Annotated in this window: 105 protein-coding genes, 8 pseudogenes, 1 riboswitch and 1 other annotated feature (1 of these 115 only partly in view); of the genes and pseudogenes, 85 read left to right on the top strand and 28 right to left on the bottom strand. The window is 39.8% G+C overall.

Annotation, left to right across the window (positions count from 1 at the left end):
* Window positions 1-166: 166 nt before the first annotated feature.
* Entirely contained in the window at window positions 167-784 is a 618-nt protein-coding gene (locus NDM98_RS19410; protein WP_251611118.1) for a helix-turn-helix domain-containing protein, read from the bottom strand.
* Window positions 785-1109: 325 nt separating this feature from the next.
* Between NDM98_RS19410 and NDM98_RS19405 the strand changes: the two genes are divergently transcribed.
* Window positions 1110-1919 (top strand): phytanoyl-CoA dioxygenase family protein, encoded by an 810-nt coding sequence (locus tag NDM98_RS19405; RefSeq protein WP_251611117.1) that lies wholly within the window; start codon window positions 1110-1112, stop codon window positions 1917-1919.
* Window positions 1885-2775: a sugar phosphate isomerase/epimerase family protein gene (locus NDM98_RS19400; RefSeq protein WP_251611115.1), complete on the top strand. Its 891-nt coding sequence runs from the start codon at window positions 1885-1887 to the stop codon at window positions 2773-2775. The genes NDM98_RS19405 and NDM98_RS19400 overlap by 35 nt, the downstream gene beginning before the upstream one ends.
* A 127-nt stretch (window positions 2776-2902) precedes the next feature.
* Here NDM98_RS19400 and NDM98_RS19395 read toward each other — a convergent pair whose 3' ends face one another.
* Both NDM98_RS19395 and NDM98_RS19390 read right to left on the bottom strand, forming a co-directional pair.
* Window positions 2903-3334, bottom strand: a complete 432-nt coding sequence (locus NDM98_RS19395; protein WP_251611113.1) for a PH domain-containing protein — start codon at window positions 3332-3334, stop codon at window positions 2903-2905.
* A 94-nt stretch (window positions 3335-3428) separates the two neighbouring features.
* Entirely contained in the window at window positions 3429-3785 is a 357-nt protein-coding gene (locus NDM98_RS19390) for a DUF2200 domain-containing protein (RefSeq protein WP_251611111.1), read from the bottom strand.
* A gap of 146 nt (window positions 3786-3931) precedes the next feature.
* Here NDM98_RS19390 and NDM98_RS19385 point away from each other — a divergent pair, with 146 nt between their 5' ends.
* From NDM98_RS19385 to NDM98_RS19375, 3 genes are all read left to right on the top strand, one after another.
* Window positions 3932-4093 carry a hypothetical protein gene (locus NDM98_RS19385; protein ID WP_251611109.1) on the top strand — a complete coding sequence of 54 codons (162 nt, stop codon included), beginning with the start codon at window positions 3932-3934 and terminating at the stop codon, window positions 4091-4093.
* 57 nt (window positions 4094-4150) lie between these two features.
* A complete protein-coding gene (locus NDM98_RS19380) occupies window positions 4151-4357 on the top strand; it encodes a hypothetical protein (RefSeq protein ID WP_251611107.1) in 207 nt (68 codons plus the stop codon).
* A gap of 48 nt (window positions 4358-4405) precedes the next feature.
* Window positions 4406-4666: a binding site (T-box leader), on the top strand.
* Window positions 4667-4732: 66 nt separating this feature from the next.
* Window positions 4733-5950: an MFS transporter gene (locus tag NDM98_RS19375; protein WP_251611105.1), complete on the top strand. Its 1218-nt coding sequence runs from the start codon at window positions 4733-4735 to the stop codon at window positions 5948-5950.
* 67 nt (window positions 5951-6017) lie between these two features.
* On the opposite strand, the gene NDM98_RS19370 is transcribed toward NDM98_RS19375, so the two are convergent.
* Window positions 6018-7448, bottom strand: a complete 1431-nt coding sequence (locus tag NDM98_RS19370; RefSeq protein WP_251611104.1) for a YcdB/YcdC domain-containing protein — start codon at window positions 7446-7448, stop codon at window positions 6018-6020.
* Between the two features lie 160 nt (window positions 7449-7608).
* On the opposite strand from NDM98_RS19370, the gene NDM98_RS19365 reads away from it, so the two are divergent.
* The 37 genes and pseudogenes from NDM98_RS19365 (at window position 7609) to NDM98_RS19195 (ending at window position 41872) form a co-directional block, all read left to right on the top strand.
* Window positions 7609-8421, top strand: a complete 813-nt coding sequence (locus tag NDM98_RS19365; RefSeq protein ID WP_251611103.1) for a glycoside hydrolase family protein — start codon at window positions 7609-7611, stop codon at window positions 8419-8421.
* A gap of 29 nt (window positions 8422-8450) precedes the next feature.
* Window positions 8451-8975, top strand: coding sequence for a family 43 glycosylhydrolase (locus NDM98_RS19360; RefSeq protein ID WP_251611102.1), 525 nt, complete (start codon window positions 8451-8453; stop codon window positions 8973-8975).
* Window positions 8923-9255, top strand: a complete 333-nt coding sequence (locus tag NDM98_RS19355) for a lipocalin-like domain-containing protein (RefSeq protein ID WP_251611101.1) — start codon at window positions 8923-8925, stop codon at window positions 9253-9255. Before NDM98_RS19360 ends, NDM98_RS19355 begins: the two co-directional genes overlap by 53 nt.
* A 514-nt stretch (window positions 9256-9769) precedes the next feature.
* Window positions 9770-11029: an extracellular solute-binding protein gene (locus NDM98_RS19350; protein ID WP_251611100.1), complete on the top strand. Its 1260-nt coding sequence runs from the start codon at window positions 9770-9772 to the stop codon at window positions 11027-11029.
* Window positions 11030-11088: 59 nt separating this feature from the next.
* Entirely contained in the window at window positions 11089-11964 is an 876-nt protein-coding gene (locus tag NDM98_RS19345; protein ID WP_251611099.1) for a carbohydrate ABC transporter permease, read from the top strand.
* A gap of 26 nt (window positions 11965-11990) precedes the next feature.
* Window positions 11991-12881 carry a carbohydrate ABC transporter permease gene (locus NDM98_RS19340; protein ID WP_251611098.1) on the top strand — a complete coding sequence of 297 codons (891 nt, stop codon included), beginning with the start codon at window positions 11991-11993 and terminating at the stop codon, window positions 12879-12881.
* A 28-nt stretch (window positions 12882-12909) separates the two neighbouring features.
* Window positions 12910-13341 carry a hypothetical protein gene (locus tag NDM98_RS19335; RefSeq protein WP_251611096.1) on the top strand — a complete coding sequence of 144 codons (432 nt, stop codon included), beginning with the start codon at window positions 12910-12912 and terminating at the stop codon, window positions 13339-13341.
* A gap of 17 nt (window positions 13342-13358) precedes the next feature.
* Complete coding sequence (locus NDM98_RS19330) at window positions 13359-14324, top strand: glycoside hydrolase family 43 protein (protein ID WP_251611094.1); 966 nt, start codon at window positions 13359-13361, stop codon at window positions 14322-14324.
* A 49-nt stretch (window positions 14325-14373) separates the two neighbouring features.
* Window positions 14374-15858 carry an alpha-N-arabinofuranosidase gene (locus NDM98_RS19325; RefSeq protein WP_251611093.1) on the top strand — a complete coding sequence of 495 codons (1485 nt, stop codon included), beginning with the start codon at window positions 14374-14376 and terminating at the stop codon, window positions 15856-15858.
* A 76-nt stretch (window positions 15859-15934) separates the two neighbouring features.
* Window positions 15935-16336 carry a DUF3221 domain-containing protein gene (locus NDM98_RS19320; protein WP_251611091.1) on the top strand — a complete coding sequence of 134 codons (402 nt, stop codon included), beginning with the start codon at window positions 15935-15937 and terminating at the stop codon, window positions 16334-16336.
* A 136-nt stretch (window positions 16337-16472) separates the two neighbouring features.
* Window positions 16473-16724: a hypothetical protein gene (locus NDM98_RS19315; RefSeq protein ID WP_251611089.1), complete on the top strand. Its 252-nt coding sequence runs from the start codon at window positions 16473-16475 to the stop codon at window positions 16722-16724.
* Between the two features lie 90 nt (window positions 16725-16814).
* A complete protein-coding gene (locus NDM98_RS19310; RefSeq protein WP_251611087.1) occupies window positions 16815-17264 on the top strand; it encodes a hypothetical protein in 450 nt (149 codons plus the stop codon).
* A gap of 19 nt (window positions 17265-17283) precedes the next feature.
* The gene (locus NDM98_RS19305) at window positions 17284-17853 is read left to right on the top strand and encodes a GNAT family N-acetyltransferase (RefSeq protein WP_251611085.1); all 570 of its coding nucleotides are present in this window, start codon (window positions 17284-17286) and stop codon (window positions 17851-17853) included.
* Complete coding sequence (locus NDM98_RS19300) at window positions 17853-18314, top strand: NlpC/P60 family protein (protein ID WP_251611083.1); 462 nt, start codon at window positions 17853-17855, stop codon at window positions 18312-18314. Before NDM98_RS19305 ends, NDM98_RS19300 begins: the two co-directional genes overlap by 1 nt.
* Window positions 18314-18775 (top strand): DinB family protein, encoded by a 462-nt coding sequence (locus NDM98_RS19295; protein WP_251611081.1) that lies wholly within the window; start codon window positions 18314-18316, stop codon window positions 18773-18775. Before NDM98_RS19300 ends, NDM98_RS19295 begins: the two co-directional genes overlap by 1 nt.
* Before the next feature lie 643 nt (window positions 18776-19418).
* A complete protein-coding gene (locus tag NDM98_RS19290; protein WP_251611079.1) occupies window positions 19419-19697 on the top strand; it encodes an SDR family NAD(P)-dependent oxidoreductase in 279 nt (92 codons plus the stop codon).
* 10 nt (window positions 19698-19707) lie between these two features.
* A complete protein-coding gene (locus NDM98_RS19285; protein ID WP_251611145.1) occupies window positions 19708-20190 on the top strand; it encodes an SDR family oxidoreductase in 483 nt (160 codons plus the stop codon).
* A gap of 19 nt (window positions 20191-20209) precedes the next feature.
* Window positions 20210-21325 carry a chorismate-binding protein gene (locus NDM98_RS19280; protein ID WP_251611077.1) on the top strand — a complete coding sequence of 372 codons (1116 nt, stop codon included), beginning with the start codon at window positions 20210-20212 and terminating at the stop codon, window positions 21323-21325.
* On the top strand, window positions 21288-21413 hold the full coding sequence (locus tag NDM98_RS24925; protein WP_506324408.1) for a chorismate-binding protein: 126 nt from the start codon (window positions 21288-21290) through the stop codon (window positions 21411-21413). Before NDM98_RS19280 ends, NDM98_RS24925 begins: the two co-directional genes overlap by 38 nt.
* Window positions 21406-23025 (top strand): (2,3-dihydroxybenzoyl)adenylate synthase, encoded by a 1620-nt coding sequence (locus NDM98_RS19275; RefSeq protein ID WP_251611075.1) that lies wholly within the window; start codon window positions 21406-21408, stop codon window positions 23023-23025. Before NDM98_RS24925 ends, NDM98_RS19275 begins: the two co-directional genes overlap by 8 nt.
* Window positions 23026-23040: 15 nt before the next feature.
* Window positions 23041-23919, top strand: a complete 879-nt coding sequence (locus NDM98_RS19270) for an isochorismatase family protein (protein ID WP_251611073.1) — start codon at window positions 23041-23043, stop codon at window positions 23917-23919.
* 27 nt (window positions 23920-23946) lie between these two features.
* Window positions 23947-24417, top strand: coding sequence for a condensation domain-containing protein (locus tag NDM98_RS19265; RefSeq protein ID WP_251611071.1), 471 nt, complete (start codon window positions 23947-23949; stop codon window positions 24415-24417).
* Window positions 24383-29905, top strand: a complete 5523-nt coding sequence (locus tag NDM98_RS19260; RefSeq protein WP_251611070.1) for a non-ribosomal peptide synthetase — start codon at window positions 24383-24385, stop codon at window positions 29903-29905. Before NDM98_RS19265 ends, NDM98_RS19260 begins: the two co-directional genes overlap by 35 nt.
* Window positions 29874-30662 (top strand): alpha/beta fold hydrolase, encoded by a 789-nt coding sequence (locus tag NDM98_RS19255; RefSeq protein WP_251611068.1) that lies wholly within the window; start codon window positions 29874-29876, stop codon window positions 30660-30662. Before NDM98_RS19260 ends, NDM98_RS19255 begins: the two co-directional genes overlap by 32 nt.
* Complete coding sequence (locus NDM98_RS19250; protein ID WP_251611066.1) at window positions 30646-30963, top strand: thioesterase domain-containing protein; 318 nt, start codon at window positions 30646-30648, stop codon at window positions 30961-30963. The genes NDM98_RS19255 and NDM98_RS19250 overlap by 17 nt, the downstream gene beginning before the upstream one ends.
* Complete coding sequence (locus NDM98_RS24760; RefSeq protein ID WP_251611057.1) at window positions 30960-31058, top strand: MbtH family NRPS accessory protein; 99 nt, start codon at window positions 30960-30962, stop codon at window positions 31056-31058. Before NDM98_RS19250 ends, NDM98_RS24760 begins: the two co-directional genes overlap by 4 nt.
* A 19-nt stretch (window positions 31059-31077) precedes the next feature.
* A pseudogene (locus NDM98_RS24920) lies at window positions 31078-31164 on the top strand (hypothetical protein); the annotation flags it as partial.
* A 5-nt stretch (window positions 31165-31169) separates the two neighbouring features.
* Complete coding sequence (locus NDM98_RS19240) at window positions 31170-32585, top strand: MDR family MFS transporter (protein WP_251611049.1); 1416 nt, start codon at window positions 31170-31172, stop codon at window positions 32583-32585.
* Between the two features lie 165 nt (window positions 32586-32750).
* A complete protein-coding gene (locus NDM98_RS19235) occupies window positions 32751-33239 on the top strand; it encodes a 4'-phosphopantetheinyl transferase family protein (RefSeq protein WP_251611047.1) in 489 nt (162 codons plus the stop codon).
* A gap of 72 nt (window positions 33240-33311) precedes the next feature.
* Window positions 33312-34838 (top strand): AraC family transcriptional regulator, encoded by a 1527-nt coding sequence (locus tag NDM98_RS19230; RefSeq protein ID WP_251611046.1) that lies wholly within the window; start codon window positions 33312-33314, stop codon window positions 34836-34838.
* A 77-nt stretch (window positions 34839-34915) separates the two neighbouring features.
* The gene (locus NDM98_RS19225; RefSeq protein WP_251611044.1) at window positions 34916-35887 is read left to right on the top strand and encodes an ABC transporter substrate-binding protein; all 972 of its coding nucleotides are present in this window, start codon (window positions 34916-34918) and stop codon (window positions 35885-35887) included.
* 112 nt (window positions 35888-35999) lie between these two features.
* Window positions 36000-36918: pseudogene (locus NDM98_RS24755) on the top strand (FecCD family ABC transporter permease).
* Window positions 36902-37937, top strand: a pseudogene (locus NDM98_RS19215) (FecCD family ABC transporter permease). Before NDM98_RS24755 ends, NDM98_RS19215 begins: the two co-directional pseudogenes overlap by 17 nt.
* A gap of 16 nt (window positions 37938-37953) precedes the next feature.
* Complete coding sequence (locus NDM98_RS19210) at window positions 37954-38754, top strand: alpha/beta hydrolase (RefSeq protein ID WP_251611042.1); 801 nt, start codon at window positions 37954-37956, stop codon at window positions 38752-38754.
* Between the two features lie 63 nt (window positions 38755-38817).
* A pseudogene (locus NDM98_RS19205) lies at window positions 38818-39468 on the top strand (YdeI/OmpD-associated family protein).
* 610 nt (window positions 39469-40078) lie between these two features.
* Window positions 40079-41149, top strand: coding sequence for a M42 family metallopeptidase (locus NDM98_RS19200; RefSeq protein WP_251611040.1), 1071 nt, complete (start codon window positions 40079-40081; stop codon window positions 41147-41149).
* Window positions 41150-41281: 132 nt separating this feature from the next.
* A complete protein-coding gene (locus tag NDM98_RS19195) occupies window positions 41282-41872 on the top strand; it encodes a peptidoglycan-binding domain-containing protein (RefSeq protein WP_251611038.1) in 591 nt (196 codons plus the stop codon).
* Window positions 41873-42578: 706 nt separating this feature from the next.
* Here the strand turns inward: NDM98_RS19195 and NDM98_RS19190 are convergent.
* Both NDM98_RS19190 and NDM98_RS24855 read right to left on the bottom strand, forming a co-directional pair.
* Window positions 42579-43364 carry an SDR family oxidoreductase gene (locus NDM98_RS19190; protein WP_251611036.1) on the bottom strand — a complete coding sequence of 262 codons (786 nt, stop codon included), beginning with the start codon at window positions 43362-43364 and terminating at the stop codon, window positions 42579-42581.
* A 170-nt stretch (window positions 43365-43534) separates the two neighbouring features.
* A pseudogene (locus NDM98_RS24855) lies at window positions 43535-44145 on the bottom strand (esterase/lipase family protein).
* A 222-nt stretch (window positions 44146-44367) separates the two neighbouring features.
* On the opposite strand from NDM98_RS24855, the gene NDM98_RS19170 reads away from it, so the two are divergent.
* From NDM98_RS19170 to NDM98_RS19160, 3 genes are read left to right on the top strand one after another with little or no spacing between them, the layout of a single operon-like run.
* Window positions 44368-45279: a hypothetical protein gene (locus tag NDM98_RS19170; protein ID WP_251611032.1), complete on the top strand. Its 912-nt coding sequence runs from the start codon at window positions 44368-44370 to the stop codon at window positions 45277-45279.
* A complete protein-coding gene (locus NDM98_RS24490; protein ID WP_506324407.1) occupies window positions 45179-46081 on the top strand; it encodes a right-handed parallel beta-helix repeat-containing protein in 903 nt (300 codons plus the stop codon). Before NDM98_RS19170 ends, NDM98_RS24490 begins: the two co-directional genes overlap by 101 nt.
* Entirely contained in the window at window positions 46023-46766 is a 744-nt protein-coding gene (locus NDM98_RS19160) for a right-handed parallel beta-helix repeat-containing protein (protein ID WP_251611027.1), read from the top strand. Before NDM98_RS24490 ends, NDM98_RS19160 begins: the two co-directional genes overlap by 59 nt.
* A 48-nt stretch (window positions 46767-46814) precedes the next feature.
* On the opposite strand, the gene NDM98_RS19155 is transcribed toward NDM98_RS19160, so the two are convergent.
* Entirely contained in the window at window positions 46815-47741 is a 927-nt protein-coding gene (locus NDM98_RS19155; RefSeq protein WP_308807777.1) for an AraC family transcriptional regulator, read from the bottom strand.
* A gap of 122 nt (window positions 47742-47863) precedes the next feature.
* Between NDM98_RS19155 and NDM98_RS19150 the strand changes: the two genes are divergently transcribed.
* Window positions 47864-48124: an Atu4866 domain-containing protein gene (locus NDM98_RS19150; RefSeq protein ID WP_251611025.1), complete on the top strand. Its 261-nt coding sequence runs from the start codon at window positions 47864-47866 to the stop codon at window positions 48122-48124.
* A gap of 21 nt (window positions 48125-48145) precedes the next feature.
* Window positions 48146-48879 (top strand): annotated as a pseudogene (locus NDM98_RS19145) (SDR family oxidoreductase).
* 58 nt (window positions 48880-48937) lie between these two features.
* Here NDM98_RS19145 and NDM98_RS19140 read toward each other — a convergent pair.
* The 3 genes from NDM98_RS19140 to NDM98_RS19130 all read right to left on the bottom strand — a co-directional run bounded on the left by NDM98_RS19140 (window position 48938) and on the right by NDM98_RS19130 (window position 49935).
* On the bottom strand, window positions 48938-49297 hold the full coding sequence (locus NDM98_RS19140) for a PDZ domain-containing protein (RefSeq protein ID WP_251611024.1): 360 nt from the start codon (window positions 49295-49297) through the stop codon (window positions 48938-48940).
* Window positions 49298-49361: 64 nt separating this feature from the next.
* Window positions 49362-49628: an SRPBCC domain-containing protein gene (locus NDM98_RS19135; RefSeq protein WP_251611022.1), complete on the bottom strand. Its 267-nt coding sequence runs from the start codon at window positions 49626-49628 to the stop codon at window positions 49362-49364.
* Window positions 49621-49935 carry an ArsR/SmtB family transcription factor gene (locus NDM98_RS19130; RefSeq protein ID WP_251611020.1) on the bottom strand — a complete coding sequence of 105 codons (315 nt, stop codon included), beginning with the start codon at window positions 49933-49935 and terminating at the stop codon, window positions 49621-49623. The genes NDM98_RS19135 and NDM98_RS19130 overlap by 8 nt, the downstream gene beginning before the upstream one ends.
* A 161-nt stretch (window positions 49936-50096) precedes the next feature.
* On the opposite strand from NDM98_RS19130, the gene NDM98_RS19125 reads away from it, so the two are divergent.
* Window positions 50097-50507: a hypothetical protein gene (locus tag NDM98_RS19125; protein WP_251611018.1), complete on the top strand. Its 411-nt coding sequence runs from the start codon at window positions 50097-50099 to the stop codon at window positions 50505-50507.
* A 110-nt stretch (window positions 50508-50617) separates the two neighbouring features.
* Window positions 50618-50971, top strand: coding sequence for a VOC family protein (locus tag NDM98_RS19120; RefSeq protein ID WP_251611016.1), 354 nt, complete (start codon window positions 50618-50620; stop codon window positions 50969-50971).
* A 250-nt stretch (window positions 50972-51221) separates the two neighbouring features.
* On the opposite strand, the gene pdhA is transcribed toward NDM98_RS19120, so the two are convergent.
* From pdhA to NDM98_RS19105, 3 genes are all read right to left on the bottom strand, one after another.
* Window positions 51222-52295 (bottom strand): pyruvate dehydrogenase (acetyl-transferring) E1 component subunit alpha, encoded by a 1074-nt coding sequence (gene pdhA, locus NDM98_RS19115; RefSeq protein WP_251611014.1) that lies wholly within the window; start codon window positions 52293-52295, stop codon window positions 51222-51224.
* A gap of 103 nt (window positions 52296-52398) precedes the next feature.
* Window positions 52399-53037: a YpmS family protein gene (locus tag NDM98_RS19110; protein WP_251611012.1), complete on the bottom strand. Its 639-nt coding sequence runs from the start codon at window positions 53035-53037 to the stop codon at window positions 52399-52401.
* A 4-nt stretch (window positions 53038-53041) separates the two neighbouring features.
* Window positions 53042-53953, bottom strand: coding sequence for an SGNH/GDSL hydrolase family protein (locus tag NDM98_RS19105; RefSeq protein ID WP_251611011.1), 912 nt, complete (start codon window positions 53951-53953; stop codon window positions 53042-53044).
* Between the two features lie 301 nt (window positions 53954-54254).
* Here NDM98_RS19105 and NDM98_RS19100 point away from each other — a divergent pair, with 301 nt between their 5' ends.
* The 3 genes from NDM98_RS19100 to NDM98_RS19090 all read left to right on the top strand — a co-directional run bounded on the left by NDM98_RS19100 (window position 54255) and on the right by NDM98_RS19090 (window position 57033).
* Window positions 54255-55244, top strand: coding sequence for an aldo/keto reductase (locus tag NDM98_RS19100; RefSeq protein ID WP_251611009.1), 990 nt, complete (start codon window positions 54255-54257; stop codon window positions 55242-55244).
* A 324-nt stretch (window positions 55245-55568) separates the two neighbouring features.
* Entirely contained in the window at window positions 55569-55961 is a 393-nt protein-coding gene (locus NDM98_RS19095; protein ID WP_251611007.1) for a VOC family protein, read from the top strand.
* An 88-nt stretch (window positions 55962-56049) separates the two neighbouring features.
* Window positions 56050-57033, top strand: coding sequence for a phosphotransferase (locus tag NDM98_RS19090; protein WP_251611005.1), 984 nt, complete (start codon window positions 56050-56052; stop codon window positions 57031-57033).
* 107 nt (window positions 57034-57140) lie between these two features.
* On the opposite strand, the gene NDM98_RS19085 is transcribed toward NDM98_RS19090, so the two are convergent.
* The 8 genes from NDM98_RS19085 to NDM98_RS19055 form a co-directional block, all read right to left on the bottom strand.
* Complete coding sequence (locus NDM98_RS19085) at window positions 57141-57455, bottom strand: hypothetical protein (protein WP_251611004.1); 315 nt, start codon at window positions 57453-57455, stop codon at window positions 57141-57143.
* Window positions 57456-57503: 48 nt separating this feature from the next.
* Window positions 57504-58781: an ABC transporter permease gene (locus NDM98_RS19080; protein WP_251611002.1), complete on the bottom strand. Its 1278-nt coding sequence runs from the start codon at window positions 58779-58781 to the stop codon at window positions 57504-57506.
* Between the two features lie 461 nt (window positions 58782-59242).
* Window positions 59243-59881, bottom strand: a complete 639-nt coding sequence (locus NDM98_RS19075) for a hypothetical protein (RefSeq protein ID WP_251611000.1) — start codon at window positions 59879-59881, stop codon at window positions 59243-59245.
* On the bottom strand, window positions 59878-60762 hold the full coding sequence (locus NDM98_RS19070; RefSeq protein WP_251610998.1) for an ABC transporter ATP-binding protein: 885 nt from the start codon (window positions 60760-60762) through the stop codon (window positions 59878-59880). The genes NDM98_RS19075 and NDM98_RS19070 overlap by 4 nt, the downstream gene beginning before the upstream one ends.
* Window positions 60763-61685: 923 nt before the next feature.
* On the bottom strand, window positions 61686-62159 hold the full coding sequence (locus NDM98_RS19065; RefSeq protein ID WP_251610996.1) for a FixH family protein: 474 nt from the start codon (window positions 62157-62159) through the stop codon (window positions 61686-61688).
* A 24-nt stretch (window positions 62160-62183) separates the two neighbouring features.
* Window positions 62184-62465 carry a c-type cytochrome gene (locus NDM98_RS24485; RefSeq protein ID WP_251610995.1) on the bottom strand — a complete coding sequence of 94 codons (282 nt, stop codon included), beginning with the start codon at window positions 62463-62465 and terminating at the stop codon, window positions 62184-62186.
* Between the two features lie 53 nt (window positions 62466-62518).
* The gene (locus tag NDM98_RS24305; protein ID WP_307728899.1) at window positions 62519-62815 is read right to left on the bottom strand and encodes a hypothetical protein; all 297 of its coding nucleotides are present in this window, start codon (window positions 62813-62815) and stop codon (window positions 62519-62521) included.
* Complete coding sequence (locus NDM98_RS19055) at window positions 62751-63896, bottom strand: PepSY-associated TM helix domain-containing protein (RefSeq protein ID WP_307728898.1); 1146 nt, start codon at window positions 63894-63896, stop codon at window positions 62751-62753. Before NDM98_RS19055 ends, NDM98_RS24305 begins: the two co-directional genes overlap by 65 nt.
* Before the next feature lie 109 nt (window positions 63897-64005).
* Here NDM98_RS19055 and NDM98_RS19050 point away from each other — a divergent pair, with 109 nt between their 5' ends.
* The 7 genes from NDM98_RS19050 (at window position 64006) to NDM98_RS19025 (ending at window position 71704) form a co-directional block, all read left to right on the top strand.
* Window positions 64006-65019 carry a S66 family peptidase gene (locus NDM98_RS19050; RefSeq protein ID WP_251610993.1) on the top strand — a complete coding sequence of 338 codons (1014 nt, stop codon included), beginning with the start codon at window positions 64006-64008 and terminating at the stop codon, window positions 65017-65019.
* 200 nt (window positions 65020-65219) lie between these two features.
* The gene (locus NDM98_RS19045; RefSeq protein WP_251610991.1) at window positions 65220-66572 is read left to right on the top strand and encodes a cytochrome ubiquinol oxidase subunit I; all 1353 of its coding nucleotides are present in this window, start codon (window positions 65220-65222) and stop codon (window positions 66570-66572) included.
* The gene (locus NDM98_RS19040; RefSeq protein WP_251611141.1) at window positions 66562-67575 is read left to right on the top strand and encodes a cytochrome d ubiquinol oxidase subunit II; all 1014 of its coding nucleotides are present in this window, start codon (window positions 66562-66564) and stop codon (window positions 67573-67575) included. Before NDM98_RS19045 ends, NDM98_RS19040 begins: the two co-directional genes overlap by 11 nt.
* A 28-nt stretch (window positions 67576-67603) precedes the next feature.
* A complete protein-coding gene (locus NDM98_RS24300; protein WP_307728897.1) occupies window positions 67604-68572 on the top strand; it encodes an ABC transporter transmembrane domain-containing protein in 969 nt (322 codons plus the stop codon).
* Window positions 68559-69338 (top strand): ATP-binding cassette domain-containing protein, encoded by a 780-nt coding sequence (locus tag NDM98_RS24295; RefSeq protein WP_308807775.1) that lies wholly within the window; start codon window positions 68559-68561, stop codon window positions 69336-69338. Before NDM98_RS24300 ends, NDM98_RS24295 begins: the two co-directional genes overlap by 14 nt.
* The gene (gene cydC / locus NDM98_RS19030; RefSeq protein WP_251610989.1) at window positions 69335-71053 is read left to right on the top strand and encodes a thiol reductant ABC exporter subunit CydC; all 1719 of its coding nucleotides are present in this window, start codon (window positions 69335-69337) and stop codon (window positions 71051-71053) included. The genes NDM98_RS24295 and cydC overlap by 4 nt, the downstream gene beginning before the upstream one ends.
* A gap of 39 nt (window positions 71054-71092) precedes the next feature.
* Window positions 71093-71704, top strand: coding sequence for a DUF1349 domain-containing protein (locus tag NDM98_RS19025; RefSeq protein ID WP_251610987.1), 612 nt, complete (start codon window positions 71093-71095; stop codon window positions 71702-71704).
* Window positions 71705-71756: 52 nt separating this feature from the next.
* On the opposite strand, the gene NDM98_RS19020 is transcribed toward NDM98_RS19025, so the two are convergent.
* Window positions 71757-72368: an FMN-binding negative transcriptional regulator gene (locus tag NDM98_RS19020; RefSeq protein WP_251610984.1), complete on the bottom strand. Its 612-nt coding sequence runs from the start codon at window positions 72366-72368 to the stop codon at window positions 71757-71759.
* Between the two features lie 161 nt (window positions 72369-72529).
* On the opposite strand from NDM98_RS19020, the gene NDM98_RS19015 reads away from it, so the two are divergent.
* The 8 genes and pseudogenes from NDM98_RS19015 to NDM98_RS18980 all read left to right on the top strand — a co-directional run bounded on the left by NDM98_RS19015 (window position 72530) and on the right by NDM98_RS18980 (window position 81998).
* On the top strand, window positions 72530-72898 hold the full coding sequence (locus tag NDM98_RS19015) for an ArsR/SmtB family transcription factor (RefSeq protein WP_308807774.1): 369 nt from the start codon (window positions 72530-72532) through the stop codon (window positions 72896-72898).
* Between the two features lie 2 nt (window positions 72899-72900).
* Window positions 72901-75024: a heavy metal translocating P-type ATPase gene (locus tag NDM98_RS19010; RefSeq protein WP_251610982.1), complete on the top strand. Its 2124-nt coding sequence runs from the start codon at window positions 72901-72903 to the stop codon at window positions 75022-75024.
* Between the two features lie 390 nt (window positions 75025-75414).
* A complete protein-coding gene (locus NDM98_RS19005) occupies window positions 75415-75831 on the top strand; it encodes a thioredoxin domain-containing protein (RefSeq protein ID WP_251610980.1) in 417 nt (138 codons plus the stop codon).
* Window positions 75788-76081 (top strand): DsbA family protein, encoded by a 294-nt coding sequence (locus tag NDM98_RS19000; protein WP_251610978.1) that lies wholly within the window; start codon window positions 75788-75790, stop codon window positions 76079-76081. The genes NDM98_RS19005 and NDM98_RS19000 overlap by 44 nt, the downstream gene beginning before the upstream one ends.
* Before the next feature lie 4 nt (window positions 76082-76085).
* Window positions 76086-76505, top strand: coding sequence for a disulfide oxidoreductase (locus NDM98_RS18995; RefSeq protein ID WP_251610976.1), 420 nt, complete (start codon window positions 76086-76088; stop codon window positions 76503-76505).
* A 334-nt stretch (window positions 76506-76839) separates the two neighbouring features.
* A pseudogene (gene ileS, locus NDM98_RS18990) lies at window positions 76840-79957 on the top strand (isoleucine--tRNA ligase).
* Between the two features lie 18 nt (window positions 79958-79975).
* Window positions 79976-80170 carry a hypothetical protein gene (locus tag NDM98_RS18985; RefSeq protein WP_251610974.1) on the top strand — a complete coding sequence of 65 codons (195 nt, stop codon included), beginning with the start codon at window positions 79976-79978 and terminating at the stop codon, window positions 80168-80170.
* Window positions 80171-80342: 172 nt separating this feature from the next.
* Complete coding sequence (locus NDM98_RS18980; protein WP_251610972.1) at window positions 80343-81998, top strand: IS1182 family transposase; 1656 nt, start codon at window positions 80343-80345, stop codon at window positions 81996-81998.
* A gap of 41 nt (window positions 81999-82039) precedes the next feature.
* On the opposite strand, the gene NDM98_RS18975 is transcribed toward NDM98_RS18980, so the two are convergent.
* Both NDM98_RS18975 and NDM98_RS18970 read right to left on the bottom strand, forming a co-directional pair.
* A complete protein-coding gene (locus tag NDM98_RS18975; RefSeq protein ID WP_251610970.1) occupies window positions 82040-83143 on the bottom strand; it encodes a 5-methyltetrahydropteroyltriglutamate--homocysteine S-methyltransferase in 1104 nt (367 codons plus the stop codon).
* Between the two features lie 89 nt (window positions 83144-83232).
* A riboswitch (SAM riboswitch) is annotated at window positions 83233-83338 on the bottom strand.
* Window positions 83339-83638: 300 nt separating this feature from the next.
* Window positions 83639-84115, bottom strand: a complete 477-nt coding sequence (locus NDM98_RS18970; protein WP_251610968.1) for a nucleotidyltransferase domain-containing protein — start codon at window positions 84113-84115, stop codon at window positions 83639-83641.
* 95 nt (window positions 84116-84210) lie between these two features.
* Here NDM98_RS18970 and NDM98_RS23635 point away from each other — a divergent pair, with 95 nt between their 5' ends.
* Window positions 84211-84333 carry a hypothetical protein gene (locus NDM98_RS23635; protein ID WP_285804072.1) on the top strand — a complete coding sequence of 41 codons (123 nt, stop codon included), beginning with the start codon at window positions 84211-84213 and terminating at the stop codon, window positions 84331-84333.
* Between the two features lie 82 nt (window positions 84334-84415).
* Here NDM98_RS23635 and NDM98_RS18965 read toward each other — a convergent pair whose 3' ends face one another.
* The gene (locus tag NDM98_RS18965) at window positions 84416-85582 is read right to left on the bottom strand and encodes a Gfo/Idh/MocA family protein (RefSeq protein WP_251610967.1); all 1167 of its coding nucleotides are present in this window, start codon (window positions 85580-85582) and stop codon (window positions 84416-84418) included.
* A 343-nt stretch (window positions 85583-85925) separates the two neighbouring features.
* On the opposite strand from NDM98_RS18965, the gene NDM98_RS18960 reads away from it, so the two are divergent.
* The 11 genes and pseudogenes from NDM98_RS18960 (at window position 85926) to NDM98_RS18910 (ending at window position 94226) form a co-directional block, all read left to right on the top strand.
* Window positions 85926-86426 (top strand): hypothetical protein, encoded by a 501-nt coding sequence (locus tag NDM98_RS18960; RefSeq protein ID WP_251610965.1) that lies wholly within the window; start codon window positions 85926-85928, stop codon window positions 86424-86426.
* Entirely contained in the window at window positions 86413-87942 is a 1530-nt protein-coding gene (locus NDM98_RS18955; RefSeq protein ID WP_251610963.1) for a hypothetical protein, read from the top strand. The genes NDM98_RS18960 and NDM98_RS18955 overlap by 14 nt, the downstream gene beginning before the upstream one ends.
* Before the next feature lie 80 nt (window positions 87943-88022).
* Window positions 88023-88667: a class D sortase, LPxTATN-specific gene (gene srtD, locus NDM98_RS18950; RefSeq protein WP_251610961.1), complete on the top strand. Its 645-nt coding sequence runs from the start codon at window positions 88023-88025 to the stop codon at window positions 88665-88667.
* Between the two features lie 212 nt (window positions 88668-88879).
* Window positions 88880-89131 carry a hypothetical protein gene (locus tag NDM98_RS18945; protein ID WP_251610959.1) on the top strand — a complete coding sequence of 84 codons (252 nt, stop codon included), beginning with the start codon at window positions 88880-88882 and terminating at the stop codon, window positions 89129-89131.
* 225 nt (window positions 89132-89356) lie between these two features.
* Window positions 89357-89687, top strand: a pseudogene (locus NDM98_RS18940) (PadR family transcriptional regulator).
* Complete coding sequence (locus NDM98_RS18935; protein ID WP_251610957.1) at window positions 89684-90319, top strand: hypothetical protein; 636 nt, start codon at window positions 89684-89686, stop codon at window positions 90317-90319. Before NDM98_RS18940 ends, NDM98_RS18935 begins: the two are co-directional and overlap by 4 nt.
* A 51-nt stretch (window positions 90320-90370) precedes the next feature.
* Window positions 90371-90946, top strand: coding sequence for a hypothetical protein (locus NDM98_RS18930; RefSeq protein WP_251610954.1), 576 nt, complete (start codon window positions 90371-90373; stop codon window positions 90944-90946).
* 68 nt (window positions 90947-91014) lie between these two features.
* Window positions 91015-91443 (top strand): hypothetical protein, encoded by a 429-nt coding sequence (locus tag NDM98_RS18925; RefSeq protein WP_251610953.1) that lies wholly within the window; start codon window positions 91015-91017, stop codon window positions 91441-91443.
* 314 nt (window positions 91444-91757) lie between these two features.
* Window positions 91758-92663, top strand: coding sequence for a DoxX-like family protein (locus tag NDM98_RS18920; RefSeq protein ID WP_251610951.1), 906 nt, complete (start codon window positions 91758-91760; stop codon window positions 92661-92663).
* A 4-nt stretch (window positions 92664-92667) separates the two neighbouring features.
* The gene (locus NDM98_RS18915) at window positions 92668-93270 is read left to right on the top strand and encodes a DUF4166 domain-containing protein (protein ID WP_251610949.1); all 603 of its coding nucleotides are present in this window, start codon (window positions 92668-92670) and stop codon (window positions 93268-93270) included.
* 170 nt (window positions 93271-93440) lie between these two features.
* Entirely contained in the window at window positions 93441-94226 is a 786-nt protein-coding gene (locus NDM98_RS18910; protein WP_251610947.1) for a glucose 1-dehydrogenase, read from the top strand.
* 49 nt (window positions 94227-94275) lie between these two features.
* On the opposite strand, the gene NDM98_RS18905 is transcribed toward NDM98_RS18910, so the two are convergent.
* Complete coding sequence (locus tag NDM98_RS18905) at window positions 94276-95043, bottom strand: class I SAM-dependent methyltransferase (protein WP_251610945.1); 768 nt, start codon at window positions 95041-95043, stop codon at window positions 94276-94278.
* Window positions 95044-95421: 378 nt separating this feature from the next.
* Between NDM98_RS18905 and NDM98_RS18900 the strand changes: the two genes are divergently transcribed.
* Window positions 95422-95880: a GNAT family N-acetyltransferase gene (locus tag NDM98_RS18900; protein ID WP_251610943.1), complete on the top strand. Its 459-nt coding sequence runs from the start codon at window positions 95422-95424 to the stop codon at window positions 95878-95880.
* Between the two features lie 36 nt (window positions 95881-95916).
* Here the strand turns inward: NDM98_RS18900 and NDM98_RS18895 are convergent, their stop codons facing one another.
* A complete protein-coding gene (locus NDM98_RS18895; RefSeq protein ID WP_251610941.1) occupies window positions 95917-96081 on the bottom strand; it encodes a DUF4021 domain-containing protein in 165 nt (54 codons plus the stop codon).
* A 118-nt stretch (window positions 96082-96199) separates the two neighbouring features.
* On the opposite strand from NDM98_RS18895, the gene NDM98_RS18890 reads away from it, so the two are divergent.
* Both NDM98_RS18890 and NDM98_RS18885 read left to right on the top strand, forming a co-directional pair.
* Complete coding sequence (locus NDM98_RS18890; RefSeq protein ID WP_251610939.1) at window positions 96200-96838, top strand: YIP1 family protein; 639 nt, start codon at window positions 96200-96202, stop codon at window positions 96836-96838.
* Window positions 96839-96853: 15 nt separating this feature from the next.
* Window positions 96854-97519, top strand: a complete 666-nt coding sequence (locus tag NDM98_RS18885; protein ID WP_251610938.1) for a YIP1 family protein — start codon at window positions 96854-96856, stop codon at window positions 97517-97519.
* A 19-nt stretch (window positions 97520-97538) separates the two neighbouring features.
* Here NDM98_RS18885 and NDM98_RS18880 read toward each other — a convergent pair whose 3' ends face one another.
* Window positions 97539-98465, bottom strand: a complete 927-nt coding sequence (locus NDM98_RS18880) for a DMT family transporter (RefSeq protein WP_251610936.1) — start codon at window positions 98463-98465, stop codon at window positions 97539-97541.
* Window positions 98466-98564: 99 nt separating this feature from the next.
* Between NDM98_RS18880 and NDM98_RS18875 the strand changes: the two genes are divergently transcribed.
* The 3 genes from NDM98_RS18875 to NDM98_RS18865 all read left to right on the top strand — a co-directional run.
* Entirely contained in the window at window positions 98565-100286 is a 1722-nt protein-coding gene (locus NDM98_RS18875) for an ABC transporter substrate-binding protein (RefSeq protein ID WP_251610934.1), read from the top strand.
* A 184-nt stretch (window positions 100287-100470) separates the two neighbouring features.
* Complete coding sequence (locus NDM98_RS18870) at window positions 100471-101193, top strand: YqcI/YcgG family protein (RefSeq protein ID WP_251610926.1); 723 nt, start codon at window positions 100471-100473, stop codon at window positions 101191-101193.
* Between the two features lie 144 nt (window positions 101194-101337).
* On the top strand, window positions 101338-101639 hold the 5' portion of the coding sequence (locus NDM98_RS18865) for an MFS transporter (protein ID WP_251610924.1). The gene runs 931 nt beyond the window's last position; only the first 302 of its 1233 coding nucleotides appear in the window; it begins with the start codon at window positions 101338-101340; the stop codon falls past the right edge of the window.

Raw genomic sequence — 101639 nt, 5'->3', positions numbered from 1 at the left:
ATGGAACATGGCTTTTTTAATTATGGCAGACATCACAATGAGTATTTTAATCAAACAAAAGATGAAATGGAAACATTTTTAAGGGATATGCACGTCGTCTAGTAGAGATGTAATAACTCAATCTGATATACACCAAACAGCTAATGTAGGTGCATTAGTACAAATACTAGTTTATCATCCGGACTGTCTGAATGAACACTCGGGGTGACATGCCAATATACTTATTAAATTGACGTGTGAAATGGTTATAGTGTTGGAAGCCTACATTAAAAGCAACCTCAGATGCCGTTAAGTTTGTATGGGTAAGAAGGTACGTTGCTTGTTTAATTCTCATTCGATTAAGAGTGGCTACAATAGACTCGCCAGTATTTTCTTTGAAAACGTGTTGTAATCGGGAAGGAGATAGACCTATGCTATTTCCTAACTCTGTGATTTGGATGTTCTCATTCATGCGTGTTGCAAGGATATAAAGTACTTCCTCGACGCGAGGATCCAACTTGCTATTTTTCTGCTTGGAATACAATAAAATAATTTCACGTAACGAGCTTAAACACAATTCGTGCCATAGGTGACCTTGTTCACGAAAATCAGAGAGTATACGTTTAAAAGCATCAAAGATACGATCCCTTAACACCTGTTGTTCAAAATGGTGTGTGATTAGATCGTCCTGTGGCAATACGTTCGTATCAGCAAAGCTGTTACTAAAATGTACCCAAACAAACTCCCAACTCTTTTGTTTAGCTGTTCCGTATACATGCGGCACTCTTGGTCTTAGTAATGACAAATCACCAACCCCTTAAGTTTTTAATTTGTCCCCCGGCGTTTATATACCCTTCCCCGCCTAAAGTAAAGGTCATTAACCAATCATCCATTCCCTCTAACCTTGTAGTAGAATAGCTATCATTTTCATGGAAATGACCTACGATTATCATAAAGTTCTTGGGATCGTTTTTCATATCTAATTACCTTCTTTACAGTCTTTGATGTAGTTAGTATAACTAAAAACAGCATAATTGTATGCGTTTTCAGCAGGATCGATCATTCTTTTCTAATGGATATAGAGGCTACAATGGAATTAGCTTATAACAGAAAAAGGAGGAAAGATACGTATGACTAGTAAAAATATAACCCTAACAAGCGAAGAAAAAAATCAATTTGAAACTGAAGGATTTGTTATTATTAAAGGTTTATTTTCTGAAGAGGACTTAGTTGAGATTGATCAAACATTTGAGGAGATCAGTAATCAGATAATACCTGGTCATTTTACACCAGATTTAAACCCAGAAAATACGGATCCGTTAAAAAGATATCCAAGAGTGATGCACCCGCATAGATTTAATGAAACCGCCAAACGATTTATGCTTCATAAACCAGTGTTGAATATTTTATCTGAATTATTTAATGAGGAAGCATTGGCTGCACAAAGTATGTTCTACTACAAACCACCTGGTGCACGTGGGCAAGCGCTTCATCAAGATAATTTTTATCTGAAGGTAGAACCAGGTAACTGTATTGCGGCTTGGACTGCGATGGATCAAACAGATCAGGAAAACGGCGGACTATTAGTCGTACCAAAAACAAGTAATTATGAGCTTGTATGCCCTGAATCCTCCGATTCCAAGGAGTCATTTACAACTCACTATGTAAAACCACCTAGGGATAGAAAGCCCATTCCAGCAATTATGGATCGAGGAGACGTTCTTTTCTTCAACGGAAATTTGATTCACGGATCATACCGTAATAAAACAAAAACTCGTTTCCGTCGCTCTTTTATCTGTCATTACGCTAACAGTTCAGCTACATCCATTGGATCTCCTTATCGGCCGCTTTTTCGTGCAGATGGTTCAGAAGTAAATATGGACGCAAATCCAGATGGAGGACCATGTGGAATTGAATATGACTCCCCGTACGTCCACTAAGCGCCTTGAAGTAATCATGTCTTGGTGGGGAATGACTGGATTGCAAATCTGTGAGGAGTTAGGGACTGAAGACAAAGTCCGTCTTATAGCGGAAGCGGGTTACGATGGAATTAATGGATTTCTTCCAAAGGAAAAGGAAGCTGAGGAATGGCACCGTTTATTAGGAAAATATAACCTAACATTCAGTGTGAATGCATATCCTAAATCAGCTCAAGAGTTGGAAGTATTTTTAGAGGATGCAAAAGCATTTGGTAAAGTAGACTTTGTTAATGTACAGGTAATGAGGCCATTTCTTACAGGAAAGAAAGCAATAAATTTATTATCTGATTTAGAAAAAGTATCTCAATCTGTAGGCATTCCTGCATACATTGAGACACATCGTGGAACGATTACACAAGATTTAATACGAACAGTAGAATATGTTCAAAGTCTTCAAAATCCTAAGCTAACTATTGATCTCTCACATTATATTCTTGCTGGTGAGATGCTTACTATTCAGGGTGAGGCTGAACAAATGATACAGACTCTACTCTCGAAAACAAAAAGTATTCACGCTAGAATTTCAAATGGACAGCAAATTCAAGTAGCTATACCAGAACCAAAAAATATTGATCTTCATCAGTTGAACTGTCCATTATTAGATCAGTATCAAAATTGGTGGTTATTGGGTATGCGAAACTGGATGGAGAGTGCGAGTGATACAGAGGATGTGTTTCCATTCATATGTGAACTAGGATCGCCACCATATGCTATTACATTATCAAATGCTAATAATGGCACGAATGAAACAAGTGATAGGTGGTCACAAAGTTTGTTGTTTGCAGAGATCGCTCGATCACTATGGAAGCAAGTATAAAAACACAAGCTCGATCTCTCATAAATTCAATTGATATGCGAACGTATATTTACACCCCATCGTAATAGTTGCGATGGGGTGGTTTTTTACATTGTACGACTAAAACAATAAAAGAGCGAGACAGCATTCATTTACGTGTAAATTTTATATGGTTATTTTTCTCCTGCAACTTACCTACAAATTCCTCGATGTTTTCTGGAGCGATGATGAACGTCTGATAGGGTTTGTATTGTATGATATAGCTTTCTAAAGAGAGCGCAGTACTTGAAAGTAAAGGCATTGTGTTTCGTTCAATTGTTTCAATTTTATCGATAGTAATTGATCGACTAAATGGCCCTTGTTTTACAACCAACGTTTCTTCTGAAATTAAATAAGATGTACCAAACCAACACCATAAAAAGAAAAAGCCTAATGGTATGCACAGACCAGTTATCACAAAAATGGAGACAAGGTTAGCTTCGAAAATAAAAGGGAATGAAGCGCCAAAACCAATGAAAAATATACCCAGTGGTAACAAAATTAGACCATATAGTAGATCTTTTTTCGGTTTGAATTTCATATATCCATATCCTTTCAATTGAAGATATTCTATGTCATTTAAGATTAGCGTAAAACACCAATTCGTATCTCAAACGAATTGGTGTTTCTGCATTCTACTCTGCTTTCCGCAAAATCTTCTCCATCTTTTTTCCTTTTGCTAATTCATCGATCAGCTTATCCAGATAGCGAATTTCGCGCATTGTTGTTTCTTCAATGGCTTCCACCTGTACTCCACAAACCTTGCCTTTGATCAAGCTTCGAGATGGATTTATGTTGGATGCTTCTGCAAAAAAGGTCTCAAAGTCCGTTTTATTTTCGATTATTGTCTCTAGCTCTTCCTGGCTATAGCCCGTTAACCAACGGATGATTTCATCGACTTCTTCTTTAGTACGGCCTTTTTTCTCGGCTTTTGTAACGTAATGGGGATAGACACTTGCGAAGCTGGTTGTATAAATTCTGTGTTTGGCCATGTGATACCTCACTTATATGGTTTTTCTTTAGTTTATCACGAAAAAGCGTTAGGAAACACGGAGCTTCAAGTGCTGTTGGACTTCTTATTTGTAATGGTTTGAAATATTTTCAAATAAGGCATATGCAAAATAAGGGGTGAAAATATATGGAAAAAATTCTATATCTTTTAGGGGGTCTAATGCTTCTCTTTTTAGCTGCTTGTGGGAGTAATGATGAGCTAGAAGATCGTCATTTTCATGGGGAATCAGATAGTTGGAATGGAGAGATATTGCTTGAATTTAAACCTACAACTGAACCGGATTTTTAAACGACGAACGTGGAACTTACATATATTGGTGAGGGGGATTATGAAGGGTCAATTAGGATGGAAACGATTGGTGATAGTGGAAAAGTGAGAAGTGGAACATCTGCAAATGAAAATTGTGTTTATGTCACCCAATATGTTAACCACGGTTTAGAGGAGGTCTATTTAAATGGAGGTCAATTTGGGGTGAAAGTGAGTTGGAGAGATGGCGGGGAGAATCATGAAGAGAGTATTTATTTTGAAGAAGTTGATGAAATTGAAAATTAATTATTTACAAATAACCAACAACAGCGTAATATAAATAAAAATTCCATATAAAAGGCAATGAAGAGAAGAGTAGGCATATGAGCGATCTACAGAGACCTCCGGGAGCTGAGAAGGAGGGGTTAGGGATTATGCTGAAACAAGTCTTGGAGCTGTGTATCGGATTGATGAGAGTAATCATGATGGTGCAACGGGATCTCCCGTTATAGAGATAGAGTATCGCAGGTTATGACCATGCCGTACTTGATGAGGCTTCTTTAGTGATAAAAGAGGTAAAATGGGGTGGCACCGCGACGGATACTCGCCCCCAAAACAATATGTTTTGGGGGTGAGTTTTTTTATTTGATCGACACATTCAAATAAAAAGGTGGCGTGTCTATGTTTAGGTGGAAGTATCCATTATTGCTTTTAGGTGGAATTGGCGTCTCTAATATTGGTGGGTGGGTGTATTTAATTGCCCTGAATCTTATTGTGATTAAAGAAACGGGGTCGGCGCTTGCTGTTTCTATACTTTATATATTAGGACCGCTTGCTGCGATTTGCACAAATGCTTGGGCGGGGAGTTTTATTGATCGGATGAATTCTCGAAAGCTGATGATTGCATTAGATGTCTTCAGAGCAATATGTATTGCCTTGATTCCATTTATGCCTTCACTTGTGTATGTATATGTATTGGCCTTTATCATCAATTTGGGTTCGGCCATTTTTGAACCGACTGCAATGGTTTATATGACAAAGTTGATCCCTGAGAAGGATCGGCAACGGTTTAATGCATTGCGTGGGTTTATCGATTCAGCTGGTACACTTTTAGGTCCTATGATTGCAGGTCTTTTATTCTGGATGGGCACGCCGTACACAGCGATTCATGTAAATGCGGTCGCTCTTCTCCTATCTTCACTTGTTATTCTACTCTTACCTAATGTTGATTCATTAAAAAGGAACGAAATAGAAGAACGAATTACCTGGAGAATGATCAAAGATGATTTTCGTGTAGTCCTCAGGTTCAGTCGAAAGTCCACTTATGTGGTGAAGGTCTATCTATTATTTTGTGGAACAGTCGTTTTTATGACCGCAATTGATTCAATAGAAGCTGTCTTTGCAAAAGATGTTTTATTCATGTCTGATACGAATTACGGCTTTCTATTAAGCATTTTTGGAGGGGGAATTATCCTAGGTACCATCATTAATTCTGTCTTTTCAAAACAACTGGCTTTAAATTTCCTAATGGGCTTTGGTACGGTATTTTGTGCAATAGGTTATCTCATTTATTATAGCTCGATAAACTATTATAGCGCTGCGATAGGTATGTTCATCATGGGCTTTGCATGCATATTTACAAATACGGGTTTTCTGACGTTCTACCAAAATCAAGTGCCTGTTAAGATGATGGGCCGATTTAGCAGTATATTTGACATCATAGAATCTGCACTCATTATCGTCTTTATCATTTTGGTGGGTGGAGCGGCAGAACTCACAGCTATTCGTCCAGTTGGCTTGATAAGTTCTGGAGGCTTTCTTTTACTTGGAATTATGCTGTATGTAGTTGTAATGAAAAGAGAGCGGAGGAGTTATTTTAGTAGTGAGAGTTCTGTTTAAAAAGAGTACCCTAGAGGACAATAGTGTCTTCTAGGGTACCTCATTAAGTATATGAAAAACAGTCTATTTATCTTTGAAACAAAGCATCTCCCACATCCATATACATAGCTTCACCAGTAACAGCTTCTATTGATCTAACGTGTCCTTCTGTTTTTGGAAATGAAGGCAGATAGGAAAGGGAATAGATCATCTCTTCATCTTCACCACATTCACAAACAAAGGACAGTTCCATTTTTAAGTATTGTTTGTAAATGGATGTAGCTTCTTCTAATGAGAGTTCAGCGACTTTTGGTAAACCATTTAACGTTTCTTCAGATGGTAGACCTAAAGAGAGAGAAACAACTTTTCCACTACGTCTACTTATGTTAACATACGACACATGTTGGTCTACTCTTACGCCGTTGTGAAAGTAGTGAAAATGAAAAGTCCTAGTTGGTTCTACCTCTTGAAAATATTCATCATCGTCTTCTGATTCCGAGTAATCATCTATCTCATCATCCTCTAATGTTTCTAGTTTTAAATGTTCTAGTGCATTTGGATGTACTTTATTAATAATGTTTAGAGCTATATCTAAAGAGCGTTCGATTCCTATATCATTCTTTTCATTCACATCTAGTTCTTCTGGGAACGAAGCTTCTGTGAGTGTTCCTAAGGCGTCATCAAAGGCTAGCTTAACAAGCGCATCTTCTTCGAGTTCTTCTATGTCAAATGAGTATGAGTGTAGTGGTTTGTCTTTTGCCCAAATCTCAATGCGCTTTCCTTCTGAGACTTTTGAATCTATTAGCATGTAGTCAGGGTGTATGCCAATAAGTTCATAAATCGTGTGGTTTGTCTGAGGTCTCGACTTTAGTAATTCAGGTTCTAATAAGTGTTCCTCCCTGATACTAACCGGTTCTAAACCATTAACAGGAATATCAATTATATAATCCATGACATGGTATGTGAGATGGTACTGATTATCTCCATTTCTATAAGTCTCTCGATCGAGTTTTTGTATAATGAGTTCAAAATCTAGGGTTTTCATATAGGTCTCAAGAGCATCCTTCTCAGTAACAGTCATTTCAGGGTACGTTACTTTATACTCCGATCGATTTTCGTTAAAAGAAGTGATTTCCCCAGACGGTGTAATTGTTATAGTAAAACCTGTGTTATGTAGAAATAGACCATACCTTTCATCTCTCTCATCATAGACGATCATATATTGGTCATCTAATTCCAAGATGGATGAAAGTTCTACCTTACCTCGGTTGGGGTAAAAGGTGTCTATAAAGCGATCCGCTATTATTAGTAATTCTTCCTTCTTTAGAGAACCTTTTGAAGTATGCTCCAAAAATCTCTCGAAATTTGTTAACTCTCCTTTGTCGTTAATAGTAAAAGCGCCAATCTCTTCTCCTGTTTGATGATCCGTTAATTCAAACCCGTTTTCTTGCCAATCTGATGCATTGCATGTAACTTGTATTGGTAAAAATGTCTGTAATGAGTTTTGGATTTTTCTCATAATATTCCCCTTGAAAATACTTATTTTAACTTTTAACTATATAATACCATTAAAAATGGAAGAGTATATTTTAAATCACTTTAGTAGTTGTACGTATATGCTAGTGATGATAGCATATATATGAAAGCGTTTCCATAAACCGGTGAAGGGAGTTAAAACAATGAAACTGTCTCAAAAAAGAGGTTGGATTGTTTGTACATTGTTGATTTGTTTATTGTCGTTGGGTTTGTACATCGAAAGTGTGGGGGCTAAGATGAATGATCATGTAAAAGAGGAAGCAAAAGAATTTCAAAATGCTACTGTACATGACCCGTCTATTGTTAAAGAAGGGGATATGTACTATGTAATAGGCTCTCATATAGATGGGGCTAAGTCGAGCGACCTCATTAATTGGGAGAATTATACGAATGGATACACGACTCCTGGTAACACAATCTACGGTGATCTCTCAGAGAATTTGGCCGAGTCTTTTTTGTGGGCTGGAGAGGATGATGCAGATAGTCGAGGTGGGTATGCCGTGTGGGCACCTGAGGTTATTTGGAATGAGCATTATGTTCATGAGGACGGAACTGAAGGTGCTTATATGATTTATTACAGTGTTTCCTCGACTTATATTCGTTCTGCAATAGGTTACGCCGTTTCTAAAGATATGGAAGGACCATTTGAGTATGTGGATACAGTGATGTATTCCGGATTTTATGATCATGATGCTTATGACCAGAATAGTGATGTGAATAAAAATTGGGCAAATACGAATATCTCTGACTTAATTCACGAAGGTGTAATGGAGGAGCCTAACCCTGAATGGTTCACTGATGATGGGCGCTACAACTATCGTCTTTTCACTAATTCAATTGATGCTAATTTGTTTTTTGATGAATCTGGAGACCTATGGATGACTTATGGTTCCTGGGCAGGAGGAATATTTATTTTAGAAGTAGACCCTGCAACTGGCCAGCCTCTATCCTGGTGAGGATGGAGTAACAGAGGATGGGAGAATGATTGATCGGTATTTTGGAACAAAGATTGCTTGGAGGATATGGACATTCTGTTGAAGGTCCATACGTTTATTACGATGAAGAGGAACAATACTATTACCTCTTCACAACATATGGAGGGCTAAGCTCGACTGGCGGCTATCAGATGAGGACATTCAGGTCAACATCACCTGTGGGTCCATATGAAGATGGAGCAGGTCAAGCTGCTGTTTTTCCTGATTCGTTAGATGACGGGACAGTACGAAACAAAGTAGATAGTCGTGATCACGAAGGATTCGGAAATAAGATAATGGGGAATTTTCTCTTTGAAGAGGGAAATCCGAGTTCTGGTTACGTATCACCAGGTCATAACTCAGTATATGTAGACCCAGACTCTGGCAACAGATTTGTTGTATTTCACACTCGGTTCCCTGAAAGTGGAGAAATGCATGAGCTTCGGATTCACCAACTATTTATGAATCAAGAAGGCTTGGCCTATGGTAGCGCCATACCGACATGCCGGAGAAATTACAGAAAGGGTAGAACGTAAAGATGTTATTGGTGATTATGAAGTTATTGATCATGGATCAGAAATAACTGCAGAAATTAACATGCCCAAGAACATCGTTTTAGAGAAAAATAATAAAATTTCGGGCGATATGAGTGGAAAGTGGAAACGAATGGGTCACAATCGAGCTGAATTAGAAATGGATGGACAGACATTTGAAGGTGTATTTTTAAATCAATATAACCCAAATGAAGGTAGATACGTCATTACCTTTACGTTAATGTCCTTAGATGGAGAAGCGTTATGGGGAACCAAAAAATAAGTAAAATGAGACTGGGATAAAAGTAGATAGACAAACCAAAATGATGAACATTCCTTAATCAGGAACGTTCATCGTTTGTTTTTATAAGAAAAATAGTGAAAGGAGATTCTGAAGACTCCTGGATGACCAGCACGTGGCAGACCGACTGTGGAGTGTGGATTTCCACGGAGGAGGCTGAGGTCGTGCCGACGAATGCGTAGGATTCTCCTGCAGCGGTGAAATACATCTCATTACTTATTATTCTTCATTTCTAGCCCTACTTTTAGTCATGACTCAGCGGCATTTTTCATGAAAATGTCGAAAAAAATTACTACAATTAACCAAAAAAGCTGTTGCTAATCATTTGAACAGTAGTTATAATCTATTTGAATAAGTTATACGTACAAATTAAATAAAAACTTATTAATTCATTAATATGTGCGTATAAAAAGAAAGATATTTAATAGAATAAAAGAAGTATTTTTATTTCTTTTATATGAAAGCGTTACCATATTTGAAACTAGGGGGAGTAAAGATGAAGAGGTTAAAAGGACTGTCTGTTCTTCTGGGTTTGTCAGTAATGCTAGTGGCTTGTGGAAATGATGAGTATACGATTGAATTTTGGACACCATTAACCGGGGATGATGGGGCAAATATGGACGAGTTAGTGAAGCAGTATAACGACTCAGATCCAGAGTATAAAGTTAATCATGTTATAACGTCTGATATGTATACAAAAATGTATACCGTATTAAACTCTGGCAGAGGAATTCCTGATCTATCTATTATTCATGCAGATCGGGTACCAAACTTTGTCGATCAAGACTTGCTTGAGCCTATGACTGAAATTATGGCTCTGCAGCCGGAGCTAAAAGAAGAGAACTATTTAACAGAAGCATGGACATCAGGTGACGTTGACGGAACACAATATACGATCCCGTTGGATATCCACGGGAGTGCTATGTACTATAACGAGGATTTGCTTGCAAAATATGGAGTTGAAGATTTCTTAGATGATGACGTTGTAACGTTTGAAGAAATGCTGTCATTACAAGGTCAATTGGACGAGGGAGATTATGTGCTAAATGACTCCTTATTAAGCTGGGTTATCTTAGCTCAGATTCAGAATCTTGGAGGAGAGATTGAAGATGAGGCTGGTAATCCTACCGTTAATACTCCTGAAATGAAGCAATCTTTTGAAGCAATTAAGGAGTTATCTGACGCGGGCATAATGACTCCATACGGGGAAGACGGATATTTAATGTTTCAATCTGGAAACGTTCTGTTTTCTACTGATGGAACATGGAGCTCTATAGGACATTCACAAGTCGAAAATTTGAACTACGGAGTGACTAATGTCTATGCTTTTGAACCAACAACCTTCCATAACCGAGCCTCTTCTCATCTGTTCGCGTTACTAGATACAGATGAAAGAACTGACGAAAAAGAAGTAGGTATTGCGGCATTTTTAGAATTTATGAGAGAGCATTCGATTGAATGGGCTGAGGCTGGTCAAATTGTTGCAAGTGTTGATGTGGTAGAAAGCCCTGAGTACAAAGAATATCCGCAATCGTTTTTCACTTCTTCAGAAGAGCAAACAGATTCATTACACATATATACGTATCGCCACTACCCATATGTAGCGGAGGCTCTAGATATGTACTCTGCTGATATTGCACATGGAGAGATCGACATTGATGAGGGCTTAGCAGAGATGCAACGTTTTGTTGAAGATAAAATTCAAGAGGGTGCTTTAGACTTAGAAAACGTAGTGGAGGAAGACACAGAAGAATAGAAAATGAGCAATGTGCTTAGTCGCGCATTGCTCTATATAAAGGAGTGTCAAAATCGGGAATGAAAAAAATTAACTTTAGTCCTATATTCTTTGTTGGCCCTCATATTGTGTTGTTTCTAGTTTTCATCTTATTGCCAACTATTTTCGGGATTTACGCATCTTTTACTAAGTGGAATCTGGTTGGAGATCCAGTTTGGGTCGGACTAGATAATTACCGTACGATTTTATTTAATGAGGATTCTACTTTTTACCATCAATTTTACAATGGTATGAAGAATACATTTCTATTTGTGCTTATATCCGTGCCACTTATGATTATCATTCCGCTTTTAATCGCAGTTGCATTAGAGCATAAGGAAGTTAAATTCAAGAATTTATTTCAAACGCTGCTTTATATCCCTGGTCTCATCTCAATTTCAGCTGCGTCACTTATCTGGTCACTTATCTTTAATAAGCAGCTTGGGGTTGTTAATAATTTATTTGGATCAGAGGCAGTATGGGCATCTACTCAACCGTATGCATGGATTACGATTATTGCGATTACGATATGGGCAGGAATTGGTGGAAATATGATTATCTATCGTGCATCCATAAACGGTGTTTCACCTGATCTATATGAGTCTGCAGAAATTGATGGGGCCGGTTCTTTTAGAAAGTTTTTAAATATAACCTTACCTTCAATACGCTTTCCTTTAATCTTTACACTTGTTATGACAACAGCTGGTTCCTTTAATGTCTTTGCTCAGCCTCTTATGATGACAAGTGGAGGACCTCAACAAAGTACAACGGTTCTTATGATGTATATTCGTGATTTAGCCTTTAGTCATGGTCAATCCATAGCAGGCATGGCATCGGCCATGGCCGTCATGTTAGGTTTGGTCATTCTAGTAATCTCAGCTATTCAATATTACTTAATGAATCGAAATGCTGTATAGATGACAAAATGCAAAGGAGGGTCACGATGTCAAATACAACTTTATCTAAGTCAAAACCAATAAAAGTGCAAAAAAATAAGCGATTTAATCCATCAATGTACTTAGCCTATACCTTTTTGATCATTGTTAGTGGAGTCTGGTTAATTCCGGTCATATTTGGAATTACAACTTCGTTTCGTTCACAAACAGAAGTCGTTAATGAGGGGTTTCGTTTATTACCTGTCAATTGGATCGTCGATAACTATATAGCGATTTTAGAGAACACTTCTAGTGCGCCCATTTTACAATGGATTTGGAATTCGATCTTTATCTCAACCACACACACTTTACTGGTGATTGTTGTGATTTCGATCACTGGATATGGGTACACTCGTATGAATTTTAAGGGAAGAGATGTCTTATTTTTTACATTATTGGCGATCTCTTTTTTTCCGAACGTTGTAAACTTAATTCCTTCTTATAAGATCATTGATACCTTAGGCTGGGTTAATACTCCATGGGCTATGATTGTTCCTGGATTGGCTGGAATGGGGAATATATTCTTAGTCAGACAGTTTATGAAAGGAATTCCTAAAGAACTAGATGAATCGGCTAGGGTAGATGGAGCAAGTGACTTCGTTATCTTCTTTAGAATTATCCTACCGTTAATCAAACCAGTTTTAATAGTATGTGGGTTGTTTTCATTTGTTGGATCATGGAATGATTTCCTCTGGCCAGTAATCGTATACACGGACGTACAAAAAATGCCAGTAACAGCGGGATTACTTCTGTTACAGGATGTATATGGTAATTATCGAATGATTGGTCAACTAATGGGGTCTGCGATACTCGCAATTATTCCAACATTGCTACTATTCTTATTCGCCCAGAAGTACTTTGTTCAAGCCATTAAATTAAATGCAGGTATTAAAGGATAAGAACAAATTTGTTAAAAAGGATGGATTCATGATGGTGACGATCAAGAGAGGGATTGAACGAAAGTTACTCATCGTTGGTTCAATGTGGAACGCGTGTACAGCCTTACTGACCATTTTCAGTTATTATAACTGGTTTGATCAAGAAGGGGCTGCAAGACTGGAGAGCCAAGAATTAAATACAATGATTGCTGGCTCTCAAATGGTGAACAATGTTCTTCAAGTCATTATGTTATTTGGTATTTTCATGTTGATAGGTGCAGTTATTAACTTTGTAGTTGCAGTGAAGATGAAGGATAACCACATTCAAAAAGGTGTTGTCGTTTGGATGGTTGTGTGGGGGCTAATCTTAGTCGCTTCAATGGATATCATCGGATTTTTGATTGTCTTATTCGCACTAGTTATTTATCTAGCAAAAAATAAAGCAATCAAACTATCGCAGCAAGAGATGGCACCCGAATAAGAGAAGGAGTGGGGAAAATGAATACAAATATGCCTTATCAAAATCCTGTAGTCGAGCAAAGAGCTGATCCATGGGTGTATAAACATGAGGATGGTTATTATTATATGACAGCTTCCGTACCCGAGTATGATCGAATTGAGTTAAGAAGATCCAAGACTATTAATGGATTAAGCGATGGGGAGACTAAAGTAGTCTGGAGGAAGTATGCGACTGGACCTTTGAGCGCGAATATATGGGCGCCAGAAATTCATTTTATTGATCAAAAGTGGTACATCAATTTCGCCGCGGCAAGAACAACAGATACCAAAGAGGGACTATTTGATCACCGGATGTTTGTGCTTGAAAACGAATCAGCGAATCCGCTTGAGGGTGAATGGATAGAAAAAGGACAGATCAAAACCAAGTGGGAGTCATTTGCATTAGATGCAACCTATTTTGAGCACAAAGGTATTTCATACTTAGTTTGGCCACAAAAGGATCCAGATATCGTTGGGAATTCTAATCTTTATATTGCGGAACTGGAGAATCCTTGGACGATTAAGGGAGAGCAGGTCATGATTGCAACGCCTGAATATGATTGGGAGAAGATTGGCTTCTTAGTAAATGAAGGGCCAGCTGTTATAAAACGAAATGGTAAGATTTTTATCTCCTTTTCAGCTAGTGCTACAAATCATCATTATTGCATGGGAATCTTATCAGCAGATGAGAGTAGCCCACTTTTGGACGCATCTTCATGGCACAAACAAGCAGAACCTATCATGACAACAAATGAACAAACCGGTCAGTACGGTCCAGGTCATAATAGTTTTACTGTTTCCGAAGATGGGAAGCAGGATGTTTTAATCTATCATGCGAGAAATTATAAAGAAATAACAGGTGACCCTTTGTATGATCCAAACAGGCACACAAGAGCCCAAGTGATCACGTGGGATCAAGAAGGATTTCCGGTCTTTGGTGAACCGGTGCCGGATGACAAAGAATAAAGGAATCTTTGAAAGCGTTCTATTAAACACAAAGAGGGAGAGATTCACGATGAGTCAAAAAGTTGTTATCAATACAGATATTCAGAAAGGAACAATTAATAAAAATATATATGGTCATTTTGCTGAACATTTAGGTCGTTGCATTTATGAAGGATTCTGGGTTGGTGAGGATTCTAGTATGGATCACACAAACGGAATTCGTAATGATGTAGTGGCAGCTTTGAAAAATTTGAACATTCCTGTATTACGTTGGCCGGGCGGTTGTTTTGCTGATGAGTATCATTGGAAGGACGGTGTGGGTCCAAGAGAAAGCCGAAAACGTATGGTGAATACCCATTGGGGTGGTGTGGTTGAAAACAATCATTTTGGTACCCACGAATTTATGATGCTTTGTGAAATGCTTGAAACGGAACCATACATTTGTGGTAATGTGGGGAGCGGAACGGTGCAAGAGATGTCGGAATGGGTAGAGTACATGACCTTTGATGGTGAATCCCCAATGGCTAATTGGAGAAAAGAGAATGGGCGAGAGAAATCATGGGAGCTCAAATATTTTGGCGTAGGAAATGAAAATTGGGGATGTGGTGGAAACATGCGTCCCGAATTCTATGCAGATTTATATCGTCAGTATCAAACCTATGTGCGTAATTATGGCGAAAATAAACTATACAAAATTGCTGGCGGAGCTAATGTGGACGATTATAGATGGACAGAAACATTAATGCGAGAAGCCGGTTGGTTGATGGATGGACTAAGTCTCCATTACTACACGATTCCAGGTGACTTTTTCAAAGGAAAAGGTTCGGCCTTAGATCCAAGTGAAAAAGAATGGTATATCACTATGCAAAAAGCGCTGCATATGGATGAATTGATTACGAAGCATTCTACGATCATGGACAAGTATGACCCAGAGAAGAGAGTAGGATTAATTATAGATGAATGGGGAACATGGTTTGATGTTGAACCCGGAACAAATCCAGGTTTCCTCTATCAACAGAATACCATTCGTGACTCACTTGTAGCTGGTTTACACTTTCACATTTTCCACAAACATAGTGAACGTGTTCAAATGGCTAACATTGCTCAAACAGTCAATGTTCTTCAAGCGATGATTCTAACAGAAGGCGAGAAGATGATTCTCACTCCAACCTATCATGTTTTTGAAATGTTTAAAGTTCATCAGGATGCTGTGAAGTTAGATATAGATGTTTCTAGTAGTCTATATGAACTTAATGGCGAACAGCTCCCATCTGTGAGTGTCTCGGCTTCTATGAAGGATGGCCAGATCCATGTCAGCTTCTGTCATGTAGACCATCAGAACTCAACTTCTATTCAAATTGATCTTAGAGGTATTGAGAAGAACCTCGGTGAAATAACAGGAAGAATTCTAACGGCTGATCAAACAAATGCACACAATACATTTGAACATCCTGATCAAGTGAAGCCTGTTGCTTACAATGATTTTACTGTTAGTGACCATCAGATAGAATTACGTTTACCACCGATGTCTGTTGGCGTATTAACAATTGGGTAATAAGTAAAAGATCATCATATAGTTATCTTGCGAATATGCGCCCCTTTGGATAAAATTGTCTGAAGGGGTGTTTGATATGACTCAGGTTCCACCTTATAAGAGATTATTTATGGCATTATCATTGATTTGGTTATTATTTTTGTTTACTAGAGAAAGTGCACATCAAGAGATCAGTTCGACTCAATTAACAGAACGTCCAGATCATTCTTTGATGATAGATGGTTATGTTGTCTCTAAAGGCTTCAACTCTATTTGGTTAGCGGGAGAACCAGTCAGCATAAAAGGGAGAATAACAGGCTTTGTCCTCTCTGACTATGGTTCGGAAACGATTATCGTTTCAAAACATAAAAATGTAGTAGATCAGAGCCTATTTCACTCAATAAACATCAATCAAAAAGTACGTGTTTATGGTGATTATATTAGAGAGTCAAATCCCGGTAGAATGTCGGCTTATGATATTGAAGTAGCTGATGAGTAATCGATTAAAAAGAATTTGAGGTGAAAAGGAATGAATAATCTAAAACAAACCCCATTGATCATAACCGGCCTGTAGGGGAGGAAAGACTCTTGAGCTTCCTCTATGGTCGGTTTTACACTCAAGGGGGTTACTGTAAATGGCAAGAAGAAATCGAGGATATTACCGGCATCATCGAGCACGTGTGATTAAGCGGAAATGTAAAATTGTAAAGCGAAGATTTCACAACGGATTTGGTAAGGATGAACCAGGACGGTTTCATAAGGGGAAAATTCATTGTGGATGCTTTTTGTGCAGACCTCATAAGTACCTTGGTATTTTAAACAAAACCAATCTCGTAAAGCGACAATCAATGGAAGAGGAAATAAAGGAACATCATGGTGAAAAGTAAGGATATGTATTAAACAGTTTGTTCCAATGATGCTGGGGTAAATGAGGGATAATCATCAAATAACTTGAATAGGCATAAGGAGAGATATTCATGAAAAATGAAATCAAAACCATCCTACAAGAAACATTTTATGGACCCGAAGGCAATAGCAGCTGGTACACTGAAGCGAAAAAAGAGTCTGGTTTAATAGGTACAGTTAGTCGAATTTCTGCGAGGGAGGCCTCCTTAGATATAGACGGGACAACCATTGCAGCCCATACGCATCATACGATGTACCACATAACCGTGTGTAAGAACACAATTAAAAACGTTGATCAAGAAAAAGACTGGAGTATAAGCTGGAAAATCAAACAGGTTGATGAGGAAGAATGGAATGAGATACAAAAAGGGCTTGAGCGTGAATATAACGAGCTCATTGAATTAATAGAACATCGGGAACTCTCATCCATTGCCTTAACAATCATTTTTGCCAATTTAGCTCACTCGGCTTATCATCTTGGTGCATTAAGGCAACTTATTAAAAGGATTAATAAGGATTAGATGAATGGGGGTTGATCGATTGAAGGTTTCAGATGTATTTTATGACTTACCACCCTTGGAAACAGAGCGGCTAATTCTAAGAAAGGTCACTGTAGATGATGCAGAAGATATGTTTGAGTATACCTCTGTTCCTGATGTATCAAAGTATGTTCCCTGGCAAACCCATCAGACCATTGAGGATACCCATCAATTTATTGCGTTTATCATGAAGCAATACGAATCAGGCAAACTAGCTCCGTGGGCAATTGAATGTAAAGAGACAAGTAAGGTCATCGGTACATTTGATTTTGTTACATGGTATCCGCAGCACTATCGCGCAGAGATTGGATTTATTTTATCAAGGGACTTTTGGGGCAAAGGACTCATTTTAGAGGCAGCAAAAGAAGTTACTCGTTTTGGATTTGAACACATGAATCTAAACATCATTAAAGCACCATGTATGACCGAAAATGTTCAATCAGCAAGTGTTCTTCAGAAGCTAGGTATGGAATTAGAAGGGGTACTAAAAGAACAATATTATATCAAAGGTCAATTTAGAGATATGGTCATCTATTCCATTAAAAATGCCAATTTCAAAGGAACTGAATAATGGACATAAACTTTAGCGAGTATAGTGATCATGCTATAGAGTGGGCAAAAAGTCATTTGGGATCAGTAGAGTATGCTTTTATATGTTTGGCTTTTGTGGAGGATGCGTTAGAGAGAAGCAATAATATTGAGATTTTTGGCGGAGACAGTGCCAAGGAGTCTGCCGATTTGTATAGCGACACTATGAATACTGGTACTCCTGCTAAAGGTTCTTTTGTATTTTATAATTGCTCAGGACCTATTAATGGTGAGCATAGGAATTGGGGACATGTAGGCTTATCAATTGGCAACGGAGAGATGATTCATGCTTGGGACAAGGTGAGGATTGACAATTATCTTGATGTTGAAAATCTAGAAGGTGCGCCTGGTTGGGGTACTCCGCAGCTTATTGGCTTGGGTACCACTAGAAAGAATTATGCGTGGATTTCAAAGAAAAGTTTATTAGACGAAGGGATGGTTTAATGAACAAAAACCTAGATCAATATCAAAAATCATTAGATAAAATCGCGAGTTTAAAGCAAATAGACGAGCAGCTGTTAGTCACTCCGATTAAAGAAGGTGCTTGGTCCATTAGAGAAATTGTGGGACATCTGTATGGATGGGATAACTATAATCTACAGCATATGGTGAGCAATATGTCTCAAGGTGCGGACCTTCCAGGATTTCCTGATCATGATTCACAAAATGTCCAAGCCTTGCAAGGTTTGCAGGGCAAATCAGTTCAAGAAATCATTAAACTATTTATTGAAAAAAGACAGGAGATAATCGGAGCTCTTGCCCAACTTGATACTAAAACTAGATTCACGATAGGTGGGGGCAAACGAGCTTTTTCCCCAGAAAGCTTTGTGAAGATTTTTGTGAAACACGATCATCACCATTTTGTACAAATTGACGAATACCTATCATCAAAAGTAGAAAAGTAACCCACTTTAGCCAAGCTGGGTTATTTTTTTTGTCTTTTACGGCATTACCAAGAAAAAACAATAAACAACCACGACGGATAGAGGTAATAGCAAGAAACAGGCTACGTTAACAACAGGAATCGCTTTTTAATCCAGACCAATCTGATAGATACCCAGACGTAGAGCCAGATAATAAGAAGTTGGTTCGTTACAACAAGAAGATCGTCTAATTTAGCAAGATACAAATGCGTAATCTGACAATCGGAAATAAAAATGAACATTTTTACTAGAATTCAAGTGTAAGAAAGTTCGCTTGAAATTTCTACTTAGATTCCCTCCGCATTTATCAAGAAGTCATGCTTGTTTATCACGACTTCTTCGAAAACCTTTAAAGCATTTTATTCCCTCAAACATACGCTACCACACATTTTGAGCCATTAGTCTCAAAAAAGAATACATCATCATTGATTTTAGAAATGAAAATGCGAATTTTAATACTATATATCGGTGAAAACATCTAAACTTTTATCCTTTCTAATTGTCATAATTTGAGATTGGTCATTTACTGTATTGCTTTAGTGGATTTGCGTATTTAATTGAAAATGATTATCATTATTAACGAATTACTGATAATTGTTTTCAATTAGGCGTGAGGATGGTGGATATGACTTCGGTTAATCGTAAAACGTACCTTGTTGTTGGAGGAGCTAATGGGATTGGGGCTGAGATCAGCCGCCTTCTTTCTTCCGAAGGTCATACTGTTTTGATTACGGACATAGATGGAGCTGCATTAAGTGAAATGGCAACTGAATTACGTATACCGAGCACAATGATTCATAAAGTGGATGTTCGTTCGAAAGTGGAGGTTGAGAGAGCGATTCAACAGATTCGTGAGTGTGAACAAATGATTGATGGTGTAGTTTATGTGGCTTGGTGTTCTTAAGTTGGGTGGGGTGCTTACGATCACAGATGATGATTGGACTGAATCCTTTGATGTAAATGTGAAGGGGTTGTTCCACATTGCGCGAGCTACGATACCATTGTTCGCAAAAGGTGGAGGATCATTTGTGACGATTGCCTCGAATGCTTCTAAGCTACCGAGAATGAATATGGGCGCTTATTCGCCTAGTAAAGCGGCGGCGACAATGGTGACAAAATGCCTAGGTCTTGAACTTGCTTCTTCTAAGATTCGTTGCAATATTGTGCACCCAGGGTCGACTAAAACAAACATGCTTACTCAGATGCATAGTCATTCTGGGTTCTACGACGAACTGATTGTTGGATCGCTTGATCATTTTAAAACAGGTATTCCACTTCAAAAGGTTGCTGATGTACGGGATATAGCAGGGACTGTTTCTTTTTTGCTATCTGATCAAGCGGGGCATATCACAATGCAGGAACTATGCGTTGATGGTGGAGCCACACTTGGTGTCTAACGAATAGGAGGGTATAAGTATGTTTTCGAGTTTGAATACAGAAAAAAAAGAGTCATTGCTTGAATCGTATGATAGCCGAAATCATCCATTTTTTTATAAAAGTTCAGAAGGCACGATACGCTCCGAGGGTGTTGGATTAATGGTTGATGCGGTTCCGATGAATGATCGCGAATTTTCTACAAGGCTAGCTTTGGCATTTGATACCGCAAGTAAACAAGGGATAAAAGATCCGGTCATTGTAGGAGCCATTCCTTTTAATCGTGAGCAAAAGCCATTTTTACATATTCCATTAAAAGTTCAGAAGGAGTCGGGTGTAAATTGTGGTGAACCGAGTGAACTAGCTGCGATATCCGGTGAGATTGAGTGGGAGGAGATACCTAAAAGGAACATGTATGAACAAATGGTTGAAAAGGGAGTTGCTGAGATTAATAAAGGGGCAATTGAAAAAATTGTGCTGGGACGAAGGCTGCAGCTGATTACCAATGGAACCGTAGATCGCACAAAAATTCTAACGAACCTTGCGAGTGTTAATCAGGCAGGTTTTACATTTGCGGTGGATCTTGAGGGTAGGCATAGTGAACAAACGACTTTAATGGGAGCGAGTCCAGAGCTACTTGTGCGCAAAAAAGGAAATCAACTCTCAATTAATCCATTGGCGGGTTCACGTCCAAGAACAAGTGATCCTAAACAAGATGTTCGACTTGCGGAAGAGTTGATGAGTTCAGAAAAGGATTTGCATGAGCATGCGTTTGTGGTTGATGCGATTATCGACCAGCTTAGGCCGATCTGCAAGGACATTAAAGTGCCGGATCAGCCTTCCGTCATTGCAACTAAAACGATGTGGCATCTTTCCACATATATTACGGCGGTTCCAAAAAACGAATATCAATCAGCTAGTGCGCTTGCTAAGATACTGCATCCAACACAAGCTGTTTGCGGATTCTCGCGAGACCAAGCAGCAGCGAAGATCAAAGAAATTGAACAAGAAGACAGAGCATTTTTCACTGGACTTGTTGGCTTGGAAAATGCTGCTGGTGATGGAGAATGGGCGATTGCCATTCGTTGCGCAGAAGTGTCAACAGAGCAAGTAGAGTTGTTTGCTTGGAGCAGGTATCGTTGCAAGCTCGGATCCTAGAGAAGAAGCGGAAGAGACACATGCGAAGTTTCAAACGATGTTACAAGCACTTGAATGTGCAAATAAAGGAGGTCTGAGTGATGAATAGTGATGGGTTTCCATTGTGGGATCAAAAGCGTGTGAAGCGATATAAGGAATTAGGTCTTTGGGAGAATGAGACGTTTGGAGAGATGCTCACACGTCTTGCACGTATTCATCCCGATAAGGTGGCACTAACGTGGCACGGGCAACATTTGACATATGCTGAGCTTAATCATCGAGTGGAGAGGTCTGCTAAAGCTTTGTTGGCATTTGGTTTAAAACAAGGGGATAAGGTGATTGTACAGCTTCCTAACTCGTTTGCTTTTTTTGAGGGGGTATTTGCGTTATTTAAGATTGGCGTTTTGCCAGTGTTTTGCCTGCCATCGCATCGCTTTCATGAGATCTCTCATATTGCTATGCATGTTGAGGCCGTTGCCTATCTCACGTCTGAAAAGCGGACGGGGTTTGACTATGTAAGTTTGGCTCATGAGGTGAAGGAAAGTTGCCCAGAGCTGGTCCATATTTTTTCTTTTGATGAGATGGATGGATTAGTTGAAACGGGACAGTTTGAGGGTGAAACGGACCTTCAAGTGAAGGTGGATCCTGATTCATATGCCTTTCTTCAACTATCAGGAGGTAGTACGGGTCTGCCAAAATTAATTCCTCGTACACATAACGATTATTATTACAGCGTCAGACGCAGCAATGAGTTATGCGGCATCAATGAAGAGAGTGTGTATCTTGCGGTTCTACCAGTTGCTCATAACTACCCGCTCAGTTCACCGGGTGTACTTGGTTTGTTACTTGGTGGAGGACGAATCGTGTTAGCTGATTCAGGCTCAGCGGATGAGGCGTTTCAATTAATTGAAAAAGAACAGGTAACGATTACAGCTTTGGTTCCGCCTCTTGCGCTTGTTTGGCTAGAAGCGGTTAAACATCGTAAGGAAGATCTGTCGAGCCTTCAGGTCATTCAAGTGGGAGGGGCGAAGTGTAGTGCAGAAGTGGCTAAACGAATCGGTCCTGCTTTCCAATGTACACTCCAGCAGGTATTCGGCATGGCTGAAGGCTTGGTGAATTACACTCGCTTAACGGATTCAGAGGACAAAATTCTCTATACGCAGGGGAAACCGATGTCAGAGTACGATGAAATTCGTATTGTAGATGAGCATGAGAATGATCTTGGACTTAATATAGCTGGAGAATTATGGACACGAGGGCCATACACGATCCCTGGTTACTTTAAGGCAGATGATCATAATCGTAAGTCGTTTTCTCAAGATGGGTTCTATAAAACTGGTGATGTTGCGAGTGTGACAGATGATGGTTATCTCATCGTTCAAGGGCGAATGAAAGACCAAATTAATCGAGGTGGGGAGAAAGTGGCCGCTGAAGAGGTTGAAAATCAATTACTTGCTCATGAAACAATTTTCGATGCGGCAATCGTTGCTATACCAGATGACTATCTAGGCGAACGAGTTTGCGCTTATATCATTTTAAATAAAAGCTTCACCATAGAAGCAAAGGAAGTCAAAGCCTACTTACGAAGCAAAGGGCTTGCCGATTATAAAATCCCTGATGTGGTTCACTTTGTAGACTCTTTTCCTGAAACAGGAGTAGGTAAGGTTAGTAAACAACAGCTCAGACAAGCAATTGTGCAGAAAGTACTTATGAATAACTAAAAAGGATGTGTCAGTATGGCTCTACCAAAAATAAAGGACTATTCAATGCCAACCAAAAAAGATTTGCCTACAAATAGGGTCGATTATTGGGAGGTAGATGCAAATCGATCCGCTCTATTAATTCATGATATGCAAACGTATTTTATAAATGCATTTGAAAAGGGACCTCTCATTGAGACATTACTTTCGAATATTCAAAAGCTAAAAGAGGTTTGTCGATCTCTAGGCATCCCAGTTTATTACACCGGACAACCTGGTGAGCAATCACTTGAAAACAGAGCGTTACTTCAGGATTTTTGGGGATCAGGACTGCCCGCCGATCCAAAGCAAGAAGCGATTGTCTCAGCATTAACACCGGAAGAAGGGGATGTACAGCTAACAAAATGGCGTTATAGTGCGTTTCAACGCTCAGATTTCTTAGAACGTCTACAGAAACAAGGACGTGATCAACTAATCATCACGGGTGTCTATGCACATATCGGCTGCCAAACAACAGCCGTTGATGCCTTTATGTATGATATCCAATCCTTTTTTGTAGGTGACGCGCTTGCTGATTTTTCGTTAGAGCACCATGTACACTCATTAAATTATGTAGCAACTCGTTGCGGGCACACACTTACGACCGACGATTGCATGCAGCAACTGCAATCTGATTCAGGTACAAAAACAAAAAACGCGATCAAGGCGGATATTGCAGCTTTTTTAGATGAACAGCCTGAATCTATCTTAAATGATGAGAACTTATTAGATCGAGGTCTGGATTCCATTCGACTGATGGCACTTAGTGAACAGTGGAATCGTGAAGGCTATCAGCTCACTTTTGCGGAGTTAGCGGAGTCTCCATCCGTAGATGCGTGGAGCGAGCTTTTACAAGAGAGTCAACGTGACAGCTAATCCTGAATAGATGTGAGGGATCAAGATATGGAGCAAATTTCAATAAAACAGAAGCTAACCCAAGCTCAGCAAGGGATTTGGCTTGCAGAAACGTTAGGGCAAAGCGGTTCGGATTTTAACACAGCTGAATATGTCGAAATCAATGGTCATGTGCAGGTGGATGTTTTGATTGAGGCGATCACTCAAACCATGATGGAAGCAGAGGGGTTATATACGACATTTAAGCAAGAGACAGATCATGTTAGCCAAATCCTTAACAAACCGTTTCAACCATCTATTGATTTGCTAGATATGAGTAAGGAAGAGGACCCACATGAGGCAGCTTTTTTATGGATGGAAAAAAGCCGAACCGAAACACAGTTCTCTTTTGCTGAAGGTCCGTTGTTTCAACTAGCCTTATTAAAGGTAGGTGAGGAAACATACTATTGGTATTTGTGTATTCATCATTTAGTCATTGATGGATATGGCTATACCTTGCTTGGTGAATCGCACTGCTGATTTATACACTGCACATGTTTTGAAGAAGCAACCTCGGTTAAAACCATTTGGTACATTGGGTAAATGGTTGTCTGATGATGAAAATTATCTTACTTCTTCTAAGCTTGCTGCAGACAAGCAATACTGGCAAGAACTGTTGAAGCAGAATGAGGGAGTAAGTTTGGCGGAAGGTCATTCAACGATTCACAAGCAGTTTCACCGTTATTCATTGGATCTAGAGGATGGACAAGCTGACAAGGCGTATTCAATTGAAGAGAAGTTATTAGCAAGTGTCTCCGTTTATCTAGAGCATGCGACTAGAAAAAGTCGGGTGGTGATGGGGCTTCCTTTAATGAATCGTCTTGGTTCAGCTGCGATAACGGTTCCGACGAATACGATGAATATCGTACCGCTTCAAATTCAGATTACACCTGATCAACGCGTATCTGAAGTCATGATGCAAGTTCGTAAGCGCCTAATGGAGAGCAAACGTCACGGGCGCTATCGTCAGGAATGGATGCGGATGGATTTGGGGAAATCAGGTAGTAAAGAGCAAATCTACGGACCAATCGTCAACATTCTACCTTTTACCTATGAGTATAAATTTGGTGAAGCGGTTGGTAGCGTCCATCAGTTGTCAGCAGGACCAGTTGAAGATTTGTCTATTCAATTTTATAAACAAAAAGAAGTTAATCAGTATCAGCTTGTGGTTGATGGAAATCCGGAATTGTATACAGAGGCGGATGTAAGACATCACGCAGATGCTATTATTCGCATCTATCAGCAGCTTGTTGAAACAGACAAAAAGGTCGCGGAGCTTAGTGTCATTTCTAATGATGAAAAACAACGAGTAATTTGTGATGTAAATGAGACAAAGCGAACTGTACCAAAGCCTATTTTCACGGATGCGATTCGTATTCAGGCGACAAAACAACCAGATGCATATGCACTGGCATTTAAAAACACAGCCTATACCTATAAAGACGTAGACCATAAAGTAGAGCAAATCGCGTCTTTACTTAGATCAAAAGGGGTTAAAAAGAATACATTGATCGGTGTTTCGTTAGAACGGTCTCCTGAGATGGTGTGTCTGCTTTTGGCGACTTTACGTATCGGTGCAGCGTATTTGCCACTAGATCCGAGCTTCCCTAAAAAACGTCTTGAATATATGGTTCAGCATGCAAACGTGTCGTACGTGATATCAACAAGCTCTATTTCCAAAGATGCTCCTTCTTTTGGAGAGGCAGAGGTGATTCTACTTAATGAAGAGGAATTAGACGGTGTGCGTGTGGAAGAAGGATTCAGTGATGACTCGGTATCTATGGAAGATCCGGCCTATGTGATGTACACCTCAGGTTCAACCGGTAAACCAAAAGGAGTTGTGATTTCTCGAGGTGCACTCAATCAATTTCTGTATGCAATGGATGATCAGTTCTCATTGTCAGAGCAGGATGTATTTTTGGCCGTTACGACCATTGCGTTTGATATCTCAGCTCTAGAGTTATATCTACCACTCATGTCAGGGGCAAAAATGGTTTTAGCTGAGCAGGGAGACGTGCAGCAACCAGAGGTGTTGGGTAGACTTTCGGAAAAACATCAAGTCAGTCATCTGCAAGCAACTCCAACGTTATGGCAGATTTTATTAGAAGAGGTTCCAGAGTCATTACGTGATGTACATATACTTGTTGGTGGGGAAGCATTACCGGACCATTTGAAAAATCTTATGCTCTCAGTTGGAAAGTCTGCGACTAATTTGTATGGGCCAACCGAAACAACCATTTGGTCGGCGGTTGAAGAGCTTTCAGTTGAGAAGCAAACAGTGTTAGGTAGTCCGATTTGGAATACGCAGCTATATGTATTGGACACAAGCTTACGGCCAGTTGGTCCAAAAACAGTAGGAGAGTTGTATATTGCCGGAGCAGGACTTGCCCATGGATACCTAGGAAGGTCTTCGCTTACAGCAACCCGGTTTATTGCAAATCCATTTGGAGCACCAGGCTCTAGAATGTATCAAACGGGCGACCTCGTTCGATATGAAGAAAACGGAACTCTTTCATTTCAAGGGCGAACCGATTCTCAAATCAAACTTCGGGGTTATCGAATTGAACTTGGTGAGGTAGAGGGGGTGCTTCAGTCTCATTCGGCAGTTCGTCATGCTGTTGCTAGTACTTTTGGAAAGCAAGGGAATGAGCGGATTGTTGCCTATATTGAAGGTGGGAATCTTGTTCAAGAGGCAGATCTTCTAGAGTTTGCAGCAGAACGTTTGCCAGTGTATATGGTACCAAGTCAGGTGGTTCACTTAGATGCCATTCCATTAACACCAAACGGCAAAGTCGATCGAAATTCATTACCAAAACCTGAGTCAAATAGCGCGTATCTTGAGCCAAGATCAACAGAAGAAAAACAGATTGCACACTTAATGGCGAGCATTTTAGAGCTAGAACGTGTAGGACGTGATGATCATTTCTTTTCTATAGGTGGGAACTCCCTTCTAGCTGTTCAGCTTGTTGCTAAGATTCGAAACACATTTCAAATTGAGATGAGTGCAGGTGAGATTTTTGAATCGCCAACCGTAGAGCAACTAGCAAATCAGGTGAGGGGAGCGACTGCAGCAACAAAGATGGTTGCACGTGATCGTCCAACACGTATTCCTTTATCCAATGAACAGAAGCGCTTATGGTTTCTGCATCAATTAGATAAGGAAAACCCTGTGTACAATATTCCATTTATCATTGAAATGGAGGGGGCGATTAAGCCGCAACTGATTGAGCGTGCCGTACAAGATGTGATCGGTGCTCATGAACCTCTTCGAACGTTGATCGTTGAAGATAATGAAGAGACTTATCAAAAAATCCTCTCAATAAAGCAGTCAAAAAAAATGTTGGTCGAGCGGTGGATTCATTCAGAACAAAAAGAGTCAGTATTACAGTCAGTTGTCCGCTATTCATTTGATCTTGAAAAAGAGTCAGCCATTCATTGTCAGCTGTTACGAACCGGAGAGACCACCGCAACATTAGTGATTGTGCTGCATCATATCATGGCGGATGGCTGGTCATTAGCGACACTTGGACGTGATTTGTCTGATGCGTATGCCAAAAAACTAGCTGGTGAGGAAACGGCGATTCCTTCACTAAGCTTTCAGTACGCAGATTATGCGCTCTGGCAGCAACATCATGTTTCAAAAGAGAAGTTGCATCAACAGTCTGAGTTTTGGACAAAAGAACTGGAAGGACTTCCTGAACAAGTGTCACTACCTGTTGATGGTAAGAGGCAACCGACTACGGATGTAGATGCAAAAACGTATGACTTTATGATTGATGAAGAGATCTATCAAAAGCTAAAACAAGTAAGCCAGACGCATCAAGCAAGCATGCATATGGTTCTACAAGCGAGTCTTGCTTCGTTATTAACAAAGCTAGGTGCAGGCACAGATTTGGCAATTGGCACACCACTTGCTGGTCGTTCAGATGAGCAACTACATCATTTAATTGGACTATTTATTAACACACTTGTATTACGCACAAATACAGGAGGCAATCCAACATTTACTGAGTTGGTCGAACGAGTAAAACAGCAAAATATGCGTGCCTATAGACATTCAGATATTCCTTTTGAACAGGTGGTTGAGTCGATCAATCCAAAACGGATGCCAGGGCGGAATCCGTTGTTTCAAGTGATGTTTGTGCTTCAGCAAACCCCAGAAGCACAGGTTAGCTTTGAGGGTGTATCCACACAAACAAGAATAGAGCCAGTGGGATCAGCTAAATTTGACCTCACATTTGAGTTGGATGAACACAGTAATCGATTAGATGCTCGAATTGAGTATCGAACCGATTTGTTCACGGAAGAGCGAATAGCTGATATGGCAAGCCAGTGGTTACGTGTGTTGCGTCAGGTTACGTCTAAACCTGATTCTTCAATTGGAGCATTACAACTTATTAGTGAAGAAAAAGTGCAGGAGTTAAAGAGTGGCTCAGTGAAGAGTAGGAAGCAATTCGGCCATTTAGCTAGCTCCTTTGAAGAGGTTGCACGTCAGCATCAAGCTAGTGTCGCTTTGACGTACAAAGATGAAACTCTAACTTATTATGAGCTTAATAGTAGAGCTAATCAGCTTGCCTATGAATTAGTAGCTAGTGGAGTAGGGCATGGAGATTATGTGGCAGTGGCTTTATCACGCTCGCTTGATTTGGCTACAACACTTCTAGCTATCTTAAAAACAGGGGCTGCCTATGTACCACTTGATCCTGCAAACCCATTAGAGAGACTACAATTTATCATTCAGGATGCAAGTCCATCTTGTTTAGTAACGACAACAGAGTTGAACCACGATTTGAATACAAAGTGTCCAGTTATTGCTCTTGATTTAGATGAAACAAATAAAAGAATTCAAAATCGCTCTATCACCAATTTAGAAGGGATTCAACGTTCAGAGAGAGACCCAACGTATATCATCTATACATCTGGTTCAACGGGCAAACCTAAGGGAGTTCGAGTTGCGCATCAAAACGTGTGGAGACTTTTTGAAGAAACAAATACCTGGTACGAATTCTCGTCAGCTGATGTGTGGTCGATGTTTCATTCCTATGCGTTCGACTTTGCGGTATGGGAGTTTTGGGGTGCTTTACTTCATGGAGCAAAGGTTGTGCTGATCCCTCAAGAAGAAGCGCGTTCACCCGAAGCCTTTTTACACAGACTAGTTGAGGAAAAGGTGACGATACTGAACCAAACTCCGTCAGCCTTTTATGCGCTGGCTGAGCAATGCTTAGAGCATGTAGATCTAGCAAAACAACTCTCGTTACGAGCCATTATCTTTGGAGGAGAAGCGTTAGATTTTGCCAAACTCACATCGTGGTATAAGATTGGTCATCCTGCAAAGCTGATCAATATGTATGGCATTACTGAAACAACGGTGCATGTTACGTATGCAGAAGTTGAACCTGGAAAACGAGATCAAAGTCACATCGGAAGTCCGATCCCTGATCTATCTATCTATGTGCTAGATGATTGGCTACAACCCGTGCCAGACGGAATGACTGGTGAAATGTACGTAAGCGGAGCGGGGTTAGCAGATGGATATGTAGGCAGACCTTCATTAACGGCTGAGCGATTTATTGCCAATCCATTTGGTGAGCCGGGCAGTCGGATGTACCGCACAGGGGACCTAGCAAGAATTCAAAAAAACGGTTTGCTTGTGTATATGGGTCGCTCTGATAAACAAGTAAAAGTGAGAGGACACCGTATTGAGCTCGGTGAGATAGATGCAGCAATTCTTGAATCAAATGAAGTTAAACAGGCAGCAACGATCCTTTACGAGAATGTAAATGAAGATAAGCAATTGATTTCCTATCTGGTAATGGAGAAGACAGGTGAGATCGAACAACTGCAAGCGCACCTTACCGCCATATTACCTGAATACATGATGCCTGCTTCATATGAAGTGCTAGAAGAGCTTCCATTAACAACCAATGGAAAGCTCGATGAAAAAGCATTACCAGGACCAAGCGTTTGACTATGCGAAACATGAAGCGCCTCCACGAACTCCTCAAGAGCAGGTTTTGTGTGAGCTATTTGCCGAAGTCCTAGATCAACCGCAAGTAGGTATTCATGATCATTTCTTTGATCTAGGAGGACATTCTCTTATCGCAGTCGAGTTAATCAAACGTTTAAATAAACAATTTGGTGTGTCACTAAGCCTTGCCGTATTGTTTGAAGAGCCAACGGTTGCTGGTTTATCAGACAAGCTCAATACCAAAGGCACAAGTCATGCACTAGATGTGCTGTTGCCATTGCGGAAAAATGGAAGTGATCAACCGCTGTTTTGTATCCATCCGGCTGGAGGATTGAGTTGGTGCTACGCGGGATTATTAAGCCAAATTAATGGGGAAGTGCCAATCTATGGTCTTCAAGCTCGAGGCATCGGTCGTGAGGAGAAGATGCCTAGTACGATTACTGAAATGGCCAAAGACTACATCCGACAATTAAAATCTATTCAGTCATCAGGTCCATATCGACTATTAGGCTGGTCCTTAGGTGGGAATGTCATTCAAGAGATGGCGATTCTTCTTGCCGCGGAAGGAGAAGACGTTTCTGATCTCTTTATTCTGGATGCTCATCCAAGGCAATTCTATCAAGCAGAGGGAACTCCAACTGAAGAAGAGTCATTAATCGGGTTACTGGCTTTAGCAGGTTTTGACCCAAGCGGATTTCGAGTCCATCGACACACTAACTATGGACGATGTTATCACCATATTGACTCAAGAGGGTAGTGCGTTAGCAAGCTTAGATCGAGACACAATCAATCGTATGAGACAATGCTATATCAATGCTGTTCAATGTTTACGTGAGCACAAGCCATCTATTTATCATGGGAAAACCGTTTTCTTCCGCTCACTGCAAATACCTGATTGGTTGTCTTATGTTGGACCAGACATTTGGAATCCTTTTTTCACAGCGGGTGTTGAGGTTTATGATGTAGATTGCCGGCATAAAGATATGTGCCAGCCTGGTCCTCTCCGGGAGATTGCAGAAGTTGTTTCAAATAAACTAACGGGAGAGAATACAATATGAATAGACAAACACTTGTATTAAAAAATGAAAAAAACGAACACTCTCTTTGGCAAGCATGGATGCAGGTTCCAGCTTGGGTGGCAGGTTGTTTTTGAGGGGAACAAGCAAGAGTGTGAGGACTATATAGAAACACATTGGACCGATTTGAACGTGGACAGCTCTGGTAAGTTGTCCTTGGTTCAAACTGTGCGTGAAAAGTGAGCAACATGAATAATCAAAAGAAAATCATTTGTATTGTCTATGTGATGGCAATGTTCACGGTATCCTTGGATACAACGATTGTGAATGTCGCGCTAGCTACGATTAGTCATGATTTTTCGTTGAAACCAGAGCAAACAGGAATGATCAATATCAGCTACCTAGCTAGTTTAGCCTTTACGATGCCGGCTGCAGGTTGGTTAGCTCAACGATACGGGGCAAAGGTGATTTTTCTTTTTGCATTTGCAGGTTTTACATTGGCATCCGTTTGGTGTGGTCTCTCTACCAACATTGTCTCACTAAATCTCGGCAGAATGGCACAGGGAGCATCAGGAGGATTGTTAACACCGGTGGCTATGGCTATTTTATTTAGAACATTCCCACCTGAAGAGCGCTTAAAATTATCTCGCGCACTCATTCTACCCATTGCACTAGCTCCGGCATTAGGACCAATCGTTGGAGGATTTTTTGTAGAATATGCAACGTGGAGATTAGCCTTTTTTATCAATTTGCCTATTGGAATTGTAGCTATCCTACTCGCGCTTTATTATGTGAAAGTCGATAAAGGAGCCAAGCAATCAACCTTTGATTATAAAGGGTTATTACTCGCAGGCCCTGGACTTGTCCTGCTTATGCTTGCTTTATATTTGGGACAGGAAAGAGGTTTTTCAACTTCTATCAGTCTACTCTTAATCATTGGACTATTATGTATAGCTGGACTCGCAAAAGTGGAGTGGAATCAACCGAATCCGCTGCTACATGTTCGGTTATTTACAAACCCATTGTATCGATCGATGACGATTAGTATGGCCGCTTGTGCTGGCGCGTTGCTAGGACTAATCTATGTATTCCCACTGATGTATCAGCAGGTATTTGATGCAACGGCACTTGAGTCGGGGCTTGTCTTATTCCCTGAGGCACTTGGTCTCATGCTTGCTTCACAGATCATGCCTTATTCTTTTAAGAGATTCGGACCAAAGCTGGTTGTACAAATAGGAGTGTGCCTAACAGCTATAATCTATTTGCTCTTGGCACAAATCAGTGCCGACACAAATCCATGGGTGATTCGAGTGCTCTCCTTCTCAGTAGGTGTGTGTTTAGGACATGCTGTGGGGGCTATTAATATGTCTGCATTTGCAACAATTAGCAAGGAACAAATGGGACACGCCACAGCACTGTTCCAAGTATTAAGTCGAGTAGGTTCTGCGGTAGGTGTTGTCCTGCTATCATTTATGCTAGCATTACCGAATGACCTTCCTATGATAGGCACAGGTGCTGATGTTCCATATCGTATGTCCTTAATAGCTGCTTGTTTACTCCTATTTGTTGCTTTCATTTCAGCTGCAAAATTAACAAAAGAAAATGAATCGATCTTAAAAGAAAAGATGATTCAAAAACAAGAAGCTAAAAGGAAAACCGGATGATGGCACAGATTTGTTATAGTCGTATCCCTAATGAGATGAGCTTGGAGTTCGTTAAACTCTCGTCTACCGTTTGTTTCGAGCAAACGACAGGGGAGAATTTTAAAGCAAAAATGCCTGCAACGAGCTTGGCAGCTATGGATATCAGAAAGGCTTGTACAGAACCAAATGGAAAAAAAGTTTGGGCAGTCCTGTACCTTTACTCAAGAACAGTACGGAAAACCAAGAATCAAAGATCAAGATGTTCATTTTAATTGTAGCCATTCTGGAGATTGGGTAGTGTGTGTATTTGCTGATGAAGAGATTGGAATTGATATCGAACAAATGAAACCCATTCAAACAGATCTCTACACTGCTTGTTTTCCGGAGTGTAATCATCTTAATGAACAAATCTTTTTCCCGTTGTGGACGGTAAAGGAAGCGTATGTAAAAGCAACAGGCTGTGGTCTGTACAAGGAGCTTTCTACCATTCTCATTCAAGAAGCACAGCTCGAATCAGATTGCATGACTCCAATAGATTTACAAAAGAAACATTCATTCTCTTGTAGGCGAATCAATCTCATTAAAGGTTATGCCCTAGCCATTTGTGGAACAAAAAAAGACTTGGAATCTATTGAGATCATTAAAGAGACCATTGAATCTCTTACACCTCATTAAGCTGCTCTTAGCAAAGAGTGGATTTTTGCGTTATAATGAGAATTATTATCAATTATGTTGGTAGGGGATAAAATGCTAGATTGGAAAATGGCAACTGTTCGCTTAAAAGAGGTCAAGACATGTGCTGGAACGTGGCCAAAGGGACCAAGTTATGCTGATCATTATATGTTAATTGTTATTTATAGCGGGAATGCCAAAATGACATATGGATTAAATGAACGTGAACTGACACCTGATCACTTTTTTGTGATCAATGCCGGTGAATCCTACGAAATCACATCAGTAGAGGCTGGAGTAGAAGGGGCGCTTTTTTATTTTCAATTATATGAGGAAATAGACAGCAGCACTTTAGTGGCAAATGTCGAGTATCAATTTAAAAAAACCTCTGGCAAGGTTGAGCTAGATTGGTCACACATCCTAACGATAGATGATACAGATATTTTCGAACAACAATTAATCTTCCAACGAGCTTTATATACGTGCATCAACCAAGGTAGTCTCACATCTTTAGACAAGGTCAAACAGATCAAGACATGGATGGAAGAGCATCCTTGCAATAGGCACCGGTTAGGTGAGCTAGCAAAGCTTTCAAAGGTAACATCTACGTATTTAAGTACAGAGTTTAAGAAAGAAACGGGGAAATCGATTAATCAATTTTCTACAAAAGTAAAAATAGCAGAGGCCAAGAAGTTGTTACGTACAACGCCCTTACCTCTAAAAGAAATTAGTGCTCACGTAGGCTACGACGATGAATTTTATTTTAGTAGGAAGTTTAAAAAAGAAACAGGTAAAGCGCCTAGCTTTTATCGAGAGATACATCGGTTAAAGGTAGCTGCTTATGATAAAGACGTATTGGGAGATTTACTCGCCCTGCACTGTGTACCATACGCAGCTCCTATGCATCCGAAATGGACAAAAGCCTATTTTGAACAATATCAACACGATGTACCGGTTCATTTAAGTGCGTACCGGGCGGATCTAGATTGGAGAGCGAATCTCAAACAGATCCAGTATGTGCAACCAAATCTAGTGATTGCAAAAAAACAAGTTTCAGAGGAGCAGCAACACTTATTAAAACAAATAGATTCAGAGGTTCTATTACTTGATTCATCGAAAACTTGGCGTCATCAGCTACTGACTATTGCTAATGAAATCAGGGGTGAACAAGAGGCTACGCATTTCTTGAAGCAATATGATGATGTCGTGGAAGAATGTAGAGAACTAATAGCGGATAAAAAAGTTCAGCCACCTACAATTATTTGTATTAAAGGTCAGTCTATATTTCTGTATGCAAATAAGGGAATCCAAGACTTATTTGAGGATGTAGGCTTTCAAAAAACAATGCCAAATGCTGAGATAAACCTTACGCAGTTGGCTGAAAAAGAACCTTCACAACTTTGGGTTCTGCATCTGCATGATCATCAAACGGAATCATTTTATGAAGAATTACGTGCAGATGAGATTTGGCTTGGTATGTCAGCAATCAGGAACAATCAAGTGATTTCGTTACCCTCTGATTTGTGGTTTGAATATTCCGCTACAGCTCAATATAAAAAACTACTTTTCCTAAAAAAACAACTTCTGTCCATGGTGGAGTGAAAAAAAATCCATGTGCATGAGTGTGATTATTTAATATAATAAACGAAGTTGATAATCATTCTCATCGGAGGGATAAAATGAAAAAAGCTTTATTACATACATCTGTATTGGCATGCGTCCTTATGTTGGCAGCGTGTGGATCTCAGGCAGAAGAAACGGAAGGAACGGAGCAAGAGGGATCGGCTAGTGAGAGTGAATCAAGTGGAGAGCAAGTAGTAACATATTTAGGAGAAGACTACACAATTCCTGAAAATGTAGAGCGAATTGTTGTCACAGGTGCGATGGAAGCAATGGAGGATTCTCTTGTCTTAGATGTTGAACCAATAGGTGTGATGACAGTGGGAGGCAGTGTGCCAGACATGTTTGCGCCGATTACTAGTAACGCTGAACCAATTGGTGAAAAAACAGAGCCAGATGTAGAAAAGATACTATCACTTGACCCGGATGTCATATTAGCTTCAACAAAGTTTCCGCCTGAAGTCGTGGAGGAGCTTGAAAAAGTAGCGCCAACAATTAAGATCTCTCATATTGCTTCAGATTGGGAGGAAAGCTTAGAGTTTTTGGGTCAGCTGACTGGTAAAGAGGACTTGGCAACAGAATCAATTGCGTCTTATTATTCCGAACTAGATGAAGCGAAAGAGAGTATCGGTGATCAATTAGATGATAAAACGGTTTTAGCCGTTCGCGTAAGAAATAACGATCTTTATATTTATCCAAGTTCCATTTTTGTTAATTCAATATTATACGATGACTTAGACATTGCTGCACCGGTGGTTACTGAAGCTGCGCAAGCTCAAGAGTTGATTTCGATTGAACAGCTTGCTGAGATTAATCCGGATTATTTGTTTATACAGGACGCTGCGGCTGAAAATTCAGGTGCAGAGACTGAAATCATTGATCAACTAAAGCAGGATCCAATCTTGGATAATGTACCAGCACTGACAGAGGATCAAACCTATGTAAACATCATTGATCCGCTGTCTGAAGGCGGGCCATCTTGGAGCCGGATGGCATTTTTAAATGAAGTGACCTCACTTTTTGAAAACTAGCACATTCCAGCCCAAGTTAGGAAAACGACCTTTGTCTTTTCTTCTTTGGGCTGGTTTTTTCTGTATAACTGTTGTGGTTGGATGGTGTTCATTAGCCATTGGAGCAAAATCAATGGAATGGAACACGGTTTTCCAAGTAGCGCTCCACTATGACGCAACAAATACAGATCATCAGGTCATTGTGTATAAACGATTACCGCGTTTAATGGGTGCGATCTTAATAGGTGCTAGTCTTGCTGTTTCTGGTGCCTTGATGCAAGGTGTGACCTGGAATTACTTGGCCTCGCCTTCTATCATGGGAGTGACGGATGGTTCATTGCTAATGGTTACCTCCGTTATGGTTTTATTTTCTGGTGTGTCCTCTTTTATGATGATTGGATCTTCTATTTTGGGATCTGCCATTGCGTCACTTATTGTCTTTGGCATTGCAGCCTCGTTGCCTCAAGGATTTTCTCCTGTACGTCTTGCTATTTTAGGCACAATTATCGGGACATTTTTCGGGAGCATCGCTCAAGCAATGGCACTTTATTTTCAAGTCTCACAGGACGTTGGTTTCTGGTATAGCGCAAGATTGCATCAAATGGATCTTGCGTTGGTTGCATCCGTTGCGCCATTTATTCTAGCGGGAATCCTATTTGCGCTGTGCTTATCGCGTCAGATTACAGCACTTGCTTTAGGGGATGAGGTGTCGGCTTGGACTAGGGCAACGAACAGGATTAATTAAAGGCCTCGCTTTTTTAGCTGTTGTTGTGTTAACAGGCATTGCCGTGGCATTAGCGGGTAGAATTGCTTTTGTTGGTTTAGCTGTACCTCATATCGCTCGTTTTATCGTCGGGCACGATTATAAAAAAATCATTCCTTTCTCAGCTGTATTAGGAGGATTGTTTTTAGCATTTAGTGATGTGGTAAGCCGCATGGTTAATTTTCCGTTTGAGACACCAGTAGGAGTAGTGACGGCCATATTTGGGGTACCTTTTCTCTTGTATTTAATAAAAACGAGAGGAGGCAAACGATTTGCAAAATCAACATAAACGATTTGTGCTCTTTTTAGTAAGTAGTCTCGTAATCATCTCAGTTGCCTTCTATTTAAGCTTAACAAGCGGATCATATGAATTAAGTATTAACCAGACATTTAGGACACTGTTTCGATTAGATGTGGATGCTCGTCAAGATTTGGTTATCTTTGATTTTCGCTTGCCACGTATTGTGTTAGGTGCGCTTGTTGGAATGGGGCTTGGAATAGCAGGAGCAGTATTACAAGGCATTACACGTAATCCTTTAGCTGACCCAGGCATTCTCGGCATTAATGCGGGAGCTGGAGCAACTGTTGTGTGCTTTTTATTCCTAGTACAAGGAAGTCTCATTGATATTAATTGGCTTAGTATCTTTGTGATGCCAATCGTAGGTTGGGTTGGGGGAATGCTTGCTGTTGTATTACTTCTAGTTTTTGCGACTGAAAGAGGACGACTTGACCCGCAAATTTTTATCCTAACAGGTATTGCGATATCTGCTGGATTTGGTGCGTTAACTTTGTTTGTTTCATTAAAGATGAATCCACGCGATTATGAGATGGCGGCTGTCTGGCTTGCTGGCAGTGTCTATAGTACAAATTGGAAGCATGTATTAATCACTCTACCTTGGATCTTGATTTTAACACCATTTATTGTCTACAAAGCGAGAAAACTAGATGTACTTGGTCTATCTGAAATAAGTGCAACAGGACTTGGTCTCTCTGTTACAAAAGAACGCTATACCTTGATCTTTCTAAGTGTTGGGTTGATCGCAGCGTGTGTTTCAGTTGCTGGAAGCATTGCCTTTGTAGGATTAATCGCCCCACATGTAGCAAGAAGGTTAGTTGGCATTCATCATCGGTTTGTTTTGCCTGCCAGTGGCATACTTGGCTTGATCATCGTCATGATCGCTGATTGGATTGCCAAAACAATTTTTGCGCCTGCCCAAGCTCCCGGTAGGAGTAGTGATTTCTATTATCGGAGTACCTTACTTTATCTTTCTTTTATTTCAAAGCAAACGAAACGCAAAATCAACTTAACAAAGGAGCTTCGGTTATGTTTAAACAAACAGGTGCTTATCAAGTTCCCAATACAATTGTCTGGGAAAGTTCGGATGGGAATTTCCCTAAACGACAAATCTATATCTCCATTCCATCGGTTGAAGCACCAAGTGACGGCTTTCCCGTCTTATTTGTACTAGATGGCAATGCGTGGTTTGGCGCGATAACAGAATTTAGTCGTCTACAAACACGTGCTCCTCATGGGTATCCACCAACGATCATTGTTGGAATCGGTTATGAGACAGATGAACCATTTTGCAGGCAAAGTCGCTTTTATGATTTTACGGAGAAGGTGGATAGCTCTGAATTAGGTCAATTAAAGCAGGTGCAAGCGAATCAAACAGGAGGAGTCAGCTCATTTCTCCAATTTTTTGAGAACGAGCTGATCCCATCTCTTGAAAAAGCATACCCACTTCATCAGACCAAACGTGCGTTGTTTGGACATTCTCTAGGTGGTTTGTGTGTTTTGCATACACTCATCCATAAAAGTAGTCTGTTCTCCACATACATAGCAGGAAGCCCTTCAATTTGGTGGAAAGAAGGTTACCTAAAAGAGTTAGTCCATTCATTTAAGTCTTTAGACGTTAAAGATATTCTAATAGGCGTTGGAGAAAATGAAAAAGGACATATGGTTGATGATGCGGAGTGGATGTATGAACAAATAAGAGGTAAAGATCATATTGAAGCACAGTATATATGTATACCAGATACTGGCCATATGAGTGTGGTTCCACCTTTTTTAAATACGGCTCTAAAGTTCTTTTTGGCAACGGGTGCTGAGTCTGGAAGATTATAAACTTTGATTTATCAAGAAGAATGGAGGAAAATACATGTAACTCATTTTAGAAAGGGACGTCCTATGACCATCGTTGAGAAATTAAAACTTGATAGATATACCAATATGGCTGTTATCAACGAACCAGATGATTATGATCTGTTTACGGAACAGGTCACTGCTCTTAGCCAAGACCATGATGCGATTTTTATTTTTGTTGAGACCTTAGAAGAGATGGTTGAGTATACGAAACGGGTAATAGACGATCAGTTATTGTTTGAGGCTGGGTATTTGTTTTTTGCTTATCCTAAAAAGGGAAATAAACGGTATAGCGGTTTTATTCACAGAGATGAACTCTTTCCAAGCGATGAAGGTAGGGGAAGACGGATTTGTAGCGGATAGCGACTTAAAGTTCTCACGTATGGTTAGTATGGACGACGTTTTCACCGTGGTTGGAATAAAACGAGAATCAAAAAAGAAGGGTAAAAAATCAACGGCCGCAAGTCAGCGAGTTTCAGATTATGAAGATCGCGTTAAGGAAGTTGAAGAGATTCTGGAGAGTTCTGATGCCGTTGAATTTTTTTCGGAGTCTGACACCAGGCTATCAAAAAGACTGGGCACGCTACATCTTTTCAGCCAAGCAAGAAACAACACGAAAGAAACGCCAAACAAATGAAGGAGCTGCTCGCAGAAGGGTACAAATCAATCGCTTTGTATCGTTTAAAGAAAAAGTGATAATAACAATTGATTTCGAATTATTTCGAGGGGTCAAGCGTTAGTCGTTTGAAAAAGGCGAGATAAGTCTCAAAAAATTATTGGTGTACGTCGTTCCCTCATTGTCGTCATATGTTAGGCGGTTGAAGATCATCTAAAAAAATGTTAAAAAGGTACTATGAGAAATATTGTAAGTAAGATGTCATTTGTATTAATTGCTCCTAGCATATTACTTTTTGGAACTTTATTAGACAATTATTTAGTTGGGTATATTGTTGCTTTTTTATTTTTCTTATTAGCTATACTTATTAGACCAAACTATAAAGAAAATAAAAGTTACAGTTAAATCAAAATAATATACCGCCTTCTCAAAGAAGCCCAAGCGCACGATGCTTGGGCTTCTACTCTGCCATCTTGCTCTACTAATTCACCCTCCTTTTAGTTATATTAACCACTTTAAAAGGAACGTATTTTCGTGTTTACTAAAGATACTTTAGCAGTGTCAAAGGAAGCAAGAAAAAGGAAGTCAAAAACGCGGAGCGTCTGTAGGAAGCGCAACAAATTTCGCGTAGCTAATTAAAGAGGTATACTGTTCTATAAGATGCAAAGCTAAATGAGGAGGAATAAGTTTATGCAAAAATTGTTGGAGCAGCTCACAGGTTTACATGGTCCGTGCGGGAATGAGCAACCTGTTAGTAAATGGATAAGGGATTATGTAACATCACTTGCTGATGAGGTGCGAGTGGATGCATTAGGAAACGTCTTTGCGACAAAAAAAGGCGCAAAACCGGGTCCACATGTGGTGATCACTGCACATATGGATGAGGTTGGTTTCATTGCAAAGAAAATCGAGAACAATGGATTGATTCGCTTTGAAAAACTTGGAGGTAATGATGATCGCTTACTACTGACTCAAAAAGTTCAGCTCCGGACAAAAAAAGGCTTTTTAACTGGTGTGATTGGCAGTATTTCCGCTCATTATGCGAAGTTTGATGATGCCGGGAAGGTACGGAATCATCGTCAACTATACATAGACATTGGTGCTCGAGATAAGGCACATGCGCTTGAATTAGGAGTAGAGGAAGGTACTCCGATTACCTGGAAGCCGAACATGGAGTACCTGGGTAATGAATCGACAGGACGGTTTGTCGGAAAAGGGTTTGATGATCGAGCAGGGTGTGCGGTCATTATCAAGCTGTTAGAGGAGTTTGATGGCGCTGAATTTGCTGGCACAATTACGGCTATTTTTACCGTACAGGAAGAGGTCGGTTTGCGAGGTGCTCAAGTCGCGGCACGTCAGGTTGAGGCTGATGTTGCGATTGCGCTTGATACAACAGCCGTCAGTGATACACCTGAGGAAACAATGGATGCATCACTTGCTATAGGCGCAGGTACAGGTATTAAGGTACTCGACTTCAGTTTGATCTCCCACCCAGCTGTAAGAGATGCACTGATACATATAGCTGATGAGAAAAACATCGCTTATCAAAAGGAGATTTTTCCGGGAATCGGGACGGATGGAGGCGCAATAAGCCTAGCAAACAATGGCATACCTACAGGCGTACTTTCCATCCCATCACGTTACGCCCATTCACCTGTGGAAGTTATTGATCTGGGTGATTTATTAGCGACAAAAGAGTTGCTAAAAGAATTTATCATGTCGCTTAAGCAGGGTGTACAATTTTTATTTATTGAGGAATAGTTGATTGAATTTTTTTGCTCAGAGTGAAAGTTCTCTGAGCTTATTTTGTGAGAAATAAAAAGAAACACGTTTCATCTCGTTCACAATAAGGTAGATGATAAGTGAACCAATAATTTAAGGAGGAAGATATGCATGAAGAAGAAATGGTTAGCTGTAGTTCCCGCGCTTGCGTTGGTGGCCACTCCACTTCACCTTCAACAAGCAGAAGCAGCCTCGGAAAATGAAGTGGTTCAATCGGCAGAAATCCCGCCGGAGCTTAAGCCTATTTTAGATGTGGCACCCGAGCATCAGCCTACCTTACAGCAAGGTAGCGCTAGTATAGAGGTAGAGCTTGTTCAAGTGAAATTAAGCCACTTTGGATTTGATACGAATGTAGACGGTCTATTTGGTCCGAACACAAGTGAGCAGGTACGTGCATTCCAGTCAGAGCATGAATTAGCGGTGGATGGAATCGTTGGTGTAAATACGTGGACAGAATTACTTCATGAAGAAAGAAAAGATCAATTCACAGTGGAGTACGCGATTCAGTTAGCTGAACAGGAATTAGATAATGATGACCTAGTGTTTAGCAGTAACGGAGAGTTGCACGAAGACTCAGACGGTCAAACCTACTATCACCTTAGAGCGCAAAGCCAAGATCTAATTGATGGTGGTGGAACCGGTACAGTAGGATTCTACAATGTGTATAATAATGGTGATGTTGTTGAGACTGATCCGAAATAGATATCACGAAACACCTTTAAGTTAGAGATACTCACTTAGAGGTGTTTTTGTGTGGAGAATTAAATTTTACTAAGAAAAATGAATGAGTTGTCAAGAGAGACTAGGTGTTTAATAAGATGGAAAGGGAGTTATCAAGTGGAATTAGATAGAGCATCAAGATAGAAAGAAACTTAAACAAGAGCAGAGCCACTAATTCAAGAGATTTTAGTAAAATACCAAGATATACGCGCAAAAAAGGGACTGGGACGTAACTAGTCTCCAATACAAAAAAGATCTCTTTCATTCGAAAAATGGTGAGGGAGATCTTTTTTTGATTCTCGATTCTTAATATTCCTTGAAATCCCTAATAGTAATGAAACCTAATATAATCATTATAAAGATCTATGACGTTAGATTCAGAGTGCAAAATGTCGAATGAAACTTTGTTTATTGGATAGATAAAGAAAGCTGACGCTGTTACAATCACAAATGAAAGCGATATCATTTTTAGGTGTTGAAAATAGTTGTGGAAAGTATTTGCTGAAAATGCAAATAAACCTGTACGAGATCGTTATTCAGAAAGACGTATAAAAAGATGAGTAAGAACTGAATAGGGTTAGTAAGCAAGATATTAATTTTTTAAGTATAAATGTCTTTTGCCAGTAAGTCCTTACGCTAATAAAAGCCGAGAGAGACAATACTTTTTGTCCAACTCGGCTTTACTCTTTTATACCTCGTCCTTCCAAACTCCTTGCTCAAACTCTTTCATCTGATCTTCTGTACTTTGCGGATATGCTGTACGGAAAGGGTGGTGATCAGCAGGAATGACTTCTACCATCTTTGCGATCATGTCCTCAGGATCATGCTGCTGATCTAGGATCTCTTCCTGATTAGCAATGGATTGCTCTGGTGTGAAATTCTCACTAGCGTCATACCATTTCCACTTCTCTTCAAACATCCGATCATTAAAACCAGTTTCAAAAGGACCTGGATTAATCGTAGCTACTTGCACATTAAATTCTTTTAATTCTGCTCGCATGGTTTGGGCGATAGCTTCAATCGCGTGCTTAGTAGAGCTATATGCACCTAGATAAGGCATCGCGACGACCCCGACAATAGAGCTTAAGAAAACGATCTTTCCTGCTTTTTTCTGAACGAATTTCTTCGCAGCAATCTGGGCCGTTTCAAGTGTACTGAATACATTCGTCTCATAAATCTCTCGAACTCGATCCACCGGAATTTCGGAAATAGGACCACCTTCACCAATCGCAGCATTTGCCACAAATACATCAAAATCAAATTCATTAATCAAAGCCTGGTCTCTTTTATTTGTGATATCTAATTTAATTACCTTAAGCTCTACTCCAGCTTCTGTAGCCGCTTCCCTTAAGCTTGTAATTTGTGAAAGAATCTCAACAGCAGCAACCACTTTGTGTCCTTCTTTGGCAAGACCAAGAGCAGTACCTTTTCCTAGACCTGTACCAGCTCCTGTAATAAAAATCGTTTTAGACATCGTTAGCCTCCTACACTTCATTGTGTAGTAGACTATTCCCACTCTGATTTGTGATTAAACGGTCTATCTTAATTTGAAAGGAGCACTGATTAGAGGATAGAAGAATCAAAAAAGCGAAGTAGTCCTGACTACTTCGCTCCTACGTGTACATCTTTTAAGTATAGATTGCTTTAATTCTCTAACGCTTCGATAATCAAGTTTTGAACTCTACTATTCGTTAAAAGCGCAAGGTGTGTTACGCCGGTTACATGGATATTGTTGGCACCGGTTATACGTGACAGACTATTTGAGACAATTAAGTCTGAGCTGCTATAGATAGAAGTGAAATCAACCCCGGCAGGAACAGAGCTAGCACCCAAGCGGTTGGCACCTCCTAAGGTAATAACCTTATCAACGTTATCTACGCCATCGAGCTGAGTAAGATAGCGAAGGGTGTTCGATCCTCCCATGCTATGCGCAATAATATTTACTTCGTCAACTTCGTAGTTACTAAGGACATCGTCAATAAAGTCTCTCAATTGACGAGAGTTTCGTAAATTATTGCCGGATCGACTGCAAAGTCAATGGCATGTAGATCAGAACGGTCATAGCCCTCACCTCGTAGCTTCCTTTCAATACTACTAAAATTATAGCCAGCTCCTCCTATACCATGAACGAGAACAATCGGTTTTTCGAGGTCAATGCTAGCTGCTTCTTGAGCACTTGCTTCAGGACTGAAAGGTGCACTCCATGATAGAGCCAATACTAGTACTGCTAGAAAAGATAGACGAACAAATTTCATAAAAACCCTCCTTGAGTAATAAATTCCGCTTTAAGTCTAGCATTTTAATAAAGGGTTTTCTGTATCTGTTAGGTTATCCCAATAAATCCCCTTCAAAGTGATGAAATCTATGGTCGGACTTAAGACTCATAAGAAGTGAAAATGGATAAAAAGAATTGACCAGATAAAAGAAAGCGCTTACAATTTTAAGGTGAGGATTTAAACTTATAAGGAGCTGAGTTAATGAAGGGTATGTCCAAAACGGTTCTATCTCTGCTGGTCTTCTTCTTGTTTTTTAGTCATGTGCAAATAAGTCTTGCAAAAAGTGTTGATTCCTCGGAATTAGTTTGGGAGTCAATCACTTTTGGTCAATCAACAGATCTTGATTTTGCAGCGAATACGCTACCAGAGAAGGTAGGGGTGAATTACGCAGACCCGGAAAATCCCGGAACAATTGATGGAGACATTTTTATGGAAAGTCGTGGAGGGAAATTAGCACCAGGGCATGATGGACTTACTTTTTATTATACAACCTTAGATCCAAATACAGATAATTTTGTTCTTGAGGCAGATCTTACCTTTCATCAGCTAGGACCTGAGACTGGAGCGAGTCCAAGTGGGCAAGAAGGTGCTGGCATTATGGTTAGGGATGTTAATGGTAGCCCTCGCCAGGATCCAATGATTCCAGGATTTGAAGAAGTGACAGCGGCTTCGAACTTAGCGGCTGTTGGCTTAATGCGAGGAGGTATTAGTGCACTGGCAAGAAAAGGTGTGGTTGAGCCATGGGGAAATCCAGGCAGTACGTGGATAAACAATGTCATTCCAGGTGTTCCTCAATTACCGATGGACACACCAGTCAGGTTAAAGCTTGAGCGCACAGATACTGAATTTGTGATGAGTGCGACGTTTATGCATATAGATGGTTCTCCTATTTTTGAACGAAAGATTGCCGGAGCCGATTTGGTTCAAGAGATGGATCCAGATGCTATGCAAGTAGGTTTTTATGCGGCTAGAAATGCGGAGATGACGGTCAGCAACGCGAGTATTTCATTAAGTGAAGCGAGTACAGTGCCATCTCCTGAAGAGCCAGTGCAAGAGCCAGATCCAAGCGTTCCATATCGTTTCAGCAGCAGAAACGGGATCAGATTCATATGAATTAAAAGCATTAGCAAATTACAATGGAAACATTTCGGTGTGGAAAGATGGAGAAGAGGTAGTGATAGAGGCGGAGGTTACTGCAAACGGCGTGTTCTCCTATCCGTCAAAGCTTAAGAAGGATCAGACTTCCTTTGAATTAGAGTACACGCCAAGCGGAGCACCTTCTGATCAGCCAATTAAACAGGAAGTAACAGTAACAAAACGAATTTTTAAAGGTGGACAAGGTCTCTTTGTCTCTCCGAAGGGATCAAAGGATGCGAGTGGGAAAAAGAATGATCCACTAGATTTGGAAACAGCGATTAAGTATGTGAATCCTGGTGAGTCCATTTTTATGCGAGAGGGCACGTACACAAAGGCCATTAACATCAGCAAACCTTATAGCGGAAAAGAAGGGAAATTAAAATCACTCGTACCCTATAAAGGAGAAGCCGTGGTTTTTGATGGCAATAATCAAGCTGGAAATTTAATTAGTTTAAATGCTGATTATTGGCATATCGCCGGATTTGAACTGACAAAATCAACGGGCAATGGGATGAGGGTAAATGGCAGCCATAACCTAATAGAATTGATGACTTTTAGCTATAATCAGAGCACAGGTTTTCAAATCACGGGAAGTGGTACGGATCCAGAGCAGTGGCCGAAGCACAATTATATCTTAAATAGCGTGGCTCATGATAATCGTGATCTCTCAGATATTAATGCAGATGGATTTGCGGCTAAGCTTGGAGTAGGAGAAGGCAATGTGTTCCAAGGCAATATTGCTCACAATAACATTGATGATGGCTTGGGATTTATATAACCGCACAAATGAAGGAGCCAATAAACCAATCACAATGGACGGAAACATCTCCTATTCTAATGGCAAGCTAAGTGATGGGTACAATGAAGAAGGCACGTCGGGTAGCGGATTTAAGGTCGGAGGAGAAGGCCTTCCTGTTGCCCATATCTTAAAAAACAATCTAGCCTTTGATAATAATATGGATGGCTTCACCGACAATTTCAACCCAGGAAAAATCATGATGAAGAACAATACCTCATTTGATAACAAGCGATACAATTACATTTTTAGAATCAATCCGTACTTTGAACCTGAAGAGCAGGGTGTATTTACAAACAATCTATCCTTCCACACAGACCCTGAGAATGCTCCGGCAGACTTTGTATCTGGCGCAGTTGATAGAACGAATTTCTTTTTCGACGGCACACAAACCGTGAATAGTGATGGGGCTGTCATTGATAAATCCCACTTTCAAAGCCTAACGCTGCCAGACGCTTATGAAAGAGATAAAAATGGGAACCTCATTTGGGGAGATTTTATGAGGTTGTCTGAGAACAGCTCATTGATTAGTGCGGGTGAAGGAGGAAGCTATGTTGGGGCATTGCCACCAACAAAGATTGCGAAAAACCATACACCGCCTAAGCGACCGGTCACTCCACCTGGACCACCGGTGACACCACCAGGGCATAAGGATAAAGGGAAATAATTGAGTGAGCAGTGCACCTTAGGTAGGGGCACTGCTTTTTTATTTATTTTATAGATTTATTTGATTAATGTTGCGTATTCTTTGCATATCTCTAATTGGAGGTAGACCGAATAGTCGTGCGTACTCACGACTGAATTGAGAAGGACTTTCGTATCCTACTTGGAAGCTTGCGTTAGCGGCATCGATTGTTTGAGAAAGCATAAGTCGTCGTGCCTCTTGTAACCTTAGTTGCTTCTGATATTGAAGGGGAGTTGAACCAGTAACTTGCTTAAAATGATGGTGCAGAGAGGACTCACTCATGTTAGCAATTGAAGCTAATCTTTTTATTCCTATGGGTCGTGTGAATTCCTGCTTAATTTGTTTAATAACATTTACTACACGCTCAGCATGACTGCCAATCATAGCGACCTGTTTCACAGAACGACCTTGATCGCCTTGAAGAATACGGTATAAAATTTCTCGAATAACAGAAGGAGCGAGAACAGAAATATCTTCTGGAGTATCTAATAAATGAACAAGTCTTAAAACAGCATCTAACAAAGAAGAATGTATATTGCTGACAAATAACCCTCTATGAGAATCTGTTTCCTTAATTTTAAGCTGTTCTGATTCCTTGAGTATGTCGAAGATCTGTTTTGATTCGAAATCTAATCTGAGACACAAGTAGGGAAGCTCCTCTGATGCCTCAATGATTTCACCTGATAAGGGTAAATCTACTGATACAACGAGATACTTTGAAGGATCATATTGATAGATTTCCTCCGCCATAATCACGACTTTTGTCCCTTGGGCGACAATGCATAAGGCGGGTTTATGAATTTGATATAAGGGTTCCAGCTTATGAGAAACACGAATGAAGTGTAGGCAAGGTATATCAGTGCTGAAAATACCGTCTTTATCACAGAATTGCTGAATGAATTGAGCTAATTCTTTTTGCTTTTCCATGAATGCGTTGCGTACATGTTCTCCTTTCACGATCTCATCTCCTTTTGGGTACATTTTATGGTTTTTCAGAGGATTAGGCAATGATTGTCTGTTATTTGGCTACCTTATAAACATTTAATTCTGCCATAGTAAATGACAAAGGGGGTGAATACATGCCGAATCAGTTTAGTGATGAAGGGCACTCGTATATTGGTATGTGGGTTACACGTGATGGATATATTCGACATGAACTTCTACCTAATGGACGTTATGATGAGGCACGCGGAAATAAGCTTAGTGCTTATCAAGGTACGTATACGATTACAGAGAACCATATTGACTATGTAGACGATACAGGTTTTACAGCTGATGGGGATTTTCGAAAAGATGTCCTCTATCACGCAGGAATGATTCTTTATCGTGAAGTTAAATAAGAGAAATATGAGGAGGTTATTATGTCTATTCTTGAGGGAAAAGTTATTGCAATTACTGGAGCAAGCAGTGGAATTGGAGAAGCAACGGCACGGCTACTTGCCAATAATGGAGCGCAAGTTGTTTTAGGGGCAAGAAGAACCGAAAACTTAAGAACCATTACATCATCGATCCGTTCAAAAGGGGGGAATGCAGACTATCAAATGCTTGACGTTACTAAAGCAGATCAAATGAACGATTTTATAAACTATACAAAAGAAACATTTGGAAAAGTGGATGTGATTATAAATAATGCATGATGCCCTTATCAAAATTGGAAGCACTTAAAGTAGATGAGTGGAACCGTATGATTGATGTCAATATACGTGGTGTTTTACATGGTATTGCAGCTGGGCTTCCCATTATGAAAGAACAAGGATTTGGTCAATTTATCAATATATCCTCCATTGGTGGATATGAAGTCTCACCTACAGCTGCCGTCTATTGCGCCACAAAATTTGCAGTTCGTGCAATCTCAGAAGGTCTTCGAATGGAAGTTGGCAAGAACATTCGTGTGACAAATATTTCACCAGGCGTTACTGAGTCAGAATTGGCAGAAACAATTTCAGATGAGCAAGCTCGTCAAGTGATGAAAGAATACAGAAGAAATGCCATCCCCTCAAATGCAATTGCGCGTGCAATTGCGTTTGCAATCGAACAACCGGCAGATGTGGATGTTAATGAAATGATTGTTAGACCAACTGCTAGTAATATCTAGAAGCTTTAGTGGGAACAAGACTCATTAGAAAGTTTAATGAGTCTATTTTCATGAGATATCACTCCGCCAATACTGTTCCAAAAGCAATCGTTTGCAAAGTGACCTCGAATTCTCGGTCATCTCTATTAACTAATAATAGTATCTCACTCCCTACTTCTGAATGAGTAACCGCTAGTTCAGCTGCATCATAATTATGTACCACTTCATTATTCACTTTGATGATGTAATCTCCACTTTGAATGATACCGTCTGCTGGAGTGTTTGGAATGATTTTTACTACTTTTACTCTATTATTCTCTGTCCGATTGATTTGACCTAACCAGCTTTTCCAAAATGAATTGCGTATATCAGTGTTTTGTTCCAGCACACCTTTTAAGTTGAGCAAAAACTGATAGGTACCAAAAAGCATGTTTTCCATTTCAGCTAAACCAACATCCCCAGACCAATCCCCGGAATACTCAATATGAACTGTACAACCATCGTCAGCTTGGTGTGATTAGCCAGGTTGTTGGATTTCCCTCTGCATCAATTGTGACTATTTTTTCATTTTTAATTAGGTGAGTGAATGTACCATTGTAGGTGACATTCCAACCGTAGTCTAAATAAATCTCACCACCAATACGCAAATCAATGGTGCAAGCTCTCGTTTCCAAGCGATTACGTTCCTCTGGAATTGTAAGTGCACGCCAGACACGCGCAGCATCGGCTTTAATGAAAATGTCTTTGCTAGCTTTAAACTGTCTACTCATCGTTATCCTCCTCAAGATATTCTTTCAGATTGTGTAATTTTCGATCAAGTATAGATTCAAGCTCAATTTGAATTTTTTGGACCTCAAGCTTGTACATGTCCTCATTCAAACGATAATAACGAAATTTCCCCTCCTTTTTAATAAGCAACAGATTTTCGCTAACTAATAGATCAATGTGCTTTTTGATGGCTGGTTGCGATATAGAAAACGCAGCAACTAGATCGGATTGAGTGCATTCCTTCCTTGCAGTCATTGCGAGAATTTCTCGTCTAGTTGGGTCAGCCAAAACCCGAAATAGGTGTGTCATTCTAGTTGTGTCCTCCTACATATAACCTAATAGTTATATGTAAGATTATACAGGATGAAATTTCAAATTAAAAGGATTAATTAACTATTTTTTTCATTTGTAGAAGGATGTAGTGTGGAAATAGAGAAATATGTAGAGATCGTTATGTGGGAGGAAAACAAATGAAGAAGATTGCTATAGGTGTTTGTCTATTAATGAGCCTTGTTCTTACTGCTTGCTCTAATCCAAAAGAAGAAAAGCAAATAGAAGTATTACCAGAAGGAGCACTCGATGAAGAAAGAGAAGAGAAATTAAGCACTCAACAGATTTTTGCAGGTATTGGTGAAAATGATCAGGGCATGCACTGGGCTACTATCATAAAAACAGAAACACAGGTGGATATCGTGTTCGGTATGAATGTATTAGAAGAGGGTAGTTATATCATTGAAATAACAGGTGATTCGGGAGGCGTTATCTTCGATGGATATAACAGTCATATTTTAAAAGGGGACGTTTCAAATGAAACCCTTTTTGCTACGGATGAAGAAGGACATTTGTTAATAAAATCAACACATCCAAGCAAGAATATTTGAACAAAGCGATCAAATGACCATCCGTATTTTTGAAGAAGATGGTGAGGAAGTCATTTTTGAATTAGTACTTGAAGAAATCTAAGGTTAAGAAAACAAAGGAGTGACTAAAGTTGAGTTCATTTTCAGGAGTTACCTTTCAGATTAGAGTGATGGATTACGATGTGGGATTACCCTGGTATGAAGTTCTTTTGAACCGAAAACCAGACTTTATCCCTCACGAAGATTTTGCAGAATGGGAACTGGTACCAGGAGCATGGTTACAAGTAACAAAAGGGGAGACAGCAGCAGAAGCAGGGCCGTTGCGCATAGGTGTTGAGAACATTGAGGAAGAACGTGAACGATTGATAAGAGAGCTAGAATTTGAGATTCAAGAAGTACAAACAAGAGAAGGGGTACCAGCAGCGTGGTGTACATTTGAAGATCCATTTGGTAATCGGATTGGGTTGTATCAGGAGTTGGAGTGAGTGTGCGGGAACGGGGGATCGGTGCGCGGGAATTAGGAAAATGCGCGGGAACGAGAGGTCGGTGCGCGGGAATTTGAAAAATGCGCGGGAATGAGAGGGTGGTGCGCGGGAATTAGGAAAATGCGCGGAAATGAGAGGCCGATGCGCGGAAAATTGAAATAATGCTCAAAAACGTGAGGTTAGTGCGCAAAAATAGGATGCGGCGCACAACCGCATATCCTACGTCACACACGAACCCAACGCCAAACTCCTACTTCCCCTCATACTCCTCAATCTGCTCTTTAATATGCGGCAGCTCTTCTTCATACATATGCTTCAGCAAGTCTGGAATGTCGAGGGGTTCGACTTTTTCGGCTTCTTGAATAGCTTCTTTTAATTCGTCTTCTGCTTGTTTTGATGCGGCTTCCTCATCTTCGTCTGTCCATAGATTCTTCTCTTCTAAATAGGCACGGAAGCGAATTAGGGGGTCTTTTTTTGCCCATTCTTCGTCTAGTTCGTCTGAACGATACCTTGATGGATCATCCCCTTGTGTGGAATGGCCGCCATAGCGATAGGTTAGGGTTTCGATAAGTGTAGGGCCGTCTCCGTTTACCGCTCGTTCTCTTGCTTCTTTGCAAGCTTGATACACGGCGAGGACGTCCATGCCGTCAACTTGAATGCCATGGATACCTGCTGCGACGGCTTTTTGAGCAATAGATTTGGCGGCAGTTTGTTTCTCGAAAGGGACAGAGATGGCAAAGTGATTGTTCTGTACAACAAATACGCCTGGCACATTATAAGCACCGGCAAAGTTAATGCCTTCATAAAAATCGCCTTGAGAGGAGCCTCCATCTCCTATAAATGCCATTGCCACGTTCTCTGGCTGCTTTCGCTTTAGACCAAGAGCAACACCAGCTGCTTGGATAAAGGCAGCACCAATAATAATTTGAGGAATGGTCATCGGCACATCGTCGGGTATTTTTCCGCCCTCCATATGTCCTTTTGACCAGAGAAACGCTTGATAAAGGGGGAAGCCGTGGAACACAATTTGCGGAATGTCTCGATAGCTTGGAAGAATCCAGTCCTCTTTTTCCAAGGCGAATTGTGAGCCAATCATGGAGGCTTCCTGTCCAGCAGTTGGGGCATAAAAGCCTAACCGTCCTTGCCTGTTTAAATTAATTGCACGTTTCTCCCATGTGCGTGTGTAAACCATTCGCCTCATCATTTCTTTTAATTGGTCATCATTTAAATCAGGCATTACCTCGTCATTAACGACTTTTCCGTTTTTATCAAGGATTTGCAGCATGTCTGGATCAATATCTTGTAGATTATTTAAGATTTCCATCTTTACCAGTCCTCTCTAAATAGGTTCTTGTACGTTGTATAAACGAATCGTTTGATTTCTAAACAAAAAAATCCCCCCAACTCTCATAGCTAGGGGACTTATATCACTGTTCAATTGGTTCTGCATCAATGCCTAATGTTCGATATGGCACGATAATTTTAAAGGCAAGGTCATCTTGCTCAAGGTTGATTCGTTCAACTTCAACTTGGAAGTTACTACGGATATCCATAGCTGTTACCGCTACGTAGATCTCCTCATCCTCAGGGTTGACGGTCACCCACGGAGGCATAGGCAGATAACGATCGAGATATTCCATGATTTTTTGATTAGGAAGTTCAAGTAAGCCAAGAGAAATCGATTGCTGTCTTAAGACTAAGTCTCCATTGTCCTGAACAATTGGTTCAAAGCGAACGGACAAAGGCAAGGTCGTTGAGAAGACAGGAAGCTCTCCAATTAAATGGATATCCTCATCGATTTCAAGCCGGTAATTGTGATCAGTGCCTGCTAAAAATTGATCGATATAGGCATTTGAAAGATCGTTAATATTTTGTTTGGTTGTTTGCACAATAAATTCTGAGCTTTGTCCATATTCATTATTTTGATCTGGTGGGTACGTTACATTCGATATTGGCCAAAAGATAAAAATGACCAGTGTAAGCACAAACGCAATATTTAATGCGAATAAGCCGATAAACCACTTTTTCCAGTTTGTTTTTTTCTTATCTTGGGCGTCGGTTTTCATAAACTCATCCTTCGTCTTCACTTAAATAATCTAGCACTCTTTGGGCCATTAGCTTGTAGCCTGCATCATTCGGATGGAAACGATCTTCAGCTAATAGACTACCTTCCGTGTCATCGCTAAATAAATCCTCTGTTGGTACGTAGAATATTTGATCATCTTCTTCCGCGAGTTGTTCAGTGGTCTCATTCCAATCTTCTAAGATCACACCAAGCTCTTCAACGTCTCCAAAGTATTGCAGATACGGATTATAGATCCCAAGTAAGTAAATATCCGCATTTGGATTTAGTTCAAAGATTGTATCTGTTATCTCGTTTAACCGTTCTTCATATAAATCACGTTCTTCATAAAAGGGATCTAAATTCAGATCCGTAATATTTTCTCGTAACACTCGCATAATATCATTTGCGCCAATTGTAACGAGCACAATATCGGATTCTTTAATGGAATCCTCAACCTCTGGAAGGCTTAAACGCTCTAGCATTTGCCCTGAACGATTTCCTCTTTTACCAAAGTTATTAACTGTTACAACCTGTTCTGATTGATTAATAGATCGATCGAGAATACCTACATAACCGCCTTCTTCATTAACGGCTCCAATTCCTTGAGTAAGTGAATCTCCAATCGCTGTAATTTTTGTTTCCCTATTTGAAAAGAAATTAATCGTGTTTTGAGCGGCTCTCACAATAAAGTCAGAGAGTGGACCTTGCTGAGGTTCTTCTTCGACCTCATCCTCCGGTACTTCCGGTTCTTCTTCTTCTTCTGAAGGATCTACTTCCTCATTCTCATCCAATTCTTCCGTATCAACAATGGTTACCTCTTGAAAAGATGGTTTTGATTGAGTCGAAGTATTTATATAGATTCCAATTCCAATCGCAAGGATCAAAATCAGCGATAGAATAATTAATTTTTTCTTCATCTTTATCACACCTAGAATTAGTGGTTGCCTACATGTGTAGTCAAATTTCGCATAAAACGGCTTTTGCAGAAGTTTATCATGTTTACACAGAAATGCCTACAAAAGTCCCTAGTTTACTATTGTATATGAGAAGTGGAAGGACAATCAATGGTTTCTGAGATTGATAATAATGGTAGATATGTAGCGTATGTTCATTCTTATTCCTGTAAAGGCAGAGATATCCTAAAATAACTAAGGTTTAAATCCTTAACAGAACGGTAAATGAACCTCAATGAGCAGTTTTTCAGGAGGAGATGCGAACATGAACCAAATGAATGAAAGACTAAACCAAAAAATTGGACTTGGTACAGCACCACTCGGCAACATGTTCCGGGACGTTCCTGAAGATGAAGCGCAAGCGACTATTGAAGCTGCGTGGAATGCTGGCATTCGTTATTATGATACAGCTCCTTTTTACGGGGCAGGACTAGCTGAAATTCGTTTAGGTGAGTTTTTATCTAAACAAAATCGAGATGAATATGTGCTAAGCTCCAAGGTTGGAAGAGTCATTGAAGAGGAAACAGAAGAAAAAGACGGACTCTTTGAATTTGGACGTACGAATAAAGTCATTACGGACTATTCAGCAGCAGCCACACACCGTTCAATCAAACAGAGTCTTGAGCGTTTGAAGACAGATCGATTAGACATGGTATTTGTACACGATCTATCACCTGATTTTCATGGAGATGAATGGATTGCTAAATTTGAAGAAGCTAGAACAGGGGCTTTCCGGGTCCTAACAGAGCTTCAAGAACAAGGTGTTATCAAAGGCTGGGGACTAGGCGTTAACACCACAATCCCAATTGAATTGGCACTCCAGCTAGAGGAGGCACATCCTACCATAAGCTTGCAGGCTACACAGTATACGATCCTAGATCATGAGAATACGCTGCGTCGCATGATGCCAGAGGTAGAACAAAAAGGCATGGATATTATCGTAGGAGCACCATACAGCTCTGGGGCATTACTTGGTGGTGAAAGCTATAACTATGGGGAGGTTCCTCCAGAAATTAAGGCGAAAATTAAGCAGCTTAAGGATGTAGCTGATCGCCATGGAGTAAGTCTCAAAGCAGCTGCCTTGCAGTTCTCAACCGCCCATCCAGCTGTAGCAGCCGTTATCCCAGGCTCAACGAGACCAGAACGAATCCAAGAAGATCTTGATGCTCTGAGTGCCGCAATCCCAGATGCTTTCTGGCAAGAATTGATTGAAAAAGAGCTAATTTCGGCCGTTGCGCCGTTACCGAATACGTAAAAGAAGTGGGCATTTGCGAATGCCCACTTCTTTTATTTGTATCCAGCATTTATCGGATGAAAATCCTGCTTAACTGATGTATCCAACATTTATCGGAAGTAATTCCTGCTTAACCGAAGTATTCAGCTACTATCGGATGTATTTTCTACTTAACCGAAGTATCTAGCCTTTATCAGATGTATTTCCTACCTATATGTATGCATGTATAAAGCTATTGCATTTATAAGAACTTAATTATATAAGAAATCCCCTGATAAGTAAGATAACCGACAAAAGAAGACGTATACTAAGTTAGAACAGAAAATAATAGTAGGAGGCATCCTCATGATCCACAAACTAGGACAAGTCATGTTGTATGTAACAAACCAAGACAAGGCAGTAGAATTCTGGTCGGACATTCTAGGTTTTCGCATTATTGCTGATCAAAAAGAGCATGGCATGAGATGGATTGAATTATCGCCTTCAAAAGCAGCTGACGCTTGGACGAACATTCTCCTCCACAACAAAGAACTGATTGCAAAGATGTCACCAGAATTAAATTTGGGTACACCGTCGCTCATGTTTTTCTCGAACAACCTTTATCAACTGTATACAGATTTAAAAGATAAGGAGATCATAGTTGGAGAGCTTGTTCAGATGGGCACGAATCGAATCTTTAACTTTGCGGATTATGAGGGGAATTATTTTGCTGTGATGGAGAAGAACGACACGGTCTGAATAGAGATCGTGTTTTTTTATTTGAAAGGAAGTAAGACAATAATATAGAAGTATATATTTAGGTCATGTGAAAGAAAGGATATAATTCATGCCAATACTTAAAACTGAAGATGACATCCTACAAGATATTATCAAAACCTGTACGGGGCTTTTTGGTCTAACTATCTTAGATGCTACTCCAATCAATCGTGGATGGTTGAATCTAAAATGGAAGGTGAAGACGAATCAGGGTTTGCTATTAATTAAACAATACAATAAGGAGCGGTTAAAGAAGTATAAGCTGACAGATATAGAACGGGCGCTAAATCAACAAAATCGATTACATAGTGAAGGACTTCCAACTCCAAGGATATGGACTTGTAATGGAGAAATGATTCATAAGTCTAAGTGTGATGAACTGTTTATTGTTATGGAGTTTTGTGAAGGAAGGGTTCTTCATGCTGGTCAGCTTGAGAAATATCATATGTATGAGCTTGGCTTGGTAGCTGGGAAAATGCATAATTTATTGAATGATGGCAGTCTGCCAACTAAGGAAGAACCAATATTTTTGCCTCCTAGTCGAGAGCAAAGACTGCAACACTGGGAGAATTTATTAAAAGGTGTGGGCGATCGTACTCTTTCAGATACATTGATAGCGAAAATTAAAACGCAGTATTTAGCAACAGAACAGATAAAAGAAATTCGTTTTGGTGCTACGGGGTGGTCTCATCGAGATCTTTGGTTTGATAATCTATTATTTGAAGACCAGCAGCTTACGGCCATACTAGATTTTGATCGACTAGGCTATGATTATCCTGATTTAGATGTAGCGAGAGCTGTTATTGCAGGGGCCTTACATAATGACGAGTTTGATCAGAGTTTAGCTTTTGCATTTTTAGAGGGCTATAATCAATTTCGGACATTTGGAACGGAACAATTAATTGCTGCATTAAAAGGCTTATGGTACATGGAAAGCGTGTGGTGGATTGATTATAATATTGAGCAGTTAACTGGACCACCTGCGAGGTTCGTTGAGGAAATGCACTGGCTTGCGAAGAACCCGTTAGTTTTCAACAAAAATTTATATATATAAATATTAAAAAGACCAAGAAACATAACTAGTCTCGGTCTTTTCAATATTGAAATATAATCATCTATTTGAAAACTAGGGGTATAATAATACGTTAAATTATTATGTTATTAATAAGGATATACATAGCCTTTGTAGGTAGCAATCCACCTTACATCAGCGTCAGCATAACTAAATCGGTTCAAACTACCTTTATATTTAAACCCATTAATAGTTGTGTAATAAAAGTATTTTGCTGGCGGAACAGAATAACTCTTGCTCCAATTTTTTGTGGCTGTTACATATTTACTGCTTGATTGAATTTCAATCTGATTGTCAATTTGTGGTGTTGATGAAGCGGAAGCAGTGTTTCCATAAAGTAATATTGTAATGATTGAAAAAAGTGAAACAATTATTAGTTTTGTAAATGGTCCTTTACTATTCATATAAAGCACTCCTTTTATGTGTATAATACCCCTAGTAATTCACAAAAATCAGAAAAAATTATTCGTAATTCTAAATCGGCTATAGGTTATTAGTAGTATGAGGATACCTCCAAAACCTAGAATCAAAATTCCATTTGAAAAATGAATGTTTTCATTAAAAGATAACAATGCAGTTTCACCATTAATGATTTTGTGTATATCGAAATAGGTAAAAGGATTATAGGTTCTTGGTTCAGCATATACACCTAAAAATGAGAGGGTTGCTGTTATGATAGTGCTTAAAGATGGATTACGAATTAATAGATTTATCAAGTAATAAAAGGTATACAGAAAGAATGTTACAAAGATAGTAAGTACTAATGCTTTAATTAGATAGTGATCAAGTGTAATGAATGAGAACGAGTCTTCATATTCGTTCAAGGTTTTTGTATCTAGATTTGGAACTCCATACATTAGTATTGGGTATGATAAGCTTCCTACTCCACCTTGAAATAGACTAAGAAATAAAGGGAAAAGCTGTATAATGATTGTAAACATTGTTGAGAAGAATAGACCGCTTGTATATTTTGAAAAAAATAGACGAACAGGATGTATAGGTAAAACTCTGGTCAGAAGTAATTGTCTGCTTCCTTTAGTCATCTCTGATGAGAGATTACTACCAAATAGGAAACAAGCAACAAGTACTGTGATTGGAATAGATAGATATTGAGTCATTTGATAGATATAAGTAAATCCTTCCGTACCAAATCGCTTTGTCATGGTATTCCATTGCTCAAGTGCGCTTCCTGTAAATTCATCATAGACAGTAGCAAGGAAAAGATCATTAGGATCGTTTTGTAGCATAGGGGTTTGATTGGTGTCTTTTAAAAGTGTTCTTTCTTCAAAATTAGCTCTAATTGTAAAATTTGAAACTGGCTGTTCTTCTATAAAATATTTATTGAACTCTGGTTCGTACATAAGTGTACTTAAGAATTCTAAGTCTCTTTGATAGAGGAAGCTCCAATCTTTTGTTTCATACGCATTTTTAGTGGCTAGATATTCTTTGCTGCTTTCTTCATAATGGTGTATCATCCTATCGGCTTCCTCAACCGCTTCATAGTTTTCATTTTTACTCTCAGTTTCTTTTAAAATTTCAAATTCTTTTGAGTATGTAAGGAGAACACTAGCGTTGTGTTCTAGCTGGTTAACAATTCCGCCAAGCAGGTTTTGCGCAACAATTGAGTTATAAAAATATAGGACTCCAGATAGAATAATAGTTAGGAGAATGGTAAGTAAAAGCATTTTCTTTTTTAGATACTTCTTACATTCGAAGATAAATAGTCTCATATTAGATTCCCCGCTTGTGATTAATCAATAAACTTGTGCTAACTAAAAGCATGGTTCCGAGAAAGAGTACAACCGCTCCCCAAGGAAAATAATGAGGGTTCTCTAGAATAATTGAATCCACTTCAACATAAGTAAAAGGATTCAACAAGGAGTAAGTATTGTTTTTTAATAAGATGTAGTGCCAAAAAAAAGTTGAAACGACTATAATCGTGCTAAGTACTGTGTGACGAATAAAGAGAGTAATTAGTAGTAAGACAGAGGTACCGAAAAGCATTAGACCAAAACTATAGATACCAGCTTGAAGAATGTAATCAGAGATATATATAAAGTCCTCAGAAGTAGTGAAAAGTGGGTACTGGAAAGCGTTGTCGACGTTCTTTCCAAAAAGAGTAGGTAAGCCGTATGACAAACCAAATAGGGTAAGTAACCAGATCACACCGGACAAAATAATACTTACGTACTTATGTAGAAACAATTGATAACGAGGAGCTTGGAGTAGTATACAACCATTTCATGTGATTATCTTCAAATTCCTTCGATAGAAATGGAAGAAAGATAACGAAGAATATTAAAAAACCAAAGGTATTTATAAAAAGTGAGATCATCTGTTTCATAAAAACAGCTTGTTGAATAGAAGCTCGCTCACTTTCCTTAGGAAGGTCACTTATTAGTAATTCTTCGTTTAACTTTATGATTTTCTCCATTTCAATCGTTGTAATCTTAAAATCACCTTGGACATTTTTATAGGTTTCGGCTAAATGATAAACAAGAACTTCAGATTCCAATTCTTGCTTCCAATCATTCTTTCTTATAGAGTCAATTAATATGGAAAGTTCTTGTTGGAGGTTGATACCTATATCAATTCTGTTAGAAACGGCAGGATCATCCGCCTCATTTAAATACTCTCTATCGGCTAGAATATTCGTAGATAATTCTCGGGAAATTTCAGAAAAATGCTCGAGTTTCTCTGATTGAATAAGGTCTTGTTTCATTAAGTTGTGTATAAATAATATACTTATCAATAAGCAAGTCAGTGACAAGATTAAGAATAGAGATTTGGTACGAATGATCTTTTTTATTTCAAATAAAAACAGGTTCATTTTGTAACCTCACGTCGAAAGAAATCATTATACAAATCTTCTGTGCTTGTTGTTTCTTTTTGAATATCTTGGATCATGATACGATATTTGGTTATCAAGCTTATGTATTCATTAAGAGTGTTTTTAGTAGCTCTAAACGTAATACAGCTTTCTGATTCCGAGAATTCATAATGGTTCTCAGTTAGGAGATCTGTTGCTTTTTTTTGATCGGCTACCTGTAAATGATAATAGGTCAGTTCGTGATCCTTCGTATGTACCTCGGTGATTTTTCCGTCTTTTAAAAAGATTATTTGGTTGGTAACACGATCAATTTCAGAAAGGTTATGCGAGGACAGAATAATAGTCGTACCGTCAGCTGCTAATTCTAGCAGCAAACGACGCATTAATATGGCACTTGATGGATCAAGTCCATTTAACGGTTCATCTAACAATAATAAGGTTGGTTTATTTATGATGGATAGAGCTAATAAAAGATGTTGTTTCATTCCTAACGAATAATTACCTACTAATTTGTGAAGGTAGTCGCCCATTCCAACATAATCAACCACTTCTAGTAAACGTTGTTTTGAGAGGTTATGCATATCACATATGAACTTTAAGTGTTCATATCCAGTTAAATAATGGTATAATACCGAATTATCTTGTAAGTAAGACACTTGCTTAAAGACTTTAAAATTAGAATGCTTCATTCCAACAAGTGAAATGGTCCCAGAGTCAAGAGGGATAAGGTTAGTAAGGACATTTAGAAAAGTAGTTTTTCCTACGCCATTAGGTCCTACTAATGCCCAAATACCAGGAGACTCAATATGAAGACTAATATCGTCAAGAACGTTTTGCTTTTTATAACTTTTCGAGAGATTTTTGATAGAAATGACTGACACAGAATCACCACGTATTTGTTTATTTTTAGGAATAAAATCAATTATTTTCTATAGATAATATTACCATAAGAAGAGCGAACATCTATTGGGAAAATTAAATAAATTTGGAATGAAGTATTGCTTTTATATTCAATTTTTTTAAAACAGAATCTATTTGATTTAGGTGATAAATATTGGGGAATTCTTTGGTTAATTATTTCTATTGCGAGGAATTAACAGCTAATATGGTCTAAATGATTGGTTTGCTGAATAAGGGATTGAATATCGGTCGGAGGAACTTCCTTGGTAGAAAGCATGAGTTTATCAAGAGATTTTGTATTCATAGTAAGATAGATTCATCCATTAGCAAGAACGAACCAAAGCAAACAAAGAGCAGACTTCCCTATAGCAATGCTCACCAAGAAAAGCCCCCTCAAAGCAAGAGCGATCCACTGAGCACCAAGAGAATGCACCCAAAAGCAAGAGCGATCCACTGAACAGCAAGAAAAGCCCCCTCAAAGCAAGAGCGATCCACTGAGCACCAAGAGAATGCACCCAAAAGCAAGAGCGATCCACTGAACAGCAAGAAAAGCCCCCTCAAAGCAAGAGCGATCCACTGAGCACCAAGAGAATGCACCCAAAAGCAAGAGCGATCCACTGAACAGCAAGAAAAGCCCCCTCAAAGCAAGAGCGATCCACTGAGCACCAAGAGAATGCACCCAATAGTAAGAGCAATCCACTGAGCTCCAAGAAACGCGCCCTCATAGCAAGACGAATTGAGCTGAATCCAAGACAGGAATGGATTTACCAAGAAGCATCCCTCCTAAGCAAGAAATATACGCACGGACCAAGAGGATCACCCTTCAACTAAGAACCAAGAAGCTCTACGCACACCATCTCCTCCCCAAAAAACCCCCCTCCCGACCAGGAGGGGGGTCAATTCTTTAATGATGATGATTACTCTCGCCTTGTTCCTCAGACGAAGCGCCGCCTGCTTCGTTGAAGGCGTTAATGTCTTCTTCTGAGACGTCACCGATGATGATTGGTTTGGTTGGCATTGAGTGCATGTCGCGGGCTGTGACATGTGCTTGGACGAGGTAGATGCCATCGGATTCAAATTCGTACTTAATTTGATAGAGACCGTCGGATTGAAGTTTTGCTTCTTCTAAAAAGCCATTTTCTCGGTCTTGATCTTCCCATATTTCAATAACAACATCTCTGGCGTCATCAACTGGTTCACCGCCTTGAGTGACTTGAACTGGGATGTCAAGCTGCTCATTTGCAGGAGATGATTCTGGTAGGTCGATGCTGACTTCAATGATGCTTGGTATGGATGTGTCAGCTCCTTCTTCGTTGTTGTTGCAAGCGCTTAGAAAAAAAGCGGAAGCGAGTATTATGCCAAACGTTTTTATGTTCATTTCAATCATTCCTTTTAACAGGGTTTATTGGGTAGACAACCAGTTGGCTAAGTTTTCAGTGTCGTCATCTGATAACTGAATTGGAGGCATCGCTCCTTGACCATTTATGATGATCTCTTGAATGTCTTCTGGTGTAAAGTCATTATCTATAAGGGATGGGCCACTTAATCCGCTTAGATCACCGCCATGACATTGTATACATGAGGCTGAATAGGTTTCTTGTGCTGCATCAACGTTTATGTCTAAGTCGGTCTCAATGGGTTCTTGATCTGCAATCTCCGGATCAAGTCCTTGCTTGGGAACCACAAGCTGTTAAAAAAAGTAGGAGTAGCATTATGGTAGATACTAAAAGTTTCATGTTATCCAGTCCTTTTTGTTCTGATTTCTTCTTTTGAAGAGAACCATGAAAATTTAGAGAAAATGAATCGATCTAGTAGGTAAATAATGATAATTGATAGTCCGACTAAAGGTAAGATAATCCCAAACCCAAGCATAATAAAGAATACCGCTCTTGTCACCTTTTTATCTTTTGATCCAGGAGGAGCACCGAGCTTTCCGTTTGGTTTGCGTTTTTTCCATAAAATAAATGAACTAACTACAATCCCCATCAAACCTAAACAAGTGATCAGACCAAGTAATTGGTTTGGCCAAGCCAAATAGTCGTCCTTCGTGGAGGGCAATGCCAGCTGAAACTAGCTTTGGAATAAAATCAAAGTCCTGAAAGCTCCTGCTTACTAAAACAGTGCCACTATATTGATCAATATGCTTTGTGGAAAGGTCGAGTCGATTTGTTTCATGAGATATCGTGTAAACACCTGTTGGGCCATCCGGTAAAGATAATGTATAGGGGTAGGCCATGCCTTCCATTTCGGCAATATGGGTTACGTCTTCAATGTTGATAGGTAGATATTCGCTTTCAAATTCAGATTCAGGCATCTCCAAATTTTCGTTCGCCCATGGAATACCATCTGCTGCGTCCTTAGTGAGTGTGATGGATTCCGGACGTTCCTGCCAGGCATAAGAGTGATCAGGGGCAGTCGAAAGCTTTTGGATTTGTTGTCCTAATACGCCTGACCAAGGTAGTCCGGTTGCGATAAGAATTAGAATAAAAATGGATAACCAAAAGGCAGGGACTGCATGCATATCGCGCCAAAAGAGTCTTCCTTTTTTTCGTAGTCTTGGTAGTATCGTTCCCCAGATGGAAGCGCGATTTCGTGGCCACCAGATGTATAGGCCAGTGATAAGTAGAATGATCGCCCAACAGGAAGCGAGTTCAACGATTCGGTTTCCAATCGTGCCGGCAATCCAGAGCTCACTATGTATTTTCTTGAAAATCGTCATAAGTCGATTATCATCAGCTAGCTTTCCTTGTATGTCTCCGGTGTAAGGGTTAACAAAAACCGAGGCAGATTCCCCATCTTCACTGATTAGAAACTCTGTTGTAGCGTCGGGTTCGTCCTTTAATACAAAAGATGAAATCGAGGCATCAGGATAGAATTCTTTTACCTGATCTCTTTGGGCTGAAAAGGAAACTCGATCTTCTGCCACTTGATCCACGACAAAATAATCCTGATATAAAAAGGCTTCAATTTGTGGTTTAAACAAGTAAACACTTCCACTAAATGCTAAAATAAATAAAAATGGTGCTGAAATAATGCCAGCGTAAAAATGCCATTTCCATACGACTTGGTAGATAGAAGCACTAGTTTGTTTTTTCTTTTTCTTAGTTGAATTCATAACGATCCTCCTGATTTCTCGAGCATTTGTCTTAGTGTACAAAGAAGATGTTAAATGCTGTGAAGTTTTGGGGAGATATGAAAAATAGTTGGAAGGGAAGAGATTCGAGATGATTACATATCCTCATATGAAAAAAGGTGCCACAATTGGGGTGACAGCCACTTCGTCTGGGGTACCACTTGAACTCCATCACATTGTAAAAGAAGCTTCGGCTCGGTTGAAAGAGAGAGGCTACCATCTGCAATGTGGTGAAACGGTCTGGACTCAAGTTAAGGCTAGGTCGGCATCGGCTGAGGTGCGGGCAGAAGAATTTAATAGAATGATGACAGATGATCAGGTCGATCTCATTATTCCACCATGGGGCGGGGAGTTATTAATAGAGGTATTAGAGCACCTAGATTTTGAATCGATTCAATCAAAATGGATCTTAGGTTATTCTGATGTGAGTATGCTGCTTTTAGCCGTGACGCTGCAAACTGGAATGGCGACCGCTCATGGAACAAATCTGGTGGATCTAAGAGGAGAAGAGTACGATGCCACTACAGCAATGTGGGAGCAGGTGCTTTCGACCGAAGCGGGTGGAGAGGTTATACAATATTCCTCAGAAAAGTATCAAAAGGAGTGGGACTTTGAGAATCCAAGCCCACATGTTTTTCATTTAAATGAGACAACAGAATGGAAGTCTTCAACAGGTCAGAAAGTTGAAGTGGAAGGACGCTTACTTGGAGGCTGTGTTGATGTGATTCACCATCTAGTCGGTACACCATATGGGGATGTTTCAACCTTTAGAAGACAGTTTGTTGAGGAAGAGCCAGTACTGTGGTTTTTTGAAAACTGTGAGATGACCACAACGGATCTAAAACGAGCACTCATTCAGATGAAGCTTGCGGGATGGTTTGAACATTGTTCAGGGATCTTGTTTGGCAGAAGTGCAGCAAATACACCAGTTGAGGGGTATACAACAGAAGATGTGTACCAGGATCTAACCGAAGAACTAGGTGTGCCGGTTATCTATGAGATTGACTGTGGACATGTTCCGCCGCAGCTAACACTGATTAATGGTGCATATGCGAAAGTAGAGACAGAAGATGGAAAAGGAAAAGTGACACAGTGGTTTAAATAATGAGTACGCTTAACAGGCAGGGGCGCATGTATTCCTGCCTGTTTTTCTATTTATGTCGTTCAAAAAATTTGTCGAAAAGATGTGTCGATCTATCAAACTTTTACTAAACTTCACCCATATTTAACAAAGTAGTATTAGAATATGCTCAATAGATCACAAACTTTTGTGTGGTCCTGTTTGATTGTCAGGAGGAAGAGTAAATGGAGATGGATACGGTATTACTGAGTCGCTTAATTACAGCTATGACGCTTGGATTTCATGTCATTTTTGCGACGATAGGTGTGGGTGTGCCTTTAATGATTTGTATAGCTGAGTTCGTTGGAATCAAGAAGAAGGATAGGCATTATATCCTGGCTAAACGATGGGCGAGAGGGTTTGTGATTACGGTCGCCATTGGTGTGGTAACGGGTACAGCCATTGGTTTGCAGCTATCACTTGTTTGGCCTAACTTTATGCGGGTTGCAGGGAATGTTATTGCTTTGCCTTTATTTATGGAGGTATTTGCTTTTTTCTTTGAAGCCATTTTCTTAGGTATCTATCTATATACATGGGACAGGTTTAAGAACCCAATCATCCACTGGTTGCTCTCTATACCAGTAGTCATTGGTTCGATGTTTTCAGCCATTTTTATTACAACAGTGAATTCTTTTATGAACACACCGGCGGGATTTGTATTAGAAGGCGGAGATCTCTCCGAGGTGAATCCCATTGAGGCGATGTTTAGTCTCGCTACTCCTTCTAAGGTCTTTCACGTGTTAACTTCTTCGTATTTAACCTGTGCCATTTTATTAGCTGCGATTGCTGCTTTTATGATCCTAAAAAAAGGGGCTTCTAGCTATCACAAAAAAGCATTAAATCTTATGCTTGCTGTGGCATTTGTTTTTGGGGCAATTAACTTGTTATCAGGAGATACATCTGCAAAGTTTCTAGCTGAACATCAACCGGAAAAGCTAGCTGCCGCTGAGTGGCATTTTGAAACGGAGAAAAATGCAGATTTGATTCTATTTGGTTGGTTGAATGAAGACAATGAACCGACTGGGGTCATACGTATTCCAGGAGCATTAAGCTTTTTGGCACACAATGATTTTAATAGTGAAGTGATTGGGTTGGATCAGTTTCCTGAAGATGAAACTCCTCCACTATGGGTTCACTATATGTTTGATTTCATGGCTGTGATTGGCATGGTTTTGGTAGCAGTATCATTCTTCTACTTTGTTTTAAAGAAACTTAAGAAATGGAATGAGCTAAGTAAACCGATGCTACTGATGATTGTTAGTACTGGACCACTCGCATTTTTAGCTGTTGAATTTGGTTGGATTTATGCGGAGGTTGGAAGACAGCCGTGGATTATTAGAGGTTATATGACCGTTGCAGAGGGTGCTACCACCTCTCCGTATCTTGGCTTAATGTTCTTCTTATTCTTAGGGTTGTATATTGTTCTTGCAATCGTCTGTTTGACAACATTAACTAAGCTATTCCGACAGAATCCAGTGGAAGCAGAGCTTGAGAGACAGTATCCAGTAAAAGAGGAGCGTGAAAATGATGAGCTATGAGATGATTGGAATTTCCGTACTTTGGATTTTCTTATACGGTTATATCATTGTAGCCTCTGTTGATTTTGGTGCTGGTTTCTTTGCTTATTATGCAAAGCTCACAAAAAAAGATCACATTATGAATCAATTAATATCGAGATACTTATCACCAGTATGGGAAGTCACAAATGTCTTTTTTGTTTTCTTTTTTGTTGGCATTATTGGATTTTTTCCTGACACTGCTTACTACTACGGAACAGCGTTACTGGTGCCAGCGAGTATTTCGATCATTCTCTTGGCTATCCGTGGATCCTTTTATGCGTTTCATAATTATGGGGCAAAGAAAAGTAATATCTACATGTTCCTTTACGGGGCTACAGGGTTATTCATTCCAGCTTCCTTATCCGTAGCATTAACCTTATCTGAGGGTGGATTTATTGTGGAGGAGAACGGTACGGTCTCGCTGCAATTTGCAGAGTTATTCAGTAGCCCACTTTCATGGAGTATTGTAGTACTTGCTATTGTCTCTGTGCTATTTATTAGTGCGGCATTCCTTTCGTTTTATGCGAATCGAGCTCAGGATACGGAATCATTAAAAATAGTGAGAGGATATACGCTATTCTGGGGAACTCCAATGATTGTGTCTGCCTTAACGGCCTTTATTGCGATTAGTCAGCATAACGAACGTCACTTTTCGAATATGATGGATCTTTGGTGGCTGCTTGGGCTCTCAGTCGGATTTTTTATGATTGCGATGTGGTTGATCTATAGAGGCAAGTATTATGGTTTAGCATTTGTGAGTATCATGCTGCAATTTCTAACGGCCTTTTTTGCATATGGGATCGGACACTATCCATATCTACTCTATCCGTATGTAACCATTAGTGATGCTGCAACAAATGAAACGATGGGATTAGCATTAATCATTGCTTTTATTGGTGGATTATTATTGCTTATTCCTTCTCTCATGCTACTGATGAAGTTGTTCTTGTTTGATGCGGATTATGTGAAAGGAAAGAAATAGATTAGCAGGTAGATAGGACTGGTGAATCATGCGTACATTAAAAGAGCGTGCATTTTCATATAAAAAAAGAATGATCTTTCTTTTGATCTCTGCTGTTTTGATTGGGCTATCGATTGTGGGACAGGCTTATTTCCTTGTGAAGATTGTAGACGGTGTATTTCTACAAGGGAAATCCTTTGATGAGGTTTTGGTTGATTTACTGTGGCTGCTTCTTTGTTTGTGCGCACGATCATTGTTTATCTATCTTAGTAGACGATCTGGACTAAAGTTAGCTACAAAAGTAAAGAGTGAGTATCGTGGTGAATTTCTAAAGAAATACGCATCGCTTTCATTTCTTGCTTCCAAACAAGGACAGTCGGGAAGAAAAATCAGTGTGGTGACAGATGCCGTTGATGAGATTGACGGGTATTTCAGTCAGTATATACCGCAGCTGATGCAGACTGCCTTTGTGCCCATCTTAATCCTTGTGGTTGTGGCATCTCAGCATCATAACTCAGGCTTAATTATGCTTGTAACAGCTCCATTTATTCCACTCTTTATGATCATTGTTGGTCTGCAGACGAGGGACAAGTCGGAAGAACAGGTGGAGAAGCTTGCTTCTTTTTCCGGGCGTTTTCTTGATTCGTTACAGGGATTAACTACTCTTAAGTTATTTGGGCGTGCCAATCAACAGAAACAGACGATTTTGAAGAGTAGTTTGGGATTTAGAGATGCAACAATGGCAATCTTGAAAGTAGCCTTCACACAAACATTCATGTTGGAGATTATCTCCATGCTTAGCATTGGTATTATTGCGTTGGAGCTTGTCATTCAAATCATTATCTATGATCAGTTAACCTTCTTTACTGGCTTCTTTGTGATGATTCTTGTGCCAGAATTCTATTCATCACTGAAAGAGCTTGGAAGTGCCTTTCATAACGGACGAGCAAGTATTGGCGCTGCAAAAAAGGTTGATGAAGAGCTTGGCTCGAGAAGAGGAGACAGTGACTTGGGGTGACGCGCCACTTGAGAAGAAGATGACGCCGCCTAAGCTTTCATTACGCCAACTAAGCTATAGCTATGGAGAAGAGAAATTTCAACTAGAGACAATGAACACAGAGGTTAGCCCATATTGCAAATTAGCGATTGTTGGTCCTAGTGGATCGGGTAAGACAACGTTATTACAGTTAATCGCTGGATTAATTAGACCTACGAATGGTCAAGTGATGGTAGACGGTAAACCCTTATCTGAGTACGAAGAAAAAAGTTGGTTTAATCAATTGAGTTACATCTCCCAAAATCCTTATCTCTTTTCAGGAACAATTGCTGAGAATATTGCAATTGAAGGCGGTCGTTCGTTTACACAAGAAGAGTTGGATCGAGCCATAGAACGAGCTGGATTGAGTGGCATGATTCGAAACTTAAAGGACGGAGCAAACACACTGATTGGTGAGGGAGGACGTGGCTTATCAGGTGGAGAAAAGCAGCGGGTCGCGTTAGCACGTGCCTTTTTAAAAGAGCCGTCTATCATTCTCTTTGATGAACCAACAAACGGTCTTGATCTAGAAACGGAAAGATTATTGCAACAGTCCATTCAGCAGCTGTCTAAGCAAGCGACAATCATCACTGTGGCGCATCGACTCTATACCATCAAGGATGCAGACCAAATTCTCTTTATAAAAGAAGGACAGCTTAAGGCCATTGGCAGTCACGATGAACTGTATGAAAAGGTAGCTGAGTATCAGGAAATGGTCACAGTGCAAAGAGGGGAGAGTGCTTCATGAGAGATTTAGCGGCTATATGTAAATTAGTATTAACTGAAAAGAAGGATATTCTCTATTCAATCCTGTTCGGTTTTATCGCAGGAATTGCGGCAATCGGAATGTTTGCTGCTAGCGGCTATCTCATCTCAAAAGCATTTCTCTTAACACCTTTGTATGCCTTAATTATTGTGACCTCTTTTGTGAAACTACTTGGCTTTACACGCGCATTCAGTCGTTTTGGTGAGCGTTATGTTTCTCATCGGGCGACATTCACTATTTTAGGGAATCTACGAGCCACTTTCTTTGAAAAACTTGAACCCTTAGCTCCAAGCATCTTTACTAAGTATCGGAGCGGGGATCTCTTGGCGAGAGTGGTTAGTGATGTAGAAAGTTTACAAAACTTCTTTTTACGAGTACTCTATCCACCAATTGTCTTGCTCATTGTCTTCTTGAGTACCGTGGTGTTCACGATGTTCTTTTCGGCTTACATTGCGTGGATCCTACTTGCTGGCATGTTGCTCACTGTTTTTGTCATTCCAACAATCTTTGCTTTCAGACAATCAAAGATTGATCCAATGGTTAGACAAAAGCGTAGTGAGCTATCAACTGAGCTGAATGAATTCTTTCAAGGCTTCCGAGACTTAAAGATTCATTCAAAATTACAAGAGAAGGAACAGGCGGTGTTAGGTATATCCGAATCCTATATTGAGGAGCAGGAACGCGAAAGTATAAACAAGACGTATAATCTATCATTGAATACGTTTGTCACGTTACTTTTTTCTTGGATCATTGTGGCTGTGGGTGCTTATCTGGTAACAGTAGGTGACCTTGAAGGAGTGTTCCTGGCGATGTTAATTATGATATCGCTGACGGTATTTGAAGATGTTTCTCCTATGGCGGTTTTTCCTGCTTATTTGCAAGAAAGCAAACAGTCTGCAACGCGACTCTTTTCGATTTTTCGAAAGGAAGAGCGACCAGAAGAGCACGTGCATGCAAAACAGCGACTTCAGGACGGTCCACTTTCAATAGAGATGGATCAGGTTTCATTTAGCTTCCAACAAAAACATGAGACAACAACGCTTAGTAATATAAATCTGCAGATTAAAGCAGGTGAGAAGATTGCGATTGTTGGTCCAAGTGGTTCAGGGAAATCTACCTTACTCCAGCTTATACTAAATCTCTACCAGCCAAATGAGGGGCAGGTGAGGATTAATGGTTTGCCGCTTCATGAAGTGGACGAGCAGTCACTATGGCAACAGACAAATGTCATGTTGCAAGAGAATCAATTTTTCTTCGGAACCATTCGTGACAACCTGAAATTAGCTGGTGATCATCTATCCGATCAATCCTTAATACAAGCTCTAGAGAAGGTTAACCTCAATCATTTTACTCTTGATGATGCTATCTTTGAAAAAGGAGATAACTTATCAGGTGGTGAGAAACAAAGGCTAGCGATTGCTAGAGCTATGCTCAAAGGAGGATGCCTGTGGCTATTAGATGAACCGACCTCCTCATTAGACGCTGTGATGGAACATTCTATATTATCGAGTCTATATGAACAGGCGCATGAAGCAACCGTTTTGCTAGTGAGTCATCGCTTAAAGGGCTTAGAAGAGATGGATCAAATCATTCAGATGAGTGAAGGTACGATTGTTGAATCAGGCACATTTGCTGAATTGATGAGCAAAAAAGGGTATTTTTATGAGATGAAGCAGTTGGAGAAGGAAATGCTCTGATAAAAGTCGAAAGGCACTAAGGTAGAGGGGGAAGGAATCTTGGAGGACAATAGAACAATTCCTTGGCAGCAAGGTACATGGACAAATCATCCATCATCGATAAAAGAACAGGATGGATCTTTAACGGTAGAAGCACAAGCACAAAGCGATTACTGGCAAAAAACCTATTATGGTTTTGAACGGAGCAGTGGTCACGCCTTACTCGATGTGTGGCCATTAGATAGGGCTATTGAGGTTGGCTTTTTGACGGATAGCTTTGTGGAAAAGTATGATCAGGCTGGTTTAATGATGTATCTGGATAACCAGAACTGGATTAAAGCTGGGGTTGAGATGAATGATGGTGTTCCGCATATAGGGGCCGTTGTGACTAAGGGTCATTCGGATTGGTCGCTGTTCCCTGTTCCAGATTGGGCAGGGCGTCAGATTACCATTCGTGCCTCTTATTTTGAAGGAGCGATCATTGTTCGGGCAAAAGCAGATGAAGGAGCTTGGCAGACGATTCGAGTATCGGAATTTCCGAAACAAGATAACCAGACACTTCAAGCCGGACCATTCATCTGTTCTCCAGAGAGAGCTTGTTTTACGACAACCTTTGTCAAATGGGCCTCTTGTGAAAAAGAAGACGATCTACATGCGGAAATTCCAAAATGAAACAAAAAAGATGGGTGTAGAATTTTACTACTCCATCTTTTTTTGTGCGTCTCTAACGGATCTGATTATACGTTCTCATATAAGTAGCGATCTGGCGCTCATTATCCGATTGCAATTTCTCCAATTCCTCAATGACCCGCTTAATTCTTTCATTTGAGTGGTTCTGGCTCAATTTTGCATTAGCCTCTATAGATTCTATTTTGATGCGGAATCCTACCACACCTTTTGATAACCCAGCAATATATTCAGCACCAACATCAGTTAATTGATAAGTGCTGTCTGGTTTTTCATATTTAGAGACCAATTCACTTAATGAATGAGCAAGTTCTTGATCTCCGACTAATTCAATTTCTCCATACACATGTACAGCTACATAATTCCAGGTGGGTACAGCTTGATTTGTCTCGTACCAGGAGGGCGAGATATAGCTATGTGGCCCTTGGAAAATAGCTAATACTCGTTGATTATCAAGGTCTTTCCATTGGGGATTCGCTTTTGCAAAGTGCCCATACAAGTAATTCTTCTGATCATCTAACATAAGGGGCAAGTGTGTAGCTGAAAGATCTTTCAGCTGGTCTGAAATGATTGTAGCAAAACCGTTCTCTTTCATTATTTGATAAATGGTTTCTTTATCATCTAGTTGAAATTGTTTTGGGATATACATACCGACACGCTCCTATTCTTTTAAGCTATTATAGAGTGCGGTAGGTAGGAAGAAAAGAATTAATATATCAATCAAACATTCGTTTGAATATTGTATTGACTCATTGTGTGAACTCGCATAAACTAATAATCAAACAAACATTTGAATGAGGTGTCGCACCTGTGAAAACGATAAAGGAAAATCAAGATACATGTGAGATCTTTAGCTATGATGAACAGAAGGTAAAGCGAGTAACGGAACTTGTTCAGAAAGTAGATTTTGTTCCTGTTGCTGATGTTTTTAAAGCGTTATCTGATGAGACACGTTTGAAAATTGCTTATGCACTTCTGCAAGAGGGGGAGCTGTGTGTATGTGATGTGGCAAATATTATTGGTATGACAACAGCGAGTACGTCCCACCATCTGAGACATCTACGTAACTTGCGCATTGCGAAAAGTCGTAAAGAGGGCAAGCTTGTGTTCTACTCATTGGATGATGAACATGTTCGACAACTAGTTATGATGGCGGTTGAGCACGGCCAGGAGGTTTAGACATGAGCGAGCACGCAGAGTCAAAGGTATATCGTGTAGAAGGGTTTTCTTGTGCAGGGTGTGCCGGAACATTTGAGAAAAATGTAAAGAAGCTAGATGGTGTCAGCGATGCGAAGGTAAACTTTGGTGCCTCAAAAATTACGGTCGAAGGTTCAACAACTGTTGAAGCATTAGAAAAAGCCGGAGCATTTGAAAAGCTGAAAGTTCGACCGGAGCAGGATCGTTCAGCGCCACAAACAGAAGAAGCAGGAATTAAACAAACGTTTATTCAAAAACACATGACGATCATTGGATCCCTTCTTTTCCTTATATTCGGATTGATTTCTCAAGGAGTAAATGGTGGAGATAACCTCGTAACTGTCTTAGCATTTGCAACGTCTATGGTTGTTGGGGGCTACTCATTATTTAAGCAAGGATTAATCAACCTCAGTCGCCTTCAGTTTGATATGAGAACTCTAATGACGATTGCGGTTATTGGGGCAGCGATTATTGGTGAATGGACAGAAGGGGCTATTGTTGTCATTTTGTTTGCAATTAGTGAGGCACTTGAGCGTTTTTCAATGGACCGGGCAAGACAATCGATTCGCTCTCTGATGGATATTGCTCCAAAAGAAGCGCTTATTAAACGTAATGGTCAAGAGATGACAGTTAGAGTTGAGGAGATCGCCATTGGTGATGTCATGATTGTGAAGCCTGGACAAAAGCTTGCTATGGATGGAGTGGTTGTTGCTGGACATTCCTCTGTAAATCAAGCTGCGATTACCGGTGAGTCCATTCCGGTGGAGAAGCATCAGAATGACGATGTGTTTGCAGGAACCCTAAATGAAGAAGGTCTGCTCGAGGTCCGTGTAACAAAGCATGTAGAGGACACGACCATCTCTAAAGTGATTCAATTAGTTGAGGATGCTCAGGCAGAGAGAGCTCCTTCACAAGCTTTTGTGGATCGATTTGCTAAGTACTATACACCAGCTATCATTCTTGTCGCCGCATTGGTTGCAATTCTTCCACCATTATTTATGGCCGGAGATTGGCAGACGTGGATTTATCAAGGCTTAGCTGTGCTAGTAGTTGGATGCCCTTGTGCACTTGTTATTTCTACCCCTGTTGCCATTGTTACAGCCATTGGCAACGCGGCTAAGCATGGTGTACTCATCAAAGGTGGCGTGTATCTAGAGGAAGCAGGTTCATTAAAAGCCATTGCATTTGATAAAACGGGGACGCTGACAAAGGGAGTACCGGCTGTCACTGATTTATCGATCGTGGCAGATATCGATAAAAATGACCTACTTAAAATTGTTGCTGCACTTGAATCAAGATCTCAGCATCCGCTCGCTTCAGCTATTGTAAAAAAAGCAGAGGAAGAGCATGTGCTTTATAAGAACGTTAATGTAGAGAATTTTTCATCGATCACTGGTAAAGGTGTGACCGGAGTAATTGACGGTGAAACCTATTTTATTGGAAGCCCAAAGCTGTTTGAAGACAAGATTAAAGAGCAGTCGGAAGTCATTAAGCAGTTACAGGACCAAGGTAAAACTGTCATGGTGGTTGGTACGGGTCAAACCATTTTAGCTCTGATTGCAGTGGCGGATGAGGTCCGGGACTCAAGTAGAAGTGTGATCTCCGCTCTTCATGAAATAGGCATTCGTACTACGATTATGCTTACTGGTGACAACAAAGGAACGGCTCAAGCCATTGCCGGGCAAATTGGTCTCACAGACGTAAAAGCTGAATTAATGCCTGAGGATAAATTAAGCTATATGAAAGAATTCAAGAAAAAGCACGGGAAAGTCGCCATGATAGGTGATGGAGTAAATGATGCTCCTGCACTTGCCGCATCGACTGTTGGTATTGCCATGGGAGGAGCTGGAACGGATACAGCTTTGGAGACAGCAGATATCGCACTGATGGGAGACGATCTTCAAAAACTACCTTACACGGTGAAACTTAGCCGACGTGCGCTAACGATTATCAAGCAGAACATTACCTTTTCACTAGGAATTAAACTACTTGCTCTGATGCTTGTGGTGCCAGGCTGGTTAACACTTTGGATTGCCATTTTAGCGGATGTTGGAGCAACCCTTTTGGTAACAGCAAATGGGCTGCGTTTGCTTAGGGTGAAGGAATAGAAGAGAAGGAGCGTCGGAGAGATTCGGCGCTTTTTTTATTTTTAGGCATGGAATGCTAAGCTCGATTCGGTTTTACCAAGAGTAAAAAGGGATTAACAAGAGAATTGTACAAATTGACAAGACCGTTTGGTATCCCACTAAGATCAAGGAGCCAATGCCAAGAGAATCAAGCGATACATCAAGAGTAATGAGAAATTATCAAGAAACCATACTATTCTCTAAGCCGATTACCCTTTTTTATTAAGAGACTTACCCAAATACCAAGATACAGTGCAACATGCACCTCAAACTCAGAAGCAATTGTCATGAATCCGACCTCAGATTCATTAAACTAGTCATCGATCCTTGATATACTGAATTTAAGCGATAACAGTGGAGGAGGATATCTAGATGAAACGTCTTGTTTTGATATCAGTAGCCGTTTTTGTATTGGCTGTTGGAGGATTTTTAATTGTCCAATCTTTATCTACGCCTGAAGTAAATGGTATTGAATTTAATGATACGCCAGATACGGAGGGGCAGCCGGTCAAGGGAGAAACGGGAGCACCAGTAACGATAACGGAATTTGGTGATTATAAATGCCCTTCTTGTAAGGCCTGGGATGAAGACATATTGCCAATGCTAGATGAAGAGTTTATTCAAACGGGACAGGTGAAACTAGTCTATATTAATACGCTTTTTCATGGGCAGGAATCAGGTCTTGCTGCATTAGCGAGTGAATCGGTTTGGGCGAATCATCCAGAGTCTTTTTGGGAATTCCATAGTGGGGTTTATAGAGAACAACCAAGCCACACAAAATCACGATGAGCCTTGGGTTACACCTGAAACTTTAATTGACGTGGCGCATTCCATCGACGCTGATATAAACTTAGATGTACTCGCAACAGATATGATCAATCAAACCTACCTGAATCAAGTGCAACAAGATATGGCATTGGTAGATACATATAATGTAAGTCAAACTCCGTCCATTATGGTGGATAATATTAAATTAGATGATCCATTTGATTATGAACAAATCAAAAGAGCCATTGAACAAAAGCTAGAAGAGAGGTAGCGGAATGACATCCAGAGAACCTACGAATTACTTTCTATATTTTGCTTGGATTACAGCCATGATCGCAACACTTGGTAGCTTGTATTTTAGTGAAGTGAAAGGCTTTGTTCCATGTGAGATGTGTTGGTATCAACGAATTCTTATGTATCCGCTCGCGCTTATTCTCGGAATAGCTGCTTATCATAATGATAGTCGGATAAAAAAATACGTGTTGCCTCTTTCTATAATCGGAGCAGTGACCTCGCTCTACCATTATTCATTGCAGAAGCTACCATCACTAGTCACAGCTTCACCCTGTTCAGAGGGTGTGCCCTGTAACATGCAGTATATCAATTGGTTTGGTTTTGTGACGATTCCGTTTTTGGCCTTGGTGGCGTTTTGTTTAATTTCTGTATTTCTTATTTTGGCAAGAAAAGGAGAGTAACCAACCTCTCCTTCTCACTAAACTTGACTTAAGGGGTAGCGTCCATTACTATTAACTGTAAATTCATATTGAATTCTATGACGAGAAAGAGTAGTTATGGTTATCTTATCTACAGAGAGTTGGCGAACTGGTGCAAGTCAACGGTAAGAGCGTAACGAAAATCCTCTCCGAGAAGCAAAGCTGAACTGCATTTAAGCTTTGACGGTTTTCTGCCGATACCCAGGACGCGTATGATAGTACGTAGTGAATGAACAAACATAAAACCACTACTAGGTTTTTTTATTTTGTTTATAAGGGCTTATATGCTTATATATATGAACTCGATCCTGCGTCTATGGGGTCGAGTTTTTTTATTCTTAAAGAAGAGGTGAGTCGATTGAAAGAAACAGCAGCGGAAAGAGAAGCAAGAATTCTCGATTATTGGAATCAAGAAAATACGTTCCAACAATCTATTAATAATCGAGAAGGAAAAGAAACCTTTGTTTTCTATGAAGGACCACCTACAGCGAATGGGATGCCACATGCTTGGGCATGCATTAGGTAGAACAATGAAAGATTTTGTGGCCAGATACAAAACCATGGCGGGCTATCAAGTATTTAGAAAAGCAGGGTGGGATACGCACGGTTTGCCTGTAGAGTTAGAGGTAGAAAAGCAGTTAAATATCAGAGGTAAAGATCAAATTGAAGAGTATGGGATCGAGAATTTCATTCAAAAATGTAAAGAGAGTGTATTCACTTACGAAAAAGAGTGGAAGCAATTTACGAATGCATTAGGTTACTGGGTCGACATGGATCAACCATATGTGACACTCAAGAATGATTATATTGAATCGGTTTGGAACATTCTTTCGAGCATTCATGATAAAGGCTATTTATATAAAGGGCATCGGGTCGTGCCTTACTGTCCACATTGTGAGACGTCACTTAGTTCTCATGAAGTGGCTCAAGGATATAAGGACGTCACAGATCTTTCAGCTACTGCTAAATTCCGTGTAAAAGGAAAAGAGAATGAATTTTTATTAGGTTGGACTACAACTCCTTGGACTCTTCCTGGTAATGTAGCGATTGCTGTAAACCCGGAATTAAGTTATGTACGGGTGAATCAAAATAATGAAGTATATATTTTAGCAGAATCACTTGTTTCAACTGTGATGAAAGGTGAATATGACATATTAGGTACGGTAAAAGGACATGATCTTGTAGGTCTAAAATATGAAGCGCCGTTCCAATATGTCTCTTTAACGAAAGGTCATGAGGTGCTAGGGGCTGATTTTGTTACAGATACAAGTGGAACAGGCCTTGTGCATATCAATCCAGCACATGGAGAGGATGACTATGCATTAATTAACGAATCTCAATTAGATTATGTGAATGTGGTTGATTCGAAAGGGCGTTATAAAGAAGAAGTTACACCACTAGCGGGTAGATTTGTGAAGGAATGTGATGTTGAGATTGTGAAGATGCTGTCGAAGCAGAATCTCTTATTTGATAAGCAAAAATATGAGCATAGCTACCCTCATTGCTGGAGATGTGATAGCCCACTTCTGTATTATGCTATGGAAGGTTGGTTCATTCGAACAACAGCGGTCAAAGAAAAGATGCAGGCTAACAATCAACAGGTGGAATGGTTCCCTTCTCATATGAAAGAGGGAAGGTTCGGCAACTTTTTGGAAGGCATGGTCGATTGGAATATTGGACGTAATCGATACTGGGGTACCCCGCTAAATGTTTGGATTTGCCGAGAGTGTGAAGCAGAAAAGGCGCCTCGTTCAATTGAAGAATTAAGAGATTTATCTGTTGAAAATCTTCAGGATAACATTGAACTTCATAAGCCATACGTGGATCATATCCATCTTACTTGTTCTTGTGGTGGCACCATGGATCGTACGAGTGAGGTCATTGATGTATGGTTCGACAGTGGATCTATGCCATTTGCACAGTATCATCACCCTTTTGAAAATGAAGAGATGTTCGAAAGACAATTCCCTGCTGATGTTGTCATTGAGGGAGTAGATCAGACAAGAGGTTGGTTTTATAGCTTATTAGCTGTATCGACTTTATTTACAGGCGAGGCACCATACAAACGTGTACTATCATTAGGACATATCCTAGACGAAAATGGCCAGAAGATGTCTAAGAGTAAAGGCAATGCTTTGAATCCAGTTGAGCTCATTAATGAATTTGGTGCCGATTCTCTTAGATGGGCTCTAGTAGCTGATAGTGCACCTTGGAACAATAAGCGTTTTTCAAAGAAAACAGTGAGTCATGCGAAATCAAAGGTAATGGATACACTAGGAAATATTCATTCCTTTTATTCGATGTACGCAAGTATCGATCAATTTGATCCAAGTAAACATGTTGGAGGCGCCAAAACGACTCTTGATACATGGATTTTATCTAGGCTGAATTCAGTGATAAAAGAAGTGACACAAAGCTTAGACGCATATGACATGACTAAAGGTGCGAGAACAATTGCTGTATTCCTAGATGAGCTTAGTAATTGGTATGTAAGACGCTCTAGACAGCGTTTCTGGAGCAGCGGAATGACTGATGATAAGAAGGCAGCCTTTCACACATTACTTGAAGTGTTAAAGAAGGTATCACAGCTTATGGCACCATTCGCACCGTTTATCTCTGAAGATATCTACCTTACTTTAACAAATGAAAGTGTACATCTATCAGACTATCCTCAAGCTGACGAATCACTAATTGATTTGTCCTTAGAACGGGATATGGATGCCGTTGTACAAATTGTAGAGCAAACACGAGCCATCCGTAATGCAACAAGTATTAAAACGAAGCAACCCTTAGCAAGGTTAGTTATTTCACCTTTGGAAGCAACGGATATTTCGTATTTACAGACCTATGTCTCTATCATCAAAGAGGAGACAAATGTAAAAGAGATTCAGCTTGAGAGGGATTCAGAGGACTCACTAGAAATTGAACTTAAATTAAACTTCTCAGTAGCTGGACCTAAATTAGGAAAAGCAGTAGGAGAAGTCAAAACAATCGTCTCAGCTTTAGATGAGACCCAAAAAATTAAACTGTTAGAGGAAAATGAACTACAAGTGACACTTCAGTCGGGAGAAGAGGTACGCCTAACAAAAGAAGACTTCTTAATGGAGAAAAAGCAAGCCAAAGGCTTTGAACTATCCGAGGGGCAAACGTTTTTAACGATGCTTGATACACGAGTCACTACTGAGTTAAAAGAAGAAGGTCTTGTCAGAGAAGTGATTCGGACTGTGCAGACCTATAGAAAAGAATTAGATCTACCAGTGGATTTAAGGGTTAACTTATATATGAAAGTTGATCCAGCATTTCAGGAGATATTAATCAAATTCGATTCATTAATACAGCGGAATTTGATCTTACGGTCCCTACAATTTGAAAGTCGCCCTGACATGAAATCCATCGAGGTTGAAGGGTACAATCTTCATATGAGTATTGAGTGAGGTGGGAGAGGATAATGTTTGAAACCTGCCATCCGATATCTTGTCAGAACATTTCTCTTAGTGTTCATCTTATATGGTAGTTATAGAGCAATAAAGAATTTAATAGGTTATTCTGTTTTGGATTGGCAAGATTTATTAGCTGAAGTATTAGTCTTCACTACGGTTGTTGCCGTACTATTAACTTTATTTACTAACTCAAAAGATTATAAATGAAAAAGAGGCTGGACAAAACCCAGTAAAGTGACTAAATGAAATAGACAGGCATCTTCGGATTTTCCGAAGATGCCTGTCTACTTTTTATAGATAAATCATTGGTTTTTAGAAGCAAAATAAGGACCCCTCTGATAGAATTAAGTTACCACACAAAACCCAAAGGGGGATCCTTATGTTTAAACAGTATACCATGCATGATGTCATTTTACCGCTTGATTTAGAAAGAAAATTACCGAAAAATGATATTGCTTTCACCGTGAACACTCTAGTTGAAAGTATCCCAGACGAAGCCTTCGACGCTTTCCTCCGGAAAACGGGACATCCTGCTTATCATCCTCGTATGATGATGAAAATTATTTTGTGCGCCTACACTCAATCGGTCTTTTCAGGTCGTAAGATTGCAGCCCTTCTTCAAGACAGTATTCGTATGATGTGGTTAGCCCAAGAGTATCAACCTAGCTATCGCACCATCAATCGCTTCCGAGTGAACCCCGATGTTCAAGACCTTTTGCGCCAGTGTTTTGTCCAATTCCGCTGTCAGTTGGTCCAGGAAAAGGTCATCGAAGAAGAAGCGATCTTTATTGATGGGACTAAAATCGAAGCGAATGCCAATAAGTTTACCTTCGTGTGGCGGAAGTCTACAGAAAAATATAGTGCTCAGTTGATGGAAAAGTCGAATCGGATGTACGAAGAACTTGTCGAACAGGAGATTATCCCTGCCATTGAAAGAGAAAACCCAGAAGCCCTCACGGACGAGGAGTTAGCACAGGTAGCAGAGAAACTTGACGACACCGTGCAGGGATACGATCGCCGTATTGAGGCAAGTGAAGATGTGGCCGAACGAAAGCAGCTACGCTCAGCACGTAAAGCACCGAAACAGTACCGTAAGCAGTATAACGACTTCATTACACGCAACCAAAAATATAAGAGGGATATGGAAATCTTCGGAGATCGTAAGAGCTATTCGAAGACAGATCCCGATGCCACATTTATGCGCATGAAAGACGATTATATGAAAAATGGACAGCTTAAACCTGGGTACAATGTGCAGTTGGCGACCGAAGGTCAGTATGCCTTGGCTTATGATGTGTTCCCAAATCCTACAGATACGCGAACCTTTATTCCTTTTTTAGATAAGATCGAACAGGATTTCTTTGCGTTACCCAAATATATTGTCGGAGATGCCGGGTATGGCAGTGAGCGAAATTACGACGATGTCGTCAGCCATCGGAAACGTATTCCTTTGATCACGTATAATCAATACCGAAAAGAGAAGAAAAAGAACTATAAACAAGACCCCTTCCAAATGTCTAACTGGCCATATGATGCCGAAGAGGATGCGTTCACTTGTCCAAATAATCGGAAACTAGCTTTTCACTATCATTCCGAAAAGCGTGATAAAGCGGGTTTTATGCGAAAGTACCGTGTGTATGAATGTGAGGATTGTTCGTCTTGTCCCTTCCGAGCTCAATGTACAAAAGCAAAAGAAGGAAATCAGAGAAGGATCTATTACAACGAACGTTGGGAAGAACAAAAAGCCTATACGAGACAGCTGCTTGCCGAAAAAGAAACAGGTGAAATCTATGGCAAACGCAAAATCGATGTGGAACCAGTCTTCGGATTTCTGAAGGCTAATTTGCGTTTCACTCGAGTCTCTGTACGAAGTAAAGAGAAAGTGAAAAATGAATTAGGATTCGCGTTCATGGCGGTGAACATAAGGAAGTTCACCGCTAGAGCCGTTAGGTTTTCAAGATATTTTAAGAATCGAGTATCAAAAAAGATCTCCTTCACCAAGAAAATGGTGATGGAGATCTTTTTTTGTATCTGAGACTAGTTATGTCCCAACCTCTTTTATTTAACTGCTGACCGTTATCCCCAAAGCTCCTTAGAAAGATCAACAATATACTTCAATTTTTCCCACTGCTCTTCTTCGGTTAGAATATTTCCATGGTGTGTTGAGGCAAAGCCACATTGCGGGCTCAAGCATAGCTGCTCAGCAGGAACGTATTGTGTTGCTTCCTCGAAACGGGCTTTAATGGTTTCTTTGTCTTCAAGTTCACCATGCTTTGACGTGAATAAGCCAAGTACAACCTGAGGTCCTCCATTTGGAATGTGCTCTAATGGTTCAAAATCGCCTGAACGATCATCATCGTATTCTAAGAAAAAACCATCTACTTTTTCTTTCGCGAATAAAGTAGGTGCTATTTTTGCGTAGCTTCCTTCAAATGCCCATTTTGAACGATAGTTTCCACGGCAAAGGTGGGTAGTGACAACTAAGTCTTCTGGTTTGTCTTCTAATACGCCATTAATGACGCGTAAAGCTAATTCAATTAGTTCTTCACGTGAATGCCCACTATCGTTAAATGGAATATTAGGTGCATTTAAACCTGCAATATACACATCGTCTAGTTGAAGGTATCGGCAGCCTGCGTCATAAAATGCTTGAATGGTATCGCGGTAAGTTTGAATGACATCTTTAGCGAAGTCCTCAATGTCAGGATAGATCTCAAGATTACGGATGCCTGCATTAAACAATTGATTAGGGCTTGGAATGGTTTGTTTAGCAACTGCTCGATCTCCAACGATCTCTTTGAACTGAATAAATTCGTTTATTTGCGGATGATCTTGATTAAATGAGATCTTCCCAGTTACACGTACATCATACGCCTCTGTATCCTCACCTTTAAACTTGAAGCCATGCTCTGGAACATAACCCTCCACACCAGTTAGATGTTCAAGGAAATCAGTATGCCAGAACCTGCGGCGGAATTCTCCATCTGTGACAGCCAACAAACCAACCTCAATTTGCTTATCAACAACTCTTGTTATTTCAGTTGTTTCAATGTCATACAACTCACTTGCTGTAATCGTTCCCTCTTTAAAGTCTTTTCTCGCCTTATGAATGCTTTCTGGGCGTAATAGACTTCCTACGTGGTCTGCTCTAAATGGTGCTTTTCCTTTTGCGATTGTCATGATGTTCTCTCCTCTTTTTTTCAGTTTTCCTATCAAAAAACCCCTCTTCCAAAAGAAGAGGGGTTGATAATCTACACGATAACCTGCTCTTCTTATCTTTGTAGTATTACAACTACAGGAATTGGCACAGTTCTTAAAAAAAAGTCTGTTGCCGAGGTTTCAAAGGGCCAGTCCCTCCACCTCTCTGGATAAGAAAAATTAAATTATTTAATTAATAGGATTACTATAAGGTTTTTTAATAGAGAATGTCAATAACATATTTTGTCTTTCATTTCTTGCCTGAAGAAAATCCTTCAAACAAAAATCCACCAAGTGGCTTATAAATATCAGTCACAAAGCGAACAAACTTATCTTTGTTTTGGTGTTGATAATATTCACGAAGACTTATAAAAAATGTATTTGCCAGCTTGTAATCAAAATTATGTAGTGCCCTTGTTAATCCCTTTCCTCTACCTGACCATTGATTGTTTAGTCTTAAGATAAAATCAGGTAGCTCTAAAGAGAGCTGTTTAAAGTGATAATAGCTTCATCATTGTGCTTGGAGTCAATGAAATCATCTAATAGATCCCCGATAAAGTATCTTGATGCATTGATATAATTCATGGTTAAGGGAGTGGGGCCACTCTGGACATGTTTTACTGCGCTTTCGACTATTAATTTGTAGGATGCGTGGTCTTTGAGTAGAAGACCTTCTATCAACATATTCCCTAAAATAGGCCTACCTATCTCTTTTTCACGTTCAAACTCTTTGATATACGAGTTTGATTGATGAATAAATGCTTCAATTCTCCATTCGTCATAAAGAAAGCTCTCTCTATAGTGATCCAGCTTGTCATCAAAAATAACGATGTCTAGATCGGAAGTTGGTGTTTCTTCACCACGCGAGGCACTGCCGGCAAGGATGGCAAAATCACAATCCGGGAAGTGTTGAGTGAGGAAGGATTTTGCAGTAAGAAGGGCTGTTTTTTTCATGTGGATGTCTCCTTTCAACTATTTCCTCTTTTTGTATATAGTAACAGAAACGATTGACTTTTGGTTAGCGTGAATTGTAGCGAGAGTTTAGTTTAGTGGACTTAAAGGAGCTTCTCTATCAAGTTCAAGATGCAGCACCCCCTTACTATGGGGCTGAACTCATACAAGCCGTACTTCTGCTTAGTTATGACTATATCAAAAAAGAAGATGGTGACTAGTAAACAACCTTAATCGTCTTGCAAGCTGTTAAGTAAAAAATGAAAAGAAGTGGACATCAAGATGCTGATGTCCACTTCTTTTCTATGTTGTTTGATCATACTTTCCACCAGTTGTAATATCTTCTGTATCAAATCCATCCACTGACACAGTCTTCTCGTGAAAATAGATCGTATTTTTCAAAATGCTTTCTTTTGTATAAAAGCTATCATCAGCTTTCAAGGGAAGGGTAACGGTTTTCTTTTCGCTTGCAGATTTATAGATTGCTGTTATGAGTTCGAGTGTTTGTCTGCCTTGCTGACCATCAACTAGCACCGGAGTGCCGCCTTGAATAGCCAAAAGCACATCATGGATTTGACCTAAGTGTGCCTCATGAACGACGGAGGGCAGGTTTTCATAGAGATCATTGATGGTCTGTTCTGTATCTGAATCTTTATTCGGAAAACCATTAGCTGAAGAAGTGGAGGCGTGAATACGCCATGGTACAGAAATTCGCGCTTTTTCTCCTTGGAAAATTATCTGTTGCTCCTCGCCATGATGAACAACGGAGCTTGTTATTTGAGCAATGGATCCATCTTTATATTTTAGAATCGCAACAGAAAGATCCTCCACTTCCGCATTGTCATGAGCTGTATTACTCATAATAGCTGTCACTTCAGTAGGCATACCGTTCATCCATTGAAGGATATCGATATGATGCACGGCATGATTTAATGTGCAGCCACCGCCTTCTTTTTCCCAAGTTCCTCGCCACCAAAGATCATAATAACAGTTGCCCCTCCACCAGAAGGAGTCTACTTGGCTATGAAGAACTTTCCCAATAAGCTGTTGATCAAGAATTTGTTTAACCTTCATCATTGGTGTGAAAAAGCGATTTTGCGCAATAACGGAAACAATTCGATTCTGCTCTTTGGCTGTTTGATTAATAAGATCACATTCTTCTAAGGAGGCAGCCATTGGTTTTTCAATCAGAACATGTTTACCTGCCTTTAAAAGTCGTACGGCGATAGAAGCGTGAGTGGAAGGGGGCGTGCAAATGGAGACGAGATCAATTTCTGGATCTGCACATATTTCATCAATATCTTTAAAAACAGGCACTCTTTTTAATCCGTAATCCTGGGCTTTCTCTTTAGCCTTTTTCAAGTCTAAGTCGCAAAGAACGGTTACTTCACAAAGATCAGCAAACCGTTTATATGCCTCGATATGTGCAGGACTAATCGCACCAATCCCAACAATGGCAACATGAATCATCGATAACGCCCTCCTTTTATAAAACGCTTACATTAATTGAAGAGTACGGTGCAATGATGACGATGTCAATGTAAAAAGTGATTTGAAGAACAAGAAGACTGCTACGTATAAAAGGAACACCGAGAATGACAATGACAGTTAATTATCTCCTAAAGAAGACATAATCTAATAGTTTTTAACTGGAATGTTTACCCTTATATATAACAACTAAACTCATTATTTTATAAAATATAAATAAATATTAAATTTATCATTTTATTGGGAAAATTGTAGTTTTGTTGATTTTGTTTGTGTTAGGATATGGATGGTTACACAAAAAATAATAAAATTTGGAAGGTGAGCTATGAGAAATCAGAGATTTGATTACAAGAAGAAGATGAAGAATCAGAATCGAGATCGAAGTCGAAGAACTCTTATGAAACGCGCAAGCACCTTAACTCTTGCAACAACTCTCGCACTATCAGTTCCAGTTACTAGTTTGTCACTTAATGTAAGCGGCACACAAATTGTTGGTAGCCAGACAGCGTACGCGCAGGGTGGAAATTTAATTGATCCTAGGATTAATCGTGATGTCTCCATATATAAAGATGACAGAGGTGAGCGTGTTGAATTACAACTTAGCTTATCTGGATCTTTAAATACTAGTCTTGATGAAATTGGGGATCAGGACCTCATATTTACAGTGCAGCTACCAAGTGATTTTAACAATATATTTGGAACAGAAGAATTCGCCAACTCTTTCTTTTATCTGGCGCCAAACGGGCCTATAGTTGATTCGAACGGATCGTATGTGGTCTCATTGCCAGAAGTAACGGTGTCGGAAGTCGAATTTGATTCAACATAACTTTTACTCATTTAATTTGACGAAATACTTAGAAAAACACAATTTTTCTATCAATGAAGGTGATACAGCTAGGGAAGTTTTTAATTTTGTAACAAGATTCCTAAGTCCGGTAGAAGGAAATGAAGGAGAAAGTGTAATTAAATCTACATTAACAGTTGGACCTCCAGATCTTAATTCTCTATCAGGTGCCGTTGAACATTCTTTAACTCTTGATCCGGATGTTTTATGGCCAGATCTTCCAGAAGATCCTGACCCAGAAGAACCAGGAGGCGGTGAAGAAGATCCGGAAGAGCCGGGAGACGGAGATGAAGATCCAGAAGAACCGGGAGACGGTGAAGAAGATCCAGAAGAGCCAGGAGACGGTGAAGAAGATCCGGAAGAGCCAGGAGACGGTGAAGAAGATCCGGAAGAGCCAGGAGACGGTGAAGAAGATCCAGAAGAGCCAGGAGACGGTGAAGAAGATCCAGAAGAGCCGGGAGACGGTGAAGAAGATCCGGAAGAGCCAGGAGACGGTGAAGAAGATCCAGAAGAACCGGGAGACGGAGATGAAGATCCAGAAGAACCTGGAGATGAAGATGAAGATCCTGAAGCCGGGGAACCGGGAGATGGAGAAGAAGAACCTGAGGCACCTGTTTATATTAACCGCAGTCTAATCGAGTTTACGACCGAATATGATCTTTTTTATTCCGAACAGCTTGGTTGGGGTGATCTAACTATTAGCCAATTGGGAAGTGAGCAAGTAGGGCTTGATTTCGAGCAGATCGATGAGCTTACGTATACTTTACAGCTTCCAAAGGAATTAGGGCATATTCTTGAATCGGATACATTTAAAGAAGCTGGATTCTTTGGGGCATTTAATGTACCTCTTGTTGACGAAAATGGAGACTATGTTTTTTATGAGATCGAGGATCTTGAATCATTTAATCAATATGTGACTACTGACTTAGATACAAATAGTATTCATGTGGAGATTAGTAAATGGGCTGATTCGTTAGGCTATGAAATTACAGATGAAGAGTATTTGTATTCTCAAGCCCTCAGTTTGTCATATGATTTGGAAGGTGTAGAGGGAGTACATACTATCGCTACAGCTTACACTGATGGAAAACTTGACTTGCGCACTTTAGATAATCAAGCGAACTTAATTGAAGTTGACTTTGATTCAGGAACCGATTTACCTGATATTGAGCCAGTTCCGGAACCGCAACCAGAACCAGAACCGCAACCCGATGATGGCGATAAGGATCCAGATAATGATAAGGTAACGCCTCCGGGTAAAAATGACGGAGATAAAAAAGATGGAGATAAGAAAGACGGAACTAAGAAAGACCATAAAGACGGTAACAAAGATAAGAAAGACAAGTACAAAAAGGATAAATCTAAAGATAAAGATAAAGAAGAGGGTGGAGTGCTACCAAAGACAGCAACAAATGATTTAGCGTACGCTCTTACGGGTCTTGCGGCTCTTTTAGTAGGACTTGCTGCCAGATTTAGTTCTCGCTTTAGAAAAGCATAGAAAACCTCTATAATACTAGTAAATGTCTCCTTCCCTAATTCTTTGAGAGGGAGACTATTTAAAAAGGTTGAGGTGAGTGCATGAAAATTGTGTATAGTGCATTAATCCTGGTTGGTTTAACAATGACGATTTACTTTGGTTTCCAGTGGGTGAGTGGCACTCAGGCAGCTGAAAACCTCAGCCAAGATGAAATTGAAGCGTTAGAGACCGCTAAAGTTGAACGCCAAGAAGTAGAAAATGAGGAAAGTAGCCTAGAGGAAGAGTCTGATTCTGTGACTGATCCGGTCATGAGTGATGAGATCGACCTTTATCATGTGGGTGCTGAAATGTCACGGCTAGTTATTCCTGAGATTGAAAAATCATATAAGACCTATTGGGGCACAGATGACGAAACCTTAAAGCAAGGTGTCGGCATGTATGTTAGTCAATGGACAACGACTCCAGATGAGAAGCGACATACGGTTTTAAGTGGACATCGTGATACCGTATTTTCTGAATTAGGTGCTGTTGAACTAGGAGATGTCCTTTATCTAGAGTACGAAGGTCAGAGATATGAGTATGAGATCGATGACATCTGGATTACAGATGCCGATGATCGGACAGTCATTGTTGATAAGGACGAGGCAACGTTAACTCTAACAACCTGTTACCCTTTTGATTTTGTAGGAAGCGCACCAGATCGATATATTATCCAATCAAAATTAGTTGATATTGTTGAGATTTGAACGAGATCTTTGTGATCTCGTTTTTTATATGGGGTTAGAGCATATTGTGATAGACGTTGCTTGATAAAAAGGACATCTCATCACTGATAAGTGCAGTCAATTATGCTCCTCTCCACCTATTGAACATACATTGATCTTCCTTTATGCTTAAATAAATATGAAAATGAAACCTTATTTTCCTAATAACGTAACTTAAGCAAGGAGGTTTTGTCGTGAAAAAATTGCTTGTTTTTATTATGAGTTTTTCCTTTATCTTTTTATTACTTCAGCTTGCATCAGGGTTCGTCCTTACAATGATGTATGTGCCATCTATTACAAATTCTATACAAGGTGCGACAGAGTCATCCATTCAATTTGGGACGGCTAGCGTTCCGTTTCTTTTTGCACTTTTGGCAGCACTTGGGGCTTATGTTGCTACAAATAAACTAGCTCAAAAGAGAAATCGGACTGAAATGATTCATTAATAAGCGTGAATGGGGAAGGGTGAAGGAGATGGACATAATGAACATTATGATTTTGCTTGGATCTGGTCTCGCGCTTATTGCATTAGTTGCCGTTATTATTGGTGTTATGATATTTAAGAACAGATAGTGGAGTCATCTAGCTGAAGAGCTAGGTGATTTTTTTGTTGCTTATTAATTCCCAGTTGATTACAATAAACATACCCATTAATTCTAGGTAGGTGTTGTATGTTTAATCGTGAGCTACTGAAAGGAAGTACATCGTTACTTGTGCTACAACTTTTAGAACAAGATGATATGTATGGCTATCAGCTTGTAAAAGAAATGAAAAGACGAAGTGATGAGACGCTAGAAGTGAAAGAGGGAACGTTGTATCCTGCACTTCATAAGCTTGAGGAAAAGGCATGTATTACTTCTTATTGGAAGGACCAAGAGAAGGGACCAAGCTCGAAAATATTATGCAATAACAGATGAAGGGAAGTCCGTTCTCTCTTCGAAAACGAAAGAGTGGAATTCATTTGTGAAAATGGTTAATCGCATGCTGGAGAAACCATTATGAAAATAGCTCAATCATTTTTAGATCAGCTTGCAGGTGAGCTTGGTCATCTTCCAAATAAAGAAGAGATTCTTTTGGAATATGAGGAGTATATTGAGCTACGGTATCAGGAGTTTCTTTTGTCTGCTCGCTCACAGTCGGAAGCTGAAAATGAATTGTTGATGGAGTTGGGTGAGCCTAAAGAGATTGCTGAAAACTATTTAGTGGGTCACTCTCAGCAAGTAAATATACCGAAAGTCATGATTTATTTTAATTATAGTTTATTTCTTATAGGTGCTTGTTTGACAGTACTGTACTACACTCATGCTTATTTGGCAGTTGAGCTCATTTGGGAGCAAATGGTTACATTTAAGTGGGGTCTCTTATGTGGGTATGCGTTCCTTTTGGCGCTGATGTTTTTTGTTCATGGACGTTTAGTGGGCTTCAAGCAATGGAGAAAAAGTCGGCGTTTTATGGTTTTGGCATTACTTCCAAATTATCTACTTATGATTGTTGTCCTTTTAACTGATTTATTTCAGTCGTGGTTCTATCCTCTCTTAAATCCAGCTTTTTTATTGGTTTGTGTAGTGGCCACGTTTATTTTCTATCCGTTAAATCAACTGGCTGTTCGCTATGGGGTTATACGCTCGATCTAGCCCCTTTTTTTATTTGTATACCTAGTTTTACTATGTAGAGGAGTTGTGTAAATGTTAGTATTTTTAACTATTATCTTATTCATTCTATTGATCACCCCTATTTCGGGAATCTTTTTATGGAAGCGTTCAAAAATAATTTCCGTTTTATGTTTTATGCCACTAGCACTTCTTATTATCGTACCTACAGGGTGGTATGTAGCAGCTACTAATCATTATTTTATAAAAAATACAGATTTAAGTGAGGAGCAACTTGGGGGGATTAATTTGTTTAAACCCTTGACTGATGAGGTTATTGAGGAACTGGGAGGTTATGAGTTACATGATAGTGTGTATCATGAACTTTTAGAATTTAAGCATGCTTGGATGACTATAAATGAAGATCATGAAATTCGTTCGTTTAGCTTTAATGAAAAAGGTCAACAAACTCTGCTTGGAGTCGAAGTCGGAGATCCTCTACAAAAGGCGAAAGATCTGTATGGAAGTCATTATGCAAACGACTTTGAACCGTGTATGGCATCATGGATTTTTTATGTAGACCGTAAGAACAATGTGGAGCTTGAGTTTATTTACGATGGGGAAGAGATGATTCAGGAGATTCGACTGTCAGAATTAGAGCAAGAGGGATGATGAGGTTTTTTGTTATTGTAGTCATTTCCTTATTCCTACTGACATCATGCAAAACGGAAGAGGAGCTCATGATGGAGGTAGAATCCGTTGATTTGACCCAAGAAGGGATTGGAATCATCGCACTTGGTGATTTTCTTGATGAAGACCTGTTTGAATTAACGTACGATGCAGACAACACGGCTTATCACGATCAAAGAACGTATGATCAGTATCACGGTGATATCTGGAGTGTTGAAGTAGACAGAATGGAGAGAACCATTCAAACAATAATAGTAAATAAGAGAAGTGAACAGTTTGCTACAGATAAAGGGATTCAAGTTATGGATTCAGAAGAAATGGTTATGTCGGCATATGGTGAACTCTCCTATCGATACGAGGATCGTGAGCAGCAAATCGTCATCATTGGAAATGTAGATCGGGTTCATCAACTACATTTGCGTTTTCATTTATATGATGGGGAAGTATATTCGATTTGGTTTAGCGAACTAGAAAATTAATGGAGAACGATAAAAGTAAAATTTGATTTTTTACCACGATTATTTACTGTTGAACAAGAGAAGGCTTATTTTTAGTTAAGAAAGAGAGGGAGTTATCAAGTGAATTAATTGCAAGATCAAGAGAGAATCGAGTGTTGCAAATAGCTAAGTTCATCAACAAAGCAAAAAGCTATTTTTACTAAGCTGAAAGCCACCTTTACTAAGCTGGCCTATGCGTTAACACGCGGTATCGAGTGACTTATGGTCATCTCTTGACCCATTCTCATACAGAGTTAAGATAAGGGTAAAGGGATCTATAAGAATAGAGGTGACCGATGAAACAGAAGCCGATATATGTTGAATTACCGATTCGTGCGTCTCTGGAAGACGTTTGGAAGGCGACTCAGGACCCAACTCGCCATCAGGCTTGGGATCTCAGGTTCTCCTCTATTACCTATTTACCAAAAGAAAAGGGAGAGCCACAATCCTTTTTGTATAAAACAAACATTGGGTTTGGGTTAAGCATAGCCGGATGGGGTGAGAGCGTTGGATCTCATCAGTCAAAGGAAGGTTCGAAAACCTCTTCATTGCGGTTTGGCACTGACCAAAAGCTTTCACTTATTCGTGAGGGCAGAGGGTATTGGAAATATACTCAGCAGGATGAGCATACAAAATTTTTAACTCAATATGATTATGATGTACGTTATGGTTTTGTAGGGCGCGTTGTTGACGGGCTTATCTTCCGTCCGATGATAGGTTGGGCGACAGCGTTAAGCTTTGATGTATTGAAACGATCTCTTGAAAAGGGTGAATCCTCACAATCACAGTATCTCCGATTTTTTATCAGTGTGTTAATGGTCGCTTTTTTCAGCTTTGTTTGGCTCTATCATGGCCTTGTCCCAAAGCTTCTAGTACAACATCCAGAAGAAGTGATGATGATTCAACGTACATTAGGTTTGAATCAAGATTTAGCTAGTTTGGTCGTACAATTTGTTGGAATAGCTGAGCTCATGATGGCGGGATTATGGGTACTCTATCGAAAGAAACGACAATTATTTCTCATTCAATGTGTCCTCTTTCCAATGTTGACGATCTCGTCAATAATCGCAGCACCTCACTTATTAAATGCACCCTTTAACCCGATCACGTTTAATGGGGCATTATTTGTATTATCGGTGGTGGGTTTTTATTGTTCAAAAGATCTCCCAACGGCAAGAAGTTGTACACGCAGGAGGATTTAATTGGATGTCTATTTATAAAAATCTACTTGGAGAGTCCTATGAAAGGCTTCATCCAAAACTTCAGGAGAGGTACTCGTTTCAAGAGAGTAGCGTGTTTCATGCCAAGGGAGTAATGAGTGAAATAAAAGGGGCAAAAAAATGGATGTATCCATTCATGTTACTTCTAACAAGATGGAATTTTATATTCCCTGAGAGTGGGCGAGACATTCCTTTTGATTTGGTTAATCGCGTTTATGAGCGCCCTGATGGTATAGAAGAAGTCAAATGGGAACGAATCTTTTTCTTCCCAAAAGTGACAAGGCGGTTTCATGCGCAGATGACAATTGATTCACAAAGAAATGTGGTAAGAGACTATTTAGGGGAGCCTAGTCTATTCTATTCAGATTTGATTTTTAGAGTAACAAACCAAGGTACACTTGCTATTACTTCTGCATCTCAAAAGTTGGTAATGGGAAGAATAGAAATTCTCTTACCAAAAGTATTACAAGGGAATGTAGAAGTAATTGAGGGTTACGATGATATAAAAGAGGCTTACACCATCCATGTAAAAATTAGCAATAGGTTGGTTGGAGATCTACTGTCATACAAAGGAACTTTTCGTAAGTAAACTAGAATTGCTCCTGTTACATGGTCATGTAACAGGAGTTTTTTATCTAGAATAATAAAGAGTATGTATAAATTAACCGAAATAAAAGAAGAATAAAATAATCTAATTGATTTTTATTAGGCATAAAGTCATAATAAAAAAGAATTATAAACAGAAAGAAGATGAATTACATGAGTAATCGTTATGATGGTAAAGTTGTTATTATCACTGGAGCAGGATCAGGTTTAGGGCAGTCTGCAGCATTATTGCTAGCGAAAGAGGGAGCAAAGCTTTCATTAGTTGATTTAAACAATGATTCGCTTGAAGCGACTAAAGACCTAATTCTAAAAGAGACACCTCATGCTGATGTGCTACTGATCACTGCGGATGTAGCAGATGAAGAAGCGGTGAAAAACTATGTAGATGGTACTGTAAAAACATTTGGTCAAATCGACGCGTTCTACAACAATGCGGGCGTTGAAGGAAAACAAGCACCATTAGCTGAGTATGATAGTGAAGTATTTAATAAAGTGACTGATATAAATATAAATGGTGTGTTCTACGGTATGAAATATGTGTTACCGGTTATGAAGGAACAAGGCTATGGTTCTATCTTGAACGTTGCCTCTGTTGGGGGAATTCGTGCTGTCCTAAATCAAGCGGCATATGTGGCAAGTAAGCATGCTGTAGCAGGATTAACAAAAACAGCTGCAATTGATTACGGACAGTATGGAATTAGTATCAATGCCATTGCGCCAGGGGTTATCCTAACAGCAATGGTAGAAGGTTCATTCAAACAAATTGGTGGAGATAACTGGGAGCAGGCAATGGCTGACTTCGTAAGTGTAAATCCTAAGAAACGTTTTGGTAAACCGGAAGAAGTATCTAAAGTGGTTTCGTTTTTACTTTCAGGAGAAGCTGAATTTGTAAACGGACAAGTAATTGCCATTGATGGCGGACAATCATCACAGTACTAATAGAATATAAAAAAGAACCACCTCATCATCGTGATTGAGGTGGATTTTTTTACTCTTTGATACCAATAGTTCGAATCCGTTTATAATCAGCGACCCACTGACCTTCCTTATATAGCCGTTCTTTTAGGGCGGATTCTGTATTAGAAATGACTATGTCTTGTTCGGAGATGGAAAGACCTTCTAGAAAGCTACTGCCAAACATGCTAATCCAATTTCTTAGTCCATCTTGTCCCTCAAGAGGAGTTGGTCGATCAAAATGCTGAGCAAAAATCACCCTAAATCCAGCTTGTTCCATCAATGTAGTATACTCACCGATGCTAGGGTAATACCAAGGAAACCGTTCCTGACTGTTTGGTGCGCCTTGTTGATCTAGCTGTTTCATCAGTTCATCTGTCATTTGCTTCACGTTGCCTTTCCCTCCAAATTCGGCAACAAATCTTCCGCCAGATTTTAGGCTAGCGTAGATATTGGATAGTGCCTGTTCAGGAGGTTTGACCCAATGGAGCGTCGCATTTGAGAAGACAGCATCAAATTCATTATAGAAGCCTAGGTTCGTTGCATCCTTAACGTCAAAAGCAAGAGTAGGATACTTACTGCGAGCTTGTTCTACCATTGCCTCCGATTTATCGACTCCAACAGCAGAAACTCCTGATTGATCTAGGAGGGCTGCCAAATCACCAGTTCCACAACCAAGATCAAGAATGTGTTCACCTTTTTGTGGGTTAAGTAGATCAATTAGTGCTGTCCCAAAGGATGAGACAAATGAATGACTAGCATCATACAAAGTAGCATTCCACGTATCTTGTTTCTGTGTCATCACCAGACCCCATTTCTACTAACATTTTAAGTCAGTATAGCATGAGATTTAGATTTTTTAACATGAGTAAGCTGTTCCGTGAAGGTTCACAAGATTATTCGCATTCTCCGATTTATTTTTAATAAGAGGAAACAACAGTACTCTAACTTTCTCAGGACAACTACCAAAGCAGAGCCAGTACCACCGCGAACGAATCCAATGTTAGGGTTTATTCCAGTTCTTTTCTAGCTGACAGACTGGTCATGCGTCTTTGTCCCTGCTACATTTGACAAAACTTCATCTCCTGAAAAGATAAATTATGTAACTTACAAGATGAGCAAACTCTTATTTTGTCTTATAATTATATTATCTGCTTCATTAAAATACTAGGAGGTTAACATGATCATTAAAAAACTACAATCAGATAAAGAAGCTCCATGGGATTTGCTCTTATCAGCAGATCCTTCTAAACAGTTGGTTCAGAATTACCTTGATAAAGGAGAATGCTATGTAGCCCAACAAGATAGCCAAATCGTTGGTGTTATTGTAGTCTGTCCAATCGATGTGCATAAGCTTGAAATAATGAACATTGCAGTAACGGAAGACCTACATGGTCAAGGAATAGGGAAGCAGTTAATTAGAGCTGTTTTGGAAGAGGCCAAAGAAAAGGGTTTTCATTTAGTTGAGGTTGGTACCGGTAATTCAAGTTTTGATGCTTTACGTTTTTATCAAAAATGCGGGTTTAGAATCAATAGTATCGATTTTGATTTTTTTGTGAGAAATTATTCTGAAAAGATTATGGAGAATGGCATATGGTGTAGAGATATGGTGAGGTTAGTCTATACGTTCAATACGTAAAAAACCATACAAGCAGAGCTGCCTGTATGGTTATAATTAATTCTGGTTTTTATGCTGTTCATTTTCAAATTCTGTCTCGGGCATGCCGTAATCTCCGTTCATTTCTTGTTCATCTTGATCTAGTCCAATAGAGTCAGCTTCATTTGAAAGTGGATCTTTTTGTTTTTGATCAGGATGTTGATCATGTTTGCGATCTTTCATAATTATCACCACCTATGTATAGGATAGACAGGATCAAAAGAATTATGTACAGGTGTAAGGTTTAAATTGAGAATGGAGGGTATATATGGGATAATAGGTGGATTGGGGGCTAATGCAAATGGAAGGAAGGTTAAATCCCTGGCTCCAGATATGGATACAGCCGAGGGAGGTTATTAATCAGCAGCTTGAGCGTGAAAATCGAGAAAAGTACTTTATCTTAATGGTGATGGTGTACGGCACTCTTAGTGTTTTTACTGGATATGAACAAAATGATATGGATGTAAACATTGGTCGAATTATTTTAATTAGTATTGTAGCGGGAGTTCTATTAGGACCATTAATTTTTTATTTTACTTCTTGGCTAACAGCTGTGGTCGGTCGATGGATTGGTGGCAGGGGGGAACCTGGCGACCTTCGAGTGGCAACAGTCCGTGGTGCGTATATTCCAGGTTTAGCAATTATTGCAGTGAATTTAATTCAACTAGCTGTAGAAGGAAAGATATATTTTGTTAGCTCATATGCTCAGTTTGAAGCTATGCAACTTGGTTTAATTGAAGGAACAAGTGAGTACCCGTTGATAAGCATACTTACTTATATAGCAGTCGTTTGGACATTTGTCATAAATGTAAATGCTGTTGGAGCTGCACATGGTTTCTCAGCATGGAAGGCATTATTATTAGTCGTTATCATTGGATTCATTATTGCTATTCCGTTAGTCCTCGTTACAATGTTACTTGTTTCGTTTGGTTTGATTTAGAAGGAGGAGAAACGTGTGGAGAATGAACAACAGAATGTTGAAAGATTAAATCCGTGGTTACATATTTGGGTTAAGCCAAGGGCGGTTATTAGACAGGAACTGGATAAGTCGAACCGTGAGAAGAATTTTATTTTACTTGCCATTATTATTGGAATGCTTACTGCGATCACTGCCTACGAACAACAAAGTTTTGGACTAAATTATGGACTTATGGCTCTCATTGTTCTTATAGGTGGTCCAGTTTTAGGGATTATTACGCTTTATTTTGGTTCATGGATTAATGCAGTTGTTGGACGGTGGATTGGAGGAGTGGGAAGAGCCTCGGATCTTAGAGTGTCTATGGTTAGGGGATCAATGGTGCCATCACTAGCTACGGTTGCTATCAGTCTAGTTGATCTATTAATACGTGGAGAAGAATATTTTGTCAGTGTTGATACTCTTGTAGAAGTAAGAGGTATGAACATATTAGACATGGTAACTGGTGGTACACCACCTATATTAGTGTTGCTATCAGTTATTGCTTTTATTTGGTTAGCGGTAGTTAACCTAAAATCAATAGGTGAAGCACACGGTTTCTCTGCATGGATGGCACTTCTTACAGGAGTAATCATCGCAGCAATTCTTGTTATCCCATTTATGATTTTAGGCATGATTGTAGCTGCTTTTTTTATCGCAATATAAAGGTGAAAGTCGAGACCCTCTACCTGTTTATGGTAGGGGTTTTTGCTTTGTACTTTTTCAAATTCGGCCCGATTTGTACATAGGCTATCATCACGGCAATGAGAAGGACTCCGGTGATTTGGGATACGGTTAATTGTCGGTGAAGCAACATCATATCCATTAAGGCAATTTCGATCAACATCAAGTTATTAAGTAAACTGCTTTCAAATGCTTTAAGGTATTTCTGGCTCCATGTCCAAAGATAAAATGCAAGGCCGCCATTAACTGCACCTAACCAGAGAATTATTAGCAGCAGATTTGTTGAAAAAGAAGGCAGACCTTCGATTGTAACGCCAAGTCCTAATAGCCCAATTGAACCGATAAACATTGGGCGAATGATAAGATCTTCTGTGCGGACTTCTTTTTGACTAATGAAATGACGGTTAATTGTAAGGTTTAACGCATAACCGACGGAAGAAAAGAGAACGAATATAATTCCAATCAGCCCTGCCTCTTGAAAATTCCAAGGGTAAAAATAAAACAAAACGCCAATAGTTAATCCGATAAGCGCATATATCGAAGTTCGGTTTTTGCTTTCTTTTAACCAGAGGAAGTCTACAAGAAGTACCATACACGTATTGCCGATACTTAAAAGTAATGAGGTTTGAGTGGGATTCATAAAAAACTGTCCGGCATATTGTAGGCCTTGTGCCATTGTAAAACCAGTCAACCCAATAATGAGAATATATCTCCATTTGAGCGGTGAATAGGGACGCGTATCTTTTGTCTGAAATAATCCGATGCCTTTCATAACCATCATAAGCATAAACGAAGCTACCACATATCTTGTGCCTGCAAGGGTTAAAGGACCTATACCTTCGTCAAAAGCCCATTCGTTAAGAATATAAGAACTCGACCAAAGAATTGTTACGATCACACCTGCTAGTATGGCGGTCATTTTGTACATCAATTATCCCCCCTGCATTTAGTATAGATTGTAAAAGGTGAATAAAAAGAGTAGGCTTACATTAACAAAATTTCACCTTTTATTCATTGGAGGTTGTAAATGCATCCTATAGACCATTTCAAAGTGCTATGCAAACCATTTCATCATGTTCAGATCGGTGATCGAGTACCTGTATCTGTTGCTGAATTAGAGGAGATCTTTTTCTGTACGAGACGAAACGTTATTTTGATTTTGAAAAAGCTGAGCCATTTAGGCTGGATTGAATGGATTCCGGGAGTAGGTAGGTCAAAGCAATCCTATTTAATTTTCCAAAAATCACTTCAGGAACTTCTGTTAGAGCGGATACAGGAACTCTTTAAAAAGGAAAAGATTCGCGAGGCTATTCTTCTTCTTGAGGAACTTGATCTAACAAACGAGTGGAAGGAAGAGGTTTCGGGATGGTTGAATGAAAAACTGGGTTTTCATCAAGAAGTATTTCAAGGCGAACATAAGGATGTATTACAGTTTCCATACTTTAGAAAGTTGTCTAGTTTAGACCCGTTAAAGGCTATTCGTCAAACAGAGCTTCACATCATCGAGCAGATATATGATGGACTATTAAAGAGAGATGCAAACAGTGGAGAAGTGGTTGCTCATATTGCTCATGCTTGGGAGTCGGATGAGAGTGCAACTGAGTGGACCTTTTATTTGCGTAAGCATGTTTTATTTCATGATGGCAGGGAACTAACATCACAAGACGTGAGGTATACATTACAGAGGTTAAATAAAGCAGGGGTCTGGATGTATACAGGATTACACACAATTGTCTGTGTTGACCGGTATACGATTCGACTGGCCTTTAGCGATGCTTGTCCACTGTTACCACGGTATCTTGCAAACCCTCAGTCAGTAATCCAGCGTGAAGATCTGCTTGATAAACCAATTGGTACAGGGCCGTTTCGACTTATTGCTCAACACTCGGAGTTAATTGAATTTCACGCGTTTGATCAATATTTTGCTGGTAGACCACTTCTTGATGTGGTTCGTATGTGGATTCTACCTTCGTTTTTTAATGAGTCATTGCATCAGAGATCGGATATTCAGTTCTTTCCTTTCCTACCAAGTGGAAGAGAAGAGATTCATCAATGGAATCAGGTATCACGAATTGATCTTGAACGAAAGGTCTTAATTTGTCATACGAAAAAGCGAGGATTCATGCAGGATTCTCAAGTAAGGGAGGCAGTAGCTCAATCCATTGATTCTAATCAACTGATCAAAGAGCTAGGTGAAAATCGATACAAAAGCTGTGAGACACTTTATACTGAGGTTGACAAAAGACAGGCTGATTTTCATGATCAAAATCTTATAGAAAATATCCCCCTCACCCTTTATACAAATGATACGTCGTTAAATGTTGCTGATGCAGAATGGCTTGCAGATTTCCTTGGTAGAAAGCATATTGCATTAGATGTAGTGACCGTTCCAATCCATGATTTGGTACAAAAAAGTGTCTGGGATAAGGCTGATCTTATTCTTTTCTCTATGGTGAACCTTTGTGATCGAGAGCTATCTTATCTACAGTTTTTATTTGGTCATGATGGAGCAGTACTACAGATGTTTGAGGATGAGCTTTCTAAACAGATCAAAGCATTGGGGAAAGAAGCATCTCTTGAAAAGAACCCTAGCAAAATTCTACACCAAATCGACAAGCTTCTGATAGACTCCACCTCCGTAATTCCGTTGTACAAAACATCACAGCATGCGTTTGTTCACCCTGCTGCAAGAGGGGCAGAGCTTGATGATTTTGGTTTTCTTCAGTATCAGAAGTGTTGGTTTCGATAACGACGTGAATCATTGGCAGGTACTAAGTGATTTTACTATGTCAATCCTCCAGTAGGAGTTATGCAGAGGACAAGACAGCGATTATTACGTACTGCCAAACAGATACAGAAAAATGAATAGTTAAAGGCAGTCATTCATAGATGAAAGATCATTTGGGTGACTCTTTTGGAAAGAGAGGTCTGATATGGAAAATAGATTTTTACTAACAAAGGATGAAATCAGTAATCCAGCTTTAGTTCCTGAGTGGCTTACACAAGAGTATCGTACCTTTCATGAGATTGTTACGGACAAAACATTTCCTTGTTATTTTGGAATGAAGGCTGAGAATAAAGGTGAGTTGCGATATGCCTATTTGTCGCAGGAGGATTGGTCTAACCTCCCTAAGGCTGTGGATCAATTTCTTCAGTTGTTTACAAGCCCTCCCTTTATCAGGCATGGGCTTTTTGTGTTTGTAGAACCTGAAAAAGAAGAGCGATCACTTGATTATTATCGCGCTTACTTTTGGAGGATTCTACAGTACTTACACGAAGAAGACCCTGTTCCATGGCCGAAAGAAACCCCACGTGATCCGGAGCATTATTTGTGGGATTTTCATTTTGCAGGAGAGCCAATCTTTGCTTTTGGAAATGCACAAGCTTATAAGCAACGCAAAACAAGAGATCTAGGGAATAGTTTAATCTTAGGTTTTCAACCACGAAAGATCTTTCAAGGGCTTGAAGGAACTGAAAAAGGGGGAATTATGTCGCGGGAGAAGGTTAGGGAGAGAGTAGAAGTATGGGATCAGCTACCAACGCACCCTGACATCAGCCATTTTGGTGATCCAAATCATAATGAGTGGAAGCAGTTTTTTATTGGGGATGATAGTGAACCGGTCACGGGGAAATGCCCCTTTTTTCATAAGGACTGATCTTGAGTGGACGGCTCAAGGTCTTTTTTAAATATAGATAATGTAAATTATTTGTAATTCTACACTCATAAAAGGATCGCTGCTGTACAATATGGGGAGGAGGTGTGATTGTGAAAAAGTTCAGTAAAGCAGAGAGTGGCTTGGATGCTATATGATTGGGCTAATTCAGCATATTCAGTTATTATTTCTACGGCTATTTTTCCATTGTTTTTTAAAGCTGGCGCCGATGCAGCTGGTATCACAAGCGTAAACTCAACAGCCTACTTAGGCTATACAATCGCGGTTGCAACCTTTATCCTAGCGATGCTCAGCCCCATTCTAGGTACAATTGCAGATTACGACGGGTTGAAGAAAAAGTTCTTTACGTTCTTCTTTGTCATCGGAGTTGTGTCAACAGCTATGCTGGCCATTGTCCCGTATGATAGTTGGTTGGCATTATTAGTTTT

The sequence above is a fragment of the Alkalicoccobacillus plakortidis genome, from assembly GCF_023703085.1.
Lineage (GTDB): Bacteria > Bacillota > Bacilli > Bacillales > Bacillaceae_D > Alkalicoccobacillus > Alkalicoccobacillus plakortidis.
Note: the sequence above shows the minus strand (reverse complement) of the source record. Positions and strands in the feature narration are given on the sequence as shown.

Bases quoted from the DNA above. Each gene is read 5' to 3' on its own strand.
- NDM98_RS19405 (WP_251611117.1), top strand. From the start codon at position 1,110: ATGACTAGTAAAAATATAACCCTAACAAGCGAAGAAAAAAATCAATTT.
- NDM98_RS19395 (WP_251611113.1), bottom strand. From the start codon at position 3,334: ATGAAATTCAAACCGAAAAAAGATCTACTATATGGTCTAATTTTGTTA.
- NDM98_RS19390 (WP_251611111.1), bottom strand. From the start codon at position 3,785: ATGGCCAAACACAGAATTTATACAACCAGCTTCGCAAGTGTCTATCCC.
- NDM98_RS19385 (WP_251611109.1), top strand. From the start codon at position 3,932: ATGGAAAAAATTCTATATCTTTTAGGGGGTCTAATGCTTCTCTTTTTA.
- NDM98_RS19380 (WP_251611107.1), top strand. From the start codon at position 4,151: ATGGAAACGATTGGTGATAGTGGAAAAGTGAGAAGTGGAACATCTGCA.
- NDM98_RS19375 (WP_251611105.1), top strand. From the start codon at position 4,733: ATGTTTAGGTGGAAGTATCCATTATTGCTTTTAGGTGGAATTGGCGTC.
- NDM98_RS19370 (WP_251611104.1), bottom strand. From the start codon at position 7,448: ATGAGAAAAATCCAAAACTCATTACAGACATTTTTACCAATACAAGTT.
- NDM98_RS19365 (WP_251611103.1), top strand. From the start codon at position 7,609: ATGAAACTGTCTCAAAAAAGAGGTTGGATTGTTTGTACATTGTTGATT.
- NDM98_RS19355 (WP_251611101.1), top strand. From the start codon at position 8,923: ATGGTAGCGCCATACCGACATGCCGGAGAAATTACAGAAAGGGTAGAA.
- NDM98_RS19350 (WP_251611100.1), top strand. From the start codon at position 9,770: ATGAAGAGGTTAAAAGGACTGTCTGTTCTTCTGGGTTTGTCAGTAATG.
- NDM98_RS19345 (WP_251611099.1), top strand. From the start codon at position 11,089: ATGAAAAAAATTAACTTTAGTCCTATATTCTTTGTTGGCCCTCATATT.
- NDM98_RS19340 (WP_251611098.1), top strand. From the start codon at position 11,991: ATGTCAAATACAACTTTATCTAAGTCAAAACCAATAAAAGTGCAAAAA.
- NDM98_RS19335 (WP_251611096.1), top strand. From the start codon at position 12,910: ATGATGGTGACGATCAAGAGAGGGATTGAACGAAAGTTACTCATCGTT.
- NDM98_RS19330 (WP_251611094.1), top strand. From the start codon at position 13,359: ATGAATACAAATATGCCTTATCAAAATCCTGTAGTCGAGCAAAGAGCT.
- NDM98_RS19325 (WP_251611093.1), top strand. From the start codon at position 14,374: ATGAGTCAAAAAGTTGTTATCAATACAGATATTCAGAAAGGAACAATT.
- NDM98_RS19320 (WP_251611091.1), top strand. From the start codon at position 15,935: ATGACTCAGGTTCCACCTTATAAGAGATTATTTATGGCATTATCATTG.
- NDM98_RS19315 (WP_251611089.1), top strand. From the start codon at position 16,473: ATGGCAAGAAGAAATCGAGGATATTACCGGCATCATCGAGCACGTGTG.
- NDM98_RS19310 (WP_251611087.1), top strand. From the start codon at position 16,815: ATGAAAAATGAAATCAAAACCATCCTACAAGAAACATTTTATGGACCC.
- NDM98_RS19300 (WP_251611083.1), top strand. From the start codon at position 17,853: ATGGACATAAACTTTAGCGAGTATAGTGATCATGCTATAGAGTGGGCA.
- NDM98_RS19295 (WP_251611081.1), top strand. From the start codon at position 18,314: ATGAACAAAAACCTAGATCAATATCAAAAATCATTAGATAAAATCGCG.
- NDM98_RS19290 (WP_251611079.1), top strand. From the start codon at position 19,419: ATGACTTCGGTTAATCGTAAAACGTACCTTGTTGTTGGAGGAGCTAAT.
- NDM98_RS19280 (WP_251611077.1), top strand. From the start codon at position 20,210: ATGTTTTCGAGTTTGAATACAGAAAAAAAAGAGTCATTGCTTGAATCG.
- NDM98_RS19275 (WP_251611075.1), top strand. From the start codon at position 21,406: ATGAATAGTGATGGGTTTCCATTGTGGGATCAAAAGCGTGTGAAGCGA.
- NDM98_RS19270 (WP_251611073.1), top strand. From the start codon at position 23,041: ATGGCTCTACCAAAAATAAAGGACTATTCAATGCCAACCAAAAAAGAT.
- NDM98_RS19265 (WP_251611071.1), top strand. From the start codon at position 23,947: ATGGAGCAAATTTCAATAAAACAGAAGCTAACCCAAGCTCAGCAAGGG.
- NDM98_RS19260 (WP_251611070.1), top strand. From the start codon at position 24,383: ATGGCTATACCTTGCTTGGTGAATCGCACTGCTGATTTATACACTGCA.
- NDM98_RS19255 (WP_251611068.1), top strand. From the start codon at position 29,874: ATGAAAAAGCATTACCAGGACCAAGCGTTTGACTATGCGAAACATGAA.
- NDM98_RS24760 (WP_251611057.1), top strand. From the start codon at position 30,960: ATGAATAGACAAACACTTGTATTAAAAAATGAAAAAAACGAACACTCT.
- NDM98_RS19240 (WP_251611049.1), top strand. From the start codon at position 31,170: ATGAATAATCAAAAGAAAATCATTTGTATTGTCTATGTGATGGCAATG.
- NDM98_RS19235 (WP_251611047.1), top strand. From the start codon at position 32,751: ATGGAAAAAAAGTTTGGGCAGTCCTGTACCTTTACTCAAGAACAGTAC.
- NDM98_RS19230 (WP_251611046.1), top strand. From the start codon at position 33,312: ATGCTAGATTGGAAAATGGCAACTGTTCGCTTAAAAGAGGTCAAGACA.
- NDM98_RS19225 (WP_251611044.1), top strand. From the start codon at position 34,916: ATGAAAAAAGCTTTATTACATACATCTGTATTGGCATGCGTCCTTATG.
- NDM98_RS19210 (WP_251611042.1), top strand. From the start codon at position 37,954: ATGTTTAAACAAACAGGTGCTTATCAAGTTCCCAATACAATTGTCTGG.
- NDM98_RS19200 (WP_251611040.1), top strand. From the start codon at position 40,079: ATGCAAAAATTGTTGGAGCAGCTCACAGGTTTACATGGTCCGTGCGGG.
- NDM98_RS19195 (WP_251611038.1), top strand. From the start codon at position 41,282: ATGAAGAAGAAATGGTTAGCTGTAGTTCCCGCGCTTGCGTTGGTGGCC.
- NDM98_RS19190 (WP_251611036.1), bottom strand. From the start codon at position 43,364: ATGTCTAAAACGATTTTTATTACAGGAGCTGGTACAGGTCTAGGAAAA.
- NDM98_RS19170 (WP_251611032.1), top strand. From the start codon at position 44,368: ATGAAGGGTATGTCCAAAACGGTTCTATCTCTGCTGGTCTTCTTCTTG.
- NDM98_RS19160 (WP_251611027.1), top strand. From the start codon at position 46,023: ATGTGTTCCAAGGCAATATTGCTCACAATAACATTGATGATGGCTTGG.
- NDM98_RS19150 (WP_251611025.1), top strand. From the start codon at position 47,864: ATGCCGAATCAGTTTAGTGATGAAGGGCACTCGTATATTGGTATGTGG.
- NDM98_RS19140 (WP_251611024.1), bottom strand. From the start codon at position 49,297: ATGGAAAACATGCTTTTTGGTACCTATCAGTTTTTGCTCAACTTAAAA.
- NDM98_RS19135 (WP_251611022.1), bottom strand. From the start codon at position 49,628: ATGAGTAGACAGTTTAAAGCTAGCAAAGACATTTTCATTAAAGCCGAT.
- NDM98_RS19130 (WP_251611020.1), bottom strand. From the start codon at position 49,935: ATGACACACCTATTTCGGGTTTTGGCTGACCCAACTAGACGAGAAATT.
- NDM98_RS19125 (WP_251611018.1), top strand. From the start codon at position 50,097: ATGAAGAAGATTGCTATAGGTGTTTGTCTATTAATGAGCCTTGTTCTT.
- pdhA (WP_251611014.1), bottom strand. From the start codon at position 52,295: ATGGAAATCTTAAATAATCTACAAGATATTGATCCAGACATGCTGCAA.
- NDM98_RS19110 (WP_251611012.1), bottom strand. From the start codon at position 53,037: ATGAAAACCGACGCCCAAGATAAGAAAAAAACAAACTGGAAAAAGTGG.
- NDM98_RS19105 (WP_251611011.1), bottom strand. From the start codon at position 53,953: ATGAAGAAAAAATTAATTATTCTATCGCTGATTTTGATCCTTGCGATT.
- NDM98_RS19100 (WP_251611009.1), top strand. From the start codon at position 54,255: ATGAACCAAATGAATGAAAGACTAAACCAAAAAATTGGACTTGGTACA.
- NDM98_RS19095 (WP_251611007.1), top strand. From the start codon at position 55,569: ATGATCCACAAACTAGGACAAGTCATGTTGTATGTAACAAACCAAGAC.
- NDM98_RS19090 (WP_251611005.1), top strand. From the start codon at position 56,050: ATGCCAATACTTAAAACTGAAGATGACATCCTACAAGATATTATCAAA.
- NDM98_RS19085 (WP_251611004.1), bottom strand. From the start codon at position 57,455: ATGAATAGTAAAGGACCATTTACAAAACTAATAATTGTTTCACTTTTT.
- NDM98_RS19080 (WP_251611002.1), bottom strand. From the start codon at position 58,781: ATGAGACTATTTATCTTCGAATGTAAGAAGTATCTAAAAAAGAAAATG.
- NDM98_RS19075 (WP_251611000.1), bottom strand. From the start codon at position 59,881: ATGAACCTGTTTTTATTTGAAATAAAAAAGATCATTCGTACCAAATCT.
- NDM98_RS19065 (WP_251610996.1), bottom strand. From the start codon at position 62,159: ATGAACATAAAAACGTTTGGCATAATACTCGCTTCCGCTTTTTTTCTA.
- NDM98_RS19055 (WP_307728898.1), bottom strand. From the start codon at position 63,896: ATGAATTCAACTAAGAAAAAGAAAAAACAAACTAGTGCTTCTATCTAC.
- NDM98_RS19050 (WP_251610993.1), top strand. From the start codon at position 64,006: ATGATTACATATCCTCATATGAAAAAAGGTGCCACAATTGGGGTGACA.
- NDM98_RS19045 (WP_251610991.1), top strand. From the start codon at position 65,220: ATGGAGATGGATACGGTATTACTGAGTCGCTTAATTACAGCTATGACG.
- NDM98_RS19040 (WP_251611141.1), top strand. From the start codon at position 66,562: ATGAGCTATGAGATGATTGGAATTTCCGTACTTTGGATTTTCTTATAC.
- NDM98_RS24300 (WP_307728897.1), top strand. From the start codon at position 67,604: ATGCGTACATTAAAAGAGCGTGCATTTTCATATAAAAAAAGAATGATC.
- cydC (WP_251610989.1), top strand. From the start codon at position 69,335: ATGAGAGATTTAGCGGCTATATGTAAATTAGTATTAACTGAAAAGAAG.
- NDM98_RS19020 (WP_251610984.1), bottom strand. From the start codon at position 72,368: ATGTATATCCCAAAACAATTTCAACTAGATGATAAAGAAACCATTTAT.
- NDM98_RS19010 (WP_251610982.1), top strand. From the start codon at position 72,901: ATGAGCGAGCACGCAGAGTCAAAGGTATATCGTGTAGAAGGGTTTTCT.
- NDM98_RS19005 (WP_251610980.1), top strand. From the start codon at position 75,415: ATGAAACGTCTTGTTTTGATATCAGTAGCCGTTTTTGTATTGGCTGTT.
- NDM98_RS18995 (WP_251610976.1), top strand. From the start codon at position 76,086: ATGACATCCAGAGAACCTACGAATTACTTTCTATATTTTGCTTGGATT.
- NDM98_RS18980 (WP_251610972.1), top strand. From the start codon at position 80,343: ATGTTTAAACAGTATACCATGCATGATGTCATTTTACCGCTTGATTTA.
- NDM98_RS18975 (WP_251610970.1), bottom strand. From the start codon at position 83,143: ATGACAATCGCAAAAGGAAAAGCACCATTTAGAGCAGACCACGTAGGA.
- NDM98_RS18970 (WP_251610968.1), bottom strand. From the start codon at position 84,115: ATGAAAAAAACAGCCCTTCTTACTGCAAAATCCTTCCTCACTCAACAC.
- NDM98_RS18965 (WP_251610967.1), bottom strand. From the start codon at position 85,582: ATGATTCATGTTGCCATTGTTGGGATTGGTGCGATTAGTCCTGCACAT.
- NDM98_RS18960 (WP_251610965.1), top strand. From the start codon at position 85,926: ATGAGAAATCAGAGATTTGATTACAAGAAGAAGATGAAGAATCAGAAT.
- srtD (WP_251610961.1), top strand. From the start codon at position 88,023: ATGAAAATTGTGTATAGTGCATTAATCCTGGTTGGTTTAACAATGACG.
- NDM98_RS18935 (WP_251610957.1), top strand. From the start codon at position 89,684: ATGAAAATAGCTCAATCATTTTTAGATCAGCTTGCAGGTGAGCTTGGT.
- NDM98_RS18930 (WP_251610954.1), top strand. From the start codon at position 90,371: ATGTTAGTATTTTTAACTATTATCTTATTCATTCTATTGATCACCCCT.
- NDM98_RS18925 (WP_251610953.1), top strand. From the start codon at position 91,015: ATGATGGAGGTAGAATCCGTTGATTTGACCCAAGAAGGGATTGGAATC.
- NDM98_RS18920 (WP_251610951.1), top strand. From the start codon at position 91,758: ATGAAACAGAAGCCGATATATGTTGAATTACCGATTCGTGCGTCTCTG.
- NDM98_RS18915 (WP_251610949.1), top strand. From the start codon at position 92,668: ATGTCTATTTATAAAAATCTACTTGGAGAGTCCTATGAAAGGCTTCAT.
- NDM98_RS18910 (WP_251610947.1), top strand. From the start codon at position 93,441: ATGAGTAATCGTTATGATGGTAAAGTTGTTATTATCACTGGAGCAGGA.
- NDM98_RS18905 (WP_251610945.1), bottom strand. From the start codon at position 95,043: ATGACACAGAAACAAGATACGTGGAATGCTACTTTGTATGATGCTAGT.
- NDM98_RS18900 (WP_251610943.1), top strand. From the start codon at position 95,422: ATGATCATTAAAAAACTACAATCAGATAAAGAAGCTCCATGGGATTTG.
- NDM98_RS18895 (WP_251610941.1), bottom strand. From the start codon at position 96,081: ATGAAAGATCGCAAACATGATCAACATCCTGATCAAAAACAAAAAGAT.
- NDM98_RS18890 (WP_251610939.1), top strand. From the start codon at position 96,200: ATGGAAGGAAGGTTAAATCCCTGGCTCCAGATATGGATACAGCCGAGG.
- NDM98_RS18880 (WP_251610936.1), bottom strand. From the start codon at position 98,465: ATGTACAAAATGACCGCCATACTAGCAGGTGTGATCGTAACAATTCTT.
- NDM98_RS18875 (WP_251610934.1), top strand. From the start codon at position 98,565: ATGCATCCTATAGACCATTTCAAAGTGCTATGCAAACCATTTCATCAT.
- NDM98_RS18870 (WP_251610926.1), top strand. From the start codon at position 100,471: ATGGAAAATAGATTTTTACTAACAAAGGATGAAATCAGTAATCCAGCT.